General features: G+C 70.1%; 84 protein-coding genes and 10 pseudogenes (2 of these 94 only partly in view). 62 read left to right on the top strand and 32 right to left on the bottom strand.

Annotation, left to right across the window (positions count from 1 at the left end; genetic code table 11):
- On the bottom strand, nt 1-68 hold the beginning of the coding sequence (locus QF027_RS07620; RefSeq protein ID WP_306984912.1) for a phosphodiester glycosidase family protein. 1,171 nt of this gene lie to the left of the window's left edge; only the first 68 of its 1,239 coding nucleotides appear in the window; its start codon is at nt 66-68; its stop codon lies off the left edge, out of view.
- 73 nt (nt 69-141) lie between these two features.
- A complete protein-coding gene (locus QF027_RS07615; RefSeq protein ID WP_373432493.1) occupies nt 142-504 on the bottom strand; it encodes a DUF779 domain-containing protein in 363 nt (120 codons plus the stop codon).
- 169 nt (nt 505-673) lie between these two features.
- Here QF027_RS07615 and QF027_RS07610 point away from each other — a divergent pair.
- Nucleotides 674-1,255 (top strand): annotated as a pseudogene (locus QF027_RS07610) (IS701 family transposase); the annotation flags it as partial.
- Between the two features lie 475 nt (nt 1,256-1,730).
- Here QF027_RS07610 and QF027_RS07605 read toward each other — a convergent pair.
- Entirely contained in the window at nt 1,731-4,040 is a 2,310-nt protein-coding gene (locus QF027_RS07605) for an FhaA domain-containing protein (RefSeq protein WP_307073598.1), read from the bottom strand.
- 355 nt (nt 4,041-4,395) lie between these two features.
- On the opposite strand from QF027_RS07605, the pseudogene QF027_RS50005 reads away from it, so the two are divergent.
- Together QF027_RS50005 and QF027_RS49545 are read left to right on the top strand one after the other, a co-directional pair.
- Nucleotides 4,396-4,842 (top strand): annotated as a pseudogene (locus tag QF027_RS50005) (IS5 family transposase); the annotation flags it as partial.
- A gap of 153 nt (nt 4,843-4,995) precedes the next feature.
- A pseudogene (locus QF027_RS49545) lies at nt 4,996-5,085 on the top strand (helix-turn-helix domain-containing protein); the annotation flags it as partial.
- A gap of 116 nt (nt 5,086-5,201) precedes the next feature.
- On the opposite strand, the pseudogene QF027_RS07590 reads toward QF027_RS49545, so the two are convergent.
- A pseudogene (locus QF027_RS07590) lies at nt 5,202-5,588 on the bottom strand (arsenate reductase/protein-tyrosine-phosphatase family protein); the annotation flags it as partial.
- Between the two features lie 323 nt (nt 5,589-5,911).
- Here QF027_RS07590 and QF027_RS07585 point away from each other — a divergent pair.
- The 9 genes from QF027_RS07585 (at nt 5,912) to QF027_RS07545 (ending at nt 18,177) form a co-directional block, all read left to right on the top strand.
- A complete protein-coding gene (locus tag QF027_RS07585; RefSeq protein WP_373432406.1) occupies nt 5,912-7,561 on the top strand; it encodes a cellulase family glycosylhydrolase in 1,650 nt (549 codons plus the stop codon).
- Nucleotides 7,562-7,718: 157 nt separating this feature from the next.
- Nucleotides 7,719-9,770 (top strand): galactose-binding domain-containing protein, encoded by a 2,052-nt coding sequence (locus QF027_RS07580; protein WP_307073594.1) that lies wholly within the window; start codon nt 7,719-7,721, stop codon nt 9,768-9,770.
- 27 nt (nt 9,771-9,797) lie between these two features.
- Entirely contained in the window at nt 9,798-10,388 is a 591-nt protein-coding gene (locus QF027_RS07575) for a TetR/AcrR family transcriptional regulator (protein ID WP_306984920.1), read from the top strand.
- Between the two features lie 54 nt (nt 10,389-10,442).
- Complete coding sequence (locus QF027_RS07570) at nt 10,443-10,790, top strand: VOC family protein (RefSeq protein WP_307073592.1); 348 nt, start codon at nt 10,443-10,445, stop codon at nt 10,788-10,790.
- 54 nt (nt 10,791-10,844) lie between these two features.
- Nucleotides 10,845-13,223 (top strand): excinuclease ABC subunit UvrA, encoded by a 2,379-nt coding sequence (locus QF027_RS07565; RefSeq protein ID WP_307073590.1) that lies wholly within the window; start codon nt 10,845-10,847, stop codon nt 13,221-13,223.
- A gap of 969 nt (nt 13,224-14,192) precedes the next feature.
- Complete coding sequence (locus QF027_RS07560; protein ID WP_307073588.1) at nt 14,193-15,278, top strand: S-(hydroxymethyl)mycothiol dehydrogenase; 1,086 nt, start codon at nt 14,193-14,195, stop codon at nt 15,276-15,278.
- A gap of 163 nt (nt 15,279-15,441) precedes the next feature.
- Nucleotides 15,442-15,804 (top strand): bifunctional 3-phenylpropionate/cinnamic acid dioxygenase ferredoxin subunit, encoded by a 363-nt coding sequence (locus tag QF027_RS07555; protein ID WP_037710117.1) that lies wholly within the window; start codon nt 15,442-15,444, stop codon nt 15,802-15,804.
- Nucleotides 15,801-16,961: an NAD(P)/FAD-dependent oxidoreductase gene (locus tag QF027_RS07550; protein ID WP_307073586.1), complete on the top strand. Its 1,161-nt coding sequence runs from the start codon at nt 15,801-15,803 to the stop codon at nt 16,959-16,961. The genes QF027_RS07555 and QF027_RS07550 overlap by 4 nt, the downstream gene beginning before the upstream one ends.
- Before the next feature lie 88 nt (nt 16,962-17,049).
- Complete coding sequence (locus QF027_RS07545; protein ID WP_306984933.1) at nt 17,050-18,177, top strand: aromatic ring-hydroxylating oxygenase subunit alpha; 1,128 nt, start codon at nt 17,050-17,052, stop codon at nt 18,175-18,177.
- Here QF027_RS07545 and QF027_RS07540 read toward each other — a convergent pair.
- Together QF027_RS07540 and QF027_RS07535 are read right to left on the bottom strand one after the other, a co-directional pair.
- A complete protein-coding gene (locus QF027_RS07540) occupies nt 18,165-18,911 on the bottom strand; it encodes an IclR family transcriptional regulator (protein ID WP_306986781.1) in 747 nt (248 codons plus the stop codon). The two genes, QF027_RS07545 and QF027_RS07540, sit on opposite strands and share 13 nt — an antisense overlap.
- Before the next feature lie 210 nt (nt 18,912-19,121).
- Complete coding sequence (locus tag QF027_RS07535; RefSeq protein WP_307073585.1) at nt 19,122-20,777, bottom strand: PucR family transcriptional regulator; 1,656 nt, start codon at nt 20,775-20,777, stop codon at nt 19,122-19,124.
- 235 nt (nt 20,778-21,012) lie between these two features.
- Between QF027_RS07535 and QF027_RS07530 the strand changes: the two genes are divergently transcribed.
- The 3 genes from QF027_RS07530 (at nt 21,013) to QF027_RS07520 (ending at nt 24,278) form a co-directional block, all read left to right on the top strand.
- Nucleotides 21,013-22,281 (top strand): aspartate aminotransferase family protein, encoded by a 1,269-nt coding sequence (locus tag QF027_RS07530; protein ID WP_307073583.1) that lies wholly within the window; start codon nt 21,013-21,015, stop codon nt 22,279-22,281.
- Between the two features lie 278 nt (nt 22,282-22,559).
- Nucleotides 22,560-22,760, top strand: a complete 201-nt coding sequence (locus tag QF027_RS07525; RefSeq protein WP_306984939.1) for a hypothetical protein — start codon at nt 22,560-22,562, stop codon at nt 22,758-22,760.
- 78 nt (nt 22,761-22,838) lie between these two features.
- Nucleotides 22,839-24,278 (top strand): NAD-dependent succinate-semialdehyde dehydrogenase, encoded by a 1,440-nt coding sequence (locus QF027_RS07520; RefSeq protein ID WP_306984941.1) that lies wholly within the window; start codon nt 22,839-22,841, stop codon nt 24,276-24,278.
- A 212-nt stretch (nt 24,279-24,490) separates the two neighbouring features.
- Here QF027_RS07520 and QF027_RS07515 read toward each other — a convergent pair whose 3' ends face one another.
- Nucleotides 24,491-24,994, bottom strand: a complete 504-nt coding sequence (locus QF027_RS07515; protein ID WP_307073579.1) for a carboxymuconolactone decarboxylase family protein — start codon at nt 24,992-24,994, stop codon at nt 24,491-24,493.
- Between the two features lie 42 nt (nt 24,995-25,036).
- Here QF027_RS07515 and QF027_RS07510 point away from each other — a divergent pair, with 42 nt between their 5' ends.
- From QF027_RS07510 to QF027_RS07495, 4 genes are all read left to right on the top strand, one after another.
- Complete coding sequence (locus QF027_RS07510) at nt 25,037-25,963, top strand: pirin family protein (protein ID WP_306984945.1); 927 nt, start codon at nt 25,037-25,039, stop codon at nt 25,961-25,963.
- A gap of 21 nt (nt 25,964-25,984) precedes the next feature.
- Entirely contained in the window at nt 25,985-26,323 is a 339-nt protein-coding gene (locus QF027_RS07505; protein WP_307073578.1) for a GNAT family N-acetyltransferase, read from the top strand.
- 155 nt (nt 26,324-26,478) lie between these two features.
- Complete coding sequence (locus tag QF027_RS07500) at nt 26,479-27,585, top strand: LLM class flavin-dependent oxidoreductase (RefSeq protein ID WP_306984949.1); 1,107 nt, start codon at nt 26,479-26,481, stop codon at nt 27,583-27,585.
- 153 nt (nt 27,586-27,738) lie between these two features.
- Entirely contained in the window at nt 27,739-28,170 is a 432-nt protein-coding gene (locus tag QF027_RS07495) for a tetratricopeptide repeat protein (RefSeq protein ID WP_306984951.1), read from the top strand.
- Here QF027_RS07495 and QF027_RS07490 read toward each other — a convergent pair.
- The gene (locus tag QF027_RS07490; RefSeq protein ID WP_307073576.1) at nt 28,092-28,505 is read right to left on the bottom strand and encodes a hypothetical protein; all 414 of its coding nucleotides are present in this window, start codon (nt 28,503-28,505) and stop codon (nt 28,092-28,094) included. The two genes, QF027_RS07495 and QF027_RS07490, sit on opposite strands and share 79 nt — an antisense overlap.
- Nucleotides 28,506-28,887: 382 nt before the next feature.
- Here QF027_RS07490 and betA point away from each other — a divergent pair, with 382 nt between their 5' ends.
- The 6 genes from betA (at nt 28,888) to QF027_RS07460 (ending at nt 38,975) form a co-directional block, all read left to right on the top strand.
- On the top strand, nt 28,888-30,558 hold the full coding sequence (betA, locus tag QF027_RS07485) for a choline dehydrogenase (RefSeq protein ID WP_307073574.1): 1,671 nt from the start codon (nt 28,888-28,890) through the stop codon (nt 30,556-30,558).
- A gap of 196 nt (nt 30,559-30,754) precedes the next feature.
- Nucleotides 30,755-32,224 (top strand): aldehyde dehydrogenase family protein, encoded by a 1,470-nt coding sequence (locus tag QF027_RS07480; RefSeq protein WP_307073572.1) that lies wholly within the window; start codon nt 30,755-30,757, stop codon nt 32,222-32,224.
- Between the two features lie 20 nt (nt 32,225-32,244).
- On the top strand, nt 32,245-33,333 hold the full coding sequence (locus QF027_RS07475) for a quaternary amine ABC transporter ATP-binding protein (protein WP_306984958.1): 1,089 nt from the start codon (nt 32,245-32,247) through the stop codon (nt 33,331-33,333).
- Nucleotides 33,333-35,342 (top strand): ABC transporter permease, encoded by a 2,010-nt coding sequence (locus tag QF027_RS07470; RefSeq protein ID WP_307073570.1) that lies wholly within the window; start codon nt 33,333-33,335, stop codon nt 35,340-35,342. The genes QF027_RS07475 and QF027_RS07470 overlap by 1 nt, the downstream gene beginning before the upstream one ends.
- Nucleotides 35,343-35,355: 13 nt before the next feature.
- Nucleotides 35,356-36,321 carry an ABC transporter substrate-binding protein gene (locus tag QF027_RS07465; protein WP_307073568.1) on the top strand — a complete coding sequence of 322 codons (966 nt, stop codon included), beginning with the start codon at nt 35,356-35,358 and terminating at the stop codon, nt 36,319-36,321.
- Nucleotides 36,322-36,536: 215 nt separating this feature from the next.
- Nucleotides 36,537-38,975, top strand: a complete 2,439-nt coding sequence (locus QF027_RS07460) for a GcvT family protein (RefSeq protein WP_307073566.1) — start codon at nt 36,537-36,539, stop codon at nt 38,973-38,975.
- Between the two features lie 42 nt (nt 38,976-39,017).
- Here QF027_RS07460 and QF027_RS07455 read toward each other — a convergent pair whose 3' ends face one another.
- Nucleotides 39,018-39,809, bottom strand: a complete 792-nt coding sequence (locus QF027_RS07455) for an IclR family transcriptional regulator (RefSeq protein ID WP_306984966.1) — start codon at nt 39,807-39,809, stop codon at nt 39,018-39,020.
- Nucleotides 39,810-39,959: 150 nt separating this feature from the next.
- On the opposite strand from QF027_RS07455, the gene QF027_RS07450 reads away from it, so the two are divergent.
- The 3 genes from QF027_RS07450 (at nt 39,960) to QF027_RS07440 (ending at nt 43,520) form a co-directional block, all read left to right on the top strand.
- Nucleotides 39,960-42,065, top strand: a complete 2,106-nt coding sequence (locus QF027_RS07450; RefSeq protein ID WP_307073564.1) for an alpha-galactosidase — start codon at nt 39,960-39,962, stop codon at nt 42,063-42,065.
- A gap of 58 nt (nt 42,066-42,123) precedes the next feature.
- Nucleotides 42,124-42,339 (top strand): hypothetical protein, encoded by a 216-nt coding sequence (locus QF027_RS07445; RefSeq protein ID WP_307073562.1) that lies wholly within the window; start codon nt 42,124-42,126, stop codon nt 42,337-42,339.
- Nucleotides 42,340-42,422: 83 nt separating this feature from the next.
- Entirely contained in the window at nt 42,423-43,520 is a 1,098-nt protein-coding gene (locus tag QF027_RS07440; protein WP_306984970.1) for a LacI family DNA-binding transcriptional regulator, read from the top strand.
- A 142-nt stretch (nt 43,521-43,662) separates the two neighbouring features.
- Here QF027_RS07440 and QF027_RS07435 read toward each other — a convergent pair whose 3' ends face one another.
- Nucleotides 43,663-47,268, bottom strand: a complete 3,606-nt coding sequence (locus QF027_RS07435) for a LamG-like jellyroll fold domain-containing protein (protein WP_307082314.1) — start codon at nt 47,266-47,268, stop codon at nt 43,663-43,665.
- 392 nt (nt 47,269-47,660) lie between these two features.
- Between QF027_RS07435 and QF027_RS07430 the strand changes: the two genes are divergently transcribed.
- The 5 genes from QF027_RS07430 (at nt 47,661) to QF027_RS07410 (ending at nt 53,638) form a co-directional block, all read left to right on the top strand.
- A complete protein-coding gene (locus QF027_RS07430; protein WP_307073560.1) occupies nt 47,661-48,692 on the top strand; it encodes a LacI family DNA-binding transcriptional regulator in 1,032 nt (343 codons plus the stop codon).
- Between the two features lie 127 nt (nt 48,693-48,819).
- Nucleotides 48,820-50,067 carry a sugar ABC transporter substrate-binding protein gene (locus tag QF027_RS07425; protein WP_306984973.1) on the top strand — a complete coding sequence of 416 codons (1,248 nt, stop codon included), beginning with the start codon at nt 48,820-48,822 and terminating at the stop codon, nt 50,065-50,067.
- A gap of 20 nt (nt 50,068-50,087) precedes the next feature.
- A complete protein-coding gene (locus tag QF027_RS07420; RefSeq protein WP_307073558.1) occupies nt 50,088-51,041 on the top strand; it encodes a carbohydrate ABC transporter permease in 954 nt (317 codons plus the stop codon).
- Nucleotides 51,038-51,847, top strand: a complete 810-nt coding sequence (locus tag QF027_RS07415) for a carbohydrate ABC transporter permease (RefSeq protein ID WP_307073556.1) — start codon at nt 51,038-51,040, stop codon at nt 51,845-51,847. Before QF027_RS07420 ends, QF027_RS07415 begins: the two co-directional genes overlap by 4 nt.
- Nucleotides 51,848-51,904: 57 nt before the next feature.
- On the top strand, nt 51,905-53,638 hold the full coding sequence (locus tag QF027_RS07410; protein ID WP_307073554.1) for an amylo-alpha-1,6-glucosidase: 1,734 nt from the start codon (nt 51,905-51,907) through the stop codon (nt 53,636-53,638).
- Between the two features lie 243 nt (nt 53,639-53,881).
- On the opposite strand, the gene QF027_RS07405 is transcribed toward QF027_RS07410, so the two are convergent.
- Nucleotides 53,882-54,289, bottom strand: coding sequence for a RidA family protein (locus QF027_RS07405; RefSeq protein ID WP_306984980.1), 408 nt, complete (start codon nt 54,287-54,289; stop codon nt 53,882-53,884).
- Nucleotides 54,290-54,532: 243 nt separating this feature from the next.
- Between QF027_RS07405 and QF027_RS07395 the strand changes: the two are divergent.
- Both QF027_RS07395 and QF027_RS07390 read left to right on the top strand, forming a co-directional pair.
- Nucleotides 54,533-55,315, top strand: a pseudogene (locus QF027_RS07395) (aldehyde dehydrogenase family protein); the annotation flags it as partial.
- 254 nt (nt 55,316-55,569) lie between these two features.
- Nucleotides 55,570-56,418 (top strand): endonuclease/exonuclease/phosphatase family protein, encoded by an 849-nt coding sequence (locus QF027_RS07390; RefSeq protein ID WP_306986785.1) that lies wholly within the window; start codon nt 55,570-55,572, stop codon nt 56,416-56,418.
- Nucleotides 56,419-56,483: 65 nt separating this feature from the next.
- Here QF027_RS07390 and QF027_RS07385 read toward each other — a convergent pair whose 3' ends face one another.
- Together QF027_RS07385 and QF027_RS07380 are read right to left on the bottom strand one after the other, a co-directional pair.
- On the bottom strand, nt 56,484-57,704 hold the full coding sequence (locus QF027_RS07385) for a metallophosphoesterase (RefSeq protein ID WP_307073550.1): 1,221 nt from the start codon (nt 57,702-57,704) through the stop codon (nt 56,484-56,486).
- A gap of 137 nt (nt 57,705-57,841) precedes the next feature.
- Entirely contained in the window at nt 57,842-59,308 is a 1,467-nt protein-coding gene (locus tag QF027_RS07380; RefSeq protein WP_307073547.1) for a non-reducing end alpha-L-arabinofuranosidase family hydrolase, read from the bottom strand.
- Nucleotides 59,309-59,667: 359 nt separating this feature from the next.
- Between QF027_RS07380 and QF027_RS07375 the strand changes: the two genes are divergently transcribed.
- The 9 genes from QF027_RS07375 to QF027_RS07335 all read left to right on the top strand — a co-directional run bounded on the left by QF027_RS07375 (nt 59,668) and on the right by QF027_RS07335 (nt 70,436).
- A complete protein-coding gene (locus QF027_RS07375) occupies nt 59,668-61,098 on the top strand; it encodes an endo-1,4-beta-xylanase (RefSeq protein ID WP_307073545.1) in 1,431 nt (476 codons plus the stop codon).
- Between the two features lie 99 nt (nt 61,099-61,197).
- Nucleotides 61,198-61,482, top strand: coding sequence for a hypothetical protein (locus QF027_RS07370; protein ID WP_306984988.1), 285 nt, complete (start codon nt 61,198-61,200; stop codon nt 61,480-61,482).
- 463 nt (nt 61,483-61,945) lie between these two features.
- Complete coding sequence (locus QF027_RS07365; RefSeq protein ID WP_307073542.1) at nt 61,946-62,782, top strand: SDR family oxidoreductase; 837 nt, start codon at nt 61,946-61,948, stop codon at nt 62,780-62,782.
- Nucleotides 62,783-62,788: 6 nt separating this feature from the next.
- Nucleotides 62,789-64,108 (top strand): NAD(P)/FAD-dependent oxidoreductase, encoded by a 1,320-nt coding sequence (locus tag QF027_RS07360; protein ID WP_307073541.1) that lies wholly within the window; start codon nt 62,789-62,791, stop codon nt 64,106-64,108.
- Nucleotides 64,109-64,162: 54 nt separating this feature from the next.
- Nucleotides 64,163-65,647, top strand: a complete 1,485-nt coding sequence (locus QF027_RS07355) for a cytochrome ubiquinol oxidase subunit I (protein WP_307073539.1) — start codon at nt 64,163-64,165, stop codon at nt 65,645-65,647.
- Nucleotides 65,647-66,687 carry a cytochrome d ubiquinol oxidase subunit II gene (locus QF027_RS07350; protein WP_307073537.1) on the top strand — a complete coding sequence of 347 codons (1,041 nt, stop codon included), beginning with the start codon at nt 65,647-65,649 and terminating at the stop codon, nt 66,685-66,687. Before QF027_RS07355 ends, QF027_RS07350 begins: the two co-directional genes overlap by 1 nt.
- 254 nt (nt 66,688-66,941) lie before the next feature.
- Nucleotides 66,942-68,720, top strand: a complete 1,779-nt coding sequence (locus tag QF027_RS07345) for a cation:proton antiporter (RefSeq protein ID WP_307073535.1) — start codon at nt 66,942-66,944, stop codon at nt 68,718-68,720.
- Nucleotides 68,721-69,339: 619 nt separating this feature from the next.
- The gene (locus tag QF027_RS07340) at nt 69,340-69,759 is read left to right on the top strand and encodes a DUF7144 family membrane protein (protein ID WP_306985001.1); all 420 of its coding nucleotides are present in this window, start codon (nt 69,340-69,342) and stop codon (nt 69,757-69,759) included.
- A 134-nt stretch (nt 69,760-69,893) separates the two neighbouring features.
- Nucleotides 69,894-70,436, top strand: a complete 543-nt coding sequence (locus tag QF027_RS07335; RefSeq protein WP_306985003.1) for a gluconokinase — start codon at nt 69,894-69,896, stop codon at nt 70,434-70,436.
- A 249-nt stretch (nt 70,437-70,685) separates the two neighbouring features.
- Here QF027_RS07335 and QF027_RS07330 read toward each other — a convergent pair whose 3' ends face one another.
- Nucleotides 70,686-71,648 carry a DUF389 domain-containing protein gene (locus QF027_RS07330; RefSeq protein ID WP_306985006.1) on the bottom strand — a complete coding sequence of 321 codons (963 nt, stop codon included), beginning with the start codon at nt 71,646-71,648 and terminating at the stop codon, nt 70,686-70,688.
- 129 nt (nt 71,649-71,777) lie between these two features.
- Between QF027_RS07330 and QF027_RS07325 the strand changes: the two genes are divergently transcribed.
- The 5 genes and pseudogenes from QF027_RS07325 to QF027_RS07305 all read left to right on the top strand — a co-directional run bounded on the left by QF027_RS07325 (nt 71,778) and on the right by QF027_RS07305 (nt 78,047).
- A complete protein-coding gene (locus QF027_RS07325; RefSeq protein WP_307073533.1) occupies nt 71,778-72,710 on the top strand; it encodes a cyclase family protein in 933 nt (310 codons plus the stop codon).
- 410 nt (nt 72,711-73,120) lie between these two features.
- A complete protein-coding gene (locus QF027_RS07320) occupies nt 73,121-74,035 on the top strand; it encodes a YhjD/YihY/BrkB family envelope integrity protein (RefSeq protein ID WP_307073531.1) in 915 nt (304 codons plus the stop codon).
- 79 nt (nt 74,036-74,114) lie between these two features.
- The gene (locus QF027_RS07315; protein ID WP_307073529.1) at nt 74,115-75,701 is read left to right on the top strand and encodes a GMC oxidoreductase; all 1,587 of its coding nucleotides are present in this window, start codon (nt 74,115-74,117) and stop codon (nt 75,699-75,701) included.
- A 56-nt stretch (nt 75,702-75,757) separates the two neighbouring features.
- Nucleotides 75,758-76,204: pseudogene (locus tag QF027_RS07310) on the top strand (DUF2252 family protein); the annotation flags it as partial.
- Between the two features lie 25 nt (nt 76,205-76,229).
- On the top strand, nt 76,230-78,047 hold the full coding sequence (locus tag QF027_RS07305) for a glycoside hydrolase family 15 protein (RefSeq protein WP_307073527.1): 1,818 nt from the start codon (nt 76,230-76,232) through the stop codon (nt 78,045-78,047).
- Here QF027_RS07305 and QF027_RS07300 read toward each other — a convergent pair.
- The 5 genes and pseudogenes from QF027_RS07300 to QF027_RS49540 all read right to left on the bottom strand — a co-directional run.
- Nucleotides 77,998-79,302, bottom strand: coding sequence for a chloride channel protein (locus tag QF027_RS07300; RefSeq protein ID WP_307073526.1), 1,305 nt, complete (start codon nt 79,300-79,302; stop codon nt 77,998-78,000). The genes QF027_RS07305 and QF027_RS07300 overlap by 50 nt on opposite strands.
- Before the next feature lie 846 nt (nt 79,303-80,148).
- The gene (locus QF027_RS07295; protein ID WP_307073524.1) at nt 80,149-80,340 is read right to left on the bottom strand and encodes a hypothetical protein; all 192 of its coding nucleotides are present in this window, start codon (nt 80,338-80,340) and stop codon (nt 80,149-80,151) included.
- A gap of 90 nt (nt 80,341-80,430) precedes the next feature.
- Nucleotides 80,431-81,366, bottom strand: coding sequence for a hydrolase (locus tag QF027_RS07290; protein ID WP_307073522.1), 936 nt, complete (start codon nt 81,364-81,366; stop codon nt 80,431-80,433).
- A gap of 333 nt (nt 81,367-81,699) precedes the next feature.
- Nucleotides 81,700-83,418 (bottom strand): cellulase family glycosylhydrolase, encoded by a 1,719-nt coding sequence (locus QF027_RS07285; protein ID WP_307073520.1) that lies wholly within the window; start codon nt 83,416-83,418, stop codon nt 81,700-81,702.
- Between the two features lie 326 nt (nt 83,419-83,744).
- Nucleotides 83,745-83,932: pseudogene (locus QF027_RS49540) on the bottom strand (IS5/IS1182 family transposase); the annotation flags it as partial.
- 283 nt (nt 83,933-84,215) lie between these two features.
- On the opposite strand from QF027_RS49540, the gene QF027_RS07275 reads away from it, so the two are divergent.
- The 3 genes from QF027_RS07275 (at nt 84,216) to QF027_RS07265 (ending at nt 89,877) form a co-directional block, all read left to right on the top strand.
- On the top strand, nt 84,216-85,514 hold the full coding sequence (locus QF027_RS07275) for a hypothetical protein (RefSeq protein WP_307073518.1): 1,299 nt from the start codon (nt 84,216-84,218) through the stop codon (nt 85,512-85,514).
- Between the two features lie 135 nt (nt 85,515-85,649).
- Nucleotides 85,650-89,498 carry an nSTAND1 domain-containing NTPase gene (locus tag QF027_RS07270; RefSeq protein ID WP_307073516.1) on the top strand — a complete coding sequence of 1,283 codons (3,849 nt, stop codon included), beginning with the start codon at nt 85,650-85,652 and terminating at the stop codon, nt 89,496-89,498.
- Nucleotides 89,499-89,535: 37 nt separating this feature from the next.
- Nucleotides 89,536-89,877, top strand: a complete 342-nt coding sequence (locus QF027_RS07265) for a hypothetical protein (protein WP_307073514.1) — start codon at nt 89,536-89,538, stop codon at nt 89,875-89,877.
- A 170-nt stretch (nt 89,878-90,047) separates the two neighbouring features.
- On the opposite strand, the pseudogene QF027_RS50000 reads toward QF027_RS07265, so the two are convergent.
- The 4 genes and pseudogenes from QF027_RS50000 to QF027_RS07245 all read right to left on the bottom strand — a co-directional run.
- Nucleotides 90,048-90,302, bottom strand: a pseudogene (locus tag QF027_RS50000) (YunG family protein); the annotation flags it as partial.
- Between the two features lie 230 nt (nt 90,303-90,532).
- Nucleotides 90,533-90,700 (bottom strand): hypothetical protein, encoded by a 168-nt coding sequence (locus QF027_RS07255; RefSeq protein ID WP_307073512.1) that lies wholly within the window; start codon nt 90,698-90,700, stop codon nt 90,533-90,535.
- Between the two features lie 487 nt (nt 90,701-91,187).
- Nucleotides 91,188-92,039, bottom strand: a complete 852-nt coding sequence (locus QF027_RS07250) for an MBL fold metallo-hydrolase (RefSeq protein WP_306985037.1) — start codon at nt 92,037-92,039, stop codon at nt 91,188-91,190.
- A 75-nt stretch (nt 92,040-92,114) separates the two neighbouring features.
- Nucleotides 92,115-93,794 (bottom strand): alpha/beta fold hydrolase, encoded by a 1,680-nt coding sequence (locus tag QF027_RS07245; RefSeq protein WP_307073510.1) that lies wholly within the window; start codon nt 93,792-93,794, stop codon nt 92,115-92,117.
- Between the two features lie 331 nt (nt 93,795-94,125).
- Here QF027_RS07245 and QF027_RS07240 point away from each other — a divergent pair, with 331 nt between their 5' ends.
- The 7 genes and pseudogenes from QF027_RS07240 to QF027_RS07210 all read left to right on the top strand — a co-directional run bounded on the left by QF027_RS07240 (nt 94,126) and on the right by QF027_RS07210 (nt 102,476).
- Nucleotides 94,126-94,848, top strand: coding sequence for a flavin reductase family protein (locus tag QF027_RS07240; RefSeq protein ID WP_306985040.1), 723 nt, complete (start codon nt 94,126-94,128; stop codon nt 94,846-94,848).
- The gene (locus QF027_RS07235) at nt 94,845-96,065 is read left to right on the top strand and encodes an alpha/beta fold hydrolase (protein WP_307073508.1); all 1,221 of its coding nucleotides are present in this window, start codon (nt 94,845-94,847) and stop codon (nt 96,063-96,065) included. The genes QF027_RS07240 and QF027_RS07235 overlap by 4 nt, the downstream gene beginning before the upstream one ends.
- 69 nt (nt 96,066-96,134) lie before the next feature.
- Nucleotides 96,135-96,923 carry an enoyl-CoA hydratase/isomerase family protein gene (locus QF027_RS07230; protein ID WP_307073506.1) on the top strand — a complete coding sequence of 263 codons (789 nt, stop codon included), beginning with the start codon at nt 96,135-96,137 and terminating at the stop codon, nt 96,921-96,923.
- Nucleotides 96,924-97,045: 122 nt separating this feature from the next.
- A complete protein-coding gene (locus QF027_RS07225; protein WP_307073504.1) occupies nt 97,046-97,672 on the top strand; it encodes a CGNR zinc finger domain-containing protein in 627 nt (208 codons plus the stop codon).
- A gap of 1,101 nt (nt 97,673-98,773) precedes the next feature.
- A pseudogene (locus QF027_RS07220) lies at nt 98,774-99,342 on the top strand (TetR/AcrR family transcriptional regulator).
- Between the two features lie 468 nt (nt 99,343-99,810).
- Nucleotides 99,811-100,689, top strand: coding sequence for an alpha/beta fold hydrolase (locus tag QF027_RS07215; protein WP_307073502.1), 879 nt, complete (start codon nt 99,811-99,813; stop codon nt 100,687-100,689).
- A 104-nt stretch (nt 100,690-100,793) separates the two neighbouring features.
- Nucleotides 100,794-102,476 carry a CocE/NonD family hydrolase gene (locus QF027_RS07210; RefSeq protein WP_307073500.1) on the top strand — a complete coding sequence of 561 codons (1,683 nt, stop codon included), beginning with the start codon at nt 100,794-100,796 and terminating at the stop codon, nt 102,474-102,476.
- A gap of 789 nt (nt 102,477-103,265) precedes the next feature.
- Here the strand turns inward: QF027_RS07210 and QF027_RS07205 are convergent.
- Entirely contained in the window at nt 103,266-103,754 is a 489-nt protein-coding gene (locus QF027_RS07205) for an IclR family transcriptional regulator domain-containing protein (RefSeq protein ID WP_307073498.1), read from the bottom strand.
- A gap of 249 nt (nt 103,755-104,003) precedes the next feature.
- Nucleotides 104,004-104,396, bottom strand: coding sequence for a nuclear transport factor 2 family protein (locus QF027_RS07200; protein WP_306985059.1), 393 nt, complete (start codon nt 104,394-104,396; stop codon nt 104,004-104,006).
- 125 nt (nt 104,397-104,521) lie between these two features.
- Between QF027_RS07200 and QF027_RS07195 the strand changes: the two genes are divergently transcribed.
- Entirely contained in the window at nt 104,522-105,097 is a 576-nt protein-coding gene (locus QF027_RS07195) for a PadR family transcriptional regulator (protein ID WP_306985061.1), read from the top strand.
- A gap of 83 nt (nt 105,098-105,180) precedes the next feature.
- On the opposite strand, the gene QF027_RS07190 is transcribed toward QF027_RS07195, so the two are convergent.
- The 7 genes and pseudogenes from QF027_RS07190 to xylB all read right to left on the bottom strand — a co-directional run bounded on the left by QF027_RS07190 (nt 105,181) and on the right by xylB (nt 113,537).
- On the bottom strand, nt 105,181-106,479 hold the full coding sequence (locus QF027_RS07190) for a DUF3533 domain-containing protein (protein ID WP_307073496.1): 1,299 nt from the start codon (nt 106,477-106,479) through the stop codon (nt 105,181-105,183).
- Nucleotides 106,480-106,548: 69 nt separating this feature from the next.
- Complete coding sequence (locus QF027_RS07185) at nt 106,549-107,355, bottom strand: SGNH/GDSL hydrolase family protein (protein WP_306985066.1); 807 nt, start codon at nt 107,353-107,355, stop codon at nt 106,549-106,551.
- A gap of 103 nt (nt 107,356-107,458) precedes the next feature.
- A pseudogene (locus tag QF027_RS07180) lies at nt 107,459-108,851 on the bottom strand (GAF domain-containing protein).
- A gap of 119 nt (nt 108,852-108,970) precedes the next feature.
- The gene (locus QF027_RS07175; protein ID WP_307073494.1) at nt 108,971-109,570 is read right to left on the bottom strand and encodes an N-acetylmuramoyl-L-alanine amidase; all 600 of its coding nucleotides are present in this window, start codon (nt 109,568-109,570) and stop codon (nt 108,971-108,973) included.
- A gap of 28 nt (nt 109,571-109,598) precedes the next feature.
- Nucleotides 109,599-110,612, bottom strand: coding sequence for an acetamidase/formamidase family protein (locus QF027_RS07170; protein ID WP_307073492.1), 1,014 nt, complete (start codon nt 110,610-110,612; stop codon nt 109,599-109,601).
- A gap of 263 nt (nt 110,613-110,875) precedes the next feature.
- A complete protein-coding gene (locus QF027_RS07165; protein WP_306985072.1) occupies nt 110,876-112,084 on the bottom strand; it encodes an ROK family transcriptional regulator in 1,209 nt (402 codons plus the stop codon).
- A gap of 7 nt (nt 112,085-112,091) precedes the next feature.
- Complete coding sequence (xylB, locus tag QF027_RS07160) at nt 112,092-113,537, bottom strand: xylulokinase (RefSeq protein ID WP_057609883.1); 1,446 nt, start codon at nt 113,535-113,537, stop codon at nt 112,092-112,094.
- A gap of 162 nt (nt 113,538-113,699) precedes the next feature.
- On the opposite strand from xylB, the gene xylA reads away from it, so the two are divergent.
- Complete coding sequence (gene xylA / locus QF027_RS07155; RefSeq protein WP_069762445.1) at nt 113,700-114,866, top strand: xylose isomerase; 1,167 nt, start codon at nt 113,700-113,702, stop codon at nt 114,864-114,866.
- A 180-nt stretch (nt 114,867-115,046) separates the two neighbouring features.
- Nucleotides 115,047-115,343, top strand: the 5' portion of a protein-coding gene (locus tag QF027_RS07150; RefSeq protein WP_307073490.1) for a hypothetical protein. 159 nt of this gene lie beyond the right edge of the window; 297 of the gene's 456 nt are visible here — the first part of the coding sequence; the start codon lies at nt 115,047-115,049; the stop codon falls past the right edge of the window.

The raw sequence follows: 115,343 nt of genomic DNA, 5'->3' as shown, positions 1-115,343 counted from the left end.
GTGCCGAGTGCCGCGAGAAACGTCAGTACCGATCTGCCTGCGCCCAAACGTTTTTGACGGTGCGTCAACAGCTCTCCCTGAGGTCTTGTCAACTGTCCCAGAACTCAGGGGAAGTGCACCAGACGACGGTGGCCCGCGGGGCTACTCGGCGCCGACCACACGCGAACGGATGAGGAAACGCACCCCCTCGGGTGCCTCGAGAGAGAATCCGCTGCCCCGGCCCGGGACGACGTCGACGATCAGCCGGGTGTGGGCCCTCACCGCGTACTGGCTCCGCGACATCCAGAACGTCACCGGTTCCTCGACCCCAGGCACCTCCAGCTCGGCGAGCAGCACGTCCGAGCCGCCGGTGCGGAACTCGCCCTCCGGGTAGCACATCGGCGCGCTGCCGTCGCAGCAGCCGCCCGACTGGTGGAACATCAGCGGCCCGTGCGCCTCGCGCAACCGGCGCAGCAACTCGGCGGCCGCGGGTGTCACCTCGACGGGCGGCACGCCGTCGGACATGGCATGTGCGGAACCCTCGTCCATGGTCGTCGAGTGCAGCACGGCGAAGGTTGCGAGGGGGTTGCACGGCTCCTGGCAGGACTCCGTTACGTCTGTCTCGCGGTCCTGTTCGGGGGCACGTCGGGTGTGGGGATGCCCATGAAGTGAACCTGCTCGGGCGACGTCGGCGTTGTTCGTGACGGACGTGTTCGCGTCGGTGCCGCGCAAGGATCAGCGGGCGAAGGGCGACTGCTGCCTGCGGGGGCTGATGCTGGACGGGCGGCCCAAGTCGATCCAGCCGATGGCGGAGCGGCGGCCGGGCGGCAACGAGCAGAACCTGCAGCAGTTGGTGAACCAGTCGACCTGGGATCCGCTGCCGGTACGGCGGCGGATCGCCGAGCGGATGGTGCCGCAGATCGACTCGGATGCCTGGACCGTCGATGACGTGTCGTTCCCGAAGGACGGGAAGACGTCGGTGGCGGTCGCCCGTCAGTATTGCGGGGCGCTGGGCAAGCGAGCCGACTGCCAGGTCGCGGTGAGCGTGCACGCGGTCTCCGACACCGCGTCCTGTCCGCTGCGGTGGCGGTGGTTCGTGGCCCCAGGAGTGGGCGCACGATGTCGGATGGCGCAGAAGACCGGGATGCCGCAGGAGGTCGGGCACCGGGAGAAGTGGCGCCTGGCCCTGGACACTGTCGATGAGCTGGCCGGGTGGGGTCTGGTGCCGCCGGTGGTGGTGGCCGACGCCGGCTACGGACAGAACGCCGACTTACGCGATGCCGATACAGCGGACTCACCCTCGACCAGATCCTCGACGCCATCCAAGACCTGCTGAACTGCTGGACCGGCACCTGCACCACCTGCCACCGCCCGCTGCCCAGAACATCCGCCACCAGCCAGCACCCCAGAGCCGGAGCGACCTAACGGTGTCCTACCGGGCCTGCGAATTCCGGTGAACCGCAGGCCAGAACTTACGCCGGGAGTGGGGTTCGCATCCCGCCGGCCGCTCCGTCCGGAGCCTGAGGACTCACCCCCCCGGCAACGGGCCCCGGCGTCCTGTCCTCACGGATCTCGAAGTCCGTGGCACACCCCGTGAACCGGGGCGTCGACGACCACGGGAAACCGGCTCTGACCGGAGGCCTGTCGCCTCGGGTCCGCACGACGGCGAAGTTCCGCGACCGGTCAGGTGTCTCCCACCGACCGGTCGCCCGGGGCCGAGGCCCCGCGGGCGTGACAGATCACGCCCGCGGTCACGCCCGTGCGGGGGCGGCGAAATAGCTGGGCGCGTTGTATCCCGAGTGCGGGTAGGAGGCGGCCCAGCTCACGGCTTCGGGCTGGGTGCGCGGGAAGTCCGCGGCCACCAGCGTCGCCAGGTCGAAGTAGGCCTCGCGAGTCCGTGCCTTCATCTGCTGCAGATCGACCTCCGAGCCCGTCGCCAGATGCTCGTCGAACGGGATCACCACCACACCCCGGCAACGGGCACGGAAGTGGTCCAAGACCTCGTTCACCTTCACCATCTTGCTCTTGCGGCGCGCCTCCGACACCACGGTGATGCTCCGGCTGACGAGGTCCTCGTACTGGTGCGCGTTGAGCCAGTCCAGGGTGGTACTGGCGCTGGTCGCGCCGTCCACGCTCGGCGTGGCGACCACGATCAGTTGATCGGCGAAATCCAGGACGCCCCGCATCGCGCTGTGCAACAGGCCGGTGCCGGAATCGGTGAGAACGATCGGGTAGTGCTGTCCGAGACAGCTGACGACCTGTCGGTAGTCCTCGTCGTTGAAAGCCGTGGAGAGGGCGGGGTCCACCTCGTTGGCCAGGACTTCGAGGCCGCTCGGGGACTGCGAGGTGAAGCGCCGCACGGACATGTAGTTGGTGAGGTTCGGGATCTCGGCCACGAGGTCGCGGATGGTGGCGCTGGTCTCACGGCGGACACGCCGGCTGAGGGTGCCCGCGTCCGGATTGGCGTCGATCGCGACGACCCGGTCCTGGCGCAGGGTGGCGAGAGTCGCGCCCAGGGCGGTCGTGGTGGTCGTCTTGCCGACTCCGCCCTTGAGGCTGATGACGGCGATCTTGTGGCACTGCATCACCGGCGTCCGGAGGATGGCCAGCTTCTGCTGGCGCTCCCGCTCGGCGCTCCCGCCGCCCGGGCGCAACCTGCTCAGGGCTCGTCGGCCGCTGGACCGGCCGCGGAGCAGGCGGTCGGAGGAGAGCTCTACCGTCGCACTCTGTCCCAGGCCCCCGCGGCCGCTCCAGTCCGACGCCGGCCACTGCGCCGGAGCGTGGTGCGCCGGCGGGCGAGCGTAGCCCGGTGCTCCACCGGCGACCCGGGTCGGCTGCACCTGCCTGTCATGGGGAGTCGTGTGGGGCGCCGGGTCGAAGCGGCTCCCCGCAGACGCCGGAGAGTGTGGCTCCGCCGGGCCGCCCTGCGACACGGTCTCGCCGGCCGCCCTCTGGCTGGTCAACGGCTCCATCGGCACGGCGTACCGGGGCCCGCCGACGACGTGCGGGTCCGGCGGCGTCGGCGCGAGCCCGTCGGAGAGCTCTCTGCCCCCGTCGGGTGAGGAATCGTCGGCGTACATGTCGCGGTCGTTCGTCATGTTCTGCCCTTTCGGTGAGATGATGGGCCCCTCGGGCACCGAGGTGGCGGCGTGGCGGGGGCCGGGCTCGACGCCCTGCACCCGCAGGGCGGACCGATCACTTGCGGCGTCTGTCGGGCACGAGTCGCCCACCGGGTCCCGGTGCACCGGCGGCCGGCCGGTGGTCGGACCGCTGGTCTGCGGCTCCGTCGGGTGGACGACGCGCTGGTGCCCGCCCGCCCCGCCAGGGGGATGGGCGTGGACTCCTGCGGGGTCGAGCGCCGGACGCCCGCCGTGCCCGGCGGCAGGGGTACGCAGCGCCGGACCGGACCGGGCCAGGACGGCGGCGCCAGGGCGGTCTGTCGCGGGCTTCCCGGGGCGGAGCGGCCGCGGTGGCGCGGCGAGAGCGCTCGGCGGGGCGCCGCGGACCAGGCTGCCGTCCGCGCTGAAGGAGAGCCCCATCGATATGAGCTGATCCGGGGTCAGAGCGCGCTTTTCGCCGCGCGGGACGTGCATCGACGGTTGCCGGACCGGACCGCCGCCGGTTCCCGGCCGGGCCGCCGCCTGCGTCGCGCGGTGCCGTCGGACTTCCAGAGCGTGCTGCGCCTCGGGCGGCACTTCGAGGCGGCTGCGCACGCGGTACTGTCCCACCTTCAGGTTCTCCGACCGTTGCAATTGCACCTTCAACGGACCTACGAAGGAGTACCGCTGTTCCTCGGCGTGCACGCGCACCTTCTCGACCAGCTCTTCGCCGAGCATGACCAGGCACGCGCTGTACACCTCGTGGTCGCCCGGACTGAGTTCGACGACGAAACCGTTGGGCGCGATGGTGTAACCCTCGGTCCAGATCCTGGCGTTGACGTCGCACTCGCGCCGGAGCGCGCCGGCGAACTCCAGGGGCTGCACGGCGGATCGGAAGATCTTGGCGAAGGCGTCGTTGACTAGAGCCTCGAAGCGCTGTTCCAGCCTGTTCAGCGTTCCCACTTCAGCCTCCGGGGGCCGATCCGCTGCGAGGCAGTCAGATCGGGCGATGATGTTACTGATAGTTCATATGTAGACACTTGGAGTGGCATTGTTGCGGCATGTCATCGCATTTCACTGGATCGTCGTAGGCGGTGTCTTCAAATGATCTTGAGTGGTGGCTCACGGTCGGGCGAGACGTCGCCATGAACTGTCGGATGTCGAGTGGGAGTTCGTTCGGCCGCTGCCCGAGTCGTCGCGGGGCCGGAAGCGGTCGGACGAAACGCACGGTGCTCAACGGGATCGTGTGGAAAATCCGTACCGGGACTGCTTGGCGGGACTGCGCGAGCGGTGCGGTCCGTGGGCCACACTGCACACCCGGTTCCGTCGGTGGGTCCTGGCCGGGCACGTTCGAGCGGATGATCCAGGCCGCCCAGGCGAGGGCGGACGCGGCCGGGGACATCGACTGGCTCGTGTCGGTCGATTCCACCGTCGTCCGTTCCCATCGGCATGCCGCCGGGGCCCGGAAAGAGGGCTCCGCACCCGGGACTCGGACGCTCCCGCGGTGGCCTGGTCGGCAAGATTCACCTGGCGTGCGACTCCCTGGGGTGTCCGCCCGCCTTCCCCGTCGTGGGCGGGAACACCAACGACTGCACCCGGTTCACCGCTGTGATGGACGCGATACGAGTGCCCCGCCTCGGGCCAGGGCCCCCGCGTCCGGCCCGACCACGTCATCGGCTACAAGGGCTACAGCTCCAAAGCGATCCGGGCCTGGCTCAGGCGGCGGGGCGTCGGCCACGCCATCGCGGAACGGTCCGACCAGATCCTCGCCGCGGAACGGACGGCCGGGCTTGAGGACGCCGACTGGATCGGCCGGTCGAAGGCCGACCTGGTCCTGGACGATGCTGAGCGCAGGCAGCTGCAGCAGTGGGCGCGGCAGGCGAAGACCGCCCAGTTCCTCGCGTTGCGAGCCAAGATCGTGCTGCGCTGCGCGGAGGGTGGTACGAACCAGCAGGCCGCGGCCGACCTCGGCATCGACAGGTCGACCGTGGACCGCTGGCGGGCCCGGTTCGTTGCGAAACGCCTCGACGGTCTTCACGACGAGCCCCGCTCGGGCCGCCCGCCCTCGATACGCCATGTCGGCTGGCGCGGCAACCTCGACGGGGGTGAACCGCACGGCGTGGTCCGCGTGGCCCATCGAGATGACCTGCTGGCGGTGGTCGCGGGTGGCGGTCAGGACCAGGTCGGCCATGATCACCTGCTCGTCGAGGAGCTCGCGCCCGGTGAAGCCGGAGGCGTCGGCGCCGAATTCGGCCCAGGACCGCCTCCGCGTTGGCCTCCATGGGCGCGCCCTCGTGGCCCCAGGTCCCGTTGCTCTTCGCGCACCCCGCCCCACAGTGGGCCGCCGAGCCGGTCCGCCAGGGCACGTCGGGCCAGCCGCTCGGTGAGCGGCGAGCGGCGGACGTTGCCGGTGCTGACGTGGAGGATGCGGAAGCTGTCACGCGGGAGTCCTGCGGAAGTCCGCGTCTCTTCCCCGTCCCACCTCCGGGCGCGGCACGCGTTCCCGCACAGCACGACCCGTCGTCTCGGGCAGCGGCACCGACTCCGGCTGGGGAGGGAACAAGGCCCTGGGAACACGGCCCCGGGAAGGCCCGCCAAGAAGGCCTCGGGAGAAGGCGCCCGCAGAGAAGACGACGCAGAGAAGACGACGCAGAGCCGGCGCCACACGGCCGGTAAGAGGACAGGGGCACCGAGCCCGCCGCACCGCCTCACGACCCACGGTGCCGTCATCCCTGCCATTTCCGTCCCTCGTCTTGACGTGTACTTGGCAGAGTGGCTTCTATGGGAGCGCTCCCATGCTCCTTCCGACTGTCTCACCCACCCCTGGAGCCGCAGTGAGAAGAACAAGAAAGAGCCCCCTGAGCACGTTACTGGCCCGGCTGGCCGCCCTCGTCGGACTGGTGGTGCTCGGCGCCCTGTGCCCGAGCGCGGCCCAGGCCGCCGACGAGCCCGGCACCCAGGCCACCGGTCTGCACATCAGCGACGGCCGCCTGGTCGAAGGCAACGGCAACGACTTCGTCATGCGCGGCGTCAACCACGCCCACACCTGGTACCCGAACGAACTGGGGTCACTGGCCGACATCAAGGCGCAGGGCGCCAACACCGTCCGGGTGGTCCTCGCCGACGGCCACCGCTGGACCGCCAACAGCGCATCCGACGTGGCCAACGTGATCGCCCAGTGCAAGGCCAACCGGCTCATCTGCGTCCTGGAGGTGCACGACACCACCGGATACGGCGAGGACAGCGCGGCCGGCACCCTCGACCAGGCCGCCGACTACTGGATCGGCCTGAAGGACGTGCTCGCCGGCCAGGAGAACTACATCGTCATCAACATCGGCAACGAGCCCTGGGGCAACACCGACCCCGCCGGCTGGACGGCGCCGACGATCGCCGCGATCCAGAAGCTCAGGAACGCCGGCTTCGAGCACACGATCATGGTGGACGCGCCCAACTGGGGCCAGGACTGGCAGCAGGTCATGCGTACCAACGCCCAGTCCGTGTACGCCGCCGACGCCACCGGCAACCTGATCTTCTCGATCCACATGTACAGCGTCTTCGACACCGCGGCGGAGATCACCGACTATCTGAACGCCTTCGTGAGCGCCAAACTGCCCATCGTGATCGGGGAGTTCGGCGGCCCCGCCGACCAGTGGGGCGATCCGGACGAGGACACCATGATGGCCACCGCCGAGCAGCTCGACATCGGTTACCTGGCCTGGTCCTGGAGCGGCAACACCGACCCGATCCTCGACCTCGTGCTCAACTTCGATCCGGCGCAGATGACTTCATGGGGTCAGCGCATCTTCAACGGCGCCAACGGCATCGCGCAGACCGCCAAGGAAGCCACCGTTTTCGGCGGCGGTTCCGGTGACACCCAGGCCCCCACCGCTCCCGGCACCCCGACCGCCTCGGCGGTGACGGCGACCTCCGCGCACCTGTCCTGGACGGCGTCCACTGACAACGTTGGCATCGCCGGGTACGACGTCGTCCGGGTCGGCGCTGGCACCGAGACGAAGGTCGCGGCCTCGACGGCGAACTCGGTGACCGTCACTGGCCTGACCGCCGACACGGCGTACTCCTTCGCCGTTTACGCCCGTGACGCGGCCGGGAACCGGTCGGCCCGCTCAGCGACGGTGAGCGTCACCACCGCCGGCGCGCCCGCCGGGAGCTGCTCCGTCGGCTACCGCGTGGTCGGCGAGTGGCAGGGCGGTTTCCAGGGCGAGATCGCCATCCACAACACCGGCACGTCCGCCATCAGCGGCTGGAAGCTCGCCTTCACGTTCGCCGACGGGCAGACCGTCTCCACCATGTGGGGCGGCACCGCCGCGCAGAGCGGTGGCGCGGTGACCGTCACCCCGGCCTCCTACACCAACACGATCCCGGCCGGAGGCTCGGTCACCGTCGGCTTCATCGGCAGCAAGGGCGCCACGAACACCGCCCCCACCGCCTTCACCCTCAACGGGGCGGCCTGCGTGAACGGTTGATGTCCTCGAGGTATCAGGTCAACTGTCCCGGACCCTTGACTCGGAACGTGCTCAGTCGCGATCCTCGACGCATCTGTTGCGCCGGTCATGACAATTCCAAGGGCAGTCAAAACGCCCTCGGTCGACGGCGCCTCCCGCCGACCGAGGGACGTGGGCCATGGCCGGACGCACCTGCCGCCGACGCAAGAACATCACCATCACCTCCCTGCTCTTCCTGGTGCTGGCCACGATCCTGGGCCCCACGCCGAGTTCGGCGGCCACCGACTGGTGGACACCGACGGCCAGGCCCACCCCCGACGCCCAGATCAACGTGACGGGAGCGCCCTTCACCGGCACCGACTCCGCGGGCGAGGTGAACGGGTTCATCGACGCCCACAACCACCTCTTCTCCAACGAGGCCTTCGGCGGACGGCTGATCTGCGGCAAGGTGTTCTCCGAGTCCGGAGTCGCCGACGCGCTCAAGGACTGTCCCGAGCACTACCCCGACGGCAACCTCGCGCTCTTCGACTACATCACCCACGGCGGCGACGGCAAACACGACCCGGTGGGCTGGCCCTCCTTCAAGGACTGGCCGGCGTACGACTCCATGACCCATCAGGCCAACTACTACGCCTGGGTGGAGCGCGCCTGGCGCGGCGGGCAGCGGGTGCTGGTCAACGACCTCGTCACCAACGGCATGATCTGCTCCATCTACCCCTTCAAGGACCGCAGTTGTGACGAGATGACCTCGATCCGCCTGCAGGCCAGGATGACGTACGACCTCCAGGCCTTCATCGACAAGATGTACGGCGGCACCGGCAAGGGCTGGTTCCGGATCGTCACCGACAGTGCGCAGGCCCGACAGGTCATCGAGCAGGGCAAGTTGGCGGTCGTGCTCGGTGTGGAGACCTCCGAGCCGTTCGGCTGCAAGCAGGTCCTCGACATCGGGCAGTGCAGCAAGGCGGACATCGACAAGGGGCTCGACGAGCTGTACGGCCTGGGTGTGCGCTCCATGTTCCTGTGCCACAAGTTCGACAACGCCCTGTGCGGTGTCCGCTTCGACGAGGGCGGACTCGGAACCGCCATCAACGTCGGGCAGTTCCTGTCCACCGGCACCTTCTGGAAGACCGAGACCTGCAAGGGACCGCAGCACGACAACCCCATCGGTACGGCGGCCTCCGAGGCGGAGGACGACCTGCCGGCCGGCACCGAGGTCCCGGAGTACGACAAGAACGCGCAGTGCAATGTCCGCGGGCTCACCGACCTCGGCGAGTACGCCGTGCGCGGCATGATGAAACGCAAGATGATGCTCGAGATCGACCACATGAGCGTCAAGGCCACCGGCCAGGTGCTCGACATCTTCGAGGCCGCGAACTACCCGGGCGTGCTCTCCTCGCACAGCTGGATGGACCTGAACTGGACCGAGCGGGTCTACTCCCTCGGCGGCTTCGTCGCCCAGTACATGCACGGCTCCGAAGGGTTCGCCGCGGAGGCGAAGCGCACCGACGCGCTGCGCGAGAAGTACGACGTGGGCTACGGCTACGGCACCGACTTCAACGGTATCGGCGACCACCCCGCCCCGCGCGGAGCGGACGCCGCGAACAAGGTGACGTACCCCTTCAAGAGCGTCGACGGCGGCTCGGTCATCGACAAACAGACGTCCGGGCAGCGCACCTTCGACGTCAACACCGACGGGGCCGCCCATGTCGGCATGATCCCGGACTGGATCGAGGACATCCGGCTCGTCGGCGGCCAGGGTGTGGTGGACGACCTCTTCCGGGGCGCCGAGTCCTACCTCGACACGTGGGGCGCCGCCGAGCAGCACCAGGCCTCCGTCGATCTCGCCAACGGGAAGACGGCCACGGCCAGTTCGTCCGAGTCCAACCCGTTCACCAGCTACCAGCCGGGGCGGGCCGTGGACGGCGACGACTCCAGCCGCTGGGCGAGCGACTGGAGCGACGACCAGTGGTGGCAGGTCGACCTGGGCTCCACGAACCGGGTCTCCAAGGTCACGCTCGACTGGGAGCGGGCGTACGGGAAGTCGTACCGGATCGAGCTGTCGACGGACGGCACGAACTGGCAGACCGTCTGGTCGACCACCACCGGGGACGGCGGCCTGGACACCGCCAAGTTCACCGGAACTCCGGCCCGTTACGTGCGCGTCCATGGCCTCGACCGCGGCACCGACTGGGGATACTCGCTCCACGAGGTGGGCGTCCACAGCGGCTGACTCACTCTTCGACAGCGGGGGATACCAATGGCACGCATGCCGTCGGCGGAGCGGCGCAGACAGCTGACGGAAGCGGCCATCAGGGCGATGGCCCGGGACGGCGTCGCGAAGACGACGACCCGGTCCATCGCCGCCGAGGCCGGCGTGTCCCTCAGCGTCTTCCACTACTGCTTCGACTCCAAGCAGGCCCTGATCGAGGCCGTCATCACCACTCTCACCGACCACTCCGTCACCGTGGTCAAGGAGGCGCTGCGCCCTCGGGACACTCTGGAGGAGACCGTCGCCGCCGGGTTCCGGGCGTACTGGGACCATGTCCGCGCCCACCCCGAGGCGCACATGCTCACTTATGAGCTCACCCAGTACGCCCTGCGCGAGCCGGGATTCGAGCACCTGGCCAGGCGCCAGTACGAGCTGTACGGCGAGGCCTACGCCGAGCTCATCGAGCAGCTGCGCAGGGGAATGGATCTGGAGCTGCGAGTGCCCGTCTCCGTGCTGGCCCGCTATCTCGCGGCCATGACCGACGGGCTCACCCTGAACTACCTCGTCCTCGGTGACGCGGCCGCCTGGGCGGACATCCTCGACACGGTCACGGCGCACATCGCGGGTCTGGTGCGCTGAGACCGGTCAGGATTCGAGAAGCGCGGCCCACAGGCCATGGCTAGCGTGACGGCCATGGACATCACGATTCGGGCGAGCTTCCTCCCGCACGACGACCCGGAGGCGTCCCTGGTCTTCTACCGGGACGTGCTGGGCTTCGAGGTCCGCGGTGACGTGGGCCGCGACAGGACGCGTCGGATCACGGTCGGGCCCGTCGGCCAGGCCGCCACGTCGGTCGTACTGCACCCGGCGGGCGACGACCCCGAGCTCCTGCTCGCCACCCCCGACCTCGACTCCGTCTTCGAGCGGCTCCAGGCCCGCGCAGCGGTGATCCAGGAGCCGATCGAGCAGCCGTACGGCATTCGGGACTGTGCCTTCCTCGACCCCGGGGGCAACATGATCCGCGTCCAGGAGCTGCGCTGAGGCGGGCGCGTCGACATAGTGTTCGAAGCTGTCGAAACGGGAGGACAAGTCACCATGAGCAAGGCCATGAGGACGGGCGCACAGCACGCTGCCGACAGCCATGACCTGATCCGTGTGCACGGGGCACGCGAGAACAACCTCAAGGACGTCAGCATCGAGATCCCGAAGCGCCGGCTCACGGTCTTCACCGGAGTCTCCGGCTCCGGCAAGAGCTCGCTGGTGTTCGACACCATCGCCGCCGAGTCGCAGCGGTTGATCAACGAGACCTACAGCGCCTTCGTGCAGGGCTTCATGCCGACCCTGGCACGGCCCGAGGTCGACGTCCTCGACGGCCTGACCACCGCCATCACCGTCGACCAGCAGCGCCTCGGCGGCGACCCTCGCTCCACCGTGGGCACCGTCACCGACACCAACGCGATGCTGCGGATCCTGTTCAGCAGACTCGGGACCCCGCACATCGGCTCGCCCAAGGCGTTCTCCTTCAACGTCGCCTCGATCAGCGGTGCGGGCGCGGTGACCATGGAGCGCGGCGGACAGACCGTGAAGGAGCGCCGCAGCTTCAGCATCGTCGGCGGCATGTGCCCGCGCTGCGAGGGCCGGGGCACGGTCAACGACATCGACCTCACCCAGCTCTACGACGACTCCAAGTCGCTGAGCGAGGGCGCGATGACCATCCCGGGCTACAAGGCCGGCGGCTGGAACTACCGCCTCTACAGCGAGTCCGGCTTCTTCGACGCGGACAAACCGATCCGGAGGTTCACCAAGCGGGAGCTCCAGGACTTCCTGTACCGCGAGCCGACCCGGATGAAGATCGCGGGCATCAACATGACCTACGAGGGTCTCGTCCCGCGGATCCAGAAGTCGATGCTCGCGAAGGACCGCGAGTCGATGCAGCCGCACATCCGCGAGTTCGTGGACCGTGCGATCACCTTCATGGTCTGTCCCGAGTGCGAGGGGACCCGGCTCAGCGAGGGCGCCCGGTCATCCAAGATCAAGGGCATCAGTATCGCCGACGCCTGCGCGATGCAGATCAGCGATCTCGCCGAGTGGGTGCGGGCCCTGGACGAGCCGTCGGTCGGGCCGCTGCTGACGGCGCTGGGGGAGACCCTCGACTCGTTCGTGGAGCTCGGGCTCGGCTATCTCTCCCTCGACCGGTCCTCGGGCACGCTGTCCGGCGGCGAGGCGCAGCGCACCAAGATGATCCGGCATCTCGGGTCCTCGCTCACCGATGTCACCTACGTCTTCGACGAGCCGACCATCGGGCTGCACCCCCATGACATCCAGCGCATGAACAATCTGCTGCTGCGCCTGCGGGACAAGGGCAACACGGTGCTCGTCGTGGAGCACAAGCCGGAGACGATCGCGATCGCCGACCATGTCGTCGACCTCGGTCCGGGGGCCGGTACGGCGGGCGGTTCGGTCTGCTTCGAGGGCACCGTCGAGGGGCTGCGGACCAGCGACACCGTCACCGGGCGCCACTTCGACGACCGGGCCGGACTCAAGGACACGGTCCGCAAGGCGACCGGCGCGCTGGAGATCCGCGGTGCGAGCACGCACAACCTCCAGGGCGTCGACGTCGACATCCCGCTCGGGGTGCTGACCGTGATCACCGGGGTCGCGGGGTCCGGCAAGAGCTCGCTCGTGCACGGGTCGATTCCGGCCACGGAGGGGGTGGTGTCCGTGGACCAGGGTGCGATCCGTGGCTCGCGGCGCAGCAACCCGGCGACGTACACCGGACTCCTCGAACCGATCCGTAAGGCGTTCGCGAAGGTCAACGGTGTGAAGCCGGCGCTGTTCAGTGCCAACTCCGAGGGGGCGTGCCCCACCTGCAACGGGGCCGGGGTCGTCTACACCGACCTCGCGATGATGGCCGGGGTCGCCACCACCTGCGAGGAGTGCGAGGGGAAACGGTTCCAGGCGTCGGTCCTCGAGTACCACCTCGGCGGGCGGGACATCAGCGAGGTGCTCGCGATGCCCGTGACGGAGGCGGAGGAGTTCTTCGGGGCCGGTGAGGCGCGCACGCCGGCCGCGCACAAGATCCTCGAGCGCCTCTCCGACGTCGGGCTCGGCTATCTCACCCTCGGTCAGCCGCTCACCACGCTGTCCGGCGGTGAGCGGCAGCGGCTGAAGCTGGCGACCCACATGGGGGAGAAGGGCGGGGTGTACATCCTCGACGAGCCGACCACCGGCCTTCACCTCGCCGACGTCGAGCAGTTGCTCGGCCTCCTCGACCGGCTCGTCGACTCCGGCAAGTCCGTCATCGTCGTCGAGCACCACCAGGCGGTCATGGCCCACGCCGACTGGATCATCGACCTGGGCCCGGGCGCGGGACACGACGGCGGGCGGATCGTGTTCGAGGGGACGCCGGGGGAGCTGATCGCCACCGGGTCGACGATCACGGCGGAGCACCTGGCGGCTTACGTGGGGGAGTGACGGGGCGTCCGGCTACGGGGTGATGGCCGGGGGTGCGATGTCGTACGGCGTCGAAGGCGCCAGGCACCTTCGGCGGTTGAGCAGGTCCGCGCGCGCTTGGCCGAAGAGTGCCTCGGTCCGGTCGTGGACGAGCGTGACGACGCCGGTGCCCCGACGACGACCCCGGCGTCCGGGCGCCCTCCACCAACCCGCGGAACTCTCCTGGGTGGCCCCTGAGGTGGCGGCACCCGAGGCAGCGCCTCCTGAGGTGGCGGTCCCTGAGTCGGCGGTCTCAGGGGCCGCGGCGCCCGAGGCTGTCCCGGCACGCGGCTGCGGCGGCTGGGCACCCCCTCCGTCATGTGCCGCATGGTTGCCGAGCCTCGGCTGCAGGCTGCTGCCTTCATCCTCGGCACTCGAGGCGGCGCCCCCTGAGGCGGCGCCCCCTGAGGCGGCGCCCCCTGAGGTGGCGGTCCCGGAAACGGCGGTACCCCAGGCGGCGCCCCCTGAGGTGGCGGCACGCGAGGCGGTGCCAGAGTCGGCGGTGTCAGAGACGGCGGCGTCCCAGGAGGTGCCCCTTGAGGTGGCGGCACGCGAGGCAGCGCCTCCTGAGGTGGCGGTCTCGGAAACGGCGGTACCCCAGGCGGCGCCCGCTGAGGCGGCGAACACCGGAGGCGGCGGTCTCAGAGACGGCGGCCCTCTAGGCGGCGCCCCCTCATGAGGTCGCGGGGTCCCGAGACGGTGCCCCCCGGGGTTGCCGGCGAGGTGGGCGGGCCAGGTGCGGCCGTTGGCGAGGAGGCCGCGCCGTAACGGCACACCTGTGGAGCGCCGGGGCCGTGCTGCCCTGCGGGTTCACTTCCGGGACGCCGTCCCTGTCCATGCCCCACCCCTGCCGACCCCTTGACCGATGGCTCACCCTCCCCGATGCTCGGTTGCGCATGGTGATGCGTGTATCGAATGGGGCAACCCACAAGTCCCTCGGAGGAGTGACCCATGACTCATGAGGTTCGTGCTGTCGTCGCCCGGGCGAAAGGTGCCCCGGTCTCCGTCGAGACGATCGTGGTGCCCGATCCGGGGCCCGGCGAGGCACTGGTGAAGGTCGAGGCGTGCGGCGTCTGTCACACCGATCTCCACTACCGGGAGGGCGGGATCGGCGACGACTTCCCCTTCCTGCTCGGGCACGAGGCGGCCGGCCGCGTCGAAGCCGTCGGCGAGGGCGTCACCGGCGTCGAGCCGGGCGACTTCGTCATCCTCAACTGGCGCGCGGTCTGCGGTAAGTGCCGGGCCTGCGCCAAGGGCAGGCCGTGGTACTGCTTCGCCACCCACAACGCGACCCAGCGGATGACGCTGCTCGACGGCACTCCGCTCACACCTGCCCTCGGCATCGGCGCGTTCGCGGAGAAGACCCTGGTCGCCGCGGGGCAGTGCACCAAGGTGGACCCAGCCGCCCCGGCGACCGCGGCGGGACTCCTCGGCTGCGGTGTCATGGCGGGCTTCGGCGCGGCCGTGAACACCGGCGCCGTCGGCCGTGGGGACTCCGTCGCCGTCATCGGCTGCGGCGGGGTCGGCATGGCCGCGGTCGTGGGGGCGCGGCTCGCCGGCGCGACCAAGGTCATCGCCGTCGACGTCGACCCGCGCAAGCTGGAGCGGGCCACGCGGATGGGCGCCACCCACACCGTCGACGGCTCCACGGCGGACGTCGTGGCGGCGGTGCGCGAACTGACCGGCGGCTTCGGCGCCGACGTGGTCGTGGAGGCGGTCGGCCGCCCCGAGACGTACGAACAGGCCTTCTACGCCCGCGATCTCGCCGGCACCGTCGTCCTGGTCGGTGTGCCGACCCCGGAGATGAAGCTGGAGCTGCCGCTGCTCGACGTCTTCGGGCGGGGCGGCGCGCTGAAGTCCAGCTGGTACGGCGACTGTCTGCCCTCCCGCGACTTCCCTGCCCTCATCGACCTCTACCTGGGCGGACGCTTCGACCTGGACGCCTTCGTCTCCGAGACCATCGACCTCGGGGACGTGGAGAAGGCGTTCGAGAAGATGCACCGCGGTGAGGTGCTGCGGTCCGTGGTGGTGCTGTGAGGGGCAGGCGTCATGCGTTTCTTATGACGCACTCTGTTGCGTGCAAGGCAACGTGGAACAAAGGGTGTGTCCGTCCTCTGGACGCCTTGACAAGGGTTTGTGGGCGCCCTCAGACTGACGTTGCGTTCAACGCAATCCGTTTCGCTATACGCACCGAGGTGTCATGATGATTCCCGCGTGCCGTCTCGTGGACCTTCCTCGAGGCGAGGCCTACCGGCTCGACATCGATCCGCCGGTCTCGGTGTTCCACACCGACGACGGCGAGGTCTTCGCCATCGACGACACCTGCACCCATCAGGACGCCTCGCTCGCCGACGGCTGGCTGGAGGGCTGCGAGGTCGAATGCCCGCTGCACGCCTCGAAGTTCGACCTGCGGACGGGTGCCGTCGACGCTCCGCCGGCCAAGCGCCCGGTCCGCACCCACGAGGTCCACGTCGAGGACGGCATGATCTACGTCCGGCTGTCCCTGGACGCCCCCAACCTGCCGCCCTGCGTCGCGGCCCGGCTCGCCGGCGGACCCGCGTGAGGACGGTCGCCGTGGTCGGCGCCTCGCTCGCCGGTCTGTCGGCGGCGCGCTCGCTGCGGAAACAGGGCTACGACGGGCGGCTCGTCGTCATCGGCGACGAACTGCACCGCCCCTACGACAGGCCCCCGTTGTCCAAGGAGTTCCTGGCCGGCTCCCTGGCCGAGGCCGATCTCGCGCTGGAGCCGGACGCCGAGGACCTGCGGGCACAGTGGCTGCTCGGTGTCCGCGCCGTCGGTCTCGACGGCCCCCGGCGCGCCGTACGGCTCGCCGACGGCAGCGAGGTACGGGCGGACGGCGTCGTCATAGCGACCGGCGCCGCCGCCCGGACCCTGCCCGGCACGGACGGCCTGGCCGGGGTGCACACCCTGCGCACCCTGGACGACGCCCGCGCCCTGCGCGACGAACTGAGCCTCGGGGGACGGCTGGTGGTGATCGGCGGCGGCTTCATCGGCGCCGAGGTCGCCTCCACCGCGTACGCCCTCGGGCTCGACGTGACCGTGGTCGAAGCGGCCCCGACCCCGCTGGCCGGACCGCTGGGCGAGACCATGGGCAAAGTCGTTTCCGCCCTCCACGCGGACCACGGGGTACGGCTGCTGTGCGGGGTGGGTGTCAAGGGACTGAGCGGCGAGAGCCGCGTCGAGGCCGTCCTGCTGGAGGACGGCCGCAGTGTCCCCGCCGACATCGTGGTGGTGGGGGTCGGTGCCCGCCCGTGCGTCGCATGGCTCGCGGGCTCGGGCATCGAGCTCGACGACGGCGTCAAGTGCGGCGCCGACGGCCGCACCAGCCTGGCCGGTGTGGTCGCGGTCGGTGACTGCGCCTCCTGGTACGACCCGCGCGCGGGCCTGCACCGCCGGGTCGAACACTGGACCGGCGCACGGGAGCGGCCCGACGCCGCCGTGACCGCACTGCTGGCGGGCGGCGCGGTGGAACCGAGCGCGCCGAGGCCGCCCTACTTCTGGTCGGACCAGTACGGCGTGAAGATCCAGTTCGCCGGTCACGCCGCCGGTGCCGACAGTGTGACGATCGAGGAAGGCGCCCGGGACGACCGCAACGTCCTGGCCGTCTACCGGCGTTCCGGTCATCCGGTCGCCGTGCTCGGGATGAATCAGCCGCGGCTGTTCATGCGCTGGCGCAAGCAGCTCGCCGCCGCGGCCTGACAGCACCGCCGCTGTCGCCCCGTTCAGAACGCCGTCCGCTCGTCCCGGCGTGCATCACCGGTCCACGACGTTCCCCGAGGAGTGCACTGTGACCTCGACCAGCCTGCCGGACAGTCTGATCGCCACCCTCCCCGGCGCCTCCTACACGGATCCCGGGATCTTCGCCCAGGAGCAGGAGCGCATCTTCGAAGCGATGTGGTTCTGCGCCGTCCGCGCCCTTGACCTGCCCAAACCCGGCGCCTTCAAGACAGTTGAGGTGGGCCGCGAGAGCATCCTCGTCACGCGGGCCCGGGACAACTCGATCCGCGCCTACTTCAATGTCTGCCGGCACCGGGGCGCCAAGCTGTGCACCGAGGAGTCCGGCGAGGTCAAGCGAGCCTTCCAATGCCCGTACCACGCCTGGACGTACGACCTGACGGGCAAGCTCGTCGCCGCGCCCAACCTGACGAAGATGCCGGACGTGGGCCGTACCGAGTACGGCCTCGCGAGCGTGGCGGTGCGCGAATGGCTGGGCTATGTGTGGGTGTGCCTCGCGGAGGACCCGCCGCCCTTCGACGAGGTCGTCCAGGACGTGATCGCGCGCCTGGGCGACGCCGAGTCGATCGAGCACTACGACATCGGAGGGCTGGAGGTCGGCCGGCGGATCGTCTATGACGTGAAGGCGAACTGGAAACTCATCGTCGAGAACTTCATGGAGTGCTACCACTGCGCGACGATCCACCCCGAACTCACCGAGGTGCTACCGGAGTTCGCCGACGGATACGCGGCCCAGTACTACGTGGGCCACGGCGCGGAGTTCGGTGAGGACGTCAGGGGCTTCACCGTCGACGGATCGGAGGGACTGGACCGCATTCCCGGAGTCTCCGAGGACCAGGACCGCCGCTACTACGCGATCACCGTGCGGCCGCAGGTGTTCATCAACCTCGTACCCGACCATGTGATCTTCCACCGGATGTACCCGGTCGCGGCCGACCGCACCATCGTCGAGTGCGACTGGCTGTATCTACCGCATGTAGTGGAGAGCGGCAAGGACGTCAGCAGGTCGGTGGAGCTCTTCGACCGGGTCAACCGACAGGACTTCGACGCGTGCGAGCGCACGCAGCCCGGGATGAGCTCACGGCTGTACGCCAAGGGTGGCGTCCTGGTGCCCAGCGAGCACCACATCGGCGAGTTCCACGACTGGGTCCAGGCCCGGCTGGGGGCTCAGCCCAGGTAACCCATGCGGTGGCTGATCTCCTCGGCGCCCTTGACCAGTACCGGAGCGAGCTCGTGGAGACGCTCCTCGGAGAGCCGGTACGCGGGTCCTGAGGCGCTGAGCGCCGCGATGACCGCTCCGTCCCGGTCGCGGACCGGCGCGGCCATGGCGTGCAGGCCGAGCTCCAACTCCTCCAGGGCCCAGGCGTAACCGCGCTCCCGGGCCTCGGCGAGGTTCTTCTCGAGCTTCGTCTTCGCGGTGATGGTGCGCGGGGTGACCTTCTTCAGGCCGGTCTCGGTCAACAGCGCGGCGCGCTCCTTGGCGGGCAGGTGGGCCAGCAGGATCTTGCCGCTCGACGTGGCGTGCAACGGGGTCAGTTGGCCGACCCAGTTCTGCGCGGTGACGGCACCCGGGCCGCGCACCTGGTAGAGGTTGACCGCGTAACGCTCCTGCATCACGGCGAGGTTCACGGTCTCGCCGATCTCCTCCGCCAGGTCCTCGCAGACCGGGCGGCTCTGCTGGGTGATGTCGATGCGTCCGGTGACCGCGCCGGCCAGGCGCACGATGCCGAAACCCAGACGGTACTTGCCGCGCTCACCCGCCTGTTCCACCAGGCCGCGCGCTTCCAGGGCGCCGAGGAGCCGGAACGCCGTGGACTTGTGAACGTCTATCTCGGCGGCCACCTCGCTGACGCCGGCCTCGCCGCGCTGGGCGAGGATCTCCATCACGTGAATGGCCCGGTCGACGGACTGCACCCCGCCGCTCGACGACCCTGTCGTTTCGTTATCCGGGTTGTAGTTGCTCACAACGCAACTATACGGGGAGTACGGAACGACTTGTTTACCCTCGGGACGCTGACCAGGACCTTTTGCCTGGTAGGGGGTGTGTACGTGTTGTGTGGTTGATCCGGGCGTTCCGTGATGGGCTCGAGGAACGAGGGCCCCCCTTTCTGCCGGAGGCAGGTGTCAGCGCGCACGCAGAACATCAAGTGCAGCCAGCGCCACATGCAGTTCGGTGCGCTGTTCGCCGGATTCGAGGTCGCAGTGGAGGATGCGCTCGATGGCGCGAAGGCGTTGGTAGACGGTTTCCCGGGAGAGGTCCCCGCGACGGGCGGCGGTGGTCTTGTTGCCGGCCGCGTCGAGGTAGTGGCGCAGGGTCGTCAGCAGGTCGGTGCCGTGCCGGGTGTCGTGGTCGACGAGACGGCCGAGGTGCCGCTCGGCGTAGTCCTGGACGCGGATGTCCTCGCGGAGTGCGTACAGCAGTCGGCGCAGGCCGATGTCGGACAGCTCGTGGAAGGACCTGCCGTCGGGCAGGGCAAGCCCGGGCAGGGCGGACTCGGCCACGCGTTCGGCCTCGCGGAAGGAACGGGGGGCGTCGTAGAGGTCCGCGACCTCGGCACCGATGCTCACGACCGCCTCGGGGTCCAGGCCGAGCGCGGCCCGGCTGAGCCGCTCCACCGTGGGCCGCCAGGACCGCGAGTGACGCAGTGCCAGCAGCACGCCCAGCCGCCCGGGGGCCAGCGCGCCGACGAGTGCGGGCATGCCCGCGGTCCGTAGTTCCTGGGACAGGAGGGACTCCGGCTCGGCGCTGTCGTCTGCCCTCCGTAGATCCACCAGCACTGCGACGAATCCGCCCTCGGCGGGCAGGCCCAGCGCGGCGACGCGGGCGCGGGCGTCCTCGGGGGAGTGGTGGCGCTGTTCGGCGAGGTCGCGCAGGGCGTTCCGGTGCGCGGCGCGTTCCCAGGTCGTGGCATGGATGAGACGGGCGATGGTCAGGGCCATCGCCGTCCGCTCCAGAACGGTGACGTCCTCGGGGGCGAAGGCCGGCGGCACCCCGGAGGTGTCCGGGAGCATGGTCACGCGGCCCCAGCGATCGCCCTGGTACTCCACGGGTGCCACGAGCCAGCCCTCGGGACCGCACACGTCTGTGCGTTCGCGGGACGGGACGGCTCTGGAGCGCTGTTCCCAGTCGGTGAGCGCCTCTTCGACCGTGCTGCCGGAGGCCTCGCAGATCAGCGCCTGGTGCACCAGGTTCTCGAGCACGACCGTGCGGCCGCTCATCTCCGCCGCCGCCCGCACCACGTCCTCGGGTCCCGCGCCCCGCAGCGTCAGGCCGGTGAATGCCTCGTGGATCCGCTGGGTCCGGCGCATCGCGTCCGTCTGGTTGCCGAGCAGGAGCGTGTGGACGACCTGGGTGACCTCCAGGAAGTTGACGTCCTTGGCGAGGGTGACGAGAGGCAGGTCACGGGCCCGGCAGGCCTGGACGAGCGCGTCCGGCGGGCGGTGGTAGCGGCGTACGAGCTCGAGGACCAGGGCCGCGGCTCCGACGTCGGTGAGTTCGTCCACGTACCGGCGTACTGCGCTCGGATCCTCGGGCAGGGGCATACCGGTGGTCAGGACCAGTTCGCCGCCCTTGAGGAAGGACGCCGGGTCCGTCAGTTCGGTGATGTGGACCCAGCGCACGGGTCGGTCGAGCCGGGTCACGCCGGTCACGACCTGCGGCTGCCCCATGGCCAGGACGGGCAGGGCCAGAACGTCGGCCACGGTGAGCGGCCGGCCGGCCGTGGCGGAGCCGAGGTCCTCCGCGTCCGGCGGCCAGAAGGCGACGCCGTTCTCGCCCATAGTGCCTCCCTCCCTGCCCGGACACTGTGACAAGCCGGGCTGACCTGCGCAAGAGCCGTCCCGTGCGGGGCATCGAACCCCCGGTGGCGGGCCGCTGCCCGAGCGGCCTGACACAACGTCCGAACTCCGCGTCCGGGCTGGACAGATCAGGCGTTGTCGCCGCTCCGGCGCCCCGGGATGCTCGGCCTAGGGGAGCAGACCCACGCAGCCCACCACCCACGGCTCGGAGACGACCATGACCGCACTGTCGCCGCACCTTCGCCAGGCCACGCCCGTCGTGGCGGCCCGGGGCGAGGGCGTCCACCTCTACGGCGAGGACGGCCGCCGCTACCTCGACTTCACCGCCGGGATCGGCGTCACCAGCACCGGACACTGCCACCCGAAGGTCGTGGCGGCGGCACAGGAGCAGGTGAGCACGCTGATCCACGGCCAGTACACGACGGTCATGCACCGGCCGCTGCGGCAGCTGGTCGACAAGCTCGGCGAGGTGCTGCCGACCGGTCTGGACAGTCTGTTCTTCACGAACTCCGGCAGCGAGGCCGTGGAGGCGGCGCTGCGGCTGGCCCGGCAGGCCACCGGCCGCCCGAACATCCTGGTCTGCCACGGCGGTTTCCACGGCCGGACCGTGGCCGCCGCCGCGATGACCACCTCCGGCACCCGCTTCCGGTCCGGCTTCTCCCCGCTGATGAGCGGGGTGGTCGTCACTCCCTTCCCGTCGGCCTACCGCTACGGCTGGGACGAGGAGACCGCCACCCGTTTCGCGCTCCAGGAGCTGGACTACACGCTGCAGACGATCTCGTCGCCCGCAGACACGGCGGCGATCATCGTGGAGCCGGTGCTCGGCGAGGGCGGGTACGTCCCCGCGACCCGCGCTTTCCTGGAGGGCCTGCGGGAGCGGGCGGACCGGCACGGGTTCCTGCTGATCCTGGACGAGGTGCAGACCGGCGTCGGTCGCACCGGCCGCTTCTGGGGACACGACCACTTCGGCGTCACCCCGGACATCCTCGTCACCGCCAAGGGCCTGGCCAGCGGCTTCCCGCTGTCCGGCATCGCGGCCTCCGAGGAGCTGATGGCGAAGGCGTGGCCGGGCTCGCAGGGCGGCACGTACGGCGCCAACGCGGTGGCGTGCGCGGCGGCCTGCGCCACGCTCGACGTCGTACGGGACGAGAAGCTCGTCGAGAACGCCGAGGCGATGGGAGCACGGCTGCGGCAGGGCCTGGAGGCGGTCGCCGACCGGACACCGGCCATCGGGGACGTACGCGGCCTCGGGCTGATGCTGGCCAGCGAGTTCGTCACCGGGGACGGCAGCCCGGACCCCGAGACCGCCGCCCGCGTACAGCGCGCCGCAGTCGACGAGGGCCTGCTGCTGTTGCTGTGCGGTGCCTGGAACCAGGTCGTGCGGATGATCCCGGCGCTCGTGATCGACGAGGCGGCGGTGGACGAAGGACTTCAGGCCTGGGCGAGTGCCGTGGAGGCCGGTACATCGGGAGCGGCGGACCGATGACCGACCCTCTCGCGTCCCTCGTCGGTCGACTCGCCACGACCGCTCCCGGACTGCGGGCGGAGACCGGCCAGGGTAGCGCGACGTGCCCGAGCTCCTCGGGACGGAGGCCGCCCGCCGGGTCGCCGACCGCGTTCATCCCTTCACGGGCGCCCTGACCGACCTGGCCACCGCCGACTGGACGCCCCGCGAGCTCCCGGACGACATCGTCCTGGACCCACTGCCACGCGTACGCGACCGTCAAGGGCCGCCGCCCGGCGGACCTGCTGCGCCGACTGGGCGTGGACAAGGCCGGCGAGGCCGAGGGCTGCTGCGGCCTCGCCGGGAACTTCGGCTTCGGGGCGCGGCACTACGGCACCTCGATGGCCGTCGCCGACCTGACGCCGAAGCCTCGCCTCGACGCCATCGGCGAGGCCCGGCGGGCCGATTTTCGTGGCCGACGGCTTCAGCTGCGCCACCCAGATCGACCATCTCGCCGGTGACCGGGGCATCCGCGCTCTGCATCTGGCGGAACTGCTCGACCCCGCCGCCGATCAAGCCGCTCGATCAGGAGAGACCTCATGACCGACACACCCACGCAGCTGTTCATCGGCGGAGCCTGGCTGGACGCCGCGGACGGCGCCACCATGCCCGTCGACGACCCCGCGACCGGCGAGATCCTCTGCCACATCGCGGACGCCGGTCCCAAGGACGCCCGGCTCGCGGAGGAAGCGGCCGTTCAGGCGCAGGAGGAGTGGGCTCGTACGGCACCTCGGGCCCGCAGTGAGATCCTGCGCCGCGCCTACGAGATCATCCTCGACCGCACGGACGAGCTCGCTCACCTGATGACGGCCGAGATGGGCAAGCCGCTGGCCGAGGCCAGGGGAGAGGTGGCGTACGCGGCGGAGTTCTTCCGCTGGTTCTCGGAGGAGGCCGTCCGTATCGACGGCGGTGCCGGCGTCCTGCCGGACGGCCGCAACCGCATGCTGCTCTCCCGCCGCCCGGTCGGCCCCTGTCTGCTGATCACTCCGTGGAACTTCCCCCTGGCCATGGGCACCCGCAAGATCGGCCCGGCGATCGCCGCCGGTTGCACGATGGTGCTCAAGCCCGCCCCGCAGACCCCGCTCTCCAGCCTGGCCCTCGCCGCGATCCTCCAGGAGGCCGGGCTGCCGGACGGCGTGCTGAACGTCGTCACCACCTCCCGTGCGGGGGAGATCTGCGAACCGCTCCTGCGCGGCGGGCGGATTCGTAAACTCTCCTTCACCGGCTCCACCGCCGTCGGGCAGCTGCTGCTGGCGCAGAGCGCGCAGGCGGTCGTACGGACCTCGATGGAGCTCGGCGGCAACGCGCCGTTCATCGTCTTCGAGGACGCCGACCTGGACAAGGCCGTCGACGGCGCGATGGTCGCCAAGATGCGCAACATGGGCGAGGCGTGCACCGCCGCCAACCGTTTCTTCGTGCACCACTCGGTGGCGGAGGAGTTCGGGCGGCGTCTGGCCGAGCGCATGGGCGTGCTCGTCGTGGGCCCCGGCACGCGGGACGGTGTCGATGTCGGACCGCTGATCGACAGGACAGGGCGGGGCAAGGTGGAGGCTCTGGTCGCCGACGCGGTGGAGCGCGGTGCCCGGGTCCTCGTCGGTGGCCGTACGCCGGAGGGGCCGGGCTGCTTCTACCCGCCGACCGTGCTCACGGACGTGTCCCCCGAGAGCCGCCTCATGGACACGGAGATCTTCGGTCCCGTCGCCGCGATCCTCACGTTCGACGACGAGGACGAGGTGATCCGGCGCGCCAACGACACCCCCTGGGGCCTGGTCGGCTACGTCTTCACCGAGGGCCTGGACCGCGCCCTGCGCGTCAGCGAGCGCCTGGAGGTCGGCATGGTCGGCCTCAACACCGGCCTCGTCTCCAACCCGGCCGCGCCCTTCGGTGGGGTCAAGCAGTCCGGGCTGGGCCGTGAGGGCGGCCGGGTCGGGATCGACGAGTTCCTGGAGTACCAGTACCTCGCGATGCCGGTGCGCTGACGGCGGTCGGTGAGCCGGATTCTGACCGGGTGGCCACATGGCCAGTCCGAGCGTCACCGCGGTGGCCACGGGGACGGCGGTGAGGATGAAGGGGCCATCGCGTTCCGGGTTACGGGGTCGGCGTAGCCCCCACCGGTGGCGGCGACCTCGGCCGACCGCCCTCGAGCCGAGCCTTGGGCGCACCCGCGGCCGGCTCCACGAGCGATGACCCGTCAATCAAGCTGCGGTGTGGTCCCGGCCGGGCGAGGCGTCGGCACCGGATGCCCGCTCATGATCGACACGCGGTTGAACGCGCCGATGGTGATCGCCACCCAGATAGCGGCGCAGATCTGGTCCTCGCTGAGAATCTCGCGGGCGGACTCGTAGGCGGAGGCCTGTGCGCGCGTGTTCGCCGGGTCGGTCGTCGCCTCGGCGAGCCCGAGCGCCGCACGCTCCACGGGAGTGAACACCTCGGTGTCCTGCCAGGCCGCCAGAACCCCCAGCCGCTGCGGCGACTCACCGGCGCGCAGGGCCTTCCCGGTGTGCAGGTCGAGGCAGTAGGCGCAGCGGCTCAGCCGGGACACGCGGATGTTGATCAGCTCCACCGTGGTGCGTTCAAGCCCTGCCGCGGCGGCCGTCGCGCTCACCGCCTCGGAGGTCTGCACCAGGGCGCGGAACGACTTGGGGCTCTGCTTGTCAGATGTGCGCTGTAGCCATCGGCCTGCTCCTGGTGGCATGATAGTTGACGTGGCAACCAGAATGTGTGAGAGGTGGTCCCGGTGAGCGCCGTGGACAGCGGAGTCGATGTGCTGTCGGCGCGGGACGTGCCGCTGGGCGGGCCGCGCGCGCTGCACGTGCGCCGGACGCTGCCCCAGCGGGCGCGAACCCTGATCGGGGCCTGGTGCTTCGCCGATCACTACGGTCCCGTCGACGCCACCGGGACGGGCATGGACGTGCCCCCGCATCCGCACACCGGCCTGCAGACCGTGAGCTGGCTGTTCAGCGGAGAGATCGAGCACCGCGACTCCCTGGGCACCCACGCGCTCGTCCGGCCCGGCGAGATGAACCTCATGACCGGCGGGTACGGCATCGCCCACTCGGAGGTCTCCACGCCGAACACCACCGTCATCCATGGTGTCCAGCTGTGGGTGGCGCTGCCCGAGGAGCACCGCGACACCGCGCGCGACTTCCAGCACCATGTGCCTGAGCCGGTGCGGATCGACGGCGCCGAGATCAAAGTCTTCCTGGGCTCACTCGCCGGCAGTACCTCCCCGGTGCGGACCTTCACCCCCCTGCTCGGCGCCGAGATCATCCTCGACCCGGGTGCGTCGGTCACGCTCGCCGTGGACAGTGCCTTCGAGCACGGCCTCCTCGTCGACAGCGGGGACGTCCGCCTGCTCGGCACAGCGCTGCGCCCGGCCGAACTCGGCTACGTCCCCTGTGGCACCGACACCGTGACGGTGGTGAACGACTCGGACGTTCCCGCGCGCACGATCCTGCTCGGGGGGCCTCCCTTCGAGGAGGAGATCGTCATGTGGTGGAACTTCATCGGCCGCACCCACGAGGACATCGTCAAGGCGCGGGAGGACTGGCAGGCAGGCTCCGACCGCTTCGGAGAGGTCGACGGCTGTCCCGGAAGCCGCCTGCCCGCCCCGGCCCTGCCCAATGCCGTCATCACGCCGCGCGGCAATCCCGCGCGCCGCTGAGCGATGTCCGAAAGGAATCCGATGAACCAGTCCACCGGCATCCGGAGTGTCCAGCGCGTGGATGCCCGTCACCGGTACGAGATTCTGGTCGACGGCCGACGCGCCGGTCTGGCGGCCTACCGCGACCGCGGTGCTCAGCGGGTCTTCTTCCACACGGAGGTCGACGACGCCTTCGCGGGTCAGGGCCTGGGTGCCGAGCTGGTCCAGGCGGCACTCGCCGATGTGCGGGAGTCGGGGAAGCGGGTGGTGCCGGTCTGCCCGTATGTGGCCAAGTTCCTCAAGCGCCATGGGGAGTTCGCCGACATCACCGACCCGGTGACGCCGGACGTCCTGGGATGGCTGGAGGAGGAGCTCGGCTGAGCAGAGGGGAATCGGGCACGACCGTCTCCCGTATGGCCTGAGAGCGTACGCCGCCTGATCGTCGATCGCCTCACCCCGGAGGAGCGGAATAGCCCGGTGCGGGGGTGTGTTGCAGCGTGCAGTTGATGCATCAACCACCAGGAAGGGTGAGGGCGATGCAGTTCGGCATCTTCACCGTCGGTGACGTGGCCACCGACCCGCACACAGGTCGTACGCCGACCGAGCACGAGCGGATCAAGGCGATGACCGCGATCGCGCGGAAGGCCGAGGAGGTCGGACTCGACGTGTTCGCGACCGGTGAGCACCACAACCGGCCGTTCGTCCCCTCGTCGCCGACGACCCTGCTCGGCTACATCGCCGCGCGCACCGAGCGGATCATCCTGTCGACGTCCACCACGCTGATCACCACCAACGACCCGGTGAAGATCGCCGAGGACTACGCGATGCTCCAGCACCTGGCCGACGGGCGCGTCGACCTGATGATGGGCCGCGGCAACACCGGCCCGGTCTATCCGTGGTTCGGCAAGGACATCCGCGACGGCATCGGCCTGGCCGTCGAGAACTACGCGTTGCTGCGCAGGCTGTGGCGCGAGGACGTCGTCGACTGGGAGGGGAAGTTCCGCACGCCGTTGCAGGGCTTCACCTCCACGCCGCGGCCGCTGGACGGGGTCCCGCCTTTCGTCTGGCACGGCTCCATCCGGTCCCCGGAGATAGCCGAGCAGGCCGCGTACTACGGCGACGGCTTCTTCCACAACAACATCTTCTGGCCGAAGGAGCACACCGGGAAGCTGATCGACCTCTACCGGCAGCGGTACGCGCACTACGGCCACGGCACGCCCGAGCAGGCCGTCGTCGGTCTCGGCGGCCAGGTCTACATGCGGCGCAACTCCCAGGACGCCATACGCGAGTTCCGCCCGCTCTTCGACCACTCGCCGGTGATGGGCGGCGGCGTCTCGATGGAGGAGTACATGGAGCAGACCCCGCTGACCGTCGGCACTCCCGAGCAGGTCATCGAGAAGACGCTCTCCTTCCGCGAGTACGCCGGTGACTACCAGCGCCAGCTGTTCGTGGTGGACGGCGGCGGCATCCCGCTGAAGACGGCACTGGAGCAGATCGACCTGCTCGGCGAGGAGGTCGTACCGGTGCTGCGCAAGGAGTTCGCGGCGGTGCGGCCGGCCGGAGTGCCCGACGCCCCCACCCACGCCTCCCTGCTCGCCGCCCGCGACGCCGAGAGCACGCAGACCGCCGAGCACACGGACTGAGTCCGTACGAAAGGATCTGGCCGACGGTCTCGCCGCCCGCATCGGCGCCGGGCTTGGCCGAGCTCACCGAACCCGTCGAGACCATCGGCCGTTCGCACCACAGCCGGCCGCACTCCGGTCCGCGTGAGGACGCGTCCGGGAGAGGAAGGAATCATGACCGACAACATCAACGCCTACGCGGCCACCGACGGGGTGGCGCCCGACCGCTGGGCCAGCGCGCTGCACCTCTTCGACAACGGCGTCGGCGTGCCGCACGAGGAGACCACCGTCGAGCGCTGGGAGCGTGCTGGGCTGCTGTTCGAGGCGCGGGACTACAGCGGTGCCGCGAAGCTCCTCGCCGTCGTCGTCGAGGAGGCGCCGGAACAGACCGGTCCCCGGCTGTTGCTGGCCCGCGCCTACTACCACTCCGCACAACTGAAGCGCGCCGAGGAGCAGTTGCGCCTGATCGTCGAACGCGATCCGGTGGAGCACTACGCCCACCTGATGCTGGGGCGCACCCTGCAGCGTCAGGGACGCCAGGACGAGGCGGAGCCCTGGCTGCGGATGGCGGGCGCGTTCGCGGGCGAGTTCCCGGACGACGAGTGAGCGGTGCGCCCGTCTGGTGAGGCGGTGGTTTTCGTGACGGGGACGCGGAGGCGTCCCTGCTCGATGAGGGCCAGGAGTTCGCGAAGGACGTGGGTGCCCAGCGGGCTGCCGGTGTCGATCTGGATGCCGGTGCCCGCGCCGTCGGACGCCGCGATGGTCAGGACCCGCTCCGGACCTCCCGCGAGCTCGATCGAGTCCGGGATCTCGCCGCGGCCGCAGATGTCGAGCGCCGCGTCGACCCGGTCCGGGGCAACGGCCCGCACCCGTTCGGCCGGTCCCGCCCCGTGGATCACCGGTACGGCGCCGAGTTCGCGCTCACTGGCAGTCCCGATCATCCCCGCGCCGGGGGCGAGGGCCGGCTCGACCGCGAAGCGGCATGGATCAGCAGCGTCTCGCCCTCGGAGGCCTTGAGCCGGTCGAGCGCGGCCCAGACGGTGTCGCTTGCCATGGCGACACCTCTCGTCACGGTCCAGGGGGCGCGGGCGGGTTCGACCGCCGGCTTGGCCGGGTCGGCGAGGGCGAGCTGGGCGAAGGGCGGCGTGAGCGAAGGACGGCGTGAGCGAGATACCGGACACCTCGTCCCCGAACGATGCGGCCGCCGGCCTGGCCGACGCCCCCTATGTGTCGTGGAAGTTGCGTGGCACGCAACCTGGTGCGTATGACGCTACCCGTACTACCATGCCGCGCGTATCTACGGCGCGAGCGAGACGAGGCACCATGGCTCCTCAGCAGTACGACTTCGTCATCGTCGGCGGTGGATCGGCCGGCAGCGCACTGGCCAACCGGCTCTCCGCCGACCCGGGCAACCGGGTGCTGGTCCTGGAGGCCGGCCGGCCCGACTACCCGTGGGACGTTTTCATCCACATGCCCGCGGCGCTGACCTACCCGATCGGCAGCCGCTTCTACGACTGGAAGTACGAGTCCGAACCCGAGCCGCACATGGGCGGCCGGCGCGTCTACCATGCCCGCGGCAAGGTGCTGGGCGGCTCCAGCAGCATCAACGGCATGATCTTCCAGCGCGGGAACCCCATGGACTACGAGCGCTGGGCCGCCGATCCCGGCATGGAGGCCTGGGACTACGCGCACTGTCTGCCGTACTTCAAGCGCATGGAGAACTGTCTCGCGGCCGACCCCGACGACGAGTTCCGCGGCCACGACGGCCCGCTCGTCCTGGAACGCGGCCCGGCCACCAATCCGCTCTTCACCGCCTTCCAGAAGGCCACCGAGGAGGCCGGATACGCGCCCACGGACGACGTCAACGGCTACCGGCAGGAGGGCTTCGCCAAGTTCGACCGCAACGTCCACCGCGGGCGCCGCCTGTCGGCCTCGAAGGCGTATCTGAAGCCCGCCCGCAAACGCCCCAACCTCACGGTCACGACCCGCGCCCTCGTCACCCGCGTCCTGTTCGAGGGCAAGCGGGCGGTCGGCGTCGAGTACCGGCGCGGCAAGGGCGCGCCGCAGCAGGTGCGCGCCAAGGAGGTCATCCTCTGCGGTGGCGCGATCAACTCCCCGCAGCTGCTCCAGCTGTCCGGCGTGGGCAACGCCGGGGAACTGAGCGCGCTCGGCATCGACGTCGTCCACGACCTGCCGGGTGTCGGCGAGAACATGCAGGACCACCTGGAGGTGTACATCCAGTACGCCTGCAAGCAGCCCGTCTCCATGCAGCCGTACCTCGCGAAATGGCGCGCCCCCTTCATCGGCCTGCAGTGGCTCTTCCGCAAGGGCCCCGCCGCGACCAACCACTTCGAGGCCGGTGGCTTCGCCCGCAGCAACGAGGACGTGGACTACCCCAACCTGATGTTCCACTTCCTGCCCATCGCGGTCCGCTACGACGGCTCCGTGCCCGCCGGCGGGCACGGTTACCAGGTGCACGTGGGGCCCATGTACTCCGACGCCCTCGGCTCGGTGAAGATCAGGAGCAGGAACCCGGACGAACACCCGGCGCTGCGCTTCAACTATCTGTCCACCGAGCAGGACCGCCGCGAGTGGGTCGAGGCGATCCGTGTCGCGCGCAGGCTGCTCAACCAGCCCGCTCTCGCCCCCTACAACGGCGGGGAGATCTCGCCCGGACCGTCCGTCGAGACCGACGAGGAGATCCTCGCCTGGGTCGCCAAGGACGGCGAGACGGCCCTGCACCCCTCCTGCACCTGCAAGATGGGCACCGACGAGATGGCCGTCGTGGACCCTGCCAGCATGCGCGTGCACGGAGTCGAGGGGCTGCGTGTCGTCGACGCGTCGGTGATGCCTTATGTCACCAACGGAAACATCTACGCGCCGGTGATGATGATCGCGGAGAAGGCGGCCGACCTCATCCTCGGCAAGGAGCCGCTCGCGCCCTCCAAGGCCGCGTACTACCGGTACCGGGACACCCGGACGCAGGCGGGGTAACGCAGTTTTTTCACGGGGCCGCTTGCATCGGAAACCCGCCTCATCGGCCCGCGACCAGGTTCCCCGCGCGGCCGCCCGATTGTCGAAACCGTCATCCCCCAACCCCTTGACGTGGGTTCATGCATTCTCCAGAGTGTTCCACCACAAGCAATGCGGTGCGCGATGCGCAACGAGAATCGCTCGAAGGGCTCCCGAGGTGGCAGACCTGTATGTGGACGGGAAGTGGCGGGAGCCGGTGGCCGGAGGCCGTCGGGAGATCCGATGTCCCGCCGACGGCACGCTTTCCGCGACCGTGTCCGAAGGGACCCGCCCCGACACCGAGGCGGCCGTCGCCGCCGCCCGCCGGGCCTTCGACGAAGGGCCCTGGCCGCGCACCCCCGAGCGTGAGCGGGGTGCCCTGCTGCTGCGCACCGCCGACCTGCTCGAGCGTGACGCCAAGGAGTTCGCCCGCGCCGAATCGCTGGACACCGGCAAGCGGCTGGTGGAGAGCGAGTACGACATCGCCGACGTCGTCTCCTGTCTTCGCTACTACGGCGGGCTGGGCGGAACCGACGCCGGCCGCGTGATCGACACCGGACGGGACGACGCCGTCAGCCGCGTGGTCTACGAGCCGATCGGTGTGTGCGGTCTGATCACACCGTGGAACTACCCACTTCTGCAAGTGAGTTGGAAAGTCGCTCCGGCCCTTCTCGCTGGTAACACGATCGTCCTCAAGCCCAGTGAGCTCACCCCTTCCACCGCGATCCTGCTGATGAAGGCGCTGGAGGAGGCCGGACTGCCCGCCGGTGCGGCCAACCTCGTCCTCGGTACCGGGCCCGAGGTGGGAGCGCCGCTCTCCGAAGATCCCCGTGTCGACATGGTCTCCTTCACCGGGGGCGTGGAGACCGGTAAACGGATCATGGCCACGGCCGCCGCGAGCGTGAAGAAGGTCGCGCTGGAACTCGGCGGCAAGAACCCCAACGTCGTCTTCGCCGACGCCGACTTCGAGACGGCCCTGGACTTCGCGCTCACGGCCGTCTTCCTGCATTCGGGACAGGTCTGCTCGGCCGGGGCCCGGCTGATCGTCGAGGACTCGCTGCACGACCGTTTCGTCGACGAGGTGGTCCGACGGGCCCGGCAGATCCGCCTAGGCGGGCCCTTCGACCCCGAGGCCGAGACCGGGGCGCTGATCTCGGCGCAGCACCTGGAGAAGGTCGAGGCGTACGTCGCCGCCGGGCTCGCCGAAGGTGCCGTCCTGCGCTGCGGCGGCGAGCGCCCCGACGACCCCGCCCTCGCGAACGGCCACTACTACCCGCCCACCGTGCTCGACGAGTGCCAGCAGGACATGCGGGTGGTGCACGAGGAGTCCTTCGGGCCGGTGCTCACCGTGGAACGCTTCCGCGATGAGGACGACGCCGTACGCATCGCCAACGACACGGAGTACGGACTCGCCGGTGCCGTCTGGACGCAGGACGCCGGGAAGGCCCAGCGGGTCGCCCGCCGGCTGCGGCACGGCACCGTGTGGATCAACGACTACCACCCCTATGTGCCCCAGGCCGAGTGGGGTGGCTTCGGGCACTCCGGTGTGGGCCGGGAACTGGGACCGACCGGCCTCGACGAGTACCGCGAACCCAAGCACATCTGGCAGAACATCCAACCCCGGCCGCAGCACTGGTTCCGCGGCTGAACGCCGAGAAGAGGTCGACCATGACCCCCACCAAGACCGAGGTGCCGCCGAGGCGCGGCACCACCGAGGACGCGGCCCCGACACCGGTCATATCCGTGCGCGGGCTGTGGAAGGTGTTCGGGCCGAAGGCGGACCAGGTACCGGGCTCCGAGGAGCTGTGCGGGCTCAGCCGCCGCGAGCTCATGGACCGCACGGGCTGCACCGCCGCCGTGCGCGACGTGCACTTCGACGTCGCGCCCGGCGAGGTCTTCGTCGTCATGGGACTGTCCGGCTCCGGCAAGTCCACCCTGGTGCGCTGTCTGACCCGGCTGATCGAGCCCACCGCCGGTGAGATCGTCTTCGAGGGCGAGGACATCCGGGACGCCGACGAGCGGCGGCTGCGTGAACTGCGGCGCAGCAAGTTCTCCATGGTCTTCCAGCACTTCGGTCTGCTGCCCCACCGCCGCGTCGTCGACAACGTGGCGTTCGGCCTTGAGATCCGCGGCATGGGCCGGGCCGAGCGCACCAGGCGGGCGCTGGAGGTGGTCGAACTCGTGGGCCTGTCGGGGTACGAGAACTCCTATCCCGACCAGCTCTCCGGCGGTATGCAGCAACGCGTGGGCCTGGCACGGGCGTTGGCCGGGGATCCGGACGTCCTCCTCTTCGACGAGCCGTTCTCGGCGCTCGACCCGCTGATCCGCCGTGACATGCAGAGCGAGGTCATCCGGCTGCACCACGAGGTCGGCAAGACGATGGTGTTCATCACCCACGACCTCTCCGAGGCGCTGAAGCTCGGCGACCGGATCCTCATCATGCGCGACGGCAAGACGGTCCAGTGCGGCACCGGCGACGAACTCGTGGGCGCCCCCGCCGACGACTACGTACGCGACTTCGTGAAGGACGTGGCCCGCGGCGATGTGCTGACCCTGCGCTGGATCATGCGCCCGGCGACACCCGAAGACCCCCTGGACGGACCCGAGTTGGGTCCCGACGTCGTGGTGAAGGAGGCCACCCGGGCGGTGCTCGCGGCCGACAGGCCCGTCAAGGTCGTCGAGAACGGCAAGCTGATCGGCATCGTCGGCGACGAGGAGATCCTCGCGGTGGTCGCCGGGCAGGAAGGCGACGCGTGATGACCGTCGTCATGGAGAAACCCGGGAATCCGGGGCAGACCAAGCAGGCCGAACCGCCTCCGCCCGTAGCCCCCGTACGCAGGATCAGCCGGTCCATGGTGGTCGCCGTGATCCTGGTCGTCTGGCTCGTCCTCTTCGCCGTACTGCGCGGAAAGCAGACCCTGTCGCTGGCCGCGGCCGACCTCACCGATCTGCACCGCTGGCTCAACGACGTCAACGACTCCATCGGCGCCAACCGCAACTCCAACCCGCTCTTCCTGTACGGCTTCAACGAGATCAGGCTGGTCATCGACAACCTGGTGACCTTCGTACAGGACCTGATCTCCCAGCCGTCCGGTGACCGCCCGCTCCCGCAGATCGGCTGGCTCGGAGTCGTCGGCCTCGCCGGCTATGTCTCCTGGGCGGTGGCCAACTGGCGGGTCGCGCTGCTGGCCGTGGCCGGCTTCACCTTCCTCGGGCTCCAGGGCCTGTGGCAGGAGAGCATGGACACCCTGTCCCTGACCCTCTCCGCGGTCCTGGTCGCGCTGCTGTTCGCCCTCCCGCTGGGCGTGTGGGCGGGCCTGTCGCAACGGGCCAACCGGATCGTCACCCCGTTCCTCGACTTCATGCAGACGATGCCGACCCTCGTCTACCTGGCGCCGCTGACCCTGTTCTTCCTGATCGGCGGGGCCTCCGCCACCATCGCCACCGTCATCTACGCGGCACCGCCGGCCATCCGCATCTCCGCGCACGCCATCCGTTCCGTGCCCGCGACGACGGTCGAGGCCGCCGCCTCCATGGGGGCCACCCGCAGACAGTCCTTGCTGAAGGTCCTGCTGCCGATGTCCAAGCGGACCGTGGTGATGGGCATCAACCAGACCGTCATGGCCGCCCTGGCCATGGTGGCCATCGCGGCCCTGATCGACGCTCCCGGGCTCGGCAAGACCGTCGTGCAGGCCCTCCAGTCCCTCGACGTCGGTACGGCCTTCAACGCGGGCCTCGCCATCGTCGTCATGGCGATCGTCCTGGACAGGGTCACCACCGCGGCGAGCGGACGCGCGGAGGCGGCCCGGCGCTCCAGCCGCCCCTTCCTCAAGTGGCGGCGGCCCCTGCTCGCTGCCGGGGGCGTGGTGGCGGTCGTACTCGTGTATCTGTCGCACACCTACGTGTGGGCGGCCGAGTTCCCCGGCGACGGCAGCACCGGCAGCAACATCGCCAAAGCGGCCGACAACGTGACCACCTGGGCGCAGGACAACCTGTCGGGGCTGACCAACGGTTTCCGCGACGCCATCACCAACGGCCTGCTCAACCCCTTCCAGACGCTGCTGACCGACTCCCCGTGGTGGCTCGTCGGCGCCGCCCTGATCGGGATCGCGGTGGTGCTGGGCGGCTGGCGCGCCGGCATCACCACCGCCGTGTGCGTGGGACTCCTGGTCGCCACCGGAGTGTGGTCGGACGGTATGACGACGCTGGCCTCGACCGTCGTGGCGACCGTGCTGGTCATGGTGCTCGGCGTCGTCTTCGGGGTGTGGATGGGACGCAGCGCGCTGGCGGACCGGCTGGTGCGGCCCACCCTCGACGCGGCCCAGGTCATGCCGCCGTTCGTCTATCTCGTGCCGTTCCTCGCCCTGTTCGGCGCCACCCGGTTCACGGCGATCGTCGCCGCGATCGTCTACGCGGCACCGGTCGCCATCAAGATCATCGCCGACGGGGTGCGGACCGTGCCCGCGGCCACGGTCGAGGCGGCGACCTCCACCGGGTGCAACACCTGGCAGATCATCACCAAGGTCCAGCTCCCGATGGCCCGCAGCGCCCTGACGCTCGCGACCAACCAGGGCCTGATCTACGTGCTGTCGATGGTCGTCGTCGGCGGCCTGGTCGGCGCCGGGGCCCTCGGCTACGACGTGGTGGCCGGCTTCTCGCAGGGACAGCTGTACGGCAAGGGCCTGGCGGCCGGGCTCGCCATCGTGCTGCTCGGCGTCATGTTCGACCGGATCACTCAAGCAGCGGCTCGCCGCACCAGTAATTGAGGAGCACGACACGATGGCAAGACACTGGCGAGCCGGCGCGGCCGGCCTGGCCGTCCTCGGCCTCACCCTCACGGCCTGCGGCGGCGCGAAGGTCGGTGACTCCTCGGAGGCCGGCGGCTCGGGCAGCTCCGGCAAGTGCGGCACCTTCAACCTCGCGGTCAACCCGTGGGTGGGCTACGAGGCCGACGCGGCGGTCGTCGCGTACGTCGCCGAGCACGACCTGAAATGCAAGGTCACCAAGAAGGACCTCAAGGAGGAGATCGCCTGGCAGGGCTTCGGGACCGGCGAGGTCGACGCCGTCCTGGAGAACTGGGGCCACGACGACCTGAAGAAGAAGTACATCACCCAGCAGAAGACCGCCGTGGAGGCCGGCTCGACCGGCAACAAGGGCATCATCGGCTGGTACGTGCCGCCGTGGCTGGCCAAGGCCCACCCGGACATCACCGACTGGAAGAACCTCAACAAGTACGCCGCGAAGTTCAAGACCTCGGAGTCCGGCGGCAAGGGCCAGCTCCTGGACGGCGACCCGTCGTACGTCACCAACGACGAGGCGCTGGTGAAGAACCTGAAGCTGGACTTCAAGGTGGTGTACGCGGGCAGCGAGACCGCGCTGATCCAGGCGTACCGCAACGCCGAGAAGAACAAGCAGTGGGTGATCGGCTACTTCTACGAGCCGCAGTGGTTCCTGTCCGAGGTACCGCTGGTCAAGGTCGACCTGCCCGCGTACAAGTCGGGCTGCGACGCCGATGCGGCCAAGGTCGCCTGCGACTATCCCGTCTACGACCTCGACAAGATCGTCAGCGCGAAGTTCGCGAAGTCCGCCAGTCCTGCCTACGACCTGGTGAAGAAGTTCAACTGGACGAACGACGACCAGAACACCGTGGCCAAGTACATCGCGGTGGACAAGATGACGCCGGAGGCGGCGGCCAAGAAGTGGGTCGACGCCAACCGCGACAAGGTCGACGCCTGGGTCAAGTAAGCCCTCAGGCAGGCCGGTCGGGCAAGCCTGACCCCGAGGCCCGGTGGGCGGCGCGCGGGTGCGCGCCGCCCACCGGGCATTGCCGTTTTCCGGGTCGCTTCCCGGCCCTTCCCCGACCTTTCAGGGCCTCTTGACACCCACCGGCACGGCGGGCACATTGAGTTGCGCAGCCTGAATCGTGTTGCGTAAAAAGCAACTTAACCGGAGGTGCGGCGATGGCGGGACCCCGAGTGGTCATCATCGGAGCGGGCGTCGTCGGCGCGGCACTCGCCGACGAGATCTCCGCACGCGGCTGGACCGAGGTGACCGTGGTCGACCAGGGCCCGCTCCCGGCCACCGGGGGATCGTCCTCGCACGCCCCGGGCCTCGTCTTCCAGGCCAACTCCTCCAAGACCATGACCGAGCTGGCCCGCTACACCGTCGAGAAGTTCTGCTCGCTCGACGTCGACGGACAGCCCTGCTTCCTCCAGGTCGGCGGTCTCGAAGTGGCGACCACACCCGAGCGCGTCACCGAACTCCACCGCCGGCAGGGCTGGCTCACCTCCTGGGGCGTGGAGTCGCGGATCCTGACCGCCGACGAGTGCGTCGACACACACCCCCTGGTCAACCGCGACCGGGTCCTCGCCGGTCTCCACATCCCGACCGACGGCCTCGCCAAGGCCGTTCTCGCCGTCGAGGCGCAGATCCGCCGGGCCACCGAGCGCGGAGTGACGTTCCTGGCCCGCCACGAGGTCCTCGACGTCCTCCGGGCCGACGGGGAAGTGACGGGCGTCCGCACCGACCAGGGCGACCTGCAGGCCGACATCGTCGTGTGCTGCGCCGGCATCTGGGGCCCGAAAATCGCCCGCATGGTCGGCATGAACCTCCCGCTCACCCCGCTCGCCCACCAGCTCGCCTGGACCGGCCCGGTCCCGGCGCTCGCGGGCCAGACCGAGGAGGCGGTGCGCCCGATCCTGCGCCACCAGGACGCCGACCTCTACTACCGCGACCGCCACGACACCCTCGGCATCGGCTACTACGGCCACCGCCCCATGCCCATCACCGCCGACGAGATCCTCTCCGTCGACGAGGCCGACGGGATGCCATCGGTCCTGAAGTTCACCGAGGACGACTTCGCGGACGCCTGGACCGAGACGCAGTCCCTGCTCCCCGCCACCCGCGAGGCCAAGATCGAGGAGGCCATCAACGGCCTGTTCTCCTTCACCACCGACGGCCTGCCCCTTCTCGGCGAGTCCCCGGACGTCAAGGGATTCTGGGTCGCCGAGGCCGTCTGGGTCACCCACTCCGCCGGCGTCGGACGAGCCCTCGCCGAGTGGCTGGTCGACGGCCACTGCTCCTCCTTCGACCTCCACGAGTGCGACGTCAACCGCTTCGAGCCGCACCAGCTCGCCCCGGAGTACGTACTGGCCCGCGACTGCCAGAACTTCGCGGAGGTCTACGACATCCTGCACCCGCTGCAGCCGTCCGGTGACCCGCGTCCGCTCCGCACCAGCCCCTTCTACGCCCGCCAGCAGGAGCTGGGCGCCTTCTTCCTGGAGGCGAACGGCTGGGAGCGGCCGCACTGGTACGAGGCCAACGCGGGCCTGGTGGAAGGCCGTTCGATCGTCACCCCCAACGACTGGGCCGCGCGGTACTGGTCACCGATCGTCGGTGCCGAGGCCCAGGCCACCCGCGAGACCGTCGCGATGTACGACATGACGGCCCTCAAGCGCCTGGAGGTGAGCGGGCGGGGAGCGGCCGACTTCCTGGAGCGGCTGTGCACCGGCAAGGTCGCCAAGTCCGTCGGCTCGGTGACGTACACCTTGCTGCTGGACCACGACGGAGGCATTCGCAGCGACATCACCGTCGCACGGCTGGCCCCCGACCTCTTCCAGGTCGGTGCCAACGGCAACCTCGACCTCGACTGGTTCACCCGCCACCTCCCCGCCGACGGCACGGTCCAGGTCCGTGACATCACCCCCGGTACCTGCTGTATCGGCCTGTGGGGACCGCTCGCCCGGGACGTCCTCCAGCCGCTCACGGACGAGGACTTCTCGGCCGCGGGCCTGAAGTACTTCCGCGCCAAGCGTGCTTACATCGGGTCCGTCCCGGTGACGGCCATGCGCCTTTCCTACGTCGGTGAGCTCGGCTGGGAGCTGTACACCACCGCCGACCAGGGCCTGAAGCTGTGGGACACGCTGTGGCGGGCCGCCCGCCCGCTGGGCGGTATCGCCGCCGGCCGGGGCGCCTTCAACACCCTCCGCCTGGAGAAGGGCTACCGCTCCTTCGGCACCGACATGACCTACGAGCACGATCCGTACGAGGCCGGGGTCGGCTTCGCCGTCAAGGCCGACAAGGAGGACTTCGTCGGGAAGGCGGCACTGGAGCGACGCAGGGCCGACGTGCGGCGCAAGCTGACCTGCCTGACGATCGAGGACCCGCGGGCCGTCGTCATGGGCAAGGAGCCGGTGTACGACGGGCAGAGCCCGGTCGGTCACGTCACCAGCGCGGCCTTCGGCCACACGATCGGCAAGGGCATCGCGTACGCCTGGCTGCCCGCGGAGCTCGCCGTGGCCGGCCGTGCGCTGCACATCGGTTACTTCGACCAGCGCGTGGAGGCGGTCGTGGCCGAGGAGCCGCTGTTCGACCCGACGATGTCCCGCCTTCGGGGGTGAGCGGGTCATAGCCACGGTCCCGGGCGCCCCCGACGCCCGGTGTCAGCCCAAGTAGCCGAGCCGGTGGCTGAGTTCGTCGGCGCCCTCGATCAGCACCGGTGCCAGCTCGTGCATCCGCTCCTCGGTGAGACGGAAGGCGGGGCCCGAGACGGTGAGGGCGGCGACGACCTTGCCGTCGCCGGAACGAACCGGCGCTGCCATGGCGTTGAGACCCTCCTCGTACTCCTCGACCGTCAGGGCGTAGCCCTGCTCGCGGACCCGGACCAGCTCCGCCTCCAGCTTCTGCCGCGAGGTCAGCGTGCGGGCGGTCATCCGGTCGAGCCCGGCCGCGGCGACGAGCTCGTCCCGGCGCTGCTCCGTGAGATGCGCGAGCAGGACCTTGCCGCTCGAGGTGCAGTGCATCGGCGTCAGCCGGCCGACCCAGTTCTGCGCGGTGATGGCGGACCGGCCGCGCACCTGGTCGAGGTTGATCACATGGTGGGACTCCAGGACCGCGATGTTCATCGTCTCGCCCAGTTTGTCGGCGAGGCGCTCGCAGATCCCGCGGCCGTGCTTGGTGACGTCGATGCGCCCGGTGACCGCACCGGCCAGCCGCACGATGCCGAAGCCGAGGCGGTACTTCCCGCGCTCGCCCTCCTGCTCCACCATCCCGTGCGCCTCCAGCGCGCCCAGCAGACGGAACGCGGTGGACTTGTGGACGTCGATCGCCTCGGCCACTTCACTGACGCCTGCCTCACCACGCTGGGCGAGGATCTCCAGCACGGTGACAGCCCGGTCGACGGACTGCACACCGCCGCTCGACGTGCCCCCGGGCTCGGAACCGTTGCTGCTCATGGCGGAACTCTATGCGAGCAGGTCAACAGCCGTCGGACCGGTCGCCCTCGGGCAGGCCGGGCGCCCGCTGCGCACGCTTGTGTGACCGGTCACACGCATGTGAGGATGGTGACTGGTCACATGGCGGGCGTGCCGGAAGGGGAAAGTGTGTTGACCGCAGCCGTCGGAACACTCGAGAGATCCCGCCTGTGGTCGCACCCGGAGCTCAGGCTGCACGCCCTCCTGGACGCCACGGGCTCGGTCCGGCTGGGGGCGCCCGACCAGGACTGGGCCGGTCTGGTCCCCCTCGTCGAGGTCACCGCCACCGGGCACGGACGCCTGTGGTCGGGAGAGCGCTTCATCGAGACCGCGATCGGCGACCGCCTGACCTACCGCGACCACGAGACGGTCCGGGCGGGGGGCAGGGAGCGTACGACGATCCGGCTCGCGGACCCGGATACCGGCCTGGTCGCCGAGGTGGTGCTGGAGACCGCTCCGGGTGCCGGTTTCCTGCGCTCGCAGGTGCGTCTGGTCAACGAGGGCAGCACACCCCTCCGGCTGGAGAGCGTGAGCACCCTGACCGTCGGCGGCATCACCGACGCGGGCGGCGGTCTGGACGGACTGACCCTGCACTGGGCGGACAACGACTGGCTCGCCGAGTGCCGTTGGCGCAACGCCTCCTTCCGTGACCAGGTCGTCCCACTGAACCGGTCCGCGCACGGTCACGAGGGGCGCGGCTGCTTCGAGCGCTCCTCGCAAGGGAGTTGGTCCACCGGCCGGCACCTGCCGATGGGGGCGCTCACCGACCTCTCCGGCCGCGCCTGGCTGTGGCAGATCGAGTCCAGCGCGGGGTGGCGCTTCGAGACCGGCGAACGCGAAGGCGCCGCCTACGTCGCCCTGTTCGGCCCCGACGACGCCCACCACCAGTGGCAGCACACCCTCGCGCCCGGCGAGGACTTCCACACCGTTCCCGCCGTCCTCGTCCGCGCCGAGACGGGCGGCCTCGACGCCGCCTTCGGTGAACTCACCGACTACCGCAGGCAGATCCGCCGCGACCACCCCGACCACCGCGCCCTGCCGGTGATCTACAACGACTACATGAACACCCTCATGGGCGACCCGACCACCGACAAGCTCCTGCCTCTCATCGAGGCTGCGGGGACGGCCGGCGCCGAGGTCTTCGTCATCGACGCCGGGTGGTACGACGACGACGCCCAGGGCTGGTGGGACGCCGTCGGCGCGTGGCAGCCCGCCCGGGGCCGTTTCCCCGGCGGCATCCAGGAGGTGCTGGACGCGATCCGGGGGCACGGCATGGTCCCGGGGCTGTGGCTGGAGCCCGAAGTCGTGGGCGTGCGCAGCCCGTTGGCCGACACCCTGCCGCCCGAGGCGTTCTTTAGGCGCGGCGGCCTGCGCGTGACGGAACACGGCCGGTACCACCTGGACCTGCGCCACCCCGCCGCCCGGGCCCACCTCGACGCCGTCGTGGACCGGCTGGTCGGAGAGTGGGGCGTCGGGTACCTCAAGCTCGACTACAACATCAACATCGGACCCGGCACGGAGAACGGCCCGGAGAGTCCCGGCGCCGGTCTGCTGGGCCACCACCGCGCCCACCTCGACTGGATGTCCGCCCTCCTGGACCGGCATCCCGGCCTGGTCCTGGAGAACTGCGGCTCCGGTGGTCTGCGCATGGACTACGCCCAACTCGCCGTCACCCAGCTCCAGTCCACCAGCGACCAGCAGGACCTGCTGCGCTACCCGCCCATCGCCGCGGCCGCCGCCACCGCCGTGGCCCCCGAACAGGCTGCGGTGTGGGCCTACCCGCAGCCCGACCACACCCCCGACCGGATCGCGTTCACGCTCACCGGCGCTCTGCTGGGCCGGATCCACCTCTCCGGCTTCCTCGACCGCATGAACGACGAGCAGTTCGAGCTCGTCCGCTCCGCGATCCGGGTGTACAAGGACATCCGGCCGGAGATCGCCGACGCCCGTCCCGTCTGGCCGCTGGGCCTGCCGGACTGGGAGGACGCCTGGATCGCCCACGGGCTGCGGGGCCGCGATGCGACGCTCGTCGCGGTGTGGCGACGGGAGCGGGCCGGCGCTCCGGAGAGCCGTACGCTCACGCTGGCCCACCTGCGGGGCGTCGAGTCGCGGCCGGAGGTGCTCCAGCCCACGACGGCCGACGCCACGGTGGAGTGGGACGCGGCCGAGGGGAAGCTCACCGTCGGCTTGCCGCGCACCGACACGGCCGTACTCCTCAGGCTGGCCGCGACCGCCTGACCGCGACCGCCTGAAAAGCCCGGTTCGGGCTCGTGGCTTTCGGGGCCGGTATGACTCGATGCCCCTGTCCTTGATGATCCGGGGGGGCACATCGGACGGGTCGGCGAAGGCCCCCGCGGGGGTCAGTCGGCGGCACGCGCTGAGCCTGGTCGGTACCGCGGGGGCGGGCGCCGCCGTCACCCCGTCGCTCGGAGCGGGAACGGCAAAGGCCGCCCCCGCCCCTCATCTCACCGCCGACTCCTCCGGCACGGCCCTGGACGGCCACACCGGGTGACCGCTTCTCGCCCGAGGTCGGACGGTGTGGCGGCACATCGTCGACTGCGTAGGATTCGAGGTGCCGGACTTCGGGAGACATCAATGACGCCAGTGGGAGGACAGGGCCAGAGCCCCGGCGCGCCACGCGCCGTGGATGTGGCCAGGCTGGCCGGTGTTTCGCAGAAGACGGTCTCGCGGGTCTTCAACGGTGAGCGGTACGTGTCCGCCGATGTACGAGGGCGGGTGCTCCGAGCCGCGGAGGAACTCGGCTACCGGCTGAACGGCGCGGCCCGTGCCCTGGCCTCGGGACGTACCCGTTCGATCGGCGTCGTCGCGCTCGGAACCGCCCTGTACGGCCCCGCCTCCCTGCTCATCGGCATCGAGCGGGCCGCCCGGGACGCGGGATACGCGCTCCGGGTGGTCAACACGCAGGAGGGCGATCCGGCGGGTGTCGCGGGGGCCGTGGAGTCGCTCCTCGAACAGGGCGTGGACGGCATCGTCGTGTCCGAACCGATCGACGAGGGTTCGGCGCCGCTCAGGGCCGGCGTCCCGGTCCTGGTCCTCGGCGCGCCCGCGACGTTCGGGGGCCCGCGCGCGGTGGCGGCAGGCGTCGGTGCCGAGTCACTGGCGCGAGCGGCCACCGAACACCTGCTGGAGCTCGGGCATGTGACGGTCCATCACCTGGCCGGTCCGCAAAGGTGGTTCGCTGCCCGGGACCGTCTCCAGGGCTGGCGGGCGGCGCTCGCCGCACGGAACAGGGAACAGCCGCCCGTCATCGAGGGCGACTGGTCGGCCTCGTCCGGCTACACGGCGGGCCACGAACTCGCCGCCGCCGGTGATGTCACCGCGGTGTTCGCCGCCAACGACGACATGGCCGTCGGCCTGATCCGCGCACTGCTGGAAGCGGGCCTGCGCGTGCCGGAGGACGTGAGTGTCGTCGGCTTCGACGACATCCCCGTCTCCGCCTATGTCACCCCACCGCTGACCACCGTGCGCCAGCCGTTCGACGCCGTGGCCCGGGAAGGGCTGCGGCTCCTGGTGCAGGCCATCGAGAAACCGGACGCCGAGCCGGCACCGGCGAGCGACCCACCGGTCGAGCTCGTCGTACGCGCGTCGACGGCGCCCCCGCCGACGGGCGGGTGGCATCCGTCCTCCGGTTCGCGCGGCGCGTCCGACGCGTCGCCGACCGCCACCGACTGAGCGACCGGAGAGGTGTCCCTCCCGCTGGACAAGCGGGGAGGCCGCGGCGGCCATCCGGATGGGGATGGCCGCCGCGGCCAGTGGGTCGAACCTTGTCAGGAGGGCCGGCACCGGCGGCGCCCGATGGCGCCGCCGGTGGTGATCACCTCTCCCGCGAGTACGGCGCCACGGTGATGCGGTCGATCAGCGGCGCGTACCGGGATCGGAGCAGCACCCCGGGGAAGGTGTCCGAGGCGTAGGTCGTACCGTCGAAGTTCGGCAGTTCCTCGGAGCGGAAGGCGATCGTGTTCTGTCCCTTCTTCAGGGTGACGGGGACGGTCAGCTCCCAGAAGTTGTCCTGGTGGAAGCTGTGCGGGAAGCCGACGCGCCGCGTCTCCCCGCCGTTGACGGTGATGTCGGCGTGGCGGGCCAGCGGGTCCGGGTTGTAGTGGGTGGCCTCGGACTGCTCCGGGTTGGAGTAGCGGACGCGCAGCGCGTACAGACCGGCCGGGTCCGCGGCGACGGTGAACGTCGCGGTGTTGCCGTTGCCCGGCTCGCCGCCGATGCCGGTGATCGCCGTGCCGTCGGTGGCCAGGGGCAGCGGGGTGAGGGTGGCCGAGCCCGCGAGCACCGCGTCCTGGGCCTCGTACGTACGGGCTTTCAGCGCGCCCTCGGTCGGTGTGACCGTCAGACGGTCGACGAGCGTGGCCGACGAACCGCCCGTCAGCGTCACCTTGTTGACACCGCCGGAGAGGGAGACCGCGACGCTGCTCCTGCCCTTGGCCAGGCGCCGGACGTCGTGTCCGTTGACGGAGAGCCGTGCGCCGGCGCCGTCGAGGGTGTCGACCTCGAGCGTGGCCTCACGGTCGGCGGGGGAGTACACCCAGAACGTGGCGGTCTGGCCCTTGGCGAGCCGGGCCGCGCCCGAGCCGGTGGCCGCCCGCTCGGGCAGGGTGTAGACGGGCTGTGCCCCGCCGCTCAGCCAGGCCAGTTCGCCCTCGTGGACCTGGGTGCCGGCCGAGGCCCCGGGAAGGGCGAGGGTGAGGCGGTCGACGATGGCGTCACCCTTCGTCGCCCGCTTGCCGTCCAGGCTCTTCGCCGCGAGCGTCAGGGTGTGCTTGCCCTTGGTGAGCTTCACCTTGGTGTCGGTGTGGTCCCACACCACCCACTTGTAGCCGAGCGGCAGATACAGCTGCTGCTCGCTGCCGGCCTGGCCGTCCACGCGCAGGAAGACATTGGTGGGCCCCTGCTCCTTCACCTTGTCGAAGGTGTTGAGGGAGTTGGCGAAGACGCTCAGGTCGTAGGTGCCGTCCTCGGGCACGTCCACCGTGAAGTCGAGCGTGACATCCGAGCCGGTGCGCAGACCGCCCACGTCGTAGCCGCCGGAGGTGTAGAACTTCGACACGTCGGAGGTGGAACCCTCCGGGCCGTTCTTCGAGTAGCCGGACCCGGTGTGGGCCGCGTCCTCCGCCTCGTACGAGCCCTGCCAACGCACCGGCGGGGACTGGGTGTTCGCCGCCTTCCCGGCCGGGCTGAGGACGATCTCGTACGCCGAGGACTCCTTCAGCTTCGGCAGCGCGCCGTCACCGAAGTCGACGGTGACCGTGCCGTCGTCCGCGACCTTCAGGTTCGTCTCCGTGAGCAGCTTCGGGCCGGAGGAGTCGCCCACCTGCCCGCTCCACTCGATCTCCCGCACCCAGGCGTGCACACGGTCACCGAAGAGCTTCTTCGGGACGTTCGAGAAGGTGATGTGGCCCTTGCCCGTGGAGCCGCCGAAGAGCAGCCGGGCCTGCTTCTTCTTCTGGTCCACCGTGGCCACGCCCTGCATGGTGTAGTTCTCGCCGGGGAACGGCGGGGTCACCGCCACCGTGTGCCCGCTCATCGAGGCATAGGAATGGAGCAGCCACCACTGGCCGTTGCCGCGGTTGGACTGCACCGCGGAGTCGGAGAGGTTGCCGTCGATGTTCCAGTACGCGATGTCGGCGTCCACCTTGGACTCCTCGATCGCGGAGACCCACTGGATCATCTGGCCGGGGACGGAGGTGTGGTAGTTGAAGGCGTACTCGTTGATGTTGACGGGGAGTCGGGTGCCCTCGCGGTCGGTGCCCTTGAACAACTCCTTCTCCCACACCCGGTACTTGGCGACGCTCGCGCGCACCGCCTCCGGGTGGCTCAGCTCGTGCCAGGTGATGACGTCCGGGAGGGTGCCTGCGGCCAGGGCATGGGTGAGGAATCCCTTCACCTGGTCATAGAGGATGCTGGTGTTGGGACCGGCGATACGGGCGTCCGGCATCTTGGTCTTGATGAGCTTGTACGCGGAGTCCCAGGCGGCGAAGTAGTCGTCGGGGTCGCTCAGCCAGCTGACCTTGTTGTAGCTCCACTGGCCGGTGCCGAACATGTTGCCCTCGGGCTCGTTGAACGGCACGAAGACGATGTTGTCCTGGTACTGCTTCGGCAGCTGGAGCACCTGGTCGACCTGCTTGGCGATCTTCTCCTCGTAGAGCCTGAGCTTCTCCGCTGGGGTGTCGCCCGGCCACTCGTACGGGAAGCCGCGGTGGATGTCGGTCATGTAGATGTACACGTCGCCGTCGGTGGAGTCGGCGAGCGGCTTGACCACGTCCAGCGCGTCGGCGCCGGGGTGCTGCGGACCGTCCTGCGCCTTGGTGGAGACCGTGCGCAGGCCCATGCCCTCGATGAGGTTGTTGGTGGGGACGTCCGGTCCGTACACGCCGTAGAGGGTGCCGGAGGCGCCGCCGTGGAAGGCGCCGGTGTCCGAGCCGAGGTCGACGGCGAGCTGCCCCTCGCGGACCACGGTGACGTTCGCCCGCACCGCGCGTCCCGCCGCCGTTCCGGCCACGGTGAAGGTCCCGGGCTCGGCGTACTTCTCGGGCGGTACGGCGTCCCAGGTGACAGGAGTGTCGCGGTCGTAACCGTCGGAGAAGCCGGCGCGGACGGCCGCCGGGAGGGCCGGGGCGGTCCCGTCGGTCGTACGGACGTCGAAGGACGTCTTCGAGAGCTCCTGGAGGGTCGGTACGGCGCCGACCAGGCCGGCCACCTGCTCGGCGGTGAGCGCCGAGTGCCACACGGTGAAGTCGTCGACGGCGCCCTTGAGCAGCGGGTCCGGGTAGAGGGACTTGCCTATGTAGCCGGCGGCGGTCGCCGAACCGCTCAGCAGGTCCTTGGCCTTGATGGCGGTCGCGGCGGAGGAGACCGCCACCCCGTCGAGGTAGGTGGTGAGCCGGCCGGCGCTGGTGTCGAGGGTGACGGTGACCGTCCGCCACGCGTCCGCGGGCAGCGCCGCGTAGCCGCGGACCTGGGTCTCCGCGCCGCCTCCGCCGGTGGTCACGGAGGTCTGGAACAGCCCGCTGCCGTTGTACGGCGTGCTGAAGAGGTACTTGGTGGTGTCGGTGCCCAGGTCGAAGATCCGCTGCCAGGACGACTTGTCGCCGCTCCACTTCACCCGGGCGGAGACCGTCAAGTCGGTGGCGTCGCCGACCACTTCGCGGGGCAGACGGACGTAGGCGCCGTCGGAGGTGGGGGCCCCGCCGGGCAGGGCCAGCGCCTTGCCGCCGTCCGTGCCCGCCACGGACTGGGCCGTCGAGCCGTTCACCAGGCTCGCCGTCAGGCCGTTGCCGGAACTGTCGGTGATGTTTCCGGAGGCGAGGTCGTCCTGGTCGAAGGTGTAGCGGGCGGCGGGCCCGGGCGCCTCGGCCGCGTGCGCGGAGACGGCGGGCGCGGCCAGCAGGCCCGCGCCGAGGGCCAGCGCCATGGCGGCCGGCGCGCGGCGGCGCGTGGATCTGTCAGCGGATGACATGGATACGTCCTCAATCGTCGAGTAACGGGTTCCGTCGGCCCGTCTCAGTCGCCGTCGGATCGGTTCGATCCAGGCAGGTGCAGGGGGAGGGCGCGTGCAGGGGGATGCGGGTGCGGCGGCTCTGTGACGGTAGGTGCGAGAGAGTCGCCCTGGGCGACTGTGTCGAACCGGTTCGGCGAAGCTAGCACCGGGGCATCGGGCCAGCAATCCCTTCGACACGGGGATCTCGCCGTCTCTTCCCCCCTCAGCGAATACGTTCAGGGTATTGACAGGCGTCGGGGCAGTTCCTACGTTCACTTCCACGCGAACCGGTTCGACAAGCCGGTCGCCCGTCCCAAGGAGTCGCCGTGAACATCGGTGAGATCGCCCGGCGGGCCGGTGTCTCGCGCAGCACCGTGTCCTACGCACTGAGCGGCAAGCGCCCGGTGTCGGAGGACACGCGCCGGAAGATCCAGCAGGTCGTCGACGAACTGGGCTACCAGCCCAGCGCCAGCGCCCGCGCCCTGGCCAACGGGCGGACCAGCACCATCGGCCTGGTCTTTCCGCCGGCCGGAAACCACTACACGGGGATGCAGCTGGACTTCATCGGCAGCGTGGTGGAAGCCGCCGCGGCCTACGACTACGACGTGCTGCTGTCGCCCAGCGGCATGGACAGTGACCGTTCCTTCCAGCGGCTGCTGGGGGAGCGCAGGGTCGACGGCGCGATCCTGATGGAGATCAGGCTGGAGGACGACCGGGCCGATCACCTGGCCGCGCTCGGCTTCCCCTCCGTCGCCATCGGCCGCACCGCCCACCCGGAGGACGGCTGGTACGTCGGCCTGGACCACACCGCGCTGGCGGCGGCCTGCGTCCATCACCTCGCGGACCTCGGCCACCGCCGAGTCGCCTTCGTCAACCGGCCCGAACAACTCCTGAGGACCGGGTACGAGTCCGCCCACCGCGGACTGGACGGCTTCACGAAGGCCGCGGCCGAACGCGGGCTGACGGTGCGGACGTACTGCTGCGGGGACGACGCCGCCGCGGGCCAGGCCTGCGTGGAACGGATCCTGCACGACGACCCGGACACCACGGCCCTGGTCACCCTGAACGAGGCCGCGCTGGGCGGCCTCTACCGGGGGCTCGCCCACGCGGGCCGCCATGTGCCGCGCGACTTCTCCATCACCGGGATCGTCGCCAACCGCTGGGCGGAGACGGTGACCCCGCAGCTCACCGCGGCGGACGTACCGGCGGCCGAGATGGGCCGGCTCGCCGTCGACCTGCTGGTGGAGCGGCTGGACCACTCCGACGCGCCGCCCCGGCAGCACCTGCTCGTCCCACCGATCTCGCTGCGGGCCAGCACCGGGCCCGCGGGGCCTCCGCGGGCCGACACGACGGCCTGATCGCCCCCCCCGGAACCACTCGTCACACCGCCGCACGTCCGAACACCACGGCGCTGCTCGCGGTGCCCCCGTCTCCGCGCGCCCCCCTGCCGCGGCACCCGCATGCCACAAACCGAAGGAACCCACCATGAACAGCTTCGCCAGACGGCGCCGTCCGACCGCCGCAGTCCTGATCTCCCTGGCCGTCGCCACCGGCGTCACCGCCTGCGGCTCCGGCTCCGGCAGCAGCGGCACCAAGGGCGCCGACAGCGGCACGTACACGATCTGGGACCCCTACCCGCAGTTCGCCAAGGGTTCGGCCTGGACGAACCTGCTGGACAAGTGCGGCACCGAGGCGGGCGTGAAGGTCAAGCGGACCGGCTTCGACACCAGTGACCTGACGAACAAGGCCCTGCTGGCGGCCCAGCAGGGCAACTCCCCGGACATCCTCATCGTCGACAATCCGGTCGTCTCGACCCTGGCCGAGGCGGGCGTCCTCACCACGACCGACGACAACAAGCTGGACACCTCGAAGGTGGACCCCAACCTCCTCGCGGCCGGCCAGTCGGGCGGCAAGACCTACGGCACCCCGATCGGCGCCAACACCCTCGCCCTCTACTACAACAAGAAGGTCCTGAAGGAAGCCGGCGTGGACATCGCCTCGGTGAAGGACTGGGCGTCCCTGACGGCGGCGCTGGAGAAGGTGAAGAAGGCCGGCAAGAAGGGCATCACCTTCTCCGCGATCGGCACCGAGGAGGGCAGCTTCCAGTTCCTGCCGTGGTTCTGGGGCGCGGGCGCGAAGCTGACCCAACTCGACTCCGCCCAGGGCGAGTCGGCGCTCTCCCTGTGGAAGGACTGGCTCAAGGGCGGCTACGCCCCCAACTCGGTCATCAACAACACCCAGACGACCAGCTGGCAGGAGTTCGCGACCGGCGACTACGCCTTCGCCGAGAACGGCACCTGGCAGCTCGCCAACGCCAAGAAGGCCGGCTTCGAGTACGGCGTGCTCCCGATACCCGGCGCTTCCGGCGGCAGCGCCGCCGCCCCGACCGGCGGTGAGTTCGTCACCCTCCCGGTACAGGACGACACCGGCCGCTACACCACCTCCCAGAAGCTGGCGACCTGCCTGACCAGCACCCAGAACCTGTACGACACCGACACCACCCTGTCCTACGTGGCCCCCACCAGCGAGGTCCAGGACAAGCAGGTGGCCGCGAACGCGGAGCTGAAGCCCTGGGTCGACGCGGTCAAGGCCGCCAAGGGACGCACCAGCGACGACCTGGGCACCAAGTACCCCAAGATCTCCGAGCAGATGTGGAAGGCCGTCCAGTCCGCCCTCAGCGGCTCGAAGTCCCCGAAGGACGCGCTGACCGACGCCCAGTCCGCCGTCAAGTGAGCACATCCCGGGGCCAGTTGATGAGCCATACGACACAAGTGCCGCGCCCGCGGACCGACTCCAAGGGCGCGGCCCCCGAGGTGCGGCGCCGTCCCGTCTCCCCGCAGTGGGCCGCCTGGGCCTTCCTCGCCCCGGTGACCCTCTACCTCGTCCTGTTCTACGCCTACCCGCTGTACCGCAACCTCGACCTGAGCCTGCGCCACTACACCGTGCGCTCGTTCGTGCAGGGCGATGCGCCCTTCACCGGCCTGGCGAACTACCGCACGGTCTTCGACGACCCGACCTTCGCCCCGGCCCTGCTCCACACCGTGGTGTTCACCGGCGTGTGCCTGGTCTTCCAGTACAGCATCGGCCTGGCGCTGGCGGTCTTCTTCAACCAGCACTTCCGGCTCTCCGCCACCCTGAGGGCCCTGTTCCTGGTGCCGTGGCTGCTGCCGCTGATCGTGTCGGCCTCGACCTGGTCGTGGATGCTCAACAGCGACTCCGGCATCGTCAACGCCGTCCTGCACGCCATCGGGATCGGCCCGGTGAACTGGCTGACCTCGCCGTCCTGGTCGCTGACCTCGGTGATCATCGCGAACATCTGGATCGGCGTCCCCTTCAACCTGGTCGTCCTCTACAGCGGCCTGCAGTCCATCCCCGGCAGCCTGTACGAGGCGGCCGCCCTCGACGGCGCGGGCCCCTGGCGGCGCTTCTGGAGCATCACCTTCCCGCTGCTGCGCCCGGTCTCCGCCATCACCCTGCTGCTGGGCCTGGTCTACACCCTCAAGGTCTTCGACATCATCTGGATCATGACCAAGGGCGGCCCGGCCGACTCGTCCACCACCTTCGCCACCTGGTCCTACCAACTCGGCTTCGGCAACCTGCTGCCCGCCTTCGGACCCGGCGCCGCCGTCGGCAACCTCCTCGTCGTCGCCGCCCTGGTCTTCGGCCTGATCTACCTGAAGGTCCAGCGAAAGCAGGCGCTGTCATGAGAACACGCCTGAAGACCGCCCTCGGCCTGCTGCTGACCGCGATCATGCTCTTCCCGGTGTACTGGATGCTCAACGTGTCCCTCACCCGCGACCAGGACATGCGCAAGAGCCCACCGGACCTGTTCCCCGCCCACGCCACCCTGGCCGGCTACCGGGCCGTCCTCGACCAGCAGTTGCCCTACCTCGGCACCAGCCTCGTCATCGGCCTGGGCACCGTCGCCCTGACCGTGGCGCTGGCCGCCCCCGCCGGCTACGCGCTGGCCAAACTCCGCCCGCGCGGCGGCGGAATCATGAGCTTCGTCCTGCTGGCCGCCCAGATGATCCCCGGCATCATCATGGCGATGGGCTTCTACGCCATCTACCTCCAACTCGGCCTGCTCCAGACCGTCCCCGGCCTCATCGTCGCCGACTCCACCCTGGCCGTCCCCTTCGCCGTCCTCATCTTCACCGCGTTCATGTCCGGCATCCCCGGCGAACTCCTCCAGGCCGCGAAAACGGACGGCGCGGGGCCCCTGCGCACCTTCTGGTCCATCGTCCTGCCGATGAGCCGCAACGCCGTCGTCACGGTGTCCCTGTTCGCCTTCCTGTGGTCCTGGTCCGACTTCATCTTCGCCAGCACCCTGGTCAACGGCGGCGCCCACGAGCCGATCACCCTCGGCATCTACCACTACATCGGCAACAACAACCAGCAGTGGAACGCCATCATGGCCACCGCCGTCGTCGCCTCCCTGCCCGCCGCGGTCATCCTCGTCCTCGCCCAGCGCTACGTCGCCGCAGGCGTGACCGCGGGTGCCGTCAAGGACTGACCTCCGCGGCGCAGCCCTCCCCCTGACGATCCCTGCTCGAGAAACGAGTGCCCCTTCATGACCGCCGACCGCCCCGGCCCGGCCTTCTCCGTCCACGACATCCCGTTCAGCACCTACGGATCCTGGTTCGGCATCTCGCCCGTGGTGGCGGAGAAGACGTACGCCGAGGACCTCCACCTCGTCTCCCACCAGAACGGCATGCACGCCGTCCTGAGCCTCGTGCCGCTCGACCCCGTGACCGGCGAGCGGGCCGAGACCCGCGTCGAGGCGACACCGGGCCTGCTCAGCTGGACGGGCGCGGCCGGACGCATCGACCTCAGCTACGAGTCACCCGACACCGTACGACTGCGCGGTGCGGGCGCGCCGCTGCGGATCTCGGCGGCGGCCCGGACGCTGACCCCGTTCAGCGGCACGTACTTCTACCGCGAACCGGCCGCCGACGCCTACGTGTTCACGTCGTACGAGACCGGACGGCGGTACCGCGTGTCGGTACTCTCCGGCACGGTGGCCGACGTCTTCGGCAGCCAGGCCCTGGGCAGCGCCGACCGCGGTGTCACCGTCGCCGACGCGGACGGCGGATGGGAGATCGCGGTCGAGGAACTCGACACCGCCCGCTCTCCCTACGTGTCGACGGCGGCCTTCGGCAAGGTCGTCGAGGCCGCGCGGAACTCCTTCGCGGACTTCGTCGACACCGTGGCCCCCTGGCGTTCGGCCGCCACCCCGGCCGCCGAACTCGCCGCCTACGTCCTGTGGTCGGCGACCGTACGCCCGGCCGGTCTGGTCACCCGACCCGGAGTCCTGATGTCCAAGCACTGGATGGACAAGGTGTGGAGCTGGGACCACTGCTTCAACGCCCTTGCCCTGGCCCCCGGTTGCCCCGAACTGGCCCGGGACCAGTTCCAGCTGCCCTTCGACCACCAGGACGAGACCGGGGCGCTGCCCGACTCGGTCACCCACTCCGAGGTGCTCCACAACTTCGTCAAACCGCCCATCCACGGCTGGGCGTTCGGCCATCTGCGGCGACTTCTGCCCACGCCTCCCGACCACGCGGAACTGACCAGTACGTACGACCGGCTGGAACGCTGGACGGAGTTCTGGCTCACCGCCCGCCGTGCCCCCGGCGCGGCCCTGCCGCACTACCAGCACGGCAACGACAGCGGCTGGGACAACGCCACCACCTTCGATCCCGAACGCGTGGTCGTCACCGCGGACCTGGCCGCCTTCCTCACCCTCCAGCTGCGTGAACTCGCCGACCTGGCAGCACATTTGGAGAGACCGGACGATGCCCGGCGGTGGACGCGGGCCGCCGAGGAGACGCAGCAGGCGATGCTCGACCAGCTCTGGACGGGCGACCGGTTCGTCGCCCGGGGCGTCGACAGCGGCGACACCTGGGGCACCTCCAGCCTGCTCGATCTGATGCCCATCGTGCTGGGCGAGCATCTGCCGCCCGAGATCGGCGAGGTGCTGGCCGGCCGTATCGAGGCCCATCTGACCCCGTACGGCCTGGCCACCGAGCTGCCGGCCTCGCCGCACTACCTCGCCGACGGCTACTGGCGCGGCCCGATCTGGGCCCCCGCCACGGTCCTCGTCGAGGACGGCCTGCGGCGCGGTGGCCACCACCGGCTGGCGGACGAGATCAGCGCCCGCTTCCGCGTCCTGTGCGAGGAGCACGGCTTCGCGGAGAACTTCGACGCCCTGACCGGCACGGGCCTGCGCGACCGCGCCTACACGTGGACGGCCGCCGCCTACCTCCTCCTCGCCGAAGCACACGCGCAGCGACAGGGCCGGTGAGACCGGTCAGACCGTAGTGACCTCGACGAGTTCGGGATCGACCTGCCGGACACGCCCACCTACTTCCGGCCCCACCCCGATCCGCACCGACGTCGGCGTCCAGCCCGCCGAATCCGAGGAGGTGCTCTCCACCCCGCTCGGCGGCGACCGGGAGTTCCGTGGCATTCGCCCGCCCAGGCGCTGACGGACGGACGCCGCCGGCGACCTCGCGCGGGTGCGGTGCCCGTCCCGGCGGGACCATGCTCAGTCGAGGACCGCGGTGGCCTCGATCTCGACCAGGTGGTCGGGGACGTCCAGGGCGGCGACGCCCAGCAGCGTGGCCGGCGGGACCGGGGTGACTCCCAGTCGCGCGGCCGCCCGGGACATTCCCTCCAGAAGGAGGGGCATCTTGTCGGGCGTCCAGTCGACGACGTGGACGGTCAGTTTCGCCACGTCGTCGAAGGAACCGCCGGCTTCGGCCAGGGCCGTGCCGATGTTGAGGTAGCACTGCTCGACCTGTGCGGCGAGGTCGCCCTCACCGATCGTGCGGCCGTCGGCGTCCCAGGCGACCTGTCCGGCGACGAAGACCAGCTTCGTACCGGTCGCGATCGACACCTGCCGGTAGACATCGATCTCCGGCAGTCCGCCGGGATTCAGCAAGGTGATGGCCATTTTCTGCGCCTCCATGGTCCGGGCACCATGAGCCCGTGGTCTCCAGTGGTTACTGGGGAACCGTAGGAGAGTGGCCGCTGACATGGAAGAACGCACTTTTCAGTGACTGGGGAACCCGATGGTGACCGAGCAGCTCACCGGCCTTCCCTGGGACGGCGTGCTCGGGGCGCGGCCGTCCGCTCGTGACCCTGGACTCGGCTGTCCGGACGGCGCCTTCCGCTGGTACGGCCGGCCTTCCCGCCGATGCGGGCCGGTTGGAGGGTGGCCCCCGTGCTCGCGGCCGGCTGCACGGTCGTACTGAAGCCGTCGGAGAACTCACCGCTGTCGGCGCTGCTGCTCGGCCTCCGGGACCCCGAGGCCGCGTACGCGAACCTCACCGAGGGTCTGCGACTGGCCGGCCGACACGGTCGACACCACCCGCCTGCACGGCGATCCGGCCGAGGCCTGCATGCACCTGGGCCGTACCGACGAGGCGTTGCGGCACCTGACGCGTTCGGCGGAGGCGGACCTGCGCCGCGGCAGCCGGATCGACGCGTTCTGCACCTGCAGCAACGCGGCCCAGCTCAGCCTCGACCTGGGCCGCGTCGAGGACTGCATCGCCCTGCTCGACTCCCTGCTGGCCGGAACCGGACGTCGCAGCAGGCGAGTTGGACGACCACCTCGCCGCGAACCGCGCCTGACCCGGGCCCGCGCACTGCGCGCGGAGGAAGACCTCGAGGCCGCCACGGCGGAGTTCGCCGCGCTCGCGGCCGAGTCGGCCGGCTGGGACGACGACCCGGGCAGCCACGCCATGATCGCCGCGGAGACGGCCGTACTCCTCGGCGGGTCCGGCGAGTTCGGCCCGGCCCGTGAGGCCGCGGACCAGGCGATCGCCGCCCATGCCCGGGACCCGCGCTACGAGCTGCTCAGCAACTCCCCTGCGCGAACTCGCCCGCCTCCAGGCCCAGCAGCAAGGGCACCGAGGGTCTGGCCGACGCCCTCGCCTTCCTCACCGACGCCGACCGGATCGCCGACGAGGCCCGCGCTCGTACGCGCCGGCGTAGGCGTTGACGCGCTGTGTTCGTAGGCCAGGGCGCTGTCCAGGGAGCAGCCGCGGGCCTCGTACCCGGCGACCGAGCCGCTGACCTCCCTGGCGGCCCGGTTGCGCGACGAGGAGTGACGCGACGGATGACCATCTGGGTGGCCATTTCGTGGGTCGAGCGGAGCACCGTCCCATAACCTCGTGCAGGGAGACGTCGGAAGCCGTCGTATAGGGAGCCGTTGTATTCGTCGAGGAGGCGATAGTGCTCGGAAAGGGCACGTGGTTGCTCGTGGGTGCCCTGGTTTTGGCCTGGATGGTGCTCTCCGGACCCAGTGCGCCCAGCGGCGCCCTCGACGCCAGGTCGCTGCCCGACGAAGCCGTCCGGGACGTCGTACCGAACCGGGTCGTGACGTGGAACCTCTGCAACCCCTGCGAGACGGGCAATGACGACCGGGCGGCGGAGATCGCCACGTTCGCGCCGCAGGTCATCGGTCTGCAGGAAGCGTGCGTGGGTGACGTCGAGAAGATCCGGGAGTATCTGGAGAACCTTCACGGGCTCGTCTACCACGTCGAGTACGGGCCGGTTCTGCAGAGTTGGGGCCGTTGCGGGGGAGCGCCCTGGAACCCGGGGGGCTACGGCGAGGCCATCCTCTCGGCGGCACCGATGACCGACGTCGTCACCGAGGAATATCCCGACGGCGGCTCCGAGGACCGTGGGTACATGGCGGTCACCACCACGGTGGGCGGCCGCCAGGTCCGGGTCTTCAACACCCACCTCGCCGAACGACGTCAGGAGGCGGTCCGGGCGGACCAGGTCGGCGTACTCGCCAAAGAAGTCGCCCGGCACGACCGCGCGATCGTCATCGGCGACTTCAACGCGGTGCCGGACGCCTCCGAACTCACCAGGATGTGGGCCCTGGCCAAGGACGCGGACCCGCAGTGCCACCCCTCGCCGACCGGCTCCTGCGAGCCGACCACCGACTGGCAGAGCAAGTTCGACTACGTGTTCCTGCGAGGCTACGTCCCGATCGAGCAACGCGTGCATCCGAACCCGGTCTCGGACCACCACCTGGTGTACGCCGACCTGGACCCGACTCCGCGCCGCTGACCCGCGTCAAGCGTGGCACGGTAGGGCGTGGACTGCTCCCGGCGGATGTGCTGGCCCGCCCAGTGCTACGGCGAGGTGGGCAGGTGCGGGGAGCGGAGTACGAGCAGGGTGATCTCGCTGGGGGCGAAGACGCGGAACGGCGGGCCCCAGAAGCCGGTGCCGCGGCTGGTGTAGAGGAGGGTGCGGGCGCCGTGGTGGGTGAGGCCGGCGAGGGCGGGCTGGTCGATGCGGACCAGGTGGTGGAAGGGCCAGATCTGCCCGCCGTGGGTGTGGCCGGAGAGTTGGAGGTCGACGCCGGCGGCTGCCGCCCGGTCGACGAACTTGGGCTGGTGCGCCAGGAGCAGGACGGGCAGGTCGGGGTCGGCGCCGTTCAACGCTCCGGCGAGGTGGGCGCGGTGGCCGGCCAGGCCGGAGGACTCGGCGGTGACGTCATCCACGCCGGCGACCACAAGGGTGTCGCCGCCGCGTTCGAGCAGCAGATGACGGTTGCGCAGCGGCTCCCAGCCCAGCTCGTCCATCAGGTCGACCCAGCCCTGGGCCTCGCTGTAGTACTCGTGGTTTCCGGTGACGTAGACCCGGGCCCGGGTGGCTCGCACGGTGCCGAGCGGAGCGGCTTGGGCGCGGCGGCGTTCGGCCGTGCCGTCCGCGATGTCGCCGGTGTGGCAGACCAGGTCGGCTTCCAGCGTGTTCACCGTCTCGCAGACCCGCGCCGACCAGCGGGCGCGGTCGAGCGGGCCGTAGTGGGTGTCGGTGATGAGGACGACGCGGGTGCCGTCCAACCCTGCGCCCAGCCGTGGGAGTTGCACGTCGAGTCGGCGCACGCGCGGCACGCGGCGGGCTTCGGCGTACCCCCAGGCGAGCAGGACGGCGGTTGTGCCGAGGACGGCCCAGGTGACGATTCTGGCCCGGTCCTGGCCCTCGCCGACGCCGGCCACGGTCAGGGCGAGCCGCAACGGGATACCGAGCAGAAGGGACCAGGTGAACAGGACCCAGCTGCTGCCCAGCAGGGTGTCACCGAGGACGGCCGCCCGGTCCTGCTGGCGCCGGCCGTGGCCGCGCATCATCGCGAGCGGCATACCGACGAGGCCGAGGGCGAACAGGGCGGTGCCGGCCAGCGTGACGGGCAGCGGCCAGTGCTGGCCGGTGTGCAGGAGCACCCAGCAGGGCACGGCCCACAGCAGGACGGGGGCGATCAGGGGCAGGTAGCGCATCAGGCGGAGCAGCCGGCTCTGCCGCGGAGCTTGCGCTTCGCTGTCGACGGGTCGGGTGTTGCTGGTGTCGGTCACGCTTCCCCTCCTGACCAGGCTGCCGTCTCGCGCACTGTATCCGGTAGCCCTCGGGCCGACCGGACCGGCGTTCACCGAAGCCTGGCCTTGTCGCGTGACCCAGGCGGGCTCGGCCTTCCGCCGAGCCCGCCACAACGTCAGCGCTGCAGGGTCAGCAGACCCGGACGGTAGGGCAGGAGGCCGTAGTCACCGCCGGAGTTGGGGCTGCGCCCCTGGTAGAGCAACTGCAGATGGCAGGGATCGACGGTCATGGTCTGATCGGCGCCGGTGCGGATCAGTTCGCCATGGCTGATGTCGTTGGTCCAGGTGGCGCCGCTGTTGGCCTTGCCGGCGAAGGGATTGCTCTCGGTCGCGGCCTGGGGTGTCCATGAGCCGTTCAGACTGGTGGCCGTGAACGAGCGGAAGTAGCGGCCCTGCGAGCCGATCGCCTCGACGATCATGAGGTAGCGGTTCTGGCCCTGCAGCTTGTAGACCTGCGGGGCTTCGAACAGGTTGTTCGTCGTATCGCTCATGATCACTGTCGAGGTCGTGCCGAAGCTGCCCGGGAAGTTCCCGATCGGCATGCTGGCTCGGTAGATCTTGCCGTTGTCACCGGCGAAGAACAGGTACATGTTCGTCCCGTCACCGATGAGCGTCTGGTCGATCGGTCCGGTTCCGGAACCGGAGATGCTTCCGGAGAACAGCACCTGCGGGGATGACCAGCCATTCGGGTTGGTGGGGTCGCTCGACGTCCGGTAGGAGAAGGCGGTCCCGCCCCACTGGTAGGCGAGCACCCAGATGTTCTTCGGCGCGAAGTAGAAGAGCGTGGGCGCGACGGTGGAGGACGACATCGTGTTCTGACTGGCCGAGGCCATCTCCGACCAATTGGTGAACAGGCCGAAGTTCATCGAACCCCAGCTCGTCCCCGTGTCGTGCGTCGTCGCATAGACGAGTTGCCTGCCGTTGTAAGGAACGACGGTGAAGTCCTTGAGCGAGACCCATCCCGGCTTGGGCTGTGCCAGCGCGCCCGTTGATGTCCAGCGATAGGCCGACGGAAGATCGCACGTGCCGGGGGTGTCGGCGACGACCTTGACGAGCTGCCACTGCTGGTTGGTTCCGCCCCAGTCGTCGTACTGGACGATGTTCGCGCTGTCGGCGGTGGAGGCGCCCTGCACTTCGAGCGCCTTGTTGCTGTGGCGCGAGATGAGCCTCACGTAGCCGTCCGAGCTGTCGGCCAGCCGCCACTGCTGGTTGGTGGCGTTCAGGTCGCTCCACTGGACGATCGCGCCGCCGTTCGCCGTGGACCAGTTGTAGACGTCCAGCACCTTGCCCGAGTGGCGGGACTTGATGCGGTAGTAGCCGCCCCCGGCATCGACGAACTGCCACTGCTGCTGTGCCTGATCGTTCCTGGACCACTGGGTGATGCGGGCGCCGTCGTCGGTCGCCAGGTTGTAGACGTCCAGGGCCTTGCCGCTGTTGCGGTTGACCAGCACATACGAGGCGCTGGGGTCTACGGTCGCCGCGCCGGCGGGCTGGGCGCCGAGGAAGGTGGCCACGAGCAGCAAGGGCGCAAGGACGGCGAGTAAGTGTCTGAGACGGACCGGGGACGGGGGGCGAAACCACATCAGAGGGCCTCCTTTGGGGGCCAGGACGATCTCGAAAGTTTCGAAGAAATCCCGGATGCTTCGACGCCACAAGCTAGAAATGTGAGGCTCTCTGGTCAAGGTCTGGCGCCGATGTGTCCACAAACAGCGCTTGACCCGGCTCGCCGTGATTCCGAATGTTTCGGACAAGAACCGGAAACTTTTTCTGCGGCGAGTATTGACGATGCATCGTCAACGCCTCAATCATCCCATGACCGCGGTGCCCGGTGATGCAAACCGCCCGGGTTCCGGCCCGCCCCGTCCGTCTGCCGAGTGGGAGACGGACGACGCATTGCCCTGCGCTTCAGTCCTTCCGTGATTTCTACCTTGGAGGCACAGTCATGGGCTCGTATGCCCTTCCCAGACCCGTTGTCCGCCGGAAGATCCGCGGCCTGGCATCGGCGCTGGTCGTCGTCGTCCTCGGTGCGGTCGCCGCACTGGTCGCGCCGCCGACCGCACACGCCGCCGAGAACACGCTCGGCGCCGCGGCGGCGCAGAGCGGCCGCTACTTCGGTACCGCCATCGCCTCGGGCAGGCTGGGCGACTCGGCGTACACGACGATCGCGGGCCGTGAGTTCAACATGGTGACGCCCGAGAACGAGATGAAGATCGACGCCACCGAACCGCAGCGGGGCCAGTTCAACTTCGCCGCCGGTGACCGCGTCTACAACTGGGCGGTGCAGAACGGCAAGCAGGTACGCGGCCACACCCTGGCCTGGCACTCCCAACAGCCCGGCTGGATGCAGAGCCTGAGCGGCAGCACGCTGCGCCAGGCCATGATCGACCACATCAACGGCGTGATGGCCCACTACAAGGGCAAGATCGCCCAGTGGGACGTCGTGAACGAGGCCTTCGCCGACGGCAGTTCGGGAGCCCGGCGCGACTCCAACCTGCAGCGCACCGGCAACGACTGGATCGAGGTCGCCTTCCGCACCGCGCGCGCCGCGGACCCGGCCGCCAAGCTCTGCTACAACGACTACAACGTCGAGAACTGGACCTGGGCCAAAACCCAGGCCATGTACGCCATGGTCCGCGACTTCAAGCAGCGCGGCGTGCCAATCGACTGCGTCGGCTTCCAGTCGCACTTCAACAGCGGCAGCCCCTACAACAGCAACTTCCGCACCACCCTGCAGAACTTCGCCGCTCTCGGCGTCGACGTGGCCATCACCGAACTCGACATCCAGGGCGCCTCGGCCACGACCTACGCCGGCGTGACCAACGACTGCCTGGCCGTCCCGCGCTGCCTCGGCATCACCGTCTGGGGTGTGCGCGACACCGACTCCTGGCGATCGCAGGACACCCCGCTGCTGTTCAACGGCGACGGCAGCAAGAAGCCCGCTTACACCGCCGTCCTCGACGCACTCAACGGCGGCACCTCCACGCCCCCTTCGGGTTCGGGAACGATCAAGGGTGTCGGGTCGGGCCGCTGCCTGGACGTGCCCAGCAGCAGTACCACCGACGGCACCCAGCTCCAACTGTGGGACTGCAACAACGGCACCAACCAGCAGTGGACGTACACCGCCGCCGGTGAGCTCAGGGTCTACGGCAACAAGTGCCTGGACGCCGGCGGCACCGGCAACGGCACCAAAGTCCAGATCTACAGCTGCTGGGGCGGCGACAACCAGAAATGGCGCCTCAACTCCGACGGATCCATCGTCGGCGTCCAGTCCGGCCTCTGCCTCGACGCCGTCGGGGGCGGCACCGCCAACGGCACCCTGATCCAGCTCTACTCCTGCTCGAACGGCAGCAACCAACGCTGGACCCGCACCTGAGGCCACCTGTGGGTTGCCTGGAGTGCTGCGAAGCCTCCAGGCAACCGCCAGGCCGTTGGTCGGGATGCGAGGCGGCTCTCTCCGTTGGATGGTGGAGCCATGAACCAGGACTACCGCCAGCCTCAGCGGATGATCGAGATCGACACCCGGCTCATCAGGATCGGCGCCGTGCTCACCGCGGCCGGTGCCGCGGTGGCGTGCGCCGGCATGGGCGTCGCGGCCTTCGCCGTCTTCTCGGCAGGTCGACGCATGATCCGCGACATGGACGTGCCCCCCTCCCAGCAGGCGGCCATGAAGTGGCGACAGGCCAAGGAGGCGTCCCTGGCGGGCGCGCGGGCGTGGCAGGCCGCGTCCGACGCCCAGGACGGGTCGCTGGCCCGCTAGGTCGGGCGCCTTCTCCTGGACGTGCCACGCGTGGACGCGTTGATCACGCGTTCCTTCGTTCGCGGCCGTGGTGGCTGTGAGCGAGCTTGTGCCCGATGGTCATGGCAAGCGCCATCGGCCCTTCGATGACCTCCAGTGCCGAGCGCCTTCGTGACGCCTCCGTCCGTGGACGGCCGCCGTGGTTCCGGCTGTGAACAGGCCAGTAGCGCCCACTGCCACGTCCCTCGACGGCCCCGCATGACGGGCGGGCTGGTAGCCCGACGGTGTGACATGCCCCGCCGAAATCGGCGGCACCGTGTGCCGGTCGGTGCCGCCCGCGGCGCTGGGTGCTTTCGTCTGAGGCCGGGTGTGCGACGGCTGGCTGCTGTGTCCGTCCTGGTGGACCAGCCGAGGCCCGGCTTGCCTCATGCCTCGCCCGAATCCCTGAGGGCGCGCCGTCCCAAACGTCCAAGGAGACATCGCGATGACAACGAAAGTCGAGAACCGAGGGACGACGTCCGCGCAGCTCCTCAGGGGCCAGAAGGCACTGGTGACCGGGGCCAACTCGGGCATCGGCCTGGCGACCGCCGTTGCCCTGGGCCGGGCCGGAGCGGACGTCGTGGTGAACTACGTCGTCGGTGCGCACGAGGCAGAGAACGTCGTGAAGGAGATCGAGAGCTTCGGCGTCCGTGCCTACGCCCACGAGGCCGACGTGTCCGACGAGGACCAGGTGACCGCCATGGTCGCGCGGATGGTCGAGGAGTTCGGCACCATCGACATCATGGTGGCCAACGCGGGCCTTCAGCGGGACGCGGCCGTCACGGACATGACGCTCGCCCAATGGCAGAAGGTCATCGACGTCAACCTGACCGGCCAGTTCCTGTGCGCGCGGGAGGCAGCCAAGGAGTTCATCCGGCGCGGCGTGGTGGAGGAGGTCTCCCGTTCGGCGGGAAAGATCATCTGCATGAGCTCGGTCCACCAGATCGTCCCGTGGGCGGGCCACGTGAACTACGCCTCCTCCAAGGGCGGTGTGGGCATGCTGATGCAGACCCTCGCCCAGGAGCTCGCGCCCAAGCGGATCAGGGTCAACGCCGTCGCACCCGGCGCCATCCGCACACCGATCAACCGCGACGCCTGGGCCACCCCCGAGGCCGAGGCCGACCTGCTGCGCCTGATCCCGTACCGCCGTGTGGGCGATCCGGACGACATCGCCAACGCCGTCGTCGCCATGGCGTCCGACCTGCTCGACTACGTCGTCGGCAGCACGCTCTACGTCGACGGCGGAATGACGCTCTTCCCCGGCTTCGCCACCGGAGGCTGATCGCCGATGCAGGATCACGTCACGCCCCGCCGGGTGGTGGTCCTCGGCGGGGGGTTCGCCGGGCTGTTCGCCGCCCGTGCCCTACGGAAGTCACCGGTCGCCGTGACCGTGGTCGACCGCCGCGCCCACCACCTCTTCCAGCCGCTGCTGTACCAGTGCGCCTCCGGGATCCTGTCCGAGGGGCAGATCGCCCAGCCGCTCCGCGGGGTCCTGCGGCGCCACCACAACGTGAGATGCGTGCTCGCCGAGGCCACCGACGTGGATGCCGGCGCCCGGCTGGTCCACACCCGGCGACCCGACGGCGGAGCCCTCGTGCTGCCGTACGACGAACTGATCCTCGCGGTGGGGATGCGCCAGTCCTACTTCGGGCACGACGAGTTCGCCGCGCACGCCCCCGGTATGAAGACCCTGGACGACGCGCTCGACATCCGCCGACGGATCTACCGGGCGTTCGAGATGGCCGAGACGGCCGCGGACGACCGGGAACGGCATCAGTGGCTCACCTTCGCGCTCGTCGGCGGCGGGCCGACCGGTGTGGAACTGGCGGGACAGATCCGGGAGATCGCCGGCCACACCCTCGACCGGGAGTTCCAGAAGATCGACTCCGCCAAGGCACGGGTGCTGCTCTTCGAGGGGTCCGACGCCGTGCTGGGCGCGTTCGGCCCGGCACTGGCCCATCGCGCGGCCCGAACCCTGCAGGGACTCGGTGTGGAACTCCACCTGGGCACAGTGGTCACCGACATCGACGCGCACGGCCTGACGGTACGAGATCACGAGGGCACGACGACCCGGTTCGACGCGCGCACCGTGCTGTGGACGGCGGGCGTCGAGGCGCCGCCGATCGCGGCCGCCCTGGCCCGTGCGACCGGTGCCGAACAGGACTGGGCCGGACGCATTCTGGTCGAACCCGACCTCACCGTCCCCGGCCATCCGGAGATCCGTGTCACGGGAGACGTGATGAGCCTGAACCGTCTGCCGGGCCTGGCCGAGGTCGCCATGCAGTCGGGCGCCTACGCAGGCCGGATGGTGCGACATCAGGTCGAAGGCAGGACGAAGAAGCCCAAGCCCTTCAAGTACGTGGATCTCGGCAGCGCCGCCTACATCGCCCGCGGCCGGGCCGTGGTCAAGGCCGGCCCGCTGCATCTCTCGGGATTCACCGGCTGGCTCGTCTGGCTCTTCATCCACCTGGCCTTCCTCACCGGCTTCCGCAGCAGGCTGGGAGCGGTACTCAGCTGGTCCGTCGCCTTCGCCACCGGCTCGCGCCGCGAACGCGCCTTCACCATGACCGACACCGGCGCTCCGGCCGCCGGGCCGCCCCCTCACTAAACCCGTCCTTCCTCAGCCCCACCTGCTCGTACGGGGCAGACCTCCGAGGCGCACATGTTCAGCACAGCGGTCCTTCTCGCGAACACGCCGGACCAACTCCTGCCGGCTCGTGAGCTGATGGCCTTCACCCTGGCCTCACACATCCTGCTGGTCCCGTTCGGTGTGGCACTGCCGTTCATCACCCTGCTGATGCACCACCGGGGGCTGCGTCGCAACGATCCCGTCGCCCTCCTGCTCGCCCGGCGCTGGTCGGCGGTGATGGCCGTTCAGTTCGCCATCGGCATCATCACCGGCACCGTGCTGTCCTTCGAGTTCGGCCTGTTGTGGCCCGGCATGATGGGCCGCTGGGGCGACGTCTTCGGCCTCGGGTTCGGCGTCGAGGCATGGGCGTTCTTCCTGGAGGCCGTGCTGATCGCGATCTACCTCTACGGCTGGCGCCGGCTCAAGCCCTGGACCCACTTCTGGCTGGCCGTACCGCTGCCGCCGGCCGCCCTGATGGGGGCGTTCGGCATCATCGCGGCCAACTCCTGGATGAACACCCCCCAGGGCTTCAGCCTCGACGCCCGGGGCAGGCCGATCGACGTCGACGTGCGGCAGGCGATCTTCACACCGATCTTCGGCCCGGAGTACTGGCACTTCGTCGTCGCGATGCTCCTGACCGCCGCCTACGTGGTCGCCGGCGTGTACGCGGTCGGCTGGCTGCGCGGGCGCCGAGACCGATACCATCGGCTCGGATTCACCGTGCCGTTCACGGTGGCCGCGATCCTCACGCCGGTCCAGTTCATGCTCGGCGACTCCGCCGCTCGCGCCGTCTTCCACAAGCAGCCGATCAAGTTCGCCGCCACGGAGATCGTCTGGAAGACCGACACCCACGTGCCCGAGTACATGTTCGGACGGCTGAACAGTGACGGGACGATCTCCGGCGGACTCAAGATCCCCCAGCTGGACTCGATCCTCGCCGGCTTCAAACCCAGCACACAGGTGACGGGACTGACATCGGTGCCGGCCGCCGACCGTCCCACCGCCGTCCAGGCCACCATCGCCCACTGGGCCTTCGACATCATGGTCACCATCGGCAGCCTGCTCATCCTGCTCGCGCTCTGGTACGCCTGGTCCTGGTGGCGCCACCGGGACAACCCCCGTGGCCGCTGGTTCTACCGCTGCGCCGCCATCTCGGGCGTCGCCTGCCTGGTCACCGTGGAGTGCGGATGGATCACCACGGAGGTCGGCCGTCAGCCCTGGATCGTCTACCACCGCATGCGCGTCTCGGAGGCGGTGACCAGCACCGACGCCTCGGGGATCTGGACCATGCTCGGCATCGTCATGGCCGTGTACGTGCTGGTGTTCGGCGCGTTCCTCGCCGTCGTCCTGAAGATGCGCACCCGATGGCGCATCGCCGACGAGGGTTCGGCCGCCGCGCGCGCCGAACTGCCCCCGGAGGACGACACCCCGTACGGGCCCCGAAGCGAGCCCGAACCCGCAGCCGCCGCAGTCGCGCCCGACGGCGGGTCCGGCCACACCTCTGGCGGTGCGTCGTAATGGCCGAATTCATCGCATGGGTACTGGTGCTTGCGATCGCCGCCTACGCCTGCGCCGGAGGCACCGACTACGGCGCGGGCTTCTGGGACCTTCTGGCCGGGGGCGCGGAGCGCGGCAAGCGGCCCCGCTGGCTCATCGACCACGCCATGGCACCGGTCTGGGAGGTCAACAACGTCTGGTTGGTCTTCGTCCTGGTCATCATGTGGACCGGCTTCCCGACGATGTTCCAGGCCGTCTTCTCCGCTTTGTGGCTGCCGCTCGCCCTCGCCGCCGTCGGCCTGGTGCTCCGCGGCGCCGGGTTCGCCCTGCGCAAGCCGACCCGACGCCTGGCCCGACGACGGATCTACGGGGCGATGTTCGCCGTCTCGTCACTGGTGACGCCGTTCTTCCTGGGGGCGGTCCTCGGCGGCATCGCCTCGGGCCGGGTCAAGGTCGGCACGACCGCCGCCGCGGACGCCTGGGCCAATGGAACCTCCGTCCTCGCGGGCCTGCTGGCCATCGCGGCCACCGCGTTCCTCGGGGCGGTCTTCCTCTGCTCCGACGCCCTGCGGTTCGGCGCGCACGATCTCGTCGACTACTTCCGCGTACGGGCGCTGATCGCCTTCGGCGCCGTGGTGGTCCTCGCGCTCATCGCCCTGCCCGTCACCCGCGACGACGCCCGGTACGTCTGGGACGGCCTCACCGGGGGCCTGGGCCTGCTGCTGATCATCCTGGCCGCCGTCTGCGGACTGGCGACGGTGCTGCTTCTGCTGCGCCGGTCCCACGGCTGGACCCGCTACACCTCGGTGGCGAGTGTCGCCCTGACCGTCGGCGCCTGGGGCTGCGCGCAGCGGCCCTATGCACTGCCCACCTCGCTGACGGTGGCCGAAGCGGCCGGCGCCGCTCACACCCTCCGGTGGCTGATGATCGTCACCGCCATCGCGATCGTCCTGGTCGGTCCAGCACTGGTACTCCTCTACCGGCTCGACACGATGGGCGAGCTGGAGGAGCTCACCGACGCCGACACCGGGGCCGTCAGAGCAGCAGGTGACGACCTGTAGCGACCTCAGGAACGTGTTGCGCTTGGCCGAGAGGCAGGCGTCACCGCAGTCCACCACTGTGCCGGGCCGTGCGGACCGAGAAGGTGGCGCGTGCAGGAGAGCCGCACCGGACGGCAACTGACTCTCCGTCACGGCACGCGCCGTGCCGTCATCGTCGAGTTGGGCGCGGCCAGATCCTGGTGCCGTGGCCCAACCGGAGGCGCGACGGCCGATACGTGACCGACTCGTCCCACCACGCATCGAAAGGCCCACTTGTGACAACGGACCAGGTGCTCATCGGCGTGGGCCTGATCCTCGTGCTGGCCGTCGGATCGCAGGTCCTGGCCGACCGCCTGCGCATCCCTGCCCTCATTCTGCTGCTGCCGGTCGGCTTCGGCGCGGGCGCGCTGATCGACGACGTCGATCCCGAGAGGCTGCTGGGGGCGGCGTTCTCACCGCTGGTGTCCCTGGCCGTCGCCGTGATCCTCTACGACGCGGGCCTCGGGCTGGACCTGGCGCGGCTGAAGGGCCACACCCGCCGCGTCGTCGTCCGGCTGATCTGGATCGGTGTCCTGATCACCTGGTTGCTCGGCACACTCCTCGCCGCGCCGCTGCTGGGGATGTCCCGGCGTGCGGCCATCATGATCGGCGCGATCCTCGTGGTCTCGGGGCCGACGGTCGTAGGACCGCTGCTCAGCTTCGTGCGACCGAAGGACCGTCTCCAGCACATCCTGATCTGGGAGGGCTCCCTCATCGACCCGGTCGGTGGCGTCCTGGGAGCACTGGTCTTCCACGCGGTCGTGGCGAGCTCGGGTCACCCCCTCGGCAGCGGGACGGCACAGTTCCTGGCTGGCGTGGGCATCGGAGCGGCCGGAGGAGCCGTCGGGGCGGCTCTGCTGTGGCTGTTGTTCCGGGTGCCGCGGCTCGGCGAGGTCCTCGGCACCACAGCGCAGCTTGCCGCGGTGATCGGTGTGGCGGCGCTGTGCGATGTGCTGCGCGACGACACGGGACTCATCGCCGCCGTGGTGATGGGCCTCGCCGTCGCCAACCTCCCCGGCATGGGCGCACCCGCACGTCGGCCGTTCTTCGAGACCCTGGTCAGCCTGATCCTCGGTCTTCTGTTCATCTCCATCGCGGCCACCGTCGCCCCGCACTCGCTGCGCCATGTGTGGCTGCCCGCGCTCGGGCTCGCCGCCTTTCTGATGCTGGTCGTCAGGCCGCTGGTCGCGGCCTTGTCCACCCTCGGCACCGACCTGACACGCGGCGAGCGGGGCTTCATCGGCTGGATGGCGCCGCGCGGCATCGTCGCGGCCGCCACGGCCTCGACGTTCTCGGTCGGCCTGGTCGCCAAGGGGATCGGCGGCGCGTCGAAGATCCTTCCGGCCACCTTCATGGTCATCGTCGCGACCGTGACGCTCTACGGCCTGACCGCCTCGATCGTCGCCCGGCGGCTGGGCGTCGTGCGCCCGTCCCGCTCGCGGCCCTTGCTCGTCGGGGGCGACCCCTGGGTGGTCGACCTGGGCGTGGCCCTGAAATCGGCAGGGCTGGAGGTCCTGATGTGGGCAGGGGAAGAGGAACAACGCGACCGTATCCGTCGGGCGGGGATCGAACTCGCGCCCGGTGAGCTGCTGGGTGCTGCCACGGGTGGGGCCGCAGAGCTGGAGGGCATCACGGCGGTGTACTTCCTCACCGCCGAGGACGACTTCAACGCATTGGCGTCGGTGCTTCTGCGAGGCAGCGTGGAGGGTACGGTCCACCGCCTGAACGCACCGGCCGACAGCCAGGGCGTGGTGGCGCCGTTCATCGGCGGCGAGGTTCTGTTCGGCCCGGACCTGACCTGGCCGACCTTCTCCCGTAGATACGAGGAAGGAGCAGCCGTGCTCAGGCAGCCGGCCGACGACGCCGTGCGTCCCGGCAGCGATCCGCTGTTCCTCGTACGGCGGGACGGCCGCCTCGATCCGGTCACGGCAGGCAGCCCACTGCCGGCCCGGCCAGGCGACACGGTCGTCCTGCTGACACCGGGCGGACGGGCTGGGGAGAGCCTGCCACGGTAGGCGGGCCGTCGACTGTCGATGGCCCGAAGCCCGTCATTTGCCGGTCTCAGCCGCCCGCTGGTCGTCCGGGTGAGGTTGCAGCGCCCCGTCCGGCCCCTGAGACGCCGGCTGCCACCGCGGCACCGAACAGAGTCCGGTCCGAACAGTTGACGGCTTTTCAGCTGCGGTAGGGACCGGAGCGTGGGTCTCGCCCGGCGCGGCCGCCTGCGCGGGCAGGGCCGTGCGAGACAGGACGGTGAAGCCGGCCGGGACGGCGGCGAGCCCAGAAGCCGACGCTCGTGACGACCGACGGACCGAGGATGTCCGCGATCACCCCGACCCGTGCGAACCCAGTTGCAGACGACCGACCTTGACGGCGGGCACCGTAGAGCACGGCGGTCGCAGCGGCCGGAGCCTTTGCCGATGTGCAAGCCGTTTCCTCGTCCGTCGGTGCGAGGTATGGGAAATAAACATCCGACTTCCGGCCTGGGCGTAATTCCCGGTGCACCGGGATCCTTTATTGGAAGACCGTATGGACCTACTCATGTTCTGCCGGTCGGCGATTCTCGTGGCAAGCTGAAATACGGGCCACCGATCGGTTGCAGGTCAGTGGCGAGGTCTACGCTGGAGGATCCGGGAAATGACTACAGCGGGAATGCACCAACACCGAACCGGGGGAGTGTGGGCGTCCGGTTGGACCGCTTTCGCCGGGGTCATGATGATCTTCGGCGGCGCGATGGCGATATTCGAAGGCATCGCCGCCATAGCCGAGGACGACGTCTTCGTCACTGCTCGTAACTACACCTACGACTTCTCTCTGACGAGTTGGGGCTGGATCCACCTCGCCCTCGGCGTCCTCGTCCTGGCCGCCGGCATCGCCCTCTTCGGTGGGGCTGTCTGGGCGCGTGTGATCGGTATCGCGCTCGCGGGCCTGTCGATGATCGCCAACTTCATGTGGCTGCCGTACTACCCCGTCTGGGCCGTCGTGCTGATCGCCGTGGATGCCTTCGTCATCTGGGCGCTGTGCGTCGGAAGGAGCCGGGAGGCCCGCACCGGCTAGGTCGGCAGTAGGCCAGAAGGCGATGCCGTGATGCATTACGTGTGGCGATCCCCACTCGCGGCTCCGCGGCCGACCGGTCCGAGGACGGCGCGCAGCCGCGAGTCCGAGACCCCGTGACCGGGACCCGGGAACCTGTGACTGTCACCGCCCACGGGCCGCCGATCGTGGTGGTCCTGGGGGTCTCGGGTTCTGGGAAGACCACCGTCGGCAAGGCGGTCGCCGAGCAGCTCGGAGTGCCGTTTCTCGAGGGCGACGACTTCCATCCGGCAGCGAACATCGCGAAGATGAGCGCCGGCCATCCCTTGGACGACGCCGACCGCGAGCCCTGGTTGCGTGCCCTCGCCGAGCGCATCCGTCAGTCCGCCGAAGCCGACGAGGGCCTGGTCATAGCCTGTTCGGCCCTCAAGCGTGCCTACCGCGACGAACTTCGGTCGGCCGCCGGTGCCGTGCTGTGGTGTCTGTACCTCGCCCTGGACCGGGCCACCGCATGGGACAGGGTGTCCCGGCGTACCGGCCATTTCATGCCCGCCGGGCTGGTCGAGTCGCAGTTCGCGACGTTGGAACCGCTGCAACCGGACGAGCCGGGCATGACCCTGGACGCAACCGCCGATCTTCCGGCGCTTGTCAGCCGGGTGCGGGCCGCTGTCACACGCCGCGACGGGCTCGCAGGCAGCTGAAGCCGCTCCTGGGCGGTGGAGTGGGTCCAGGTGCGGAGCTCGCCGTGATGTCCGTCAGACCCGCCCTCAGTGCCCAGGACTTCAGCCGCCGCCCGGCGAGTGCCCAGGACTTCAGGCGCCGCCCGGCGTCCGGCTCACCGCCGTTGACCCGGGCCACCCGGCGGTACACACGGCTGCGTAATCCGAGTCGGCCGGTCGCGACGACCCGCAAGTTCCTGGTGGATACCGATGGCGATGAGAGCACCGCTCCTACGCCGTCGGCCTGACCGCCCCCTCGCGTCGGCGTGCGCTCACCCGGCGCCAGATCGCCCGCTGACACTTGAGTGTGCCGGTCCCGACCACGATCAGCACGACGATGTTGAGCAACAGTTGCAGCAGTGAGCCCCAGGCCTCGTCCCAGCTGGCGAACGCCGACGAGACGCCGATGTCCGCCGCCGCCGGAATCGTGGTCACCGAGATGAAGACACCGAGCAGCGCGCTTGTGCGGGCCTCGGCCAGCGAGACGATGCCGACGATCCCGGCCAGCACCGCCACCGCGGCGGAGAAGAAGTTGGGGGTGTTGATCAGATTCGAGACGGGCCTGAGCCCCAGCTCGAAGGCCCTCGGCTGCAGTCCGAAGCCCCGGACCGACAGGGCGAAGAGGAAGGTCGCGGCAATGGCCGACAGGAAGCCCACGAGCAGCGCCATCAGGCCCTGCCCGATCCGCGGCCGGGCGCGGTGGTCGATCCCGAGCGCGATGCTGGTGATGGCCCCGTACTCGGGTCCGACCACCATGGCCGCGACGATGAGGATCTGCGAGTTGGTGATGATCCCCACCGCGCCGATGAGCCCGGCGATGACCAGGAACAGGTAGAAGCTCGGGGGATACCTGCCCTCGGCCCGGATCCGGGCCTCCACCTGCTCCCACACCGGCGCACGCAGCCGGGCTCCGAGTTCCTCGGTCCCGGTCTTGGCCGCGAGGTCCGAGAACACCGTGTCCACCGGATCGAGGACGAGGGTGCCACGGTGTTCCAGCCCGAGGTCCCGCAGGCCGCGCAGCACCTCGTTGGCGGCTCCGGTCAGCACGTCGCACTCGATGGCGTCGCCCTCGGGGTTGCGTACCCGGCCCGTCTGCAGATGCAGGTTCAGCACGCACGTCTCGGCGCTCAGCAGGGCCATGGTGCGTTCCGTGAGGTCCGGCGGACACACCGCTCGGACATGGATCATGTCCATCCGGACCTCCGCGGATCGGTGCGGTGCGCGGCCTACGGCCCCGGACGGGGCGCCCATCCATTAACGCGGCGGTCCCCGGTCCCGGCAACCGGGCGTGCCGGTGGCCGGCGTCCGTCGGAGAGTGGGGGTATGCGAACGCCCGACGAGCTGAGCGAGGCCGATTTCCGGTCGCTGTATCGCCGCCTGCGCGTCACGGCCCCCGGCGGTGGCACTCCCAGGGGTGCCCTGGACACGATCACCGGGGAGCAGGTGCTCGCGGCCGTCCGCGAGGTGCGGTCGGGACGTACGGTGTCGCTCGCGGCCCCGGTGAACACCCGTCCCGGACCTGACGACGCCGATCCGGCCGAGCACCGCCTCACGGCTCCGGTAGACGCCCAACCGGCGGCGCGGGGCCTGGAATTCGCGCGGGACCGCTTCGCCATGAACATCCACGGTGACGTGAACAGTCACCTGGATGCGCTCTGCCACGTCATCTACGACGGCACCCTGCACGGCGGTGCACCGGCAGCGGGCGCCCTGTCCCCGGCCGGAGCGAGCGCGCTCTCCGTCGACCTGGCCCGCGACGGCATCGTCGGACGCGGGGTCCTGCTCGACGTTCCCCGGTTGCACGGCGGCCCCTGGCTCGAACCCGGAACGAGCGTGAGAGCCGAGGACCTCGCCGCGGCCGAGGCGCGGCAGGAGATCCGGGTCGGCCGGGGCGACATCGTCCTCGTACGGGTCGGACACCGCCGACGCCGTGAGGAGCTGGGTCCCTGGGACGTGTCCGACGCTCGTGCCGGACTCCACCCGACCGCCATGGAGTTCCTGGCCGAGCGAGAGGCGGCCGTACTCGGCAGTGACGGCAACAGCGACACGGCCCCCAGTCCGGTGGAGGGGGTCGCGTTCCCGGTGCATGTGCTCGCCGTCCACGCGATGGGGCTGCATCTGCTCGACTACCTGCGGTTCGAGGACCTCGCGCCGATCTGCGCGCGGGAGGGCCGCTGGACGTTCCTCTGTGTGATCGCCCCCCTCAGGCTGCCGGCGGCCACCGGCTCCCCGGTCAATCCCCTCGCGATCCTGTGACACCAGATGGCCGACGAGCGATCGCCCGGCGTCCTGTGGCTCAGGCGGTCAGCTGGTAGACGCTTCGCCCACCGGACCGCGACTGTCCGGTCCTGGTGGTCCTCCAGCCATGTGCGCAACCGGCGCAGCCGCACACGGAGGTGGCTCACGGCAGCAGCCCGGCAAAGCCGCGTACGAGGCGGCATGCGAGAGATCGGCATCCACCGTGGCGACGGCCTCGGCGGCCACCATCCCCCAGGGCAGGAACAGCAGGACCCACGAGGCATGCCATCCGGAACGCCGCCACCGCTCTCCTCACCCGTACGGCACAGCCGTGCACGGGCCGCGGGCATCGCCGGCCGCCCGGGGCGGCACTCTGGTGAGGCGGTCACGCCCCGGGCGTGACGCCCGGACCGGACAGCGGGAGCAGCATGCGCGCAGACAGAGAATCCGGATCGCCCGCAGACGGCGGGAAGAGCCGTTGGCGCGAACGGGCGGCGGATCTGAGGGCCCGGCTGCTGAGGCTGCGCAGCACCGCCGAGCAGCGGTTCCCGGTGATCACCCGCCTCACCGCTCACCTGATCGCGGTGAACCTGCTGGACTCCGCGACGCGGCTGGCGGCCCAGGCCTTCCTGACCGCCGTACCCCTGCTCTTCCTGGTCGCCTCCGTCGCCCCGCAGGGCGTGCGCAACCAGATCATCACCTCTGTGCACGACCTCTTCGGCATCGATGGCGCCGCCGAGCACGAGCTGAAGAAGGTCTACCAGGCCAACCCCGCCGATCTGCAGCAGAGCACCGGGGTGGTCAGCGCACTGATGGTGCTGGTCTCCGCGACCGCATGCAGCCGCGCGATGCAGCGGTTGTGCCAACGGGCCTGGCGGATGCCGGGTGCGGGCGCCCGGGTCGCCGCGTGGAGATGGCCCGTGTGGCTCGCCGTCTGGCTTGTCGTCGTCGTTCTGCAGGGGCCGTTGCGGGAGGGTTTCGGCGCCGGACTGTGGCTGGGCGTGCCGCTCCTGCTGACCGTGGAGGTGGCCGTGTGGTGGTGGACCCAGCACCTGCTGCTGGCCGGGCGCCTCCCCTGGATGCCTCTGCTGCCCGGGGCGGTCCTCACCGGGGTCGCCATGACCGTGCTGTCGGTGATCGCGAAGTTCTATGTGCCGGCCGCGCTCAACCGCAGCCTGGAGCGGTACGGGTCGCTCGGTGCGGTCTTCACCGTGCTGTCGTGGCTGATCGGACTCTGTGTCGTGGTGGCCCTCTGCATCACCGTCGGTGCGGTCATCGCCCGAGAACCCGCCGTGGCCCGACGTCTTGGATCACCCGCTTGGCCCAACTCGCCGGAAAAGTAACCCAGGGATACGTTGGTAGTGGATCAGGAGTCCCCTTCACCCGGCGGGACCGGAGCATGCTCCGAGGACGGTGGCCCGTATGGCCGACGAACTGCACTACGACGTCATCATCATCGGAACCGGTGCGGGCGGCGGCACCATCGCCCACCGCCTGGCCCCCACCGGAAAACGGATCCTCCTCCTCGAACGCGGCGACTATCTGCCCCGAGAACGCGACAATTGGGAATCCACCGCGGTCTTCGTCAAAGGCAAATACCGCGCTCCGGAGTTCTGGTACGACAAGAACGGAAACCAGTTCCCACCCGAGGTCAATTACTACGTGGGCGGCAACACCAAGTTCTACGGCGCCGCACTTTTCCGTATGCGCCCCGAGGACTTCGGTGAACTCCGGCACCACGACGGCATCTCCCCGGCCTGGCCACTGAGCTACGAGGAGCTCGAGCCGTACTACACGCAGGCCGAGCACCTCTACCTCGTCCACGGCCTGCACGGCGAGGACCCGTCCGAGGGCCCCACCAGCGCCCAGTACGCCTACCCGCCGGTCCAGCACGAGCCGCGCATCCAGCAGCTCAGCCACGATCTGGAGAAGCAGGGGCTGCATCCCTTCCACCTCCCGATCGGGGTGAACCTCACCCAGGACGACCGGGGCCGGGCCACCCACACCAGCGCCTGCATCCGCTGCGACCGGGTCGACGGCTTCCCGTGCCTGGTCGGCGCCAAGTCCGACGCACAGGTCATCTGCGTCGATCCCGCCCTCGAACACGCCAACGTCGAGATGGTCACCCATGCGGACGTGCGACGCCTCGACACGGACGGGACCGGTCGCAGTGTCACCTCGGTCGTCGCGACGGTGGGGGACGGGGACCCCGCCACCGTGGAGTTCAGTGCCGACGTCGTGGTCGTCGCCTGTGGTGCGGTCAACTCGGCCGCACTGCTGCTGCGTTCGGCCAACGACCGGCATCCGCAGGGCCTGGGCAACAGCTCGGACGTGGTGGGCCGGCACTACATGCGGCACAACAACCTCGCCCTGATGGCGGTGTCCAAGGAACCCAACGACACCAAGTTCCAGAAGACCCTGGCGCTGCACGACTGGTATCTGGGATCCGACGACTGGGACTACCCCCTCGGCGGCATCCAGATGCTGGGCAAGTCCGACTCCGAGCAGATCCACGGCGAAGCGCCCCGCTGGGCCGGGGCCGTCGCCCCCGACATGCCCTTCGAGGTGCTCGCCCACCACGCGGTCGACTTCTGGCTGTGCGGAGAGGATCTGCCCCTCGCCGAGAACCGCGTCACCCTGGACCGCGACGGCGGCATCCACCTGGCCCTCGACGAGAAGAACAACATCGCCGGCCTGAAGCACCTGCGGCACAAACTGCAGAGCATGCTCAGCCACTTGGGCATGCACGAACACCACCTGCTGTCGCACAGTATCTACCTGCACAAGGGCATGCCCATCGGCGCCACCGCGCATCAGGCGGGCACCGTCCGCTTCGGCCACGACCCCGAACGCTCCGCGCTCGACGTCAACTGCAAGGCCCACGACCTCGACAACCTCTACGTCGTCGACACGAGCTTCTTCCCGAGCATCGGAGCGGTCAACCCTTCGTTGACCGCCATCGCCAACGCCCTGCGAGTAGGCGACCGGATCGCGGAGCGACTTCAATGACGTCGAACCACCCGGACAACAGCGACATCCGGCACCGCACACCTCAGGAGCGAGCCCAACGCGGCAACGCCGACCAGTCGGTGCCGGCGCCCTTCGCCGGCGCCGACGACCACGGAACGCAGGGCGAGCGCGTGGTCTCCGGCCGACGGCTCATGCAGGCCACCAGTGACATCTTCCTCGGCTGGGAGCGGGTCGAGGGGATCGACGGTCGCCGACGTGACTTCTCTGTACGGCAGTTGCGGGACTGGAAGGGCATCGCCGTACCCGAGGCGATGGGGCCGGCCGGAATGCGGACCTTCGGTGAGCTGTGCGGCGCCACGCCGGCCCGCGCACACGCGCGGTCGGGCGACCGGATCGCCATCGTCGCGTACCTGGGCGGGGGCGACTGCTTCGACCGAGCGCTCGTGACCTTCGCCGAGCGCTACGCCGACCAGAACGAGAAGGACCACCAGGCACTCGTCGACGCCGTCCGTACGGGACGGGTAACGGCTCAAGCAGCCTGACGAGGCGATCAGCAGGGAGAACGCCATGGAACGCTACCCGCCCATCGCCGATCACGGTCTCGTCGGGGATCTGCAGACCGCAGCCTTGGTCTCGTCCCAAGGCGTGATCGACTGGTTCGCGGCACCGCGCTTCGACTCGCCGAGTGTCTTCGCCGCCCTGCTCGACCACGACGGTGGCGGCCATTTCCTCCTCGCGCCCGATCATCCCGAGGGCACCTGGAAGCAGCTCTACTACCCGGACAGCGCCGTCGTGGTGACCCGGTTCATGTCACCCGACGGAGTCGGCGAGATCGTCGATCACATGCCGGTCCTGCCGGGCCCGACGGCGACCGACCGGCACCAACTGGTGCGCGTCGTCCGCGCGGTGCGCGGCACCGTGCACTTCGCCCTCGAATGCCGGCCGCGGTTCGACTACGCGCGGGCCACCCACGACCTCGACCTGACGGACGGCACGGCCACCTTCCGGGCCCCGGGCACGACCGCCTACCTCCAGGGCAGCATCCCGCTCGAACGGGACGGCCAGGACGTCCGGGGCGGCATCACCCTCAGCGACGGAGACTCGGCAGCGGTGGTGTTCACGGTGTGCGCGCAGGACGGGGAGGCCCCACCGCCACCCACCACGGAACAGATCACCGAAGACCTCTGGGAGAACGTCGACTTCTGGCACAAGTGGGTGCGCACCTCGAACTACCGCGGCCGCTGGATGGAGATGGTGCACCGCTCGGCGATCACCCTCAAGCTCCTCACCTACGCCCCCAGCGGCGCACCGGTCGCCGCCGCCACCATGGGACTGCCCGAGCAGGTCGGCGGCGAGCGCAACTGGGACTACCGCTACACGTGGGTCCGGGACGGCTCCCTCTCGGTGCGGGCGCTGCTCGACCTCGGCTTCGTTGAGGAGGCGACCCGCTTCACCCACTGGCTCGGCGACCGTCTGCGGGCACGCGAAGGACCGGACGACGAACCCCTCCAGATCATGTACCGGGTAGACGGCGACCCGCATCTGACCGAGGAGATCCTGGACCACTTCGAGGGCTATCGCGGCTCCTACCCGGTCCGGGCCGGCAACGCCGCCTCCGACCAACTCCAGCTCGACATCTACGGCGAGGCCCTCTACGCCCTGGCCGAGGGCCGCCACGTCGGCGAACAGGCGGGCTACCACGGGTGGAAGGGCCTGACCCGCACCCTCGACTGGCTCGCCGACTCCTGGGACCGCCCCGACGAGGGCATCTGGGAGACCCGGGGCGGACGCAAGGACTTCACCTACAGCAGGGTGATGTGCTGGGCGGCCTTCGACCGCGGCCTGAAGATGGCAGCGGAGTTCAGCAGGCCGGCCGACACCGTGCGCTGGACACGGGCCCGCGACGAGATCCTCGAACAGGTCATGGAACGCGGCTGGAACGAGAAGGAGCAGGCCATGGTCCAGCACTACGGCGGTGACGTCCTGGACGCCTCCCTGCTGCTGGCCCCCCGGGTGGGTTTCGTGTCCCCCCGCAGCCCCGGCTGGCTCAACACCCTCGACGCCATGGAGCGGGTACTCGTCTCCGACAGCCTCGTCTACCGCTACGACCCCCAGGCGTCCCCCGACGGACTGCGCGGCTCCGAAGGAACCTTCAGCCTGTGCACGTTCCTCTACGTCGATGCCCTGGCCCGCGCCGGCCGGCTCCCGCAGGCCCGTTACACCTTCGAGAAGATGCAGACGTACGCGAACCACGTCGGCCTGTTCGCCGAGGAGATCGGCCCGAGCGGCGAGCAACTCGGCAACTTCCCGCAGGCCTTCACCCACCTCTCCCTCATCATGGCCGCGACGACGCTGGACGAGGCGCTCGACCGGGCTCCGCGCTGAACGCCGGGATTTCCGGCCCCTGCGGCAGCAGCTCCGTCGTCACGAACGCCACGACAGCGGCGAGCACGATCACCGGGACGGTCTCCGAGTTGCCGACGAGGAGCACGACCAGCACCACACAGCTGACGGGCAGTCGGAGCGTGGCGGCGGACGCGGCCGCCATGCCCGCCGCCATACCCGGTACGACGCCGAGCCCGGGCAGAGGCGAGAGCAGGACACCCACCGCACCGCCCAGGAACAGTGCGGGGAAGGTCGGACCGCCGCGCAGGCTGCCCAGGCAGAGCGTGTACGCGACGCCCTTGAACACCAGGACCGCCACCAGACTGCCGACGGACCACGCGTGGGGATCGGCGGCGAGTTGCGACAGGGTGGTCTGGCCGGAGAGGGACACCTCGGACGGCGAACGGCCGGTGATGCCGGCGTAGAGCGCCGCGCAGCCGGCCGCAGCGAGTGCGCAGAGCACCGTGTTCCTGAGTGGATGCGCGGCCACGAGGCGCGCCGCGATCCGTCCGCCCACCAGCATCCCGTGGACGGCCACGCCGATGGCGACCGCCATCAGCAGCGACCACCCCACGTCGCCGACGTCGAGGAGAGGCGGTGTGGGCAGCCCGATGTTCAGGCTTTCGGCATTCAGTCCGGTCCAGTGGCCGAAGCCGGTGAACACGATGGCGCCCACGCCGCTGGAGAGCAGGGCGGGAAGCATCACCGCGAACAACTGCGGCCCGCCGACTCCGGCCACCTCCATCAGCAGCACGGCAGCGACCAGCGGGCTGCCGAAGATCGCGGAGATGGCCGCCGCGGCGCCGGCGGCACCGAGCAGTGCCGTGCTCGCCTCGGTCGCGGGGGCCCGTACGAGATCCCGGAAAGCCAGCGCCAGGCCGCCGCCCAGGGCGATCAGGGGCGCCTCGGGCCCGAGCACGGCGCCCAGCGGCAGGCTGGCCAACGCAGCGAGGGCCACCCCGGGAACTGCCGCCTTCGACGCCCCTCCGGCATGCAGGCCCGCTGCTGGAATGTGCCCGCCTCTGCCGGGGAAACGCAGGACGACCAGGGCGACGACCGCACCTGACACCAGAGCCAGGGGAAGCGGCCACCACCACGGCGGATCGCTCCAACCGAGGTCATGCGGCCAGTCCACCCAGATCAGGTTCTCCAGCTCGTGGAGCAGGACGAGAAACCAGAACGCGATCAACGACACCGGGATGCCGATGATCCCGCAGAACACCAGGGCCCGCCGATACTCCGGCCGGCGCAACATCTCCCGCAACTCGTCGGCCTCTTTGGGCTGGTTTCCCGGAGCGGTCCCGGTGCGCTCGGGTTTCGGCTCGGCGATGGGTACTCTCCCGATTCTGCTCGCAGACGCTTCGGCTGACAGCAGCGCGACAGTACTCACCGGGTCACACGGCGCCGCTCCCAGCCACGCGGCAGCGAACGGAAACCCTCCGTGTGGACGTGCCGAATTCCTGTCCCCCGACTCGGGCCGCGGCGCCTGGAAGAAGCCGAGCTTCCTCGGCGAGTACGACACCAGCAGGTTCTTCGTCTCATGGTGGTGCACGCCCCGCATCTGGCATCACCAGCAGGAATGATGCCTGGTGCGGTCGTCGGCGGGGCGACCGGCCCGTGAATGGTCCGGATCTTGATCCTCGAACCCGATGCAGGGGGCCTCAGCAAAGTGCTGATGTGTTCCGGCGGGATCGGGCCGACCCCCGCAGCGGTCCTCTTCCCGGAGTGTATCCGTGCTGTGCGGGGAATGGGCCCAGCATCACCTGGCATGTACGGGGCGCACCGGACGTCCCCTGGGGGCGCGGGCCTGCTGTGACTTCTCCCACCTGCTCTTGCCGGGGCATGAGTGTCTACGGCCGAGGCGCGGGCGGCCGGGCGGAGGCCGCGAAGTGAGGCCACTGCAGGCGCGGATCCGGAGCAGGCGGTGGCTGAGCGCTGCTCCGGCGGGGGACTGGCGCAGTGGGAGTCGGCCGTGGGGCCGCGTCGGCGGGCGGGGTCGGGGACTCTGCCACGCATGTGGAGAGGGCCACGACCGGTTGTCGTGGCCCTCTCACGGGTCATGTAGGGAACGGGGCCTGTCCCTGCCGGCGCGGCCGGAGACTCAGCGGGATCCGCTGTGTGTCAGTCCTTGCCGGTGAGCCGCCAGATCTGGTTCCTCTTGGTGGCCAGGGTGCTGCCGGTGTCGCACGTCGGTGCCGCCGCCGGAGTGGACCAGGCTGATGGTGGTCCCGTCGTAGTTGTAGAGCTGTGAGGCGGTGAACTTGACGGTGTTGGCGCCCTTGGTGAGGGTCACGGGGACGGTGTGGGTGGCGAACTGGTTCCAGTGGAGGGCGCTGGCGACGTTGACGCGCTTGGCGGAGCCGTCGTACTGGTTCTCTTTGGCCTACTGGCTCAGCCACTCGGTGGCGTTCAGGGCGAGGGCGGCGTTGGTGGCGCCGGTGTCGTTCCAGCCGTCGTAGAGGGTGTTGCCGGACTGGCCGGTGCCGTCGTCGATCGGCGAACTGTCGCCCCAGAAGGCGACCTTGCCGCTGCCGAAGGTGCTGGTCGCGAAGAAGGCGCCGGTGTTGCCGGAGTAACCGGTGCGGTAGAGCAGGCCCTTGACGTTCGCGTTGTCGGCGGGCTTGAGGGTGGCCGTGGTGCCGCTGGCGATCAGGCTCTTGGTGACGGTGCCGAAGGAGCCGTGCAGGACGGGGTTGCTGCTGTCGCTGATGGCCGACGGGTAGTCGGAGCTGATGCTCAGGGAGTCGATGGAGAAGCCGAACGGGTCGGTGGAGTCGACGCTGTTGTTGGTCATCAGGTCGTTGAGGATCTCGAGCGCGTCCTCGCCGTCGTTGTTGCGGTCGGCGCCGGTGTGGTCGGAGATCATGAAGAGGCCGCCGCCGTTCTTCACGAAGGTCATGATCGCGGTCTTCTCGGCGGTGGTGAAGAGCGTGTTGGGCTCGGGCAGGACCAGGGTGTCGAAGTTCGACAGGTCGGTGGCGGAGGAGCCGCCGTAAGTGAGGGCGCTCGTCGAGGTCTTGAGGCTGTAGTCGCCGGTCTTCTGGAGGGCGACGCCCCAGGAGGAGAGGGCGCCGGTCCAGTCGGTCTCCTTCGAGGGCGAGGAGCCCTGCCCGGTGGGGTCGGGCTGGCTGGTGGAGATGATCCAGTCCGCGTTGCCGGCGGTCTCGGCGTGGGCGTTGTCGAAGAGGACGCGGTGGGTGGTGGCCGCTGCGGCGGGGGTCGCGGCGGACGCCTGAAGGGTTGCGCCCGCGGTCAGCAGACCGAGGACGGTGAGGGCGGTGGTGAACCTGCGGGGGGTAGCGGTACCGAGGCCGAGCATCGCGTGAACCTCCGTGTGTGGGGGGCGAGTTGGGAGTAAGGAACACCGGTGCGGGGGCCGGTTCTTCGCGCGTAGAACAGTGGACGGATCATTGACATGTCCACCGCTTGACACGGCCAGGACGCTACACAGAAGATCGCCCGGGTCTGCAGAGGCGCCGGTGGGTTCACGTAGATCTCTTACTCGCAGACACCTCGCCGGGCCGGAGGTGAACGGTGTGACGGCCGATCCCTGGAGATCGGCCGTCACACCGCCGGGCACGTACAGCGAAGCGCCCGTCACCAGCCAGTACTGAAGGTCTCGCAGCCTCGCGACTTCCCGATGGGCCCGATTTCAGGCGGAGGTACCAGTGACCGCGGTGCCGGACCTGGTCAGTGTGTACGTCAGTCGCGCCCCGCTCCAGAAGTAGAAGGTGAGGGTCACGGCGGCGCCGTCGGTGACATCGCTGAAGAACGCGGTCGGCAAGGTGATCGTGCCCGCGGTGTAGTCCGGCGTGAAGGCCACGTTGAACTGCTTGTACGTCGTCCAGGACTGCGGACCGGCGGGGCTGCCGTCGGCATATACGGCTTCCATGGTCGCCAGCTTGTCCCCGTTGAACGCGGTGGGTATCACCAGCGAGGCGGTCGTACCCGTCGCGCTCGTCAGCACCGGCTTGTCATAGGTGATGACGTTGACGGCCCAAGGAGTTCCGTCCGTGAACCGGAGGGACAGGACGGCATTCGTGCCGTGCTCCTGCGACGTGGTCAGTCGGCCGAGCGTCGCAGCCGCGATCGTCAGCGTGCTGCCGCTGACGGTGTAGTCCACGCCCCGGATCAGATGGCGGGTGCCGACATCGATCCTCGTCAGCCTGGTGCCGTTGAGGTTCAGCGTGATCGTCGCGTCCGCCGGGGTCCTGCCCTTGGGCACGAAGAGCTGATCGGTGGAGGCGGTGCCGGAGCGCCCGGTCCAGCTCGAACGTATCTGCGCATAGAGGCTCGGGTCGTTCCATTGCATGGTGCGGCGGTTGAAGCGACTGCCGTTGTCCCACAGCATCGTGGTCAAGCCCCGGTATCGCGCGTAGTGGCCGAGATACTCGAGGTACTTGAGCGTCTCTCCCTCTTCGACCGTGCCGGGGCCGGAGTCCCAGCCGAGCAGCCCGTACTCACCGACGACGGCCGGGATCCCGTTGGCCACGAAGGCCTTGTGGACCAGGTCGAACGTGTCGGTCAGGTCCTGTTGGGTGGTCGCGTTGAAGGTCGTGTAGCCGGCGAGGTTCACGCTGAAGGGCCAGAAACTGTAGTAGTGGACCGAGGCCACGAGATTCGGGTCGTCGAGCGCGGCGAAGGTGGCGAGCAGGCTGTCGATCTTGGCCTGATCCGGGGTGTCCCCCAAGGTAGGCATGACAAGCAGCCGGTCGGCATTGCCTCCGCCGGTCGCGCGCACAACGGAGTGGAAGGTCGTGTTGAGCTCGTTCATCAGAACGGCGTTCTGCTGATCTCCGGAGCTGCCGGTGAAGAAGGGCTCGTTGACGCTCTCGAAAAGCAGTCGGCGCGGCTCGTCCCGGAAGGTGGCCGCGATCTGCTGCCAGGTTGCCGTGTACTGGGCCAGGACCGCGTCATGCTGGGCCGGCATGTTCAGCACCCACTGCCACGCGTCACCGTGCATGTTGATCAGGACGTGGAAACCATCGGCCAAGGCCCAGTCGACCACCTCCTTGATCCTGGCCAGGAACATCGGGTCGAGGGTGTAGGCCGGAGCCGGGCCCTCGTGCTGGCCCCAGGTCACCGGGATCCGGATGCTCCTGAAGCCCTGCGCCTTCAGCCTGCGGAAGAACGCCCGGGTCACCCGCGGGTTGCCCCACGCCGTCTCGTCGGCGCCGATGGCCTCAAAGGTGTTGCCCAGATTCCAGCCCGGCTGCATGTCTGCGACCACGTCCAGCGCGGACGCCGACGCGGCGGAACCAGCGGACCGAGCAGCGGCCTGGGCGGCCGATGGGGTGGACAACGCCGCGACGGCGAGGGCCGCGGAGGTCGTCATGGCCTGGCGGCGAGTGAAACCGGCTGAACTCGGCATAGAACTCTCCATTGAGTCGAAAGGCCTGCCCTCATGTCGGCGGCGTCAACTCAACGTCGAAGCGCTTCGACACGTTGCGGGAGCCTAGCGCAGCCTCGCGACGGAGAGAATGGGCTGATCCGCATGGAAACTGCATCGAGCCCGGAAGGCCTTGCGTCGAAGCGCTTCCCTGTCATGGGCGTCAGACGCGGTGTCGCGCAGGCCCGTCGGGGTTCCCTGCTCATCTGCCGCCGACGCCGACGCCGACGCCGACGGGATCGGCGGTCGCCCGGCGGAGCGTCTCACGCGGAGTGGGTCAGGGCGGGGGGATCTCACGCCTCCACTGCACCCGCGGTGACGGCCAGAGCCAGGGGCCGTGCACGGCCGTCTGCCGCCAGGTGAATTTTGGTGCTCAGCCCGCCGCGGGAGCGTCCGAGTGCGTGGTCGGCCGGCTCGTTTCGGCCTGCGGCCCCCTTCTGAGTGCTCCGGCGGCGTGCTGGTGGGCCCGGACGACGGTGGAGTCGACCGACACGGTCCGAGACCCGCGAGTCCTACCACGCCGCCGTCCCCATCGCCTCAATCCTGCTCTGGATCCGACCTTTGAAGAGATCTCCAGGGCCGGTCGTTTGTAACAGGCCCCAGCCGCACGCGTTAACGCAGGTCACAGGGTTGTTTGCGGCCTGGCGAGGGGCTTGAGCAACAACTGTGGCAGCTCCAGGATCGGGTCACCGCAGTCCCTCCCCGAGGGGCCGGAGCGCACCGGCGACACCCGCACCGCCGCCACCGCTGACCCACCCATCCTCCCAAGGAGCTCATCAGTGCTGACCTGGTTCAGTGGGCACCCGTTCCAACGGGTGCCGATACGGACGCTACGGACGCTGCTCATCGCCGTGCTGGTCGCCGCCGTGGCCGCCACGATCCTGGACGCCAGGGCACCGGCCCTCCGGGCCTCCCAGCCCAAGATCTCGGCCACGCAGTTCTGCGACGACTCGGTCAACGCGATCGAGGCCGCGTACGGCAAGCCGCCCCGCACGGTGACGACCGAGCCGGTCGTCACCGTGAAGGCCGCCTCGTACTCGCTCGACACCCAGCAGACGAAGATCGTGACCGTCAAGGCGAAGGAGGCCGCCGCCGACTGCGTGAGCAAGATGCACAAGGCGACGCAGGCCGGCTGGTCCTATCTGACCGCACGGGCGGTCGAGATCGCCGTGGACGCGGTGGTCACGATCCTCGCCTCCACGTTGATCTGCTCGCTCACCGGACCGGTCGGCTGCAAGTGGGGCGTGCGTATCGCGTCGTTCGTCGGCGGCTTCGTAGCCGCCCTGGCCTTCCAGTACCTGACCGACGGCTACCTCAACTGGAAGAGCGTCGGAGGCGCCTTCTTCGACGCCACGGCCTCCTTGCTGGCCTTCTCCGGCCTCGACAAGCTGGACGAGAAGTACGTCGGCCAGGGCGTCAGGGCCACGTTCAAGGAGATGGGCAACCTGCTCAAGACGGTGGGCAACCGCATCGGCAGTGCCGGACCGGCCATGGTCGGCAGCATCCAGAACGCCGCGGACTACATCCTGACCCACGCCACCGCATGGGCGTTCCCCGCGGCGTACACCGGCGGCGGGTCCGTCGAGCCGGTCATCGCCGAGAAGCGGGGCCAGCCCATCGCCAACGGCCTGCAGTTCCGCCTCCCCCACAACGCCTCCGGCTCCACCGTGCACGACGACCTGTACTCGGGCAGCTGGAACTCGCCGTACTACAACTGGGACGTCGCCGAGACGACGCACACCAACAAGGACGGCGCGGTCGGCTACCTGATCGGCCAGGGCAACTCCTGCCTCGGCTACACCTCCTCCGGCTACGCGGTCCTCAAGACCTGCAACTACAACGACCACACCCAGTGGTGGTTCGTCGACGGCGACGAACTGATGGCGGACACCGGCCAGTGCATGGCCGAGGTGGAGAACACCCAGTCGCGCCACATGGGCCGCTGTGACGGGCTGAACGTCCGGGCGAACCCCCAGAACTGGGACGACCAGTTCATCGTGACCCCGCCCGGCGGCACCTTCATCCCGGACACCGTCGGCAACTGGAAGAGCCACCTGTCCTACTACGAGCACGCGTGACAGCACCACGCCGCCGAGTGCGGTGAAGCAGGCCCGGGCCGGTGACCAAGGTCACCGGCCCGGGCGTTGTCCGATACCAGTCGGTTCCGTCATAGTCCAAAAGCACTGTCTTGAGATGCTTTTGGGGAGCTTAGATTGGGTCGTCCCGAGCGCCCGGTGGACCCGGACGCCGGTCCGGTTCAGCGGTTCGCCCACGAACTGCGGCTGCTGCGCCAGAAGGCGGGCAGCCCGTCGTACCGCGAGATGTCCCAGCACACCGGTGTGTCGGTGACGACGCTGTCGCGGGCCGCGGCGGGTGAGCGGCTCCCGTCGGCGGCGGTGACGCGGGCCTACGCGCGTGCGTGCGACGCGGACCCGGGCGAGTGGGAAGCGCGCTGGAAGGAGGCCGCGGAGGAGGCCGCCGGGGTCCAGGCGGCGGCCCGTGACGGCGCGGGCACCGCCGAGGACGACGCGAAGTCGCCGTACCGGGGGCTGGCCCGCTTCGAGCCGGGTGACCGGGACCTGTTCTTCGGCCGTGACCGTCCGGTGGCCGAGCTGCTGGAGCTGGTGCGGGAGCACCGGTTCGCCGCCGTGTTCGGGGCGTCGGGCAGCGGCAAGTCCTCGCTGCTGCGCGCCGGGCTGATCCCGGCCGTCCAGGAGGCGGCGCAGGGCCTGGGACGCCCGGCGGCACTGCGGATCCTCACTCCGGGAGAGCGCCCGGCGGCCACGTACGGCCCTCTGCTGGCGCCGAAGGACGGTGAGCCCGACACCTGGCTGATCATCGACCAGTTCGAGGAGGTGTTCACCCTCTGCCGGGACCGGGCCGAGCGCACCCGCTTCATCGACCTGCTGCTCACGGCCAAGGACCCGGACTCCCGGCTGCGTACGGTGATCGCGATGCGCGCCGACTTCTACGGGCGGTGCGCCGAGCACCCGGAACTCACCGAGGCACTGCGGCGCTGCGGCCTCCTGGTGGGGCCGATGAGCCCGGCGGAGCTGCGGGAGGCGGTCACCGGCCCGGCCACCGCGGCCGGACTCGTGGTCGAACGCGAGCTGGCCTCGCGTCTCGTCGAGGAGGTCGTCGACCAGCCCGGCGCGCTCCCGATGCTCTCGCACGCGCTGCTGGAGACCTGGCGCCGCCGCCGCGGCCGCATCCTCACCCTCGCCGCGTACGAGGCGGCGGGCGGCGTCCACGGCGCGATCGCGGCCACCGCGGAACACGCGTACGGCACGTTGACGCCCGCCCAGGAGGGCGCCGCCCGCCGTCTGCTGCTGCGGTTGATCGCGCCGGGCGAGGGCACTCCCGACACCCGCCGCTCGGCCACCCGCGCGGAACTGGACGAGTGGTCCGACCCCGAACTGCCGGTGGTCGTCGAGCGGCTGGCCGCCGCCCGGCTGCTCATCCTCGACGGCGACACCGTGGAACTCGCCCACGAGGCGCTCATCACCAGCTGGCCGCGGCTGAGCCGATGGATCGACGAGGACCGCGTCCGGCTGGTCGCCCACCGCAGGCTGGCCGAGGACGCCCGCGCCTGGCTGGAACTGGGCCGCGACCAGGGGGCCCTGTACCGGGGTGTACGCCTGGAGCGCGCCGCGGAACTCTTCGCGCCGGGCGAGCGGTCCCCGGGCGAGCCACCGCCGTCTGAGCGGTCCCCGGGCGAGCGGTCCCCGGGGGAGCCGTCGCCTGACGCCCGGCAGGAGCACCTCACCTCGGCCGAGCGCGCGTTCCTGAACGCGGCTCTCGCCGCACGCGACGCGGAGCGGCACGCCGTCGCCCGTACCAGGCGGCGGACCCGGCGCCTGGCCGCCACGCTCTCCGCGCTGCTTGCAGTGGCGCTGGTGATCAGCCTGGTCGCCTGGCAGCAGCACGGCACCGAGGTGCGGGACGAGGAGGACACCGCGGCCCGGCGGGTCGCCGCGGTGTCCGACACCATGCGGACCACGGACCCGCGGACCGCGATGCTGCTGAGCCTGGCCGCCTGGCGGATCGCGCCCCTGCCGGAGACACGTGCGGCCCTGCTGGACGCCCTGGCCCAGCCCGAGCGGGACGCGTTCACCGATCCCGCGCAGAGCGACACGGCCTCCCGCTTCCTCGTCCGCTCCGGCCGTGTCCTGCTGAGCGTCGACGGACGGGCCTGGCGAACCTGGAGCACCGTCACCCACCGGGCCATCGCCTCCGGGCGGCTGCCGGCAGGCACCTCGGGAACGTGGGCGGCCAGCCGCGACGGCAGGCTCCTTGAGCTCGACGGCGACTGGGGCGAGCGGCTGTGGGACCTCGCCTCGGGCCGCTGGGCCGGGCCGGCGGCGGTCTCGTCGCAGTACCTCGTCTCCTTCGTCGCCGACCCCCGGAGCTATCTCGTAAGCGCCATCGAGCAGCCGCGGCAGCAACTGCGTGCCGTCTCGGACGGCCGACTGCTGTTCGAGGCCCGGACGGACAGCGAGACGAACGTGGCCGCCACTGCGGACGGCCGGCTGGTGGCGGTCTGCCCCGCCGCCGGCCCCATCCAGGTCCGCGACCTGGCCTCGCACCGCGACCTGGCGGGTGCCTGGACGAGCGCGGGCGCGAACACCTGCGGCGACGACAACTCCCGCGTGGAGTTCGACCCCCGCGGCCACCTGCTCGCGGCGGTCTCCGAGACGGACGTACATGTCTGGGACACGGCATCGGGAGAGCAGGTCGCGGACATCGCCTACCCGGACGCCGCGTCCGTGTCCTTCAGCGGGGACGGCGGTTTCCTGGCCGCCTCCGGCCCCGCCGAGCTCGCCGTATGGCGGCTCTCTGCGCCCGATGCTCCCGTCTTCCGCCACTCCCTCAACGACCAGCGGCCGCAAGGCGCCATCGCCTGGGACCCCGACCGGCCCGAGGTGCGGTACCTCGAAGGGGGCACGGTGCACACGCTCGCTCTGGGGCCGGCGACCACCTCCGCGTGGCGTGGCACCCCGCTGGGCGCCGCGCTGCTGAGCCCGGACGGCCGTACGCTCGCCACCGCCGAGCAGTCCGACAGCGGCTACGCGTTCCGGCTGCGGGACACGGGCGACGGCCGCCTGCTCCGTACGCTGCCCGCCGCCCCTCCTCCCGCCGTCGACGGCGGAGCCGGGCCGGCGGCGACGGACGCCGTGCCGCTGCCACTGCTGGCCTTCAGCCCGGACGGCACGGCCTTCGCGTACGGCCTCTCCGCGCCGGGCCGGGGCGCCTCGGCGCAGTCGCTGGCCCTCTGGGACCTCGCGCGTGGTCGCATCCGCACGACGCTTGCCCTGGCACCGTCGCCGGCCGCCGCAGCGGTGGAGCTCATCGCCCTCAGCCCCGGCGGACGGCTGCTGGTGACCGTCCGCGATCAGTCCGACGGCCAGATCGGCGAGACGTGGGACACCACGACCGGCCGCAGGACCGCCGTGCTCGGCGACATGAACCCCACCGCGCTGGCGTTGCGGCCGGACGGCCGTCTGCTCGTCACCGGCGACCGCCTCACCACCCTGCCCTCCGGGGCCGGTACGGCGCGAGCACTGGGCCTGGGAGAGGAGATCGAGACGGTGGCCTTCAGCGCGGACGGCTCCCGGGCCGCGGTCGGCGACGCGTCGGGGCGCGTCGCCCTGTGGGACGGCGGCCTCACCCACCGGCTCGGCGTCCTGCCCAGCGTCTTCCCCGTCCCCCCGGCGAACGGCTCTCCGGAGGCCGTCGGCGCCCTCGCGTTCAGCCCGGACGGCGGCACCCTCGCCGTCGCCGGCGACTCCGGCTCGCTCCAGCTGTGGAACACCGCCGACCAGCAGCCCCTCGGCAGCGGCCTCACCACCCCCGGCGAGGGCATCACCTCCCTCGCCTTCACCCCGGACGGCGCCACCCTCCACGCCAGCAGCCTCCACGTCCCCCTCCAGCGCTACACCGTCAGCCCCTCGTACGCAGCCGACCGGATCTGCGCCCGCGCCGGAACGACGCTGTCCCGGGCCCAGTGGCGCACCTACATCCCCGACGCCTCCTACCGCGGCGTGTGCCCGGCGATCGGTTGAGCGCGGGCCCCAGTGACGGACTCCCGCCCGAACACGGGTGCTTGTACTCGACCGCACCGCGTTCTACGACACCCGCCCCTACTCTCACCTGCGCGTCGAGTTCGAGCGACGCCTTCAGGCCCTGCAGCAGGCCGGCGACGTTCCCGACCCCCGCGAAGCCCAGATCACCTGCGTCAAGACGGAGAACGCCAAGCTCAGGGAGCGGCTGGACCGATTGAAGCAGACGATCGACGAGCTCACTGACTTCCACACCCAGGCCCTGGCCCGGCTCGCCGCCCAGCACGAGGAGATCATCCGCCTCCGTGAGGCCGCTGCTGGAACCAGCTGGGTGAGTCGTCTCCCTTCACCGCGGACCATGGTGATCGGAACCGGCAGTTGAACGACGATCCCTGCTCGGTCGGACGGCAGGCCCGGGGAGGTAACCGAGGTTCTTGATGACGCGCTCACGCAGGAGGAGGTACTCCTCCCAGCCCCGAGGCAGAGGCCCCGGCGGGCGCTCGACGACACGGGTGCGGTGACAGTCTGGCCATCCTGGAACTGCTCGCGCGTCAGGTCGAGCTCCACACCGCTGGGCAGCCGATTCCACCAGTGAAAGCCTTGCTGTTCCCCGCCGCAGTGGACTTCTCCAACCATGAGGTCGCCACCGAAGATGTCGTTCACGATCAGAGCCGTGATGTCACAGTGGCCCCACGCAGGGTTGCTGGGCTGCCAGCTGCAGCGAGCGAGGTCGTCCGGGGAACAGGTGTCGGCGGCCCAACTGGCGCGCAGACCTGTGTCGATGTCCAGCAGGTTCCAAGGGATCACCCCGCCGGCATCGCAGCCGCCACTGACATAGCCAGACCGCCGGGGAGACGCCTTGTCAGCTGCCGGACCCGGACTGCAGATATCGGCGCAGAGCTTCCCGTCCTCCCGGAACGAAGAGCCATTGATCGACGACCTCGCACAATTCGGCCTCAGTCAGCCAGCCCTGCCAGGCGATCTCACCCGGCTCGAGGGCCAGGGGCTCTGTCACACGCGGCGACCTGCACCACGTACTACATCTCGTCGTCCCCCAACGTGTACCTCAGCGGCCCGGGCAAGAGCACGATCGAGGGCAGCGCCATCACCGCCGAGAGGGGCAGCATGTAGGCGCAGACGGAGAACGCCCGCCGCCGAAAGGCCGTCGCCGCCCACCAGGTCATCTTCGGCCCGGTGCAGTACACCGAATCGAACGTCCGACAGCGCCCTTCGGTCCTACTTCACCGCGCACCGCGGCGACTTCCGGCACCAGTCGTTCGCCGCGGCACGCGAGGAGGTCCGGCAGGCGTACGTCATGGACCGCTACCAGGCGGTGATCGGCCGCCTCACGGCATCGGCCCACGTCAGCGTGCACCACGCGGTGTTCGACGCCCTCCCGGTCAGCTGACCCACTGACAGTTCAGGGTCCTTCCCCCAGGGCCGTTACCGCAACGGAACGAGCACGCTTCACACGAGTGATCACACCATGCGTAGGCGGAATCTGCAGCGGCTGCTTCGATGAGGAAGCCTTCTGCTTGATCGTTTGCGCCCTGGGCGGTGGAGGCAAGGCCCGCCGTCGTGGGGCCTTCCGGAAGGGCCGACCGCCCGGACAGCGCGGCCCTGCGCGTACCACGGGTCGGTGAGCGGCTGTCAGCCGGACGCATGGACCAGGGGAGGAGTAGGCGTGTCGCGTCAGCCCTTCACCGAACGGGCCGAGCCCCACAGGGCGCCCGGGTTGACCCGGTCCGGGTGGATCTCCAGCATCGCTTGGTAGAGCTCCTCAGTGGAGGCGGTGCGCGCGACGCAGTCCTCGAAGTCATCGATGTACGCGCGGGTCTCGGCGAGGATGCCCGGGGAGTCAGGTCGGCCGGGACGCTTGTGCCCCGCCACCACATGGTCGGCTCCGAGGCCGGCAATCACGCCGAGCGCCTCCTTCCACGCCTTGCGGCCCTCGCTCGGCGACTCGGCGAGATAGAGGTGCACGTCGTTGTAGGCGGCATCCCCGGCGACCACGAGCCCGATGGACGGGACGTGCAGCGCGGTCGTGTCGTCGGTGTCGGTGTGACCGAGCGGCACGACCGTCAACTCCCGGCCCTCGAGTTCGAGCACCCGGTCCTCCATCGGGTCGGCTGCCACGAGGCGGTCCGGGATCTGGCCCGGGAACCTCGCGTTCCAGAAGCTCTCGACGAAGCCCGGCTCCATCTGCTTCGCCATGTGCTCGACGACCGCCGGCGTGGCGACCGCTCGGGCGTTCGGGAAGCGCTCGAGGAGGGTCGCCAGCCCGAACCAATGGTCTCCGTGCCCGTGGGTGACGTAGACCGTCGTCAGATTCCGGTCGTACGATTCCACCCACTCGGCGAGCGCCACGGCTTGCTGGACCGTCATGACCGGGTCGACGAGTACCGCGTCCCGCTCGCCGTAGACGAGCGTCGAGGAGATGGGCGACCACATCCGCCGCTCCACACCGGGCGGCAGATCACTGATCTCTGTGGGGATCGAGGGTGAGATGTGGACCGCGTATCGAAGGTCCTTCTTACCGGCCAAGGCCGACTCCTGTCGTTTGGTTGTCATGGGGCCCGTGCCCCGCGGTCGAGGCGGCCGTGTCGGGGCGCACTCGTTCTATGCCTGCAGATACTTCTGGAACCAGTCGAGTGCTTCCGAGCATGCGCGCTCGAACTGGGCGCGGTACGGGTCGAAGTGGCCGCCGGGGATGAGGATCAGCTTCTTGGGCTCGAGGGCGTCCTCGTAGGCCTCGAGAGCGACGTCGGTCACCGTCAGGTGATCGTCCTTGGCGACGATCATCAGCAAAGGCGTGGGGGACACCCTGCGGATGAGCGACCCAGGCTCGTACATGCGCGCCATGCGGGTGGAGCGCACGGTCACCTTGTTCTCCCAGACTCCCTCCGGCAGCTCCTGGAGATAGAAGTCGACCGCGTCGCCGGAGTAGTAGGAAGCGCGGACCGCCGGATCGCTGCTGACGATCTGCTGGTACTGGAGCGGTTCCCCGCGGGCGGCGCTGCGCTCCTCCTCCGCGAACCCCTCCTCAAGGGAGGGAACGAGATGCGGAGGCACCCGCCGAAGCCCCTGCCGGTAGCCGCTGATGTTCGGGACCTGCGCGACGACGGCCTTCAGGCGCCGGTCCGTGGCACCGAGCACGATGGCGTGCCCGCCGGCGTAACTGCTTCCCCAGACACCGAGCCGGTCCGGATCGACCTCGGGCTGCGCCTCCAGGAAGGAGATCGCCCGACGCCAGTCCTCGGCCTGCACCCACGGATTGACGTCCTGACGTGGCCCCCCGTCGCTGGCGCCGAACGTGCGGTGGTCGTGGAGGAGTACGGCGAAGCCCACCTCGGCGAACCGCCGGGCGAAGCCCTCCAGGGCGTGCTCCTTGACGCCCGCGTAGCCGTGAGCCATGGAGATGGCCGGATGCGGGCCTTCGCCTTCGGGTACGAAGTACCAGCCGCGCAGGGTCACTCCACCGTCGGCGGTGAAGGCCACGTCTCGCCTGTCAACCATGGTTCCTCTTTTCCTTACTGGCACTCCTGCCGCGCGGGGTGGGTGGGGCGCCGGTGGGGTGGGCTGCCGTCGGGGGCCGTCGGCGAGCCAGGAGTCGATCTGCTTCCAGCCCTCGGACCACTCCGGGTCGAGCATCATGGTGTGTCCGACGCCGGCGATTTCCCGGAGTCGCGCCCCGTAGCGCCGCGCAGTGGCCCGTACGGAGACGAGGGGCACGAGCCGGTCCTTCGCGGCGGCGAGTACCAGGGCCGGCAGCGGCGGCACGCGTGTCGGCCGGTGGAAGAGGAACTGGTACTGGACGAACGGGGAGTCGGGGGTCAGGCGCTTGCTCGCCTCGGCCGTCGCCGGGCCGTCCGGGTGGGCGTAGAGGATGTGGGGACCGAGCTTGATCGGCCTGCCGGCCATGTAGCGCGGCACTTCCCACGGCTGCCGGCGCAGTACCGCCAGAATCGTGTGCACCGCGGGGCGTGGGGGCAGCGGAGCGACCAGGATCATGGCAGCGGCGTTCGCCGCCGCGGCCGCGCGTTGGACGACGAGCGCGCCCATGGAGTGCCCGATCAGCACGACGGGCCCCGGGAGCGAGCGTGCGGCGCGGACGACGTCGGCCTCGTAGTCGCTCAGCGCGGAGCGGGCGGCGGTGCCGCCGCTGCCGCCGTGGCCGCGCAGGGAGACCGCCCAGCTGTCGTGTCCGGCCGCGGCCGCCGCGGCCATCCAGTCCTCCCAGACCCAGGCGGCGTAGCCCAGACCGTGCACGAACAGCAACTGGAGTGTTCCGGGTGCCACGGGTCTCAGTGGCGCGGCGTGGAGCATCTCCAGTGCCGGTTCCCCGGTGAGACCTGGAAGCGTTGTTGCTCTCATAGCGGCGGACCCTAACAGCCAAGTACATAGGTGACAACGGTATGACTCTGTCATTTCTCAGGTGGTGCACACCTGGCGTTGTCACATATGTAAGCGCTACGCTCCTGTACGCATCAGGGGTCGTCCCTCTCGCCCCGCGCTTCCCCGGGGCTATCCGCACCCGGTACCGACCGGGAATCGAGCCGGCCATCGTCGCGGGCGCCGAGCAGGCCGAGACCGGCAGCCCTTCGGATGAGGCGTTCAACGGAGAGTGCAAATGATCATCGATACGGCATCGCTCGACGCCAGGTCGAGCTACAAACTTCTCATCGGTAGCGTTCTGCCGCGCGCGATCGCCTGGGTCAGCACCCGGTCGACCGCGGGCATCGGCAACGTGGCCCCGGTGTCCTTCTTCACCGTCGTCGGCCGCCTTCCCCCGATCGTGTCGATCTCCCTTCAGCCCCGCTCCGACGAGGTCACCCTGAAGGACACGTTCGTCAACATCCGGGACACCGGTGAGTTCGTGGTGAACATGGCGTCGATCGGCCATGCCGACGAGGTGCACCGCTCCGCCTTCGAGTTCGACTCGGAGGTCGACGAATTCGAGGCACTCGGCCTGGAGAAGGGCGAGTCCGAGGTGGTAGCGGCGCCCCGGATCGCCGACGCCCCTGTCTCCATGGAGTGCGTGGTCGATCGGATCATCGCCATGCCCCCGATGCCGGACCACGTGGTGTGGGGGCGCGTGGAGCGCTTCCACGTGCGCGACGACCTCTACCTGCCCGGCGGGCGCATCGACATCGGTGCCCTGGGGGCCGTTGGGCGTCTGGCCGCCGAGTACTCGCTCGTCGACAACATCTTCACCACCCCCCTTCCCGAGGAGCTCGTCGAGCGTCTGCGCGTGACGCGCAGCGCGCGGCTCGATGAACGTCCGACGGACTTCTCGCCCATCGACACGGCGGAATGGTCGCCTTCCGGATCAACGAGGACGGAACCGAAATGACCAGAGACCTTGTTCGCACCGACCCAGTCGGTACCGGCGGTGGCGAGGCGCTCCCGCAGGCGCCGACACTGCTGCTCGTCCACGGCTTCCTGGACGATGCCACCGTCTGGGACGGCTTCGTCGAAGCCCTGAAGGGAGCCGTGGCGACGGCGCGTATCGATCTTCCGGGTTCCGGGACCCGTGCGTCCTGTGCCGAGGACACGGAGAAGCTGAGCCTGGCCCTGTTCGCCGACGAGGTCGCATCCGTCGTCGACGACATCAAGGGACCCGTCGTCGTGGTGGGCCAGAGCATGGGCTCCCAGGTTGCCGAACTCGCGGCCGCCGCCCGGCCCGGGCGCGTCGCCGGACTGGTTCTGCTCACGCCGGTCCCGCTCGGGGGCACCCGTCTGCCGGAGGAAGCCGTCGTGCCGTTCCGGGCACTCGGCGGGAACGCGGAGGCCCAGCGTGCCGTTCGCACCCAGCTCTCGCCGGCGCTCGACAAGGAGGCACTGGACGCGCTGGGCCGCAGCGGCCTGCTGGTTGCTCCGCCCGTGGTCGCACGGTACGTCGACATCTGGAACAACGGTGTCGAGGAGGCACCGGAACCGAGCGCGTACTCCGGCCCCGTCCTCATCGTCCGCGGCGACAGCGACGGCTTCGTCACCGAGGAAGTTGTCACCGGCGCCATCGCGCCTCGTTTCCCTGTTGCGCGTCAGGCGACGGTTCCCGGCGGTGGGCACTGGCTGCACGTGGAGTACCCCCACGCCCTGGCCCGCGAAGTCCTCGGCTTCCTCCAGAACCTGAATGCCGGCGATGCGGCTTCGGGCTGGCGCAGCGGCTTCTCGGAACATTCCGAGAACACCTTCGCCCAGGGCTTCGCCGAGGATGTCGTGCTGGAGGCCAGCATTCTTGCCCGGCCGATCGCCGGTCGGGCTCTCGTCGCCTCTGCTCTCGCGGCCGCGAGCACCATCTACGAGTCGCTGGAGTTCACGGCCGAGGCCTCCGACGCGACCACGACATACCTGCAGTGGAAGGCGACGGCGTTCGGCGGAGTGGAGTTCTCCGGCGTCACTCTTCTGGAGAAGAACGCAGAGGGCGATGTCGTCCGGGCGGCGATCCACCATCGTCCGCTCGGAGCAGTCCTGCGATTCTCCGCCACGGTCCGCGACCGGCTGGCCGGCATCGTCCCGCCTGACCACTTCTATGCGGGCGACCCGCAGCCCGCTCAGGGCGCATAGCCCAGTTCCCCGTCTGTCCCGTGCGGCCACCTTCGGTAACCGTGTCCGCAGGAAAGAAATGGAAGACCGATGAGCCATCTTGGTTTCGACATCAACGACCACGTCGCCGAGATCGTCCTGGACAACCCGCCGCAGAACCGTATCGACGAACAGATGGCCGAGGAACTGCTCGCAGCGGTCGAGAAGGCGGAGTCATCGGGGGCGCGGGCGATCCTGCTGCGGGCCGAAGGGCCTGACTTCTGCTTCGGCGGGGACATCGTCACATGGCCCGAACTCGACGTGCGGCAGCTGCGGATGCTGTTCGAGCGGTACATGTTCGCCTTCAACCGCTTCGAGCAGATTCCCGTGCCAGTTATCGCGGCGGTGAACGGCCTGTGCTTCGGCGGGGGCTTCGAACTCGCCCTGCGCTCCGACGTGATCTTCGCCGGCGAGGGCGCCCGGTTCGGGCACCCCGAGCAGACGCTGGGCCTAGTCACCCTGCTGGGCGGCATCTACCGATCGGCCGCTCGTGCGGGCCGTGCCAGGGCCTACGAATGGGCACTGACCTCGGAACAGGTTCCCGCTGCCACCATGGCGCAGGCCGGAGTCGTCAACCACGTCCTGCCCGATGCCGAAGTCCTCGAGGCCGCTCGGGCGTTCGCCCGCAAGGTGGCCGCAGGGCCCACCCGGGCGCACGCCGCGCACAAGGCGCTGCTGCGGATGTGGGAAGCCGGTGGCGTGAAGGCCGCCGACGACTCGATGTTCGACATCGCCATCCCCCTGTTCGAGTCCAAGGATGTGGCTGTCGCTCTCACGTCGGCCGTGACGGCCTACAAGGCAGGACGGCCCCGACCCACCGTCGACTTCACCGGGGAATAGGTCCCCTCGCGGGGCCGTCCTGCAGGCGGCCCCGCTCGTGCGGTCTGGCCATGGGTCACAGGTGAAAGCGATAGGCTCTTACAGAGGCTATGCAAGAACCCTGACGGCACCAGGAGGACACGATGAGTGCGGCGGTCCAATGGCCGGCCTCGGCTCGCTATGAGGAAGTCGAACACAACGCCCCAGGCGGGCTGGGATTCGTACAGGACCTCTTGAACACGGCGAGCCTGGGCAAGCCACGCCGGCCTGACCTCCTGGAGTCCGTCGATACGGCGGAGCAATGGCTCCGGTCCTCCCTCGCAACGCTGAGCAGTACCGACTCCAGCGCTCCTTCCGTTCCATGCCCCCTTGATGCACGGGGCCTCGGTCGCCTCCGATCGCTGCGCGACGACCTCCGTGCCGCGCTGGCCACCGGTCATGCCGACGAACCTCCCGCCGCCGTCGCCGCACCGTCGATCGAGACGACGGCAGCCGTCAGTCTGGACTCCGGAGGCGCGCGGCTACACGCTCGCGGCAAGGGTGTCGAACTTCTTCGCTCGTACGTCATGATCCAACTGGCCGCCGCCACGTATGCCGACACGATGCGGCGACTGAAGGTGTGTGCGAACCCTCGCTGTCGCGGCGCGTTCTACGACCGCTCCAAGAACTGCTCGCGTCTCTGGCACGACGTCACCACCTGCGGGAACACCCAGAACGTACGGGCTTATCGGGCCCGTCTGAAGGAACGCGGGCTCTCCTCGGCGCGTTGATGCGACGGCATCCGCAAGCGGACGCCGTCGCGCGCGGTGCGGGCGCTGCCGAAGATGCTCAGTCACAGAGACCGAGTCAGCCCGGCCGGACGGCGACGCCGAAGCATGGCTGACGCCTCTCGCCGCGGCACGCTGGGAAACCTCGCCGTACGGTGTGATCTGCCCGGCGGAGTTCGCGGGATGCGCGTCGGCTGCCGCTTCGTCACGCAGGCCGTCTCCAGCTTGAGCCCCGTGCGGCCGCGCGTCGAACGCGGGCGTCGCTGATCGCGGGGCGGGCTCTGCAGGCGGCCTTCGCTGCCCTGGTCACACCTACGTCACTCGTCCCGCTCCTGCCGGAATTCCCCTCAGCCGGCCCGCCCGGTCCGGAGCCGCCGCCCAGTAGCTGTCTGTGCCGTTTGCGCTCGGCTCGGCGATGACGCATGGCCCAGTTGCCCAGCGGAAGTGCGGCACAGCCCGTCAACAACTTGTCTTGTACATAGTCATTAGTCTTTTGGCTAAGTATGAATCGCTGCTCCCGATGTACTGTTACCGCCAGCAGGGCGGCGTTGAGGCCGCTTCGTGAAAGGGTGATGTCACGCGTCCGCCCGGCGCAGTAGATATCGGTGCAGCGGCTTTGCCACCGCGCGCGCCAGTGCATCGACGCGGGCTTCTCGGGCCCGGGCAAGTTCCTGCTCCAGCATGGATTCCACACCCGCACCTGTCCGGCCGGGGACTGTTCCTTTCATCGCCACGGGCACTGTACTTATCCGGCCCAAGGGAGGTTCGTCGCGCCGGCCGAGGCGACGGCCGCTTCCCGACTGTCCCGGTCTGCCAGATCCGGCACGGGCAGGCCGGCCACGACCCTTCGCGCGCGTCCTCCTAGAGTTCGAAGCCGCTGCGGCAGAGATCCTCCACCTCGGCGCCCAGTGGGCGCGGGCCCGGCCAGGGGGGTGAGGATGACCGTCGGCCTCATCGCGGCCGCACTCTCCGGCTTCGGGGGCGACGGGCGGCCGCCAGGGGCTGCGCCGTGTCCCCGCCCGGACGAAGCCTCAGAAGACCGCCCCGGCGAACGTCGTAAACCGATCGGTTTTCGTTTTGTCCATATCGAGTTAACCTCGCGGCATGACCACCGCAGTGAAGCCAAGTACCAGAGAGCGGCTGCTGGAGGCAGCGGCCACGCTCACCTACCGAGACGGCGTCGCCATCGGTGTCGAGGCGCTGTGCAAGGCGGCGGGGGTGTCGAAGCGCTCCCTGTATCACTGTTCGCGAGCAAGGACGAACTGCTGGCGGCGAGCCTGAAGGGGCGCGCCTCCGCCTTCGTTGCCGAGCTGCTGCCCATGACGGACGACGACCACTCACCCCGCGAGCGGATCCTGTACGTCTTCGACCAGTTGGAGGAGCAGGTGGGTGCGCCTGACTTCCAAGGCTGCCGGTACCTGGCTGCCCAGATCGAGCTCAAGGACCAGAGCCACCCGGCAAGCCAGGTGGCCCACCGGGTCAAGGAGAATCTGACCGCCTTCTTCCGTGCCGAGGCCGAACGGGGCGGGGCACGCCATCCCGACCTGCTGGCCCGGCAGCTCAGCCTGGTCTTCGACGGCGCCAGCGCCCGCGCGGGGATCGGGGCCGACAAGCTGACCGGGCTCGTCACGCCCACCGTGACCACCCTGCTCGAGGCGGCAGGCATGCACTGACGCATCCCCTTTTCGGGCAGGCACCGTGACCGTGTGCCCTCCCCAGGTCGATGGCTCCCGTCTCTGATGCCCCGCAATCGAGGGGGGTCGGGTGGTCGTAAGGGTGTTGACTGGCGTGCCGCGCGCCAGGAAGGCCGTCGGCTCGTCGACGTCAGCGCCCAACAGCAGGTGCGCGGCTTCCGAGGGGCTCATCCCCTGCTGCTGGAGCGTTTGGGCGTGCCGTAGTGGCCCTTGAGTGTGGAACCGGCGACCGCTGTGCGGATGACACGCTCGCTTGTCTCCTGCGCGCTGACCCTGTCGCTGCGGATGACAAACTCAGCCTTGCGCTCGGAAACCGATCGGTTTACTATGTTGGAAACCGGTCGGTTTCTCAATGGATCCAAGGGCTGGTCCGTGGTCACGTCCCCTTCGGGCGGGCCCTACCCGAATCACCGTCTGCAGCAGTTCACACAAAGGGAAGCCAGCGAGATGCCGAGCACAGAGCCACGTCCCACGATTCACATCCCGGGAACCACCAGCCACACCATCGCCCCGCGCGAAGGACACGGCAGCGACGAGGGGACCCTGCGTTACCTCAGAGCGGGCGCAGGCGCTCCCGTGGTCCTGCTGCACACCGTGCGCACCCAGGCCGAGCACTTCCGCTCCCTCATCCCGCTGATCGCGGACCAGTACACCGTGTATGCCCTCGACCTGCCGGGGATGGGCTACTCCGAGATCGTGCCCGGTGCGTCGTACGACGAGCCGGCCATGCGTGCGGGCGTCAAGCGGCTCCTGACCGAACTCGACCTCCACGACGTGACCCTGGTCGGGGAGTCCATGGGGGCGGTGCTCGCCCTGACCACCGCGGCCGACCTGCCCGAGCGGGTCCGGCGCGTCGTCGCGGTGAACGCGTACGACTTCCGCGGCGGTATCGCCCGGTCCAGTCTTCTCGCCCGTGTGGTGGTCAGCGGTGTCCTCACTCCGGGGGTGGGCGCGGTGGTCGCCGGGGTGGAACCCAAGCCCGTCGTCCGCAGGATCCTGCAGGGCGGGCTGGTCGACAAGAGCGCGCTGCGGGAGGACTACCTCGACGAACTCCTCCAGGTGGGCCGCCGCCCCGGCTACCCGAGCGTCGCCCGGGCCGTGTACCAGAGCATGCCCAGCCTCATCGCCGCCCGCTCGCGCTACCCGGAGGTCAAGGCACCCGTCCACCTCGTCTACGGGGAGAAGGACTGGTCGCGGCCCTCGGACCGGCAGGCCGACAAGGAGCTGCTGCCGGCCGCCGATTTCACGCAGGTGCCGGGAGCAGGCCACTTCATCGCCTTGGAACGGCCCGACCTGCTGGCCGACCTGCTGAACGCGGTGGCGTGACCGCCCCGAAAGCGCTGTAGTCACCCCCGTTCGGGTGTAGTGCGGGACGTGGACCACGCTCGACCATGTGTCTGACAGCGTCGTCGCATGCAAAGGAGCAGCGCGTGGCGGAGATACGGATCGAGTTCGATGTTCCGGCGGAGATGCGTGACGGCACGGTGCTGCGCGCGGATGTCTACCGGCCCGGAGGTACGGGGCCGTGGCCGGTGTTGCTGGCCCGGCTGCCCTATGGCAAGCAGACCCCGATGATGGGCGTCGTACTCGATCCGCTGGCCGCGGCCAGGCGTGGCTTCATGGTGGTCATCCAGGACACCCGGGGTCGGTTCGCCTCCGAGGGCGAGTGGGAGCCGTGGACGTACGAGGGGAGCGACGGCTACGACACCGTGCGGTGGGCCGCCGCGCTGCCCGGTGCGAACGGTTCCGTCGGCATGATCGGCGGCAGCTACTTCGGCAACACCCAGTGGATGGCGGCGCTGTCGAAGCCGCCGGAGCTGAAGGCCATCGCGCCGATGATCACCTGGTCCGATCCGGAGGACGGTCTGTGGACGCGCGGCGGCGCGATCGAGCTCGGCATCACCGCGCCCTGGACGCTGATGCACGGCGCCGACACCCTGATGCGACGTCACCGCACCGACCTCGACGGACTCGTGAGCGGCGTCACCGGACTCGTACGGGACCTGGACGGTCTGGCGCGCGGCGGTTACGGGGAGCTGCCCGCCGGGCGGTTTCCCGCGTTCGCCCGGCACGATCTGCCTGAGCTGGGCTACGAGCGTTCCCGGCGGGAGCCCGAGTGGGCGCGGTCCTGTACTGTCGCGGGCCGCCACGACGAGGTCGACCTGCCCACCTTCCAACTCGGCGGCTGGTACGACATCTTCACCCAGGGCACGCTCGACAACTTCATCGCCATGCGCCGCGCCGGCCGGTCCGCCACGTTGATCATGGGCCCGTGGACCCACACCAACTGGCAGCACGTGGTCGGTGACGTCAACTTCGGATTCGCTGCGCACTCCGAGTTCATGGGCATGCGGGGACGCGTGCACGACCTGCAGTTCGACTGGTTCCAGCGCCTCCTCGGCGACGGCGGCGGCGAGGCTCCGGAGCCGGACACGGGCAAGGTGCTGCTGTTCGTCATGGGCGTCAACCAGTGGCGCGAGGAGACGGAATGGCCCCTGTCGCGGGCCGTGGACACCGACTTCCACCTGCGCGGCGACGGACGCCTGACCCCCGAGCCGCCGTCCACCGCCGAGCAGGCCGATCAGTACACCTACGACCCGATGGATCCGGTGCCCACCACCGGCGGCGCGCTCCTGATGACCGACGACTTCCGTCCCGGACCGCTGGACCAGGCGGCCGTGGAGGCGCGCGAGGACGTCCTGGTCTTCACCACCGAACCGCTCACCGAGGACGTCGAGGTGACCGGCCGGGTCCGGGCGGTGCTCTTCGCCGCCACCGACGGCCCCTCGACGGACTGGGTGGCCCGCCTGTGCGACGTCGACGAGAACGGCGTCTCGCGCAATGTGACCGACGGCATCGTGAGGGTGCGCGCGGCGACGCCGGGCGAGGCGGCCGAGCACGTCGTGGACCTGTGGTCGACCAGCATCGTCTTCAGGGCGGGTCACCGGATACGGGTTCAGGTCACCTCCAGCAACTTCCCCCGCTGGGACCGCAACCTCAACACGGGCGAGCCCGAGGAGAGCGCGACCACGGCCCGAACGGCCCGCCAGCAGGTTTTCCACGACCTCGCTCGACCGTCCCGCATCGTCCTGCCCGTGGTGCCTCCGGCCTGACCGGGAGCGAGGGGAGAGCCGGCCGATCCGTTGCTCCGGCGGGCAAGGGCGCCGAAGTAGCCATGTCGGCTCGGTCGAAGGGGGCAGGCATCCTGCGGCGGAGGCGATGACCTCCACCAGGGCGCCTGCCCCTCGGCAAATGCCGCGGTGAAGATTTCCTCGGTCAGCAGACCGACCACGTTCTGCCCGGCGGCCTGCGATGACGCGGCCGGATACGGAGATGGCGGCCATCTGGTCGAGTACGGCGCCGGGGGCCTGCCAAGGGGGTACGAGTGGCCCGCCTGCTCCGGGGACGTCCGGCGTGCCGCGTCAGGTCACGGTCGGCGACCATCTGCCAGCCGTCGGCGATCTGGTCGATCAGGGAGTCCAATTCCCGGCGGTGGCTCCGGGGTCGGGGGGAGCGTGTGGTTCCAGTTGCCGTGAAGTTGTCGCGGGCCAGCGCAAGAACGGCGACCTGCAAGGGGGCAGGGTGCTGCCCCGTGAGGTAGCGGCGATTGTCCGGCTCGGCTCGTACTCGCAGCGGCCTTGGTCGTGGCGCTGCCGGGTCTCCAGCGGGGCGGGGGAGTCCCAGGTCGGGTGCTTCCGCAGCTGCCGGCGGTAGTGGCAGGTCTCGATGACGCGTTGCCCCATGCGGGGATTGTCAATCGATCACCCTCCGGATAGTGATCCAGAGGGACGATCTTGCTGGTCAGGGGTGGTCCGGATGGATCGAAGCGGTCCCTTTTCCGAGCTGAGGGTGAACGGCGATGTCGACGGGGCGACTCGTGGCTGTCCCGTCGGGCGAACGCGCTACGGCATCGTGTGGTCGATGGGCGCCATCCGCTCGATCGACAGCCGGGTCAGCCGCATGGCCTCGATGAGTTCCTCGGTCCTCGCGGGGGTTGAGCCGGTCGATGGGGATCGAGCAGCTGATTGCGTCGATCGGGGGGTGGTGAACCGGAGTGAGAATCCGTAGCAGACGACGCCGACGAAGTTCTCCTCGTTGTCGGTGGCGTATCCGCGCTCGGCGGTGGCCCGCAGGTCCTTGATCAGAGCGTCGTGGTCGGTGTGGGTGTTCGGTGTGAGGGGCTTCAGCGTGTTGGGGACATGGTCGGCCAGGTCGGTGTCCTGTGGGCAGCGAGCCGCCGGCACGCGCGACTGCGAACACCAGCCCCGCACCTCCGAGTCGCGGGTGTACCGGACGATGACCGCAGTGATACCGCGTCGGCTGACCGGAGCGACCGCGAGGCGTGGACGGCCGTCCGCAACCCCGCCGCCCCCGACCTGGTCGTCGGCCACGCAGCCGCGGCGACCCCCGAGCAAGCCCGCGCGGCGGTCGCCGCCGCGGATGCCGCGTTCCCCGCCTGACCGCGATGCCCGCCCGTCGGCGAGCGGAGATCATCAGCGAGGCGCTCACCCTGCTCGACGGCAGTGAGGACGTTGTGACGCTCCGCCAGGAGGGTGCGCAGTCCCAGCGTTGGAGGCTGGCGGCGGTCAGTCCGGCGTTGCCCCTCGCCGATGACCACGCGTCGAAGTCCGTCGTCGTGGTTACTGTTCGGCGGCCTCTCGGGCGATCTGCTCGAACTGAGCGCCCATGGCCTCGCCGAGCGCCTGGGCGGCGGAGAGCGGGCGCACCATCACCGTGAACTCGTCGATCTTCCCGTCGTCGTCGAAGTGCAGGAAGTCGCATCCCTGGAGCTGCTTGCCGGCGACGGTGGCGGTGAAGACGAAGGCGTGATCGCGGCCGTCGGGGTTGGCGATCTCACGGATGTAGGTGAAGTCCTCGAAGACCCGGAGCACGCCGCGCAGGATCGCGGCGGTGATGGCCTTGCCCGGGTACGGCTTGAAGGTGACGGGGCTGGTGAAGACGACGTCGTCGGCCAGCAGAGCGGCCACGGCGTCCAGGTCGCGGCTCTCGACGGCCTTGCGGAAGGGATGCATGAGCCCACCTCTGATACTCAAAAATATGAATAGGTGCGGTAGAGAATAGAGGGGCTGTTATGGCTTGTCTACAGGGGAGGGGTGACTATCAGTCACGTTGTTGATTAATCTGTTAGCGTAGATCCATGGCGTTGCGGAACGCGGTGATGGCCGCGCTGTTGAAGGGCGAGGCGTCCGGGTACGACCTCGCGAAGGCATTCGATGCGACGGTAGCCAACTTCTGGATGTCGACGCCCCAGCAGCTCTACCGGGAGCTGGAGCGCATGGAGGCGGAAGGATTCGTCACGGCCCGCGTCGTCGAGCAGAAGCGCCGCCCCAACAAGCGGCTGTTCTCCTTGACGGAGGCCGGGCGGAAGGCCGTCCACGCCTACACCGCCGAGCCCTTGGGCAAACCGGCGGTGGTCCGGGACGAGTTGCTTGTCAAGGTGCAGTGCGTGGACGTGGGCGACATGGAAGCGGTCCGGACTGCCATCGCGGAGCGCATGCAGTGGGCCACCGCCAAGCTGGCCGGCTACGAGAGGCTCCGGCAGCGCCTGCTCGACGGGCGCTCTGAGGAGGCGTACTTCGCCGAGGCCGAGCGCATCGGCCCGTATCTCACCCTGCTGCGCGGGATGTCGTTCGAGCGGGAGAACCTCCAGTGGGGAGACATGGCGCTGCGCAGGCTCGAACAGCGCACAGCGGCACTGCGGGCCGACGGCTGACCGCGACGATCCCACCTGCACGATCGGTCAAGAAGAGGGGGTGGGGCGATCGTGCCCGACTCCACCCCTCACCGGTCGTCGGACTATGCCCGGGCGAGGAGCGGCTGCGGTTCCTCGTCGGCGGGAATGCGATGGAGTCCCTTGCGGTCGTAGAACCGGGTCACGCCGAAGCCGAAGAGGCCGGCGACCGCGAGTCCCACGCCCAGCATCACCCAGCCCCGGGTCAGACCCGCGTCGGCCTGGGCGTCGTAGTAAAGGATCGAGCGGACGGCGCCCGTGACCTGGCGCAGGGGCTCGAACTCGCCGAGGACGCGGTAGAAACCGGGGAGGGCTTGGAGAGGGACCGTGGCTCCGGACGTCGGTACCGCCATGGCGATGTAGAAGATCGTGATGAACAGCATCCCCGGCGTGCCGAACACAGCGAGCAGTCCGAGCCCGCCGATGCCGACAACCGCGATCGTGCACACGGAGAAGAGCCACAGCAGGGGCAGGTGAGAGGCGTCCATGCCCATGATGCCCACCGCACCGGCCAGGGCCAGGCTTCCCATGAGCAGGGACAGACCGATCATGAGCGTGCTACTGATGGCCAGGGTCTGGACGCGAGTCGCGCGCAGCAGCGGGTTGTGGACCCGCAGCGGGCCCATGTCGCTGTGGGTGTAGCCGAGGGCGTGGTCCACCTGGCCGCTGATGACGTTGGCGGCGAGCATGCCGCAGACGACGAGGACGAGGGAGTAGTAGAAGGCACTCAGACCGAGGCCGCTGTGCGAGTCGAGCGGATGCCCGTCCTCGATCTGCACCACGGCCGGGTCGGCCAGCAGCAGGCGCGCGGCAGCGGGCAGTTGGTCCTGCGCGGCCTCGGCCTGAGCGGTCAGCTGTTCACCCACCTGCGCGGAGGCCGACTGCGCGGCCGTCGTCGTGGCCTGCCGCGCCATGCTGGACCCCACGCTGCCGGCGGACTGGTTGGTCAGCACGGTGAGTGTCGGGCGGACGGGCTTGCCGGCCACCCCGGGGCCGGTGAGGGCGGCGACAGTGGCGGTGAAGTCGCGGGGCACGACGAGCGCGCCGAACAGCTTGCCCTTGCCCAGTTCCTCCTTCATCTCCTCCTCGTCCATCAGCTTCCAGTCGATCCTGTCTCCGCCCTGGGGCGACTTCTTGATCGACTGGGTGATCTGTGCACCGAGGTCGGTCTGCTTGCCACCGACCTTCGACCCCTCATCGGCGCTGACCAGGCCGACGGGCAGCTTGTGCAGGTGACCGGCAGGGTCGATGTTGGCGCCGACGTAGAACACCGTGAACAGCAGTGCCACGAAGCCCACGATGACGCCCTGGACGGTCCACAGACGCTTCGCGCGCAGGACGCGGAAGGGGTGGGCGTTACTCATTTCCAGCTCCGGTACGAGGAAGAGAGAAGTGCAGCAGGAGGAGCCGCCGGCGTCGTCGCGGGCGGAGCCTCATACGGCTGAGGAGGTGTCCCCGGTGGATGTGGCCACCGGAAGCAGGGCCGGCCGCTTGGCCTGGCGGCCGTCGCCGGAGGAGCGGCCACGCAGGCGGCGGCCGACCCAGGGGCCGAGGAAGGTGCCGGCCCAGCGCAGTTCGGCACCCACGGTCCTCCAGCCGGAGATGCCTGTCCTCTCGGCCGGAAGGGGGAGGGTCCATGTGTCGTCGCTGTCCGGCAGGCCGAGCGCATGGGCCACGGCAGCCGCGATGCGTGCGTGCCCCAGCGGGCCGGCGTGCAGCCGGTCAGCACTCCACAACCGCGGATCGGTCGCCGCCGCGTGCGCGGCCGTCTCCGCCACCACCACACCGTGGCGGTCGGCGGCCTCCCGGATGCGTGCGTTGAGTGCGAGAACACGGTGACCGATCGGGCGGGCCAACGGCGTGATACGGCCGACATCGGGAAACATGAGGGTCGCGACGGTGGCGCCCTGCGCGGTGAGGGCGGCGAACATCGCCTCGACATCGCCGGCCACCTCGTCGAGGTCGCAGCCCGGGCGCAACACGTCGTTGACCCCAGCCACCACGGTGGCGAGGTCGGGCCGCATCGCGAGAGCCGGAGCCAGCTGCTCGGCGCGCACCTGACCGGCCTTGCGGCCGCGCACCGCGAGGTTGGCGTAGCGCAGGCCGGGGCTGTGGCGGGCGACCTGCTCGGCGAGCCGGTCCGCCCAGCCCCGAAGACCACGGACGTCGTCGCCGTCCCCGAGCCCCTCGGTGTGACTGTCGCCCAGGGCGACATAGCGCAGATACCCGCTGCTCGACACGGGGCCGACCGCCTCTCGTCAACGCTGCTGATGGAAGTGGCACCGCCATCGCTAAACAACTAGGCACCTAGTCGCATTGTTGAATATGAGGATAGCTGCGGGCTCACCTTCCTGCAAAGTGACGCCGCTCGGGCAGGAGCTGAGGCCGTCGAGGGCGGTCCACCGCCGCAGTCCACCGCCTTGGTCCCGCGCCGACCTCACCGCCCATTCCCTCTTCAGGCCTGAGCACCGACCGCGGTCTGCGCCGGCACCTGAGCGCCCGGGTCGTCAACGGCAGCTCGGACTCCAGCGCGGCCAGCCGGGCCCGGACGCTCGCCGTGGGCCGCACGGCGGCGAGGGCCCGCCACACGTCGACGTCGTCCTCACCCCACGGCGCGTGTGCCCAGTCCGCCAGCAGGTCCGGGTCGCGGCCGGTGACCAACGCCGTCCGCAGCCCGTCGGCGATCAAGTGCCTGAGCCTGACCACCGCCGGTGCCTGCGAGGCCGGCAGCAACGGACCGGTGTATCCGCACGCCGCGGTGACCGCCCCGCTCTCCAGCCGCCGCTCCACGACGGCCAGGTCCGACTCGACCCGCACGGTCAGCCGGTACGGCCGCGACGACAGCAGCCCGGGCCCCCAGCACCCTGCGCAGCCGCGCCAGTTCGGCCCGCAGCGTCACCGGTGTCACCGATTCGTCCTCGTACAGCGCGCACAGCAGCTCGTCCCCGGTCAGACCCTCCGGGTGCCGGGACAGCAGCACCAGGATCTCGCTGTGCCGGCGGCTGAGCCTGACCCTGCGGCCGGCGCCGACCAGCAGCGCCTCGTCCCGGCCCAGTGCGCTCAGCTCAGACGTGTCAGAGGCGGGCCGCTGGGGGAGGAGCAGCGCCAGTTGCGACTCGGCGGCCCGCGCGACCGCCTGGACGAAGCCCAGGCTGTGCGGATGCGCGAGCCCGTCCCCGCCGGTGATGTCCACGGCCCCGAGTACCCGCCCGGTCCGCGGATCGTGCACCGGCGCCGCCGCGCAGGTCCACGGCTGCACCCGGCGGATGAAGTGTTCCGCCGCGAAAACCTGCACCGGCCGGTCCACCGCGACCGCGGTACCCGGCGCGTTCGTCCCGACAGCGGTCTCCGCCCACCGCGCGCCCGGCACGAAGTTCATCCACTCCGCCTGCCGCCGGGTCCTGGGATGACCCTCGACGCAGAGCAGCCTTCCGTGCTCGTCGCACACCGCGAGCAGATGCTCCCCGTCGGAGGCGAAGGTCCCCATCAGCTCACGGAACAGCGGCATGACCCGCGCCAACGGGTGCTCGGCCCGATACGAGCCGAGGTCCCCGTCGCTCAGTTCGACGCTCGCGGTCCCGTCGGGCCCGACACCGGCCCGCGCGGAACGCCGCCACGAGTCGGCCACCACCGGGCGCACCGGCCGCTGCACCGTGCCCGCCTCGGTGAACGTCTCGTGCGCGCGCCGCAGCAGCCGGACATGCTCGGCCGGGTCGGCCCCTGGTTCCAGGGCCACCCACGGATTGTCAACTCGGCCTCCCGGAACGCGACGCGGCTGCGACCCTCGTCACTCCGGGTGCGCGCGCAATCAACCTTCCCGACCGGCCTCACGGCCTCACCCGAACGGTGCACGGCTCACACGGCTTCGACCATGCGCAAGTAGCGCTGCCAGTCCCAGTACGCTCCCGGGTCGGTGTGGTCGCTGCCCGGCACCTCGTAGTGCCCGATGATGTGCGCGCGGTCCCTTGGGATGCCGTATCTCTCGCAGATCCCCGCCGTGAGCTTCGCGGACTCCTGGTACAGGGCCTCGGTGAAGTAGGCGGGCTTGTCCACCCATCCCTCGTGCTCGATGCCGATGCTGCTGGTGTTGTAGTCCCAGTTCCCGGCATGCCAGGCGATGTCCGCCTCCCGCACGCACTGCGCGATGTGCCCGTCGGCCGATCGCACGACATAGTGCGCGGACACCTTCTTCGCCGGGTTCTGGAAGATGCCCAGGGTGCCGGTGTAGGCGGTCTGCGTGACGTGGATGATCACCCGGTCCACCTGGTGGGACCAGGGGCGCTCCGCCGCCGTGAAGTTGGACGGGGTGGCCGGCTGCCACTCGGCGAACGGGTGGTCGACGGGTTGCGGGGCCGCCCCGGCCGGGGCTTCGGGAAGCAGCGCGTACGGTACGGCGGCCAGGACGGCCCCTTTCAGCAACCGCCGTCTGCCGAGCAGCGGTCTGGCGCGTTCCATGAATCACTGCCTTTCGTCTCAGCGGTGTTCAGTCGAGCAGGGCCACCGCGGTCTCACGGAGCCGGTCGTGTACTCCGCGGTGAGTCTCGCGCGCCGGCAGCCATTCCTTGCGGATCTTCGCCACGCAGGTGTAGTTGGTGTCGCACACGTTGGCCAACGGCGATTCCACCGCCTGGGTCGCGAACTGGTACGCGTCCAGTTCGCTGAACCCGTAGTCGCGCACCAGCCACTGCACGAGGTCGAGCTGGGATATCCGGAACGCGTCCTCCAGCGGGCGTGCCGAACCCGTCGAGATGATGTGGGTGTCCGACTCGATGCGCGGCCAGGGCGTGGCGAGCCCCTTGAGCAGCTCGACGATCACCACGGTGTTCATCGCGCACTCGACGGCGACCCCGCAGGTCTCTCCCTCGCCCTGGCGGGCATGCCCGTCGCCGAGGCTGAGCAGGGCGCCCTCCACATTGACCCCGAGGTAACAGGTGACACCCGCCCGCATCTCCGGTGTGTCCATGTTCCCGCCGTGCGCGTCGGGCACCAGCGCCGAACGCACCTCCAGATGGGCGGGAGCCACCCCCACGGTGCCGTGCATCGGGTCCATGGGCAGCTCGATCTCGATGTCACTGTCGCGCGCCCGGAACAGTGCCGTGCGCCGGGTCCGGTCCAACTGCCAGATCCACACGGTCTCCGGCAGCGGCGGCTGCAGCGTGGCGGTGGTGTGCGTCGAGGTGAGCGCGCCGAACAGGGGAACCGTGGTCGACGCGGCCCAGTCCCGGGCCGGTTCGATCGACACGAAGTGCACCGCGACCGTGTCACCCGGCTCCGCTCCCTCGATGTGGAAAGGGCCGGTCTGCGGATTCAGGAAGGGGAACTCGCACACCTCGGACACCAGGTCCTTCTCGGACCGCACCCGCCCCGCGAAGCAGTCCTCCGTGTACAGGTCGAGGACCGTGCCGGGTGCGATGCGGGCCACGGGCGGTGCGCCGCCGAACGTCCAGGCGTACTCGCCGGGTTCGGGCCGTACGGTCAGGATCCGGGGGTCGCTCATCGCTGTACAGCTCCGTTCTGTGCAGGTTCGGCGAGGTGGCCACGGGCGGTGTCGGCCATGCGTTCCGGAGGCCGCCGTACCGGCGCGATCAGCACCATGATCCCCACGTCACCCCCCGAATCCCGCCGTTCGAGGCCGCTGGGAGCCTCGCGTGAATCACGGTACGGTGCCTGCCGGTTGGGCAGGAGAGTGCTTGGTGTTTCGGTGGACAACCTTGGGGTTGTGGACAACTCCCTCACTCGATGGGGTGAGGCCACCTCGGCTCAGGCCCGTTCGCCCACGACCGCCGGGTCGTCCAGCACGGCCCGCACCACCGAGTGCGCGGCCCCCAGCAGCGGACCCTCCGAACCCAGGCGGGACACGGACACCGGGCAGGCCGGACCCGCCGTGCGCCGCGCCAGTTCGTCCCGCAGGGAGGGCAGCAGCCAGGGCGCGAGCCCGGCCAGCGCGCCGCCGAGCACCACGGCTTCGGGGTCCAGCAGATTGACCGCCCCGGTCAGCGCGATGCCGAGCGCCTCGCCGGCCTCGCGCAGGGCACCCCGTACGGCCTCGTCGCCCTCTGCGGCATGCTCCGCGAGCAGTCCGACTCGGTCCTCGCCCGACTCCAGGCCGGCCGCCCGCAACACCGCCTCCTCGCCGGCGTACTGCTCCAGGCAGCCGCGCCCGCCGCACGCACACCGGGGGCCGTCGGGGCGGACCGGCACATGGCCCAGCTCGCCCGCGAAACCGCGGGTGCCGCGCAGCAGTTGCCCGTCAACCACGAGCGCCGCGCCGATGCCGATCTCCGCCGAGACGTGCAGGAAGTCGTGGGGGGTGGCGTCGCCCAGCCAGAGTTCGGCCAGCGCGCCGAAGTTGGCCTCGTTGCCCACGGTCAGCGGGAAGTCCTCGGGCAGCAGGGTGCCCAGGTCCGTGTCGTGCCAGTCGAGGTTCGGGGCCCGGACGACGGTCCGGGCGTCACGCGCCACCAGACCGGGCACCGCCACCGCGAGCCCCGCGGGCCACAGGCCTTCGGCCTCTGCCTCGGCCACCACCTGCTGTACGAGGGAGGTGAGTTCCGCGATCACCGGCTCGGGGGAGCGGCCTCTGTTCGCGGCGTACCGCACCACCCGCGAGCGCACCTGTCCGCGCAGATCGACCGCGCAGACCGCGAGGTGGTCCACGCCGACCTCGGCGCCTATCCCGGCCGGCCCCCGCCCGCTGACGGCGAGCGCGGAGCCCGGCCTGCCCACCCGGCCGGGACGCTCGGGACCCAGCTCCTCGATCAGCCCCGAACGTATGAGCTCGTCGACGAGGGTCGACACCGCGGCCCGGGTCAGCCCGATGCGCGAGGCGACCGCGGCACGCGACAACGGTCCCTCGGCACTCACGGCGTGCATGACCCGGGCCAGGTTGCGGCGGCGCATGCCCTGCTGGGTGTCGGGCAGGCCACGCCCCGGACCCGCCGGGTGGGCGTCGTGCAGCGGTGCGGTCATGCCTCCCTCACCCCTCAGAGGTCCCCCGCTCCAGCAGCGGAGCAGCGTCGGAGAGTACCCCGGCGATCCTGGCCAGCGTCTCGTCGTCCCGCTCCACGGCCTCCAGAACCGGCCCGGCGGCGGTGTTCCAGCGCCGGGCGACCGCGCCCGGGTCCTCGCCGGTGAGCAGTCCGGCGGCCTGCGCGGCGGCGCCGAGCGCCACCAGTTCCTTGGCCTCGGGCACCTGGACGGGGCGCCCCGAGAGTCGCCGTACGGTCTGCTGCCAGGCGGTGCCCTGCGCGCCGCCGCCGATGAGCAGCAGGGGCGTCGAACGATCCGCGTCCTGGTCCAGCACCAGGTCCAGCGCTCCCAGCAGGGCCTGTACGGCGCCGTCGTAGGCCGCCTGGAGGAGCTGGCCGCCGGTGGTGTCGTGGCGAAGGCCGTGCAGTACCCCGGAGGCGTTCGGCAGGTTCGGTGTCCGCTCGCCGTCCAGGTAGGGCAGCAGGGTGACCCCCGAGACCGGCTCGACGGCCTCGCGGTCCAGGCCCAGCAGCGCCGCGACGCGGTCCACGGCGAGCGTGCAGTTCAGGGTGCAGGCCAGCGGCAGCCAGTCTCCGTGGGCGTCGGCGAAGCCCGCCACCGTGCCGGTCGGGTCGGTGGGGCGGTGCTTCGAGACGGCGTACACCGTGCCCGAGGTGCCCAGGCTCATCACCGGCGTACCGGGGCGCAGCCCGAGGCCGAGCGCGGCCGCGGCGTTGTCGCCGGTGCCGGGGGCGACCAGGGTGCCCTTGGAGAACGGCAGGTCATGGCCGTCGCGCACGGTGCCGGCCACCTCGCCGGGCCGGACCACGCGGGGGAGCAGAGCGGGGTCGAGTCCCACGCGCGCGAGGATCTCGTCGTCGTACGACTCCGTCGCCGACGCCCACCAGCCGGTGCCGGAGGCGTCGCCCCGGTCCGTCGTGCCCTCGCCGGTGAGGCGCTCGGTGAGGTAGTCGTGCGGAAGACGCACGGCTTTCGTGGCGCGCAGGGCCTCCGGCTCGTGCTCGGCGAGCCAGGCCCACTTCGTGACCGTGAAGGAGGCGCCCGGCACGCTGCCGGTCCGCTCCGCCCAGGCCTTCGGGCCGCCCAGTTCCTCGATCAGTCGCCGAGCCTGGGGCGCTGAGCGCACGTCGTTCCACAGGAGGGCCGGCCGCACCGGCTCGCCCTGTGCGTCGAGCGTGACGAGGCCGTGCTGCTGTCCCCCGATCGACACCGCGGCGGCTTCGCGGGCCGCGTCCCCGCATTGGCGCAGCGCCTCGGACAGCGCGTCCCACCACTGGCGGGGGTCGCTCTCACGGCCGGCCCCGGAGGACACGGTGTGCGGCGCCTGGCCCCGCGCGACGACCCGGCCGGTGGCCGCGTCGACCACCAGCGCCTTGGTGGACTGGGTGGACGTGTCCACGCCGACGACGAGCGGACCCTCGGCTGCTGACATCGGGCTCTCCCTTTTTGCGGCTCTTGACCGTGATGCGGCTCGTGACCTTGATGTGCCTCATGTCTCCACCCGGAGACACCTTGTCTCTTCCCGGAGGCGTGTGTGCATACTAATTTGTAAACCGCCATGACGAAATAGTCCGCAGCAGCAAGGAGCCGCGTCATGAACTACCAGCCCACCCCCGAGGACAGGTTCACCTTCGGCCTGTGGACCGTCGGCTGGCAGGGAAGGGACCCGTTCGGCGACGCCACCCGACGTGCCCTCGACCCGGTCGAGACGGTGCAGCGCCTGGCCGAGCTCGGCGCCCACGGCGTGACCTTCCACGACGACGACCTGATCCCCTTCGGATCGTCCGACAGTGCGCGCGAGGGTCACATCAAGCGCTTCCGTGAGGCCCTGGACGCGACCGGCATGAAGGTGCCGATGGCGACCACCAACCTCTTCACGCATCCCGTCTTCAAGGACGGCGCGTTCACCGCGAACGACCGCGACGTGCGCCGTTACGCGCTGCGCAAGACGATCCGCAACATCGACCTGGCGGTCGAGCTCGGCGCCGAGACCTACGTCGCCTGGGGTGGCCGCGAGGGCGCCGAGTCCGGTGGCGCCAAGGACGTGCGGGTCGCTCTCGACCGCATGAAGGAGGCTTTCGACCTCCTGGGCGAGTACGTCACCGAGCAGGGCTACGACCTGAAGTTCGCGATCGAGCCCAAGCCGAACGAGCCGCGCGGCGACATCCTGCTGCCCACCGTCGGGCACGCCCTGGCGTTCATCGAGCGACTGGAACGCCCCGAGCTGTACGGCGTGAACCCCGAGGTCGGCCACGAGCAGATGGCCGGGCTGAACTTCCCGCACGGCATCGCGCAGGCCCTGTGGGCGGGCAAGCTCTTCCACATCGACCTCAACGGCCAGTCCGGCATCAAGTACGACCAGGACCTTCGCTTCGGCGCGGGCGACCTGCGGGCCGCCTTCTGGCTCGTCGACCTCCTGGAGAGCGCCGGCTACGCCGGCCCCAAGCACTTCGACTTCAAGCCGCCGCGCACCGAGGACCTCGACGGTGTGTGGGCGTCGGCCGCGGGCTGCATGCGCAACTACCTCATCCTCAAGGAGCGTGCGGCCGCCTTCCGCGCAGACCCGCAGGTCCAGGAGGCGCTGCGTGCCTCGCGTCTGGACGAGCTGGCGCAGCAGACGGCGGCGGACGGCCTGAAGTCGCTGCTCGCGGACCGCAGTGCCTTCGAGGACTTCGACGTGGAGGCGGCCGCTGCGCGTGGCATGGCCTTCGAGCAGCTCGACCAGCTCGCCATGGACCACCTCCTGGGTGCGCGCGGCTGAATGAGCCCCACACGCGTGTGCCGTCGGCCGTGAGTGGCCTCCGCCGACGGCACGCGCGCGTGCGGACTTGCAGCGACCCTCACGCGGAATGTGCCGGAATCATGCGATCCACGGCATGGGGGCGTATCAACTTCCGCGCGGGGGTCGCCCCGTGACCGGTTCGAGGCGACTCTGGACGGTATGGCCATGCCGCCGGTACCGCCCCAGCCGCCCGGACCGCCGGGTGACACACCGCCTCCGGGCGGTGGCTTCGGACCACCCCCTGACGACTTCGGGCGCAACGGTCCGAACCCGTACGGGGGTCTGCCGTCGACTCAGAAGACGGGTCCGGTCGGCGACCCCGGGCCGAGCGGTCAGAGAAGGCGCCGGAGCCCGTTGTTCGCCCTGCTCGCCGTGATCGCGGCGGCCGTGGCCGTCGCCCTCGTGGTGGTCTTCATGGCCTCGGGGAACGACGACTCGCCGGACAAGGACCCGGCC

It is taken from the genome of Streptomyces canus, from assembly GCF_030816965.1.
Taxonomy (GTDB): domain Bacteria; phylum Actinomycetota; class Actinomycetes; order Streptomycetales; family Streptomycetaceae; genus Streptomyces; species Streptomyces canus_E.
This window is presented reverse-complemented; position numbering and strand designations above follow the sequence as displayed.

Coding starts and splice junctions, on each gene's coding strand:
- QF027_RS07225 (WP_307073504.1), top strand. CDS start 97,046: ATGAGTGCGGCGGTCCAATGGCCGGCCTCGGCTCGCTATGAGGAAGTC.
- QF027_RS07615 (WP_373432493.1), bottom strand. CDS start 504: ATGTCCGACGGCGTGCCGCCCGTCGAGGTGACACCCGCGGCCGCCGAG.
- QF027_RS07410 (WP_307073554.1), top strand. CDS start 51,905: ATGACCGCCGACCGCCCCGGCCCGGCCTTCTCCGTCCACGACATCCCG.
- QF027_RS07565 (WP_307073590.1), top strand. CDS start 10,845: ATGAGCAAGGCCATGAGGACGGGCGCACAGCACGCTGCCGACAGCCAT.
- QF027_RS07325 (WP_307073533.1), top strand. CDS start 71,778: ATGCGAACGCCCGACGAGCTGAGCGAGGCCGATTTCCGGTCGCTGTAT.
- QF027_RS07530 (WP_307073583.1), top strand. CDS start 21,013: ATGACCGCACTGTCGCCGCACCTTCGCCAGGCCACGCCCGTCGTGGCG.
- QF027_RS07315 (WP_307073529.1), top strand. CDS start 74,115: ATGGCCGACGAACTGCACTACGACGTCATCATCATCGGAACCGGTGCG.
- QF027_RS07365 (WP_307073542.1), top strand. CDS start 61,946: ATGACAACGAAAGTCGAGAACCGAGGGACGACGTCCGCGCAGCTCCTC.
- QF027_RS07420 (WP_307073558.1), top strand. CDS start 50,088: ATGAGCCATACGACACAAGTGCCGCGCCCGCGGACCGACTCCAAGGGC.
- QF027_RS07305 (WP_307073527.1), top strand. CDS start 76,230: ATGGAACGCTACCCGCCCATCGCCGATCACGGTCTCGTCGGGGATCTG.
- QF027_RS07520 (WP_306984941.1), top strand. CDS start 22,839: ATGACCGACACACCCACGCAGCTGTTCATCGGCGGAGCCTGGCTGGAC.
- xylA (WP_069762445.1), top strand. CDS start 113,700: ATGAACTACCAGCCCACCCCCGAGGACAGGTTCACCTTCGGCCTGTGG.
- QF027_RS07460 (WP_307073566.1), top strand. CDS start 36,537: ATGGCGGGACCCCGAGTGGTCATCATCGGAGCGGGCGTCGTCGGCGCG.
- QF027_RS07575 (WP_306984920.1), top strand. CDS start 9,798: ATGGCACGCATGCCGTCGGCGGAGCGGCGCAGACAGCTGACGGAAGCG.
- QF027_RS07435 (WP_307082314.1), bottom strand. CDS start 47,268: ATGGCGCTGGCCCTCGGCGCGGGCCTGCTGGCCGCGCCCGCCGTCTCC.
- QF027_RS07445 (WP_307073562.1), top strand. CDS start 42,124: ATGCCCCTGTCCTTGATGATCCGGGGGGGCACATCGGACGGGTCGGCG.
- QF027_RS07350 (WP_307073537.1), top strand. CDS start 65,647: ATGGCCGAATTCATCGCATGGGTACTGGTGCTTGCGATCGCCGCCTAC.
- QF027_RS07535 (WP_307073585.1), bottom strand. CDS start 20,777: ATGGGCGAGAACGGCGTCGCCTTCTGGCCGCCGGACGCGGAGGACCTC.
- QF027_RS07495 (WP_306984951.1), top strand. CDS start 27,739: ATGACCGACAACATCAACGCCTACGCGGCCACCGACGGGGTGGCGCCC.
- QF027_RS07555 (WP_037710117.1), top strand. CDS start 15,442: ATGATGATTCCCGCGTGCCGTCTCGTGGACCTTCCTCGAGGCGAGGCC.
- QF027_RS07240 (WP_306985040.1), top strand. CDS start 94,126: ATGATCATCGATACGGCATCGCTCGACGCCAGGTCGAGCTACAAACTT.
- QF027_RS07470 (WP_307073570.1), top strand. CDS start 33,333: ATGACCGTCGTCATGGAGAAACCCGGGAATCCGGGGCAGACCAAGCAG.
- xylB (WP_057609883.1), bottom strand. CDS start 113,537: ATGTCAGCAGCCGAGGGTCCGCTCGTCGTCGGCGTGGACACGTCCACC.
- QF027_RS07490 (WP_307073576.1), bottom strand. CDS start 28,505: ATGATCGGGACTGCCAGTGAGCGCGAACTCGGCGCCGTACCGGTGATC.
- QF027_RS07285 (WP_307073520.1), bottom strand. CDS start 83,418: ATGCCGAGTTCAGCCGGTTTCACTCGCCGCCAGGCCATGACGACCTCC.
- QF027_RS07200 (WP_306985059.1), bottom strand. CDS start 104,396: ATGCATCCCTTCCGCAAGGCCGTCGAGAGCCGCGACCTGGACGCCGTG.
- QF027_RS07505 (WP_307073578.1), top strand. CDS start 25,985: ATGAACCAGTCCACCGGCATCCGGAGTGTCCAGCGCGTGGATGCCCGT.
- QF027_RS07330 (WP_306985006.1), bottom strand. CDS start 71,648: ATGGACATGATCCATGTCCGAGCGGTGTGTCCGCCGGACCTCACGGAA.
- QF027_RS07215 (WP_307073502.1), top strand. CDS start 99,811: ATGCCGAGCACAGAGCCACGTCCCACGATTCACATCCCGGGAACCACC.
- QF027_RS07320 (WP_307073531.1), top strand. CDS start 73,121: ATGCGCGCAGACAGAGAATCCGGATCGCCCGCAGACGGCGGGAAGAGC.
- QF027_RS07360 (WP_307073541.1), top strand. CDS start 62,789: ATGCAGGATCACGTCACGCCCCGCCGGGTGGTGGTCCTCGGCGGGGGG.
- QF027_RS07165 (WP_306985072.1), bottom strand. CDS start 112,084: ATGACCGCACCGCTGCACGACGCCCACCCGGCGGGTCCGGGGCGTGGC.
- QF027_RS07465 (WP_307073568.1), top strand. CDS start 35,356: ATGGCAAGACACTGGCGAGCCGGCGCGGCCGGCCTGGCCGTCCTCGGC.
- QF027_RS07375 (WP_307073545.1), top strand. CDS start 59,668: ATGGGCTCGTATGCCCTTCCCAGACCCGTTGTCCGCCGGAAGATCCGC.
- QF027_RS07300 (WP_307073526.1), bottom strand. CDS start 79,302: ATGTTGCGCCGGCCGGAGTATCGGCGGGCCCTGGTGTTCTGCGGGATC.
- QF027_RS07570 (WP_307073592.1), top strand. CDS start 10,443: ATGGACATCACGATTCGGGCGAGCTTCCTCCCGCACGACGACCCGGAG.
- QF027_RS07175 (WP_307073494.1), bottom strand. CDS start 109,570: ATGGAACGCGCCAGACCGCTGCTCGGCAGACGGCGGTTGCTGAAAGGG.
- QF027_RS07440 (WP_306984970.1), top strand. CDS start 42,423: ATGACGCCAGTGGGAGGACAGGGCCAGAGCCCCGGCGCGCCACGCGCC.
- QF027_RS07580 (WP_307073594.1), top strand. CDS start 7,719: ATGGCCGGACGCACCTGCCGCCGACGCAAGAACATCACCATCACCTCC.
- QF027_RS07405 (WP_306984980.1), bottom strand. CDS start 54,289: ATGGCCATCACCTTGCTGAATCCCGGCGGACTGCCGGAGATCGATGTC.
- QF027_RS07170 (WP_307073492.1), bottom strand. CDS start 110,612: ATGAGCGACCCCCGGATCCTGACCGTACGGCCCGAACCCGGCGAGTAC.
- QF027_RS07415 (WP_307073556.1), top strand. CDS start 51,038: ATGAGAACACGCCTGAAGACCGCCCTCGGCCTGCTGCTGACCGCGATC.
- QF027_RS07425 (WP_306984973.1), top strand. CDS start 48,820: ATGAACAGCTTCGCCAGACGGCGCCGTCCGACCGCCGCAGTCCTGATC.
- QF027_RS07235 (WP_307073508.1), top strand. CDS start 94,845: ATGACCAGAGACCTTGTTCGCACCGACCCAGTCGGTACCGGCGGTGGC.
- QF027_RS07560 (WP_307073588.1), top strand. CDS start 14,193: ATGACTCATGAGGTTCGTGCTGTCGTCGCCCGGGCGAAAGGTGCCCCG.
- QF027_RS07500 (WP_306984949.1), top strand. CDS start 26,479: ATGCAGTTCGGCATCTTCACCGTCGGTGACGTGGCCACCGACCCGCAC.
- QF027_RS07195 (WP_306985061.1), top strand. CDS start 104,522: ATGGCGTTGCGGAACGCGGTGATGGCCGCGCTGTTGAAGGGCGAGGCG.
- QF027_RS07355 (WP_307073539.1), top strand. CDS start 64,163: ATGTTCAGCACAGCGGTCCTTCTCGCGAACACGCCGGACCAACTCCTG.
- QF027_RS07190 (WP_307073496.1), bottom strand. CDS start 106,479: ATGAGTAACGCCCACCCCTTCCGCGTCCTGCGCGCGAAGCGTCTGTGG.
- QF027_RS07455 (WP_306984966.1), bottom strand. CDS start 39,809: ATGAGCAGCAACGGTTCCGAGCCCGGGGGCACGTCGAGCGGCGGTGTG.
- QF027_RS07475 (WP_306984958.1), top strand. CDS start 32,245: ATGACCCCCACCAAGACCGAGGTGCCGCCGAGGCGCGGCACCACCGAG.
- QF027_RS07370 (WP_306984988.1), top strand. CDS start 61,198: ATGAACCAGGACTACCGCCAGCCTCAGCGGATGATCGAGATCGACACC.
- QF027_RS07230 (WP_307073506.1), top strand. CDS start 96,135: ATGAGCCATCTTGGTTTCGACATCAACGACCACGTCGCCGAGATCGTC.
- QF027_RS07290 (WP_307073522.1), bottom strand. CDS start 81,366: ATGCTCGGCCTCGGTACCGCTACCCCCCGCAGGTTCACCACCGCCCTC.
- QF027_RS07340 (WP_306985001.1), top strand. CDS start 69,340: ATGACTACAGCGGGAATGCACCAACACCGAACCGGGGGAGTGTGGGCG.
- QF027_RS07380 (WP_307073547.1), bottom strand. CDS start 59,308: ATGTGGTTTCGCCCCCCGTCCCCGGTCCGTCTCAGACACTTACTCGCC.
- QF027_RS07515 (WP_307073579.1), bottom strand. CDS start 24,994: ATGCCACCAGGAGCAGGCCGATGGCTACAGCGCACATCTGACAAGCAG.
- betA (WP_307073574.1), top strand. CDS start 28,888: ATGGCTCCTCAGCAGTACGACTTCGTCATCGTCGGCGGTGGATCGGCC.